The 115,343-nt window shown below is 68.5% G+C and carries 87 protein-coding genes (2 of these 87 cut by a window edge); 45 read left to right on the top strand and 42 right to left on the bottom strand.

Annotation, left to right across the window (positions count from 1 at the left end; all coding sequences use genetic code 11):
• A protein-coding gene (locus R3E10_09640; GenBank protein ID MEZ4416009.1) for a DUF222 domain-containing protein crosses the window boundary here: on the top strand, window positions 1-862 show its 3' portion. The gene continues 560 nt to the left of window position 1, outside the view; only the last 862 of its 1,422 coding nucleotides appear in the window; the start codon falls outside the window, past its left edge; it ends in the stop codon at window positions 860-862.
• Between the two features lie 305 nt (window positions 863-1,167).
• On the top strand, window positions 1,168-2,328 hold the full coding sequence (locus R3E10_09645; GenBank protein MEZ4416010.1) for a hypothetical protein: 1,161 nt from the start codon (window positions 1,168-1,170) through the stop codon (window positions 2,326-2,328).
• A gap of 13 nt (window positions 2,329-2,341) precedes the next feature.
• On the opposite strand, the gene R3E10_09650 is transcribed toward R3E10_09645, so the two are convergent.
• Window positions 2,342-2,785 carry a DUF6526 family protein gene (locus tag R3E10_09650; GenBank protein ID MEZ4416011.1) on the bottom strand — a complete coding sequence of 148 codons (444 nt, stop codon included), beginning with the start codon at window positions 2,783-2,785 and terminating at the stop codon, window positions 2,342-2,344.
• Window positions 2,786-2,895: 110 nt separating this feature from the next.
• Here R3E10_09650 and R3E10_09655 point away from each other — a divergent pair, with 110 nt between their 5' ends.
• The 10 genes from R3E10_09655 to R3E10_09700 all read left to right on the top strand — a co-directional run bounded on the left by R3E10_09655 (window position 2,896) and on the right by R3E10_09700 (window position 13,056).
• On the top strand, window positions 2,896-3,861 hold the full coding sequence (locus R3E10_09655) for an SDR family NAD(P)-dependent oxidoreductase (protein ID MEZ4416012.1): 966 nt from the start codon (window positions 2,896-2,898) through the stop codon (window positions 3,859-3,861).
• A 149-nt stretch (window positions 3,862-4,010) separates the two neighbouring features.
• A complete protein-coding gene (locus R3E10_09660; protein MEZ4416013.1) occupies window positions 4,011-4,436 on the top strand; it encodes a YciI family protein in 426 nt (141 codons plus the stop codon).
• On the top strand, window positions 4,433-5,704 hold the full coding sequence (locus R3E10_09665; GenBank protein ID MEZ4416014.1) for an RNA polymerase sigma factor: 1,272 nt from the start codon (window positions 4,433-4,435) through the stop codon (window positions 5,702-5,704). Before R3E10_09660 ends, R3E10_09665 begins: the two co-directional genes overlap by 4 nt.
• Window positions 5,705-5,764: 60 nt before the next feature.
• Complete coding sequence (locus tag R3E10_09670; GenBank protein ID MEZ4416015.1) at window positions 5,765-6,253, top strand: YciI family protein; 489 nt, start codon at window positions 5,765-5,767, stop codon at window positions 6,251-6,253.
• 109 nt (window positions 6,254-6,362) lie between these two features.
• Window positions 6,363-8,075: a GMC family oxidoreductase gene (locus tag R3E10_09675; protein ID MEZ4416016.1), complete on the top strand. Its 1,713-nt coding sequence runs from the start codon at window positions 6,363-6,365 to the stop codon at window positions 8,073-8,075.
• Window positions 8,076-8,089: 14 nt separating this feature from the next.
• Window positions 8,090-8,638, top strand: a complete 549-nt coding sequence (locus R3E10_09680) for a gluconate 2-dehydrogenase subunit 3 family protein (protein ID MEZ4416017.1) — start codon at window positions 8,090-8,092, stop codon at window positions 8,636-8,638.
• 26 nt (window positions 8,639-8,664) lie between these two features.
• Entirely contained in the window at window positions 8,665-9,765 is a 1,101-nt protein-coding gene (locus R3E10_09685; protein ID MEZ4416018.1) for a Gfo/Idh/MocA family oxidoreductase, read from the top strand.
• 93 nt (window positions 9,766-9,858) lie between these two features.
• Window positions 9,859-10,647 (top strand): 6-phosphogluconolactonase, encoded by a 789-nt coding sequence (locus tag R3E10_09690; protein ID MEZ4416019.1) that lies wholly within the window; start codon window positions 9,859-9,861, stop codon window positions 10,645-10,647.
• 73 nt (window positions 10,648-10,720) lie between these two features.
• Complete coding sequence (locus tag R3E10_09695; protein ID MEZ4416020.1) at window positions 10,721-12,427, top strand: family 16 glycoside hydrolase; 1,707 nt, start codon at window positions 10,721-10,723, stop codon at window positions 12,425-12,427.
• Between the two features lie 74 nt (window positions 12,428-12,501).
• The gene (locus R3E10_09700; protein MEZ4416021.1) at window positions 12,502-13,056 is read left to right on the top strand and encodes a DUF2911 domain-containing protein; all 555 of its coding nucleotides are present in this window, start codon (window positions 12,502-12,504) and stop codon (window positions 13,054-13,056) included.
• A 10-nt stretch (window positions 13,057-13,066) separates the two neighbouring features.
• Here the strand turns inward: R3E10_09700 and R3E10_09705 are convergent, their stop codons facing one another.
• Genes R3E10_09705 through R3E10_09715 form a run of 3 tightly spaced genes read right to left on the bottom strand, consistent with a single transcriptional unit; the run spans window position 13,067 to window position 18,994 of the window.
• On the bottom strand, window positions 13,067-15,049 hold the full coding sequence (locus tag R3E10_09705; protein MEZ4416022.1) for an ankyrin repeat domain-containing protein: 1,983 nt from the start codon (window positions 15,047-15,049) through the stop codon (window positions 13,067-13,069).
• Between the two features lie 13 nt (window positions 15,050-15,062).
• Window positions 15,063-16,475: a DUF1552 domain-containing protein gene (locus tag R3E10_09710; protein ID MEZ4416023.1), complete on the bottom strand. Its 1,413-nt coding sequence runs from the start codon at window positions 16,473-16,475 to the stop codon at window positions 15,063-15,065.
• A 14-nt stretch (window positions 16,476-16,489) separates the two neighbouring features.
• Window positions 16,490-18,994 carry a DUF1592 domain-containing protein gene (locus tag R3E10_09715; protein ID MEZ4416024.1) on the bottom strand — a complete coding sequence of 835 codons (2,505 nt, stop codon included), beginning with the start codon at window positions 18,992-18,994 and terminating at the stop codon, window positions 16,490-16,492.
• 238 nt (window positions 18,995-19,232) lie between these two features.
• Here R3E10_09715 and R3E10_09720 point away from each other — a divergent pair, with 238 nt between their 5' ends.
• The 3 genes from R3E10_09720 (at window position 19,233) to R3E10_09730 (ending at window position 20,828) form a co-directional block, all read left to right on the top strand.
• Window positions 19,233-19,610, top strand: a complete 378-nt coding sequence (locus R3E10_09720) for a metalloregulator ArsR/SmtB family transcription factor (protein MEZ4416025.1) — start codon at window positions 19,233-19,235, stop codon at window positions 19,608-19,610.
• Between the two features lie 23 nt (window positions 19,611-19,633).
• Window positions 19,634-20,164 carry an SRPBCC domain-containing protein gene (locus tag R3E10_09725; GenBank protein MEZ4416026.1) on the top strand — a complete coding sequence of 177 codons (531 nt, stop codon included), beginning with the start codon at window positions 19,634-19,636 and terminating at the stop codon, window positions 20,162-20,164.
• 106 nt (window positions 20,165-20,270) lie between these two features.
• Window positions 20,271-20,828 carry a DUF4287 domain-containing protein gene (locus R3E10_09730; GenBank protein ID MEZ4416027.1) on the top strand — a complete coding sequence of 186 codons (558 nt, stop codon included), beginning with the start codon at window positions 20,271-20,273 and terminating at the stop codon, window positions 20,826-20,828.
• A gap of 21 nt (window positions 20,829-20,849) precedes the next feature.
• Here R3E10_09730 and R3E10_09735 read toward each other — a convergent pair whose 3' ends face one another.
• Entirely contained in the window at window positions 20,850-21,203 is a 354-nt protein-coding gene (locus tag R3E10_09735) for a hypothetical protein (protein ID MEZ4416028.1), read from the bottom strand.
• 193 nt (window positions 21,204-21,396) lie between these two features.
• Between R3E10_09735 and R3E10_09740 the strand changes: the two genes are divergently transcribed.
• The 6 genes from R3E10_09740 (at window position 21,397) to R3E10_09765 (ending at window position 27,179) form a co-directional block, all read left to right on the top strand.
• Complete coding sequence (locus R3E10_09740; GenBank protein MEZ4416029.1) at window positions 21,397-22,866, top strand: serine hydrolase domain-containing protein; 1,470 nt, start codon at window positions 21,397-21,399, stop codon at window positions 22,864-22,866.
• On the top strand, window positions 22,863-23,441 hold the full coding sequence (locus tag R3E10_09745) for a nitroreductase (protein MEZ4416030.1): 579 nt from the start codon (window positions 22,863-22,865) through the stop codon (window positions 23,439-23,441). The genes R3E10_09740 and R3E10_09745 overlap by 4 nt, the downstream gene beginning before the upstream one ends.
• A gap of 150 nt (window positions 23,442-23,591) precedes the next feature.
• Window positions 23,592-25,553 (top strand): PAS domain S-box protein, encoded by a 1,962-nt coding sequence (locus R3E10_09750; GenBank protein ID MEZ4416031.1) that lies wholly within the window; start codon window positions 23,592-23,594, stop codon window positions 25,551-25,553.
• 1 nt (window position 25,554) lies between these two features.
• The gene (locus R3E10_09755) at window positions 25,555-26,199 is read left to right on the top strand and encodes a response regulator transcription factor (GenBank protein ID MEZ4416032.1); all 645 of its coding nucleotides are present in this window, start codon (window positions 25,555-25,557) and stop codon (window positions 26,197-26,199) included.
• Window positions 26,200-26,344: 145 nt separating this feature from the next.
• Window positions 26,345-26,800 (top strand): phage tail protein, encoded by a 456-nt coding sequence (locus R3E10_09760; protein MEZ4416033.1) that lies wholly within the window; start codon window positions 26,345-26,347, stop codon window positions 26,798-26,800.
• A 1-nt stretch (window position 26,801) separates the two neighbouring features.
• Complete coding sequence (locus R3E10_09765) at window positions 26,802-27,179, top strand: hypothetical protein (GenBank protein ID MEZ4416034.1); 378 nt, start codon at window positions 26,802-26,804, stop codon at window positions 27,177-27,179.
• Window positions 27,180-27,238: 59 nt separating this feature from the next.
• Here the strand turns inward: R3E10_09765 and R3E10_09770 are convergent, their stop codons facing one another.
• From R3E10_09770 to R3E10_09785, 4 genes are all read right to left on the bottom strand, one after another.
• Window positions 27,239-27,787 carry a hypothetical protein gene (locus R3E10_09770; protein MEZ4416035.1) on the bottom strand — a complete coding sequence of 183 codons (549 nt, stop codon included), beginning with the start codon at window positions 27,785-27,787 and terminating at the stop codon, window positions 27,239-27,241.
• Window positions 27,788-27,909: 122 nt separating this feature from the next.
• On the bottom strand, window positions 27,910-28,494 hold the full coding sequence (locus R3E10_09775; protein ID MEZ4416036.1) for a DUF1080 domain-containing protein: 585 nt from the start codon (window positions 28,492-28,494) through the stop codon (window positions 27,910-27,912).
• Between the two features lie 55 nt (window positions 28,495-28,549).
• On the bottom strand, window positions 28,550-31,807 hold the full coding sequence (locus R3E10_09780; GenBank protein ID MEZ4416037.1) for a sialidase: 3,258 nt from the start codon (window positions 31,805-31,807) through the stop codon (window positions 28,550-28,552).
• A gap of 149 nt (window positions 31,808-31,956) precedes the next feature.
• Window positions 31,957-33,009, bottom strand: coding sequence for an MBL fold metallo-hydrolase (locus tag R3E10_09785; GenBank protein MEZ4416038.1), 1,053 nt, complete (start codon window positions 33,007-33,009; stop codon window positions 31,957-31,959).
• Window positions 33,010-33,110: 101 nt separating this feature from the next.
• Here R3E10_09785 and R3E10_09790 point away from each other — a divergent pair, with 101 nt between their 5' ends.
• Window positions 33,111-34,793 carry a DUF885 family protein gene (locus R3E10_09790; GenBank protein MEZ4416039.1) on the top strand — a complete coding sequence of 561 codons (1,683 nt, stop codon included), beginning with the start codon at window positions 33,111-33,113 and terminating at the stop codon, window positions 34,791-34,793.
• 22 nt (window positions 34,794-34,815) lie between these two features.
• Here the strand turns inward: R3E10_09790 and R3E10_09795 are convergent, their stop codons facing one another.
• Window positions 34,816-35,811, bottom strand: a complete 996-nt coding sequence (locus R3E10_09795; protein MEZ4416040.1) for a hypothetical protein — start codon at window positions 35,809-35,811, stop codon at window positions 34,816-34,818.
• A gap of 230 nt (window positions 35,812-36,041) precedes the next feature.
• Here R3E10_09795 and R3E10_09800 point away from each other — a divergent pair, with 230 nt between their 5' ends.
• Both R3E10_09800 and R3E10_09805 read left to right on the top strand, forming a co-directional pair.
• A complete protein-coding gene (locus R3E10_09800) occupies window positions 36,042-36,266 on the top strand; it encodes a hypothetical protein (protein ID MEZ4416041.1) in 225 nt (74 codons plus the stop codon).
• 63 nt (window positions 36,267-36,329) lie between these two features.
• Complete coding sequence (locus tag R3E10_09805) at window positions 36,330-37,760, top strand: amidohydrolase family protein (GenBank protein MEZ4416042.1); 1,431 nt, start codon at window positions 36,330-36,332, stop codon at window positions 37,758-37,760.
• 47 nt (window positions 37,761-37,807) lie between these two features.
• Here the strand turns inward: R3E10_09805 and R3E10_09810 are convergent, their stop codons facing one another.
• From R3E10_09810 to R3E10_09820, 3 genes are all read right to left on the bottom strand, one after another.
• Window positions 37,808-39,367 carry a M20/M25/M40 family metallo-hydrolase gene (locus R3E10_09810; GenBank protein ID MEZ4416043.1) on the bottom strand — a complete coding sequence of 520 codons (1,560 nt, stop codon included), beginning with the start codon at window positions 39,365-39,367 and terminating at the stop codon, window positions 37,808-37,810.
• Window positions 39,368-39,531: 164 nt separating this feature from the next.
• Window positions 39,532-42,192, bottom strand: coding sequence for a serine/threonine-protein kinase (locus R3E10_09815; GenBank protein MEZ4416044.1), 2,661 nt, complete (start codon window positions 42,190-42,192; stop codon window positions 39,532-39,534).
• Window positions 42,193-42,204: 12 nt separating this feature from the next.
• A complete protein-coding gene (locus R3E10_09820; GenBank protein ID MEZ4416045.1) occupies window positions 42,205-44,700 on the bottom strand; it encodes a serine/threonine-protein kinase in 2,496 nt (831 codons plus the stop codon).
• Window positions 44,701-44,905: 205 nt separating this feature from the next.
• Between R3E10_09820 and R3E10_09825 the strand changes: the two genes are divergently transcribed.
• Window positions 44,906-46,531 (top strand): SDR family oxidoreductase, encoded by a 1,626-nt coding sequence (locus R3E10_09825; protein ID MEZ4416046.1) that lies wholly within the window; start codon window positions 44,906-44,908, stop codon window positions 46,529-46,531.
• Window positions 46,532-46,539: 8 nt separating this feature from the next.
• Window positions 46,540-47,658, top strand: a complete 1,119-nt coding sequence (locus R3E10_09830; protein MEZ4416047.1) for a Glu/Leu/Phe/Val dehydrogenase dimerization domain-containing protein — start codon at window positions 46,540-46,542, stop codon at window positions 47,656-47,658.
• 13 nt (window positions 47,659-47,671) lie between these two features.
• Here the strand turns inward: R3E10_09830 and thrC are convergent, their stop codons facing one another.
• On the bottom strand, window positions 47,672-48,961 hold the full coding sequence (gene thrC, locus R3E10_09835) for a threonine synthase (GenBank protein MEZ4416048.1): 1,290 nt from the start codon (window positions 48,959-48,961) through the stop codon (window positions 47,672-47,674).
• Window positions 48,962-48,983: 22 nt separating this feature from the next.
• Complete coding sequence (locus tag R3E10_09840) at window positions 48,984-49,940, bottom strand: homoserine kinase (protein ID MEZ4416049.1); 957 nt, start codon at window positions 49,938-49,940, stop codon at window positions 48,984-48,986.
• A gap of 93 nt (window positions 49,941-50,033) precedes the next feature.
• Between R3E10_09840 and R3E10_09845 the strand changes: the two genes are divergently transcribed.
• Window positions 50,034-50,735 (top strand): creatininase family protein, encoded by a 702-nt coding sequence (locus R3E10_09845; GenBank protein ID MEZ4416050.1) that lies wholly within the window; start codon window positions 50,034-50,036, stop codon window positions 50,733-50,735.
• Window positions 50,736-50,781: 46 nt separating this feature from the next.
• Complete coding sequence (locus tag R3E10_09850) at window positions 50,782-51,540, top strand: SDR family NAD(P)-dependent oxidoreductase (GenBank protein ID MEZ4416051.1); 759 nt, start codon at window positions 50,782-50,784, stop codon at window positions 51,538-51,540.
• A 52-nt stretch (window positions 51,541-51,592) separates the two neighbouring features.
• On the opposite strand, the gene R3E10_09855 is transcribed toward R3E10_09850, so the two are convergent.
• From R3E10_09855 to R3E10_09865, 3 genes are read right to left on the bottom strand one after another with little or no spacing between them, the layout of a single operon-like run.
• Window positions 51,593-52,594, bottom strand: coding sequence for an isoaspartyl peptidase/L-asparaginase (locus R3E10_09855; GenBank protein ID MEZ4416052.1), 1,002 nt, complete (start codon window positions 52,592-52,594; stop codon window positions 51,593-51,595).
• Complete coding sequence (locus R3E10_09860; protein ID MEZ4416053.1) at window positions 52,594-53,643, bottom strand: 2-dehydropantoate 2-reductase; 1,050 nt, start codon at window positions 53,641-53,643, stop codon at window positions 52,594-52,596. The genes R3E10_09855 and R3E10_09860 overlap by 1 nt, the downstream gene beginning before the upstream one ends.
• A 4-nt stretch (window positions 53,644-53,647) precedes the next feature.
• On the bottom strand, window positions 53,648-54,097 hold the full coding sequence (locus R3E10_09865) for a DUF4440 domain-containing protein (GenBank protein ID MEZ4416054.1): 450 nt from the start codon (window positions 54,095-54,097) through the stop codon (window positions 53,648-53,650).
• Window positions 54,098-54,187: 90 nt separating this feature from the next.
• Here R3E10_09865 and R3E10_09870 point away from each other — a divergent pair, with 90 nt between their 5' ends.
• The gene (locus tag R3E10_09870) at window positions 54,188-56,311 is read left to right on the top strand and encodes an MMPL family transporter (protein MEZ4416055.1); all 2,124 of its coding nucleotides are present in this window, start codon (window positions 54,188-54,190) and stop codon (window positions 56,309-56,311) included.
• On the opposite strand, the gene R3E10_09875 is transcribed toward R3E10_09870, so the two are convergent.
• Window positions 56,283-56,831, bottom strand: coding sequence for a CBS domain-containing protein (locus R3E10_09875; protein ID MEZ4416056.1), 549 nt, complete (start codon window positions 56,829-56,831; stop codon window positions 56,283-56,285). The two genes, R3E10_09870 and R3E10_09875, sit on opposite strands and share 29 nt — an antisense overlap.
• 335 nt (window positions 56,832-57,166) lie before the next feature.
• Here R3E10_09875 and R3E10_09880 point away from each other — a divergent pair, with 335 nt between their 5' ends.
• Window positions 57,167-57,589 carry a CBS domain-containing protein gene (locus R3E10_09880; GenBank protein ID MEZ4416057.1) on the top strand — a complete coding sequence of 141 codons (423 nt, stop codon included), beginning with the start codon at window positions 57,167-57,169 and terminating at the stop codon, window positions 57,587-57,589.
• A gap of 88 nt (window positions 57,590-57,677) precedes the next feature.
• Here R3E10_09880 and R3E10_09885 read toward each other — a convergent pair whose 3' ends face one another.
• Entirely contained in the window at window positions 57,678-58,250 is a 573-nt protein-coding gene (locus tag R3E10_09885) for an HPF/RaiA family ribosome-associated protein (GenBank protein MEZ4416058.1), read from the bottom strand.
• A gap of 246 nt (window positions 58,251-58,496) precedes the next feature.
• Here R3E10_09885 and R3E10_09890 point away from each other — a divergent pair, with 246 nt between their 5' ends.
• The gene (locus R3E10_09890; protein MEZ4416059.1) at window positions 58,497-60,572 is read left to right on the top strand and encodes a M3 family metallopeptidase; all 2,076 of its coding nucleotides are present in this window, start codon (window positions 58,497-58,499) and stop codon (window positions 60,570-60,572) included.
• A 21-nt stretch (window positions 60,573-60,593) separates the two neighbouring features.
• Here R3E10_09890 and carB read toward each other — a convergent pair whose 3' ends face one another.
• The 10 genes from carB to R3E10_09940 form a co-directional block, all read right to left on the bottom strand.
• On the bottom strand, window positions 60,594-63,809 hold the full coding sequence (carB, locus tag R3E10_09895; GenBank protein MEZ4416060.1) for a carbamoyl-phosphate synthase (glutamine-hydrolyzing) large subunit: 3,216 nt from the start codon (window positions 63,807-63,809) through the stop codon (window positions 60,594-60,596).
• Window positions 63,806-64,873: a glutamine-hydrolyzing carbamoyl-phosphate synthase small subunit gene (carA, locus tag R3E10_09900; protein ID MEZ4416061.1), complete on the bottom strand. Its 1,068-nt coding sequence runs from the start codon at window positions 64,871-64,873 to the stop codon at window positions 63,806-63,808. Before carA ends, carB begins: the two co-directional genes overlap by 4 nt.
• 136 nt (window positions 64,874-65,009) lie before the next feature.
• Complete coding sequence (locus tag R3E10_09905) at window positions 65,010-67,142, bottom strand: prolyl oligopeptidase family serine peptidase (protein MEZ4416062.1); 2,133 nt, start codon at window positions 67,140-67,142, stop codon at window positions 65,010-65,012.
• 137 nt (window positions 67,143-67,279) lie between these two features.
• Window positions 67,280-70,450: a glycosyl hydrolase gene (locus tag R3E10_09910; protein MEZ4416063.1), complete on the bottom strand. Its 3,171-nt coding sequence runs from the start codon at window positions 70,448-70,450 to the stop codon at window positions 67,280-67,282.
• 63 nt (window positions 70,451-70,513) lie between these two features.
• On the bottom strand, window positions 70,514-73,288 hold the full coding sequence (locus tag R3E10_09915) for a serine/threonine-protein kinase (protein MEZ4416064.1): 2,775 nt from the start codon (window positions 73,286-73,288) through the stop codon (window positions 70,514-70,516).
• A 12-nt stretch (window positions 73,289-73,300) separates the two neighbouring features.
• Window positions 73,301-73,969 (bottom strand): sigma-70 family RNA polymerase sigma factor, encoded by a 669-nt coding sequence (locus R3E10_09920; GenBank protein MEZ4416065.1) that lies wholly within the window; start codon window positions 73,967-73,969, stop codon window positions 73,301-73,303.
• 138 nt (window positions 73,970-74,107) lie between these two features.
• Complete coding sequence (locus R3E10_09925) at window positions 74,108-81,799, bottom strand: DUF6531 domain-containing protein (GenBank protein MEZ4416066.1); 7,692 nt, start codon at window positions 81,797-81,799, stop codon at window positions 74,108-74,110.
• Between the two features lie 10 nt (window positions 81,800-81,809).
• Window positions 81,810-82,685 (bottom strand): hypothetical protein, encoded by an 876-nt coding sequence (locus R3E10_09930; protein ID MEZ4416067.1) that lies wholly within the window; start codon window positions 82,683-82,685, stop codon window positions 81,810-81,812.
• Between the two features lie 114 nt (window positions 82,686-82,799).
• Complete coding sequence (locus R3E10_09935) at window positions 82,800-83,303, bottom strand: HXXEE domain-containing protein (protein ID MEZ4416068.1); 504 nt, start codon at window positions 83,301-83,303, stop codon at window positions 82,800-82,802.
• 24 nt (window positions 83,304-83,327) lie between these two features.
• On the bottom strand, window positions 83,328-83,792 hold the full coding sequence (locus R3E10_09940) for a cytochrome c biogenesis protein CcdC (protein MEZ4416069.1): 465 nt from the start codon (window positions 83,790-83,792) through the stop codon (window positions 83,328-83,330).
• A 258-nt stretch (window positions 83,793-84,050) separates the two neighbouring features.
• On the opposite strand from R3E10_09940, the gene R3E10_09945 reads away from it, so the two are divergent.
• Window positions 84,051-84,551, top strand: a complete 501-nt coding sequence (locus R3E10_09945; protein MEZ4416070.1) for a hypothetical protein — start codon at window positions 84,051-84,053, stop codon at window positions 84,549-84,551.
• Here R3E10_09945 and R3E10_09950 read toward each other — a convergent pair.
• Together R3E10_09950 and R3E10_09955 are read right to left on the bottom strand one after the other, a co-directional pair.
• Window positions 84,548-85,588, bottom strand: a complete 1,041-nt coding sequence (locus R3E10_09950; protein MEZ4416071.1) for a zinc-binding dehydrogenase — start codon at window positions 85,586-85,588, stop codon at window positions 84,548-84,550. The genes R3E10_09945 and R3E10_09950 overlap by 4 nt on opposite strands.
• Window positions 85,585-86,181, bottom strand: a complete 597-nt coding sequence (locus R3E10_09955; protein ID MEZ4416072.1) for a peroxidase — start codon at window positions 86,179-86,181, stop codon at window positions 85,585-85,587. The genes R3E10_09950 and R3E10_09955 overlap by 4 nt, the downstream gene beginning before the upstream one ends.
• Before the next feature lie 231 nt (window positions 86,182-86,412).
• On the opposite strand from R3E10_09955, the gene R3E10_09960 reads away from it, so the two are divergent.
• From R3E10_09960 to R3E10_09975, 4 genes are all read left to right on the top strand, one after another.
• Complete coding sequence (locus R3E10_09960) at window positions 86,413-89,694, top strand: amidohydrolase family protein (GenBank protein ID MEZ4416073.1); 3,282 nt, start codon at window positions 86,413-86,415, stop codon at window positions 89,692-89,694.
• A 55-nt stretch (window positions 89,695-89,749) separates the two neighbouring features.
• Window positions 89,750-90,226, top strand: coding sequence for a DUF4440 domain-containing protein (locus R3E10_09965; GenBank protein ID MEZ4416074.1), 477 nt, complete (start codon window positions 89,750-89,752; stop codon window positions 90,224-90,226).
• A gap of 50 nt (window positions 90,227-90,276) precedes the next feature.
• Entirely contained in the window at window positions 90,277-91,752 is a 1,476-nt protein-coding gene (locus tag R3E10_09970; GenBank protein MEZ4416075.1) for an amidohydrolase family protein, read from the top strand.
• A 118-nt stretch (window positions 91,753-91,870) separates the two neighbouring features.
• On the top strand, window positions 91,871-94,375 hold the full coding sequence (locus R3E10_09975; GenBank protein MEZ4416076.1) for a DUF11 domain-containing protein: 2,505 nt from the start codon (window positions 91,871-91,873) through the stop codon (window positions 94,373-94,375).
• A gap of 81 nt (window positions 94,376-94,456) precedes the next feature.
• Here R3E10_09975 and R3E10_09980 read toward each other — a convergent pair whose 3' ends face one another.
• From R3E10_09980 to R3E10_09990, 3 genes are all read right to left on the bottom strand, one after another.
• Window positions 94,457-94,984, bottom strand: a complete 528-nt coding sequence (locus R3E10_09980; GenBank protein MEZ4416077.1) for a TetR/AcrR family transcriptional regulator C-terminal domain-containing protein — start codon at window positions 94,982-94,984, stop codon at window positions 94,457-94,459.
• A gap of 209 nt (window positions 94,985-95,193) precedes the next feature.
• Entirely contained in the window at window positions 95,194-95,880 is a 687-nt protein-coding gene (locus R3E10_09985; GenBank protein MEZ4416078.1) for a hypothetical protein, read from the bottom strand.
• Window positions 95,881-95,974: 94 nt separating this feature from the next.
• Window positions 95,975-96,892 (bottom strand): PLP-dependent cysteine synthase family protein, encoded by a 918-nt coding sequence (locus R3E10_09990; protein ID MEZ4416079.1) that lies wholly within the window; start codon window positions 96,890-96,892, stop codon window positions 95,975-95,977.
• Window positions 96,893-96,969: 77 nt separating this feature from the next.
• Between R3E10_09990 and R3E10_09995 the strand changes: the two genes are divergently transcribed.
• On the top strand, window positions 96,970-97,374 hold the full coding sequence (locus R3E10_09995; GenBank protein MEZ4416080.1) for a helix-turn-helix domain-containing protein: 405 nt from the start codon (window positions 96,970-96,972) through the stop codon (window positions 97,372-97,374).
• A 78-nt stretch (window positions 97,375-97,452) separates the two neighbouring features.
• Here R3E10_09995 and R3E10_10000 read toward each other — a convergent pair whose 3' ends face one another.
• Window positions 97,453-98,433 (bottom strand): ion channel, encoded by a 981-nt coding sequence (locus R3E10_10000; protein ID MEZ4416081.1) that lies wholly within the window; start codon window positions 98,431-98,433, stop codon window positions 97,453-97,455.
• 9 nt (window positions 98,434-98,442) lie between these two features.
• Window positions 98,443-99,843 carry a PQQ-dependent sugar dehydrogenase gene (locus R3E10_10005; GenBank protein MEZ4416082.1) on the bottom strand — a complete coding sequence of 467 codons (1,401 nt, stop codon included), beginning with the start codon at window positions 99,841-99,843 and terminating at the stop codon, window positions 98,443-98,445.
• Window positions 99,844-100,083: 240 nt separating this feature from the next.
• On the opposite strand from R3E10_10005, the gene R3E10_10010 reads away from it, so the two are divergent.
• The 5 genes from R3E10_10010 (at window position 100,084) to R3E10_10030 (ending at window position 106,286) form a co-directional block, all read left to right on the top strand.
• A complete protein-coding gene (locus R3E10_10010; GenBank protein ID MEZ4416083.1) occupies window positions 100,084-101,391 on the top strand; it encodes a vanadium-dependent haloperoxidase in 1,308 nt (435 codons plus the stop codon).
• A gap of 131 nt (window positions 101,392-101,522) precedes the next feature.
• Window positions 101,523-102,305 (top strand): intradiol ring-cleavage dioxygenase, encoded by a 783-nt coding sequence (locus tag R3E10_10015; protein MEZ4416084.1) that lies wholly within the window; start codon window positions 101,523-101,525, stop codon window positions 102,303-102,305.
• Between the two features lie 217 nt (window positions 102,306-102,522).
• On the top strand, window positions 102,523-104,514 hold the full coding sequence (locus tag R3E10_10020) for a hypothetical protein (GenBank protein MEZ4416085.1): 1,992 nt from the start codon (window positions 102,523-102,525) through the stop codon (window positions 104,512-104,514).
• A 54-nt stretch (window positions 104,515-104,568) separates the two neighbouring features.
• Window positions 104,569-105,369, top strand: coding sequence for a hypothetical protein (locus tag R3E10_10025; GenBank protein ID MEZ4416086.1), 801 nt, complete (start codon window positions 104,569-104,571; stop codon window positions 105,367-105,369).
• Window positions 105,366-106,286, top strand: a complete 921-nt coding sequence (locus R3E10_10030; protein ID MEZ4416087.1) for a glutathione synthase — start codon at window positions 105,366-105,368, stop codon at window positions 106,284-106,286. Before R3E10_10025 ends, R3E10_10030 begins: the two co-directional genes overlap by 4 nt.
• 66 nt (window positions 106,287-106,352) lie before the next feature.
• Here R3E10_10030 and R3E10_10035 read toward each other — a convergent pair whose 3' ends face one another.
• From R3E10_10035 to R3E10_10045, 3 genes are all read right to left on the bottom strand, one after another.
• Window positions 106,353-107,588: a PQQ-dependent sugar dehydrogenase gene (locus R3E10_10035; GenBank protein MEZ4416088.1), complete on the bottom strand. Its 1,236-nt coding sequence runs from the start codon at window positions 107,586-107,588 to the stop codon at window positions 106,353-106,355.
• Window positions 107,589-107,732: 144 nt separating this feature from the next.
• Complete coding sequence (locus R3E10_10040; GenBank protein ID MEZ4416089.1) at window positions 107,733-110,411, bottom strand: ADOP family duplicated permease; 2,679 nt, start codon at window positions 110,409-110,411, stop codon at window positions 107,733-107,735.
• The gene (locus R3E10_10045; GenBank protein MEZ4416090.1) at window positions 110,408-110,755 is read right to left on the bottom strand and encodes a helix-turn-helix transcriptional regulator; all 348 of its coding nucleotides are present in this window, start codon (window positions 110,753-110,755) and stop codon (window positions 110,408-110,410) included. The genes R3E10_10040 and R3E10_10045 overlap by 4 nt, the downstream gene beginning before the upstream one ends.
• 67 nt (window positions 110,756-110,822) lie before the next feature.
• On the opposite strand from R3E10_10045, the gene R3E10_10050 reads away from it, so the two are divergent.
• Entirely contained in the window at window positions 110,823-111,029 is a 207-nt protein-coding gene (locus R3E10_10050; protein ID MEZ4416091.1) for a hypothetical protein, read from the top strand.
• Between the two features lie 47 nt (window positions 111,030-111,076).
• Here the strand turns inward: R3E10_10050 and R3E10_10055 are convergent, their stop codons facing one another.
• The gene (locus tag R3E10_10055) at window positions 111,077-112,408 is read right to left on the bottom strand and encodes a M20/M25/M40 family metallo-hydrolase (GenBank protein ID MEZ4416092.1); all 1,332 of its coding nucleotides are present in this window, start codon (window positions 112,406-112,408) and stop codon (window positions 111,077-111,079) included.
• 231 nt (window positions 112,409-112,639) lie between these two features.
• On the opposite strand from R3E10_10055, the gene R3E10_10060 reads away from it, so the two are divergent.
• Together R3E10_10060 and R3E10_10065 are read left to right on the top strand one after the other, a co-directional pair.
• A complete protein-coding gene (locus R3E10_10060; GenBank protein MEZ4416093.1) occupies window positions 112,640-113,047 on the top strand; it encodes a hypothetical protein in 408 nt (135 codons plus the stop codon).
• Window positions 113,048-113,063: 16 nt separating this feature from the next.
• Window positions 113,064-113,990 (top strand): polyprenyl synthetase family protein, encoded by a 927-nt coding sequence (locus tag R3E10_10065; GenBank protein ID MEZ4416094.1) that lies wholly within the window; start codon window positions 113,064-113,066, stop codon window positions 113,988-113,990.
• A 28-nt stretch (window positions 113,991-114,018) separates the two neighbouring features.
• Here R3E10_10065 and R3E10_10070 read toward each other — a convergent pair whose 3' ends face one another.
• On the bottom strand, window positions 114,019-115,343 hold the 3' portion of the coding sequence (locus R3E10_10070) for an NAD(P)/FAD-dependent oxidoreductase (GenBank protein MEZ4416095.1). It continues 187 nt past the right edge of the window; 1,325 of the gene's 1,512 nt are visible here — the last part of the coding sequence; the start codon falls outside the window, past its right edge — the gene reads right to left on this strand; the stop codon is at window positions 114,019-114,021.

Genomic DNA, 115,343 nt, shown 5'->3' on the forward strand with positions numbered 1-115,343 from the left:
GGACGAGGATGGCATGATGGTGGTCAAGGGCCGGCTGGACCCCGAGGTGGGCGCACTGCTGATGCGGGCGCTGGAGGCCGCCAGTGATGCGCTGTTCTGGAAGGGTCCCGGGCTAGAGGGCAGCGAGACACCCACGCCGGAGCAGAGGCGTGCGGATGCGGTAGGTCTGCTGGCCGAGCGGGCGCTGGCGGCAGGACTGGATCAAGAAGGTGGTGGGCCGGAGGCTCCGGTAAGCGGCACCCGGGCCGAGCGCTACCAGGTGGTACTGCACGTGGAAGCCAACACGCTGACTGAGAACGTAGAGCCTGGAATGTCGGAGCTGGAGGACGGGACTCGCGTTGCCGCGGATCGCGAAGACGTTTCCGCGGAAACGTCTGAGCTACTAAGCGCTCCGAAGGAGTGCGCCCGAACGTCAAGGCGCATCGCGTGCGACGCGAGCGTGGTGCAGATCACGAAGAGCTCTACCGGGAACTCAGCGGGTCAGGTCCTCGACGTGGGCCGCAAGACGCGCACGATTCCACCTGCGATTCGGAGGGCGCTCGAAGCGAGAGACCGAGGCTGCCGCTTCCCCGGCTGTGGACGTCGATTCACCGACGCGCATCACGTCCAGCACTGGGCGGATGGTGGCGGGACCTCGGTCGGCAACCTGATCCTGACCTGCCCACAGCATCACCGGCTCTTGCACGAGGGCGGGTTCCGCGTGGAGCTGGCCGCCGATGGCAAGGCCACGTTCTACGGTCCCACCGGAAAGCCCGTGCCGAACGTGCCGCCGCTGAAGAGGAGGACTGCTGCCGAGGTGACGGCGATGGCGGCAGTCCTGGGGATCCGAAGTGCTGGCACGGGGGTGTCCGCTCGGCCCTAGGGCGCGGGCATCGGAACGCGGGATGGGGGGCTGGGTCAGTCGGGCCGCGGATCTCGATTTCGCGGGGGAGCCGGTCGACCCTCAGCGCAACTGCATCGCAGGACGGATGGATCGGTGAGAGGGGGTCGCCTGACGGCCTCCTCACCGCCTGTCCCAAGCTGGCCGTTCGCGATCGTCCAAGAATCGTCCAGACGTCGTGCGCGCTCGGGTTGACCGGCCGGGTCGGGTGGACTGGCCACGCTCGGGCTCACCGATCGGGTGTCGCCATCTTGCTTCCCTCCAGCACCGCTCCACATGTTCGCCGCATGCGGCGCATCACTTCGCGACGAGCCCTCGGCCGAACGCCGACTTCCGCCCTGCTCCTGGCCGCTTCCTGCACGGTCTCTGCAGCCATCGGCGTTGGCGGCGGAGGGGCACAGCCGGCTCCCTCCGGCCTCGGCACCTGGGATCCGGCCGCGGCAGCGGCCTACCTCGATCAACGCATGGCCTGGTGGATGAACTGGCCGAACGCGGCTCGTGACCACGATACAGCGTGCATCTCGTGTCATACGTCGCTGCCCTACGCGCTGGCCCGGCCCGCGCTGCGGGGGCCATTGGGCGAGGCCGGTCCCACCATGCACGAGGAAACGCTCGTGTCCGGAGTGGAGCGGCGTGTGACCCTCTGGAACGAGGTCGAACCCTACTATCCCGACCAGACGGTGGGTCTTCCCAAGACCAGCGAGTCCAGGGGTACGGAGGCCGTGCTCAACGCCCTCATCCTCGTAGGTCGGGACGGGCAGTCTGCGGAGCCTTCAGAGCGGACGCGGAAGGCACTGGCGAACCTGTGGGCGCTCCAGTTCACCCGACGGGAGGGCACGGGCGCCTGGGCCTGGCTCCACTTCGGTCTGGCTCCCTGGGAGTCCGACGGCGCCGAGTATTTCGGTGCCGCACTGGCGGCCATCGCCGTTGGAAGCGCGTCAGGCGACTACGCGGAGCGCGAGGCACCGCAGGACCGCCTCGACCTGCTGCGCGCGTATCTCCTCGACGACTGGAGGAGTCGACCGGTGTTCGACCGGGTCATGCTGGCGTGGGCGAGCGCGGAGTTGTCCGGCCTGCTCACACTAGAAGAGACCGGGGCGGTCGCGGCCGAGCTCGGGACCCTCCAGAACACAGATGGAGGCTGGAGCCTGTCCTCGTTGCGTGCCTGGCCACGTGAGGATGGCTCGGCCCAGGATCTTTCGAGCGACGGGTACGCGACGGGTCTGGTCGCCTTTGTCCTGCAGCGCGCCGCTGCGTCGCGGAGCGATCCCGGCTTGAACCGCGCGCTTCAGTGGCTGATCGAGCACCAGGATCCGGCCGGTGGTGGCTGGTCGACGGCATCGCTGAACAAGGACCGGGATCCCAAGTCGGACCGAGGGCGCTTCATGTCGGATGCGGCTACGGCGTTCGCTGTGCTGGCTCTGGCCGAGGCGGACCGAGTGCGGTAGGCGGGCGAGATCCTCACACCCGCTGATGATCGGGCCGCCACTCTTCGATCAACCCCTTGATCGCCTTCTGCTCCGTGATCCGTTCGTCCAGCACCCGTCTGGCCAGCGTGGGAAGCTCCGCGTCGGAGGCGAAGCGCAGCGCCACCAGCTGCTTGGTGGTGAACTCACCGATGCGGGGCTGCAGCTCCGCGGGCAAGTGCTCACGAAGGCGGAGCCGCTCCTCCAGCCGGATGATGCGGTCCTGGTTCTGGGCCGCGAAGGCGCGCGTGTAGTACCCGATCAGCAGGATCGCTACGCCCAGCGACGCGAAAGCGATGTGCTCCCACGAGGGAGTTTCGAATACTCGCCCCATGGCCCAGACGAGATAGACGAGTAGGAAGAACGTCGCCGCACGGTGGTATCCGAAGACGAACCGTGCATGATTCTCGAAGCTTTGGGGCCTGGTGCTATCGGCCATCTTTCTCGCCTCCGGAGGGGGCCACATCGCCGGCCACCAGTAGATTGCCGGGCCGGACCGGTCGCGTCAGCTTGGTTCGACACCCACGGATTCGCCAGGCAGGAGGGGAAATGGTGCAATCGACGGAGGAAGGGGTCGACGGGCGGCGGCGCTCTCGACGTACGGGCCGGAGGCCCTCCCCCCTGGGGCTGGCGATCGCCGCGGTCGTCTTCGTGGTCGCCCTGGCGGTCTCGTCGTCCGCGAGCGCTCAGGCGCCCGCCCGCCCTCGCCCCGACCAACAGGTGGTCCTGGTGACGGGCTCGACCAGTGGACTGGGACGCGAGGTCGCCCTCCGCATGGCCGCTCAGGGCGCTCACGTGATCGTGCACGGCAGGAGCCGCGAGCGCGGGCTGGAGGTGGTGGCCGAGATCGAGCGCGCAGGCAGGGGGAGCGCACGTTTCTACGCAGCGGACTTCGCTTCCTTCGCACAGGTGCGGCAGCTCGCCGACTCGATTCTGCGCGACTACGACCGCCTCGATGTGCTGGTCAACAACGCCGGTTTCGGCTCCGCACCTGACGAGCGCCTGTTGAGCGAGGACGGCCACGAGTACCGCTTCCAGGTGAACTACCTCTCGTCCTACCTACTCACCCACCTGCTCCTCCCGCGCCTGCTGCACAGCGCTCCCTCGCGGATTGTCAACGTGTCCTCGCTGGCCCAGCAGCCCATCGACTTCGACGACGTGATGATCGAGCAGGGCTTCAGCGGGGGTCGGGCCTACGCGCAGAGCAAGCTCGCTCAGGTGATGTTCGCGTTCGATCTACACCAGGAGCTGGCGGGAACCGGCGTCATGGTCAGCGCGCTGCACCCGGCCACCTACATGCCCACGGGCATGGTGGCGCGGGCCGGTGTCGAGCCCCGCTCGACCATCGACGAGGGAGCAGGCGCCGTCATGCAGCTCATCGAGTCCGACGAGATCGAGGGCGGCCAGTTCTTCCGTGGGCTCGAGCCCGCCCGCGCCCACGCGCAGGCGTACGATGCCGAAGCCCGCGCGCGCCTCAAGCGCCTGAGCGAAGAACTGACCGGCTTGCGCCGCTGAGACGAAGTGGACGGCGCTCACCGGGCCCGGCGCTGACGACCGGTGGTGGCCGAAAGCCGGTGTCGATCCGGCGATCCCCCGATCGACGCATGGGTAGAAGGCGCCCGAAGAGAGGGGAGCCGGTGGGCCAGAGATGAGGAGCGTGCACGATGCGGGTCATGGTGGTCGTGAAGGCCAGTGAGGAGTCCGAAGCGGGGGTCATGCCCGGTCAGGAGCTCCTGGCCGCGATGGGCAACTACAACGAGGAGCTGGTCAAAGCAGGAGTGATGCTGGCCGGCGAGGGGCTGGACCGGAGCGCCGTCGGCAAACGCGTCCGCTTCGACGGAAAGCAGCGCACCGTCATCGATGGTCCCTTCGCAGAGACCAAGGAGCTGATCGCAGGCTTCTGGCTCTGGCAGGTGCGCTCGATGGATGAAGCCGTGGAGTGGCTGAAACGCGCCCCCTTCGACGGCGGTGTGGAGGTCGAGATCCGGCGCGTGTTCGAAGCCGAGGACTTCGGTGAGGAATTCACGCCCGAACTGCGCGAGCAGGAGGAGCGGATTCGGGAGCTCGCGAACACCAAGAAGAAGGGGTGACTACGTCCGACCCGCGTGCCGCGATCGACGCGGTCTGGCGGATCGAGTCCGCCCGGCTGATCGCAGCACTCGCCCGCCAGGTGGGCGACATCGGCCTGGCCGAGGATCTGGCACAGGAGGCCCTCGTGGTGGCGCTGGAGAAGTGGCCGCAGTCGGGCGTTCCGGACAATCCGGGCGCCTGGCTCATGGCCACCGCCAAACACCGCGCCCTGGATCATTTCCGTCGCTCGAAGATGCTGGACCGTCGGCACGAGGACCTTGCGCGCCGACTCGCGGGACAGGTTCGCGATCCGGAGGGCGAGCTACAGGCGTCGCTCGACGACTACTTCGGTGACGATCTCCTGCGCTTGATCTTCACCACCTGCCACCCCGTGCTGACGCGGGAAGCACGCGTGGCGCTCACCCTCCGTCTGCTCGGTGGCCTCAGCAGCGAGGAGATCGCGCGGGCGTTCCTTTCGTCGACGTCCACCGTGCAGCAGCGTATCGTGCGCGCCAAGCGCACGCTGAGGGAGTCGCGCGTGTCGTTCGAGATGCCCGCGCTCGAGCAGGCGGGCGAGCGGCTGGAGACCGTGCTGGAGGTGATCTACCTCGTCTTCAACGAGGGGTACTCCGCAACCGCTGGAGGCGATTGGGTACGTCCGGCGCTCTGCGAGGAGGCCCTTCGGCTCGGCCGCATCCTGGCCGAGCTGGCGCCTGAGGAGCCCGAGGTCCATGGTCTGGTGGCCCTCATGGAGATCCAGGCCTCCCGGTTGCGCGCCCGGCGGGGAGCCCGGGGTGAACCGATCCTCCTGATGGACCAGGACCGGGGCCGCTGGGACCATCTCCTGATCCGCCGGGGCCTCGCCGCGCTGGAGCGGGCGGAGGGTTTGGGCCGCCCGCTCGGACCCTACTGGCTCCAGGGCGCCATCGCGGCCTGCCACGCCCGGGCCGCCACGCCCGAGGACACCGACTGGGAGCGCATCGTGGCGCTCTACGACGCCCTCGCCCAGTTGTCCCCCTCGCCGGTGGTGGACCTGAACCGAGCGGTGGCCGTGGGCATGGCCTTCGGACCCGCGGCCGGGCTCGAGCTGGTGGACGAACTCGCGGGCGAGTCGGCCCTGGAGGGATACCACTGGCTCCCCGCGGTACGTGCGGACCTGCTGACCAAGCTCGGTCGCTACGGCGAGGCCCGGGAAGAGCTGGAGCGGGCGGCCTCGTTGACGCGGAACCTCCAGGAGCGAACCCTCCTCCTGGACCGCGCGGAGGAACTGCGCGTCCACGAAGCCTGACGCGGGTGCGGGCCTCTCGCTCGGGGCACGCGCCCCACGGGGCCCTGAGGAGGCGAGTCCATGTCGATGCGGATCCACCTCGATCCGGATCCACGTCGATCCGAACCACGCTCGATCGACGTATGGGTGAGGGATGCCGCTCCGGTCTCCCCACCACTGCTTCAGCCAGGGAGTACCATCATGAAGTTCCTCTCGATGATCCGGATCGACGAAACCACCGGACAGGTGCCCAGCGAACAACTCCACGCCGACATGGGCAAGCTGATCGAAGAATGGATCCGGGAGGGCAAGCTCATCCGGACCGCCGGCCTACGACCCACCGCCGAGGGCTTTCGCGTGCGGTCGCGGCACGGTTCGATCACCACCACGGACGGCCCCTTCACCGAGAGCAAGGAAGTGATCGGTGGCTACGCGATGATCGAGGCCAGGGACAAGGAAGAAGCCGTGGAGCTGATCAAGCGCTTCCTGGCGGTCCACGGAGAGGAGTGGGATATCGAGTGCGAGGTGCGGCCCTTGGACGGGGACATGGAGTTTGCCGCCGGCGGCTGACGCCCGTGGTTTTGGCCGGGTCCCCGAGACGTTGCCCCGTCCGGGGCCCGCCCCCAATGTCCATGTTCCGGGACGATCAGTCCCGGCCTCCGGTTCAGGACACCCATCGATGGCACCTGACGCGACCGCGGCACCCGTCCAATCCGGCGAGTACGACGCCATCGTCATCGGCTCTGGGATCTCGGGCGGCTGGGCCGCCAAGGAGCTCTGTGAGAAGGGCCTGAAGACGCTGGTGCTGGAGCGGGGCCGGGACGTGCGTCACGTCGTGGACTATCCCACCGCCACGCTGGCGCCCTGGGAGCTGCCCCACCGCGGGGCCACGCCCCGCACGCTGATCGAGCGAAACCCGCTCATCAGCAAGGCGGCGGGCTACAACGAGGACACCGCGCACTTCTTCGTCGAGGACCGTGACCACCCCTACGTCCAGGAGCAGCCTTTCGACTGGATCCGGGGGTATCAGGTGGGTGGCAAGTCCCTGATCTGGGGACGTGCCTGTCAGCGCTGGAGCCCCAACGAATTCGCGGCCCCCGAGCGGGACGGCTACGGGATCGGCTGGCCCATCACCTACGACGACGTGTCGCCCTGGTACTCCCACGTCGAGCGCTTCATCGGTGTCTGCGGGAACCGGGACGGGCTGGCAGCCATGCCGGACGGTGAGTTTCTGCCCCCGTTCGATTTCAACTGCGTTGAAGAGCACCTGTCCGAGCGACTGCGCAGCTACTACGGGAATCGCTTCGTGGTGCAGGGACGCTGGGCGAACCTCTCGCAGCCGACGGAGGTCCAGACGGCCCAGGGACGAACCGCCTGTCAAGCGCGTAACCTGTGCATGCGGGGCTGCCCCTACGGGGCCTACTTCAGCTCCAACTCCAGCACCCTTCCCTGGGCGGCCCGTACGGGCAACCTCACCGTTCGCCCGCACTCGGTGGTGCACTCGATCCTGTACGACGAGCCTGGCGGGCGCGCTGCGGGCGTTCGGGTCATCGATGCCGAGACGGGAGCGACCCACGAGTTCCGGGCGCGGGTGATCTTCGTCAACGCCTCGGCGCTGAATTCCACCTTGATCTTGCTCAACTCGCGTTCACGCCGTTTCCCCGACGGGTTGGGGAACGACAACGGGCTGCTGGGCCATTTCGTCGCCTTCCACAACTACCGCGTGTCCGCGAACGGAGCCATCGCGGGCTTCGAGGACCAATACTTCTACGGGCGCAACCCCACCGAGTGCATTCTGGCCAACTTCCGGAACCTCGGCCGCAACGACATGGACTTCGTGGGCGGGTACACCACGTTCACCGGCGCCTACCGCGTGCGCGGCGTCGAGAGCGAGGACCGGGTGGGAGCGGCGTTCAAGGCGGCGCAGAGCCAGCCCGGCGCCTGGGGCATCTACATGTACATGCAGGGAGAAACGATTCCGAAGGAGAGCAACCACGTCCGCTTGCATCCCACGGAGACCGACGCGTGGGGCATCCCGCTCCTGGTCACCTCCGTGGGCTACGACGACAACGACGAGCGCATGATCCGGGATTGGCGCACTCAGGCCGCCGAGATGCTCGAGGTGGCCGGATGCACGGACATCGAGACCTATGACAATGGGTGGTATCCGGGCCGCGACATCCACGAGATGGGAGGATGTCGTATGGGGCGCGACCCTCGCACGTCGCTGCTCAACGCCTTCAATCAGCTGCACGCCTGTCCCAACGTCTTCGTCACCGACGGCGCCTGCATGACCTCCACGGGGAATCAGAGTCCGTCCATCCTCTACATGGCGCTGACGGCCCGCGCGGTCGATCATGCCGTCCAGGAAATGGCCCGGAGGAACCTGTGAGCGAGCCACGGCCCATGAATCGTCGTGAAGCCCTGCAGACCGCAGGCGTGGTGCTGGGCAGTGTGGCGCTTGGCTCCACCGTGGCTCTCACGGCGTGCGCGCGTGAGCCGGTCCCAACGGATGGGTGGGTGCTGAATGGAGAAGACCAGGCGCTGGCCGAGGCAGTGGCGGACACGCTGTTGCCGGCTACACCCGATTCCCCCGGCGCTGCCGATGCCGCCATCGGAACGGCGATGAACCTGCTGCTGAGTGAGTGCTACTCGGACGACGATCAACGACGGGTGCTGGAGTCGCTGGCCGCCGTCCGCAGGCAGGCCCGACAACACGGAAGCGACCGGCTCGCGCAACTCCCCCGCGCGCGGCGCGAGGAGGTGTTACGGGACCTCGATGCCCAGGCCACGGGCGATCCTTCATCCAGCCCGTTGGAGCCGCTGCGCGGCTTGGCGCTGCACGCGTTCTTCAGCTCGGAAACGGGCATGACTCGAGTGCTCCGCTACGTGGCGGTCCCGGGCCGTTGGATCGGCTGCACACGCCTCGAGCCCGGGCAGCCCGCCTGGGCCTGACTCCCGCAACCTCCAGGACCCACCGCATGGCGCAGGCACAGGGCGCACCCGTCAAGATCGGCATCGTCGGCTCACGCTTTCAGGCAGATTGCATCGCCTCCTCCGTCCGCATGCTTCCCGGTGAGGCGGAAGTGGTCGCGGTCGCCTCGCCAACGCCGGGCAACGCCCGCGCGTTCGCGGAACGGCACGGCGTGCCCCGGTTCCACACCGACTACAGGGACCTGCTCACGGACCCCGAAGTGGAGATGATCTCCATCACTGCCCCCAACTGCGTCCACGCCGAGATCACCTTGGCTGCGGCGGCGGCGGGCAAGCACGTCGTCTGCGAGAAGCCGTTGTGCATGACGCTCGAAGAAGCCGACGCCATGATCGAGGCGTGCGCCCGTGCCGGCGTCCTGCTGCTGTACGCAGAGGAGCTGTTCTTCGCGCCGAAGTATGTGAAGGCCAAACAGATGGCAGACGAGGGCGCCTTCGGGCGGGTGCATCTGGTCAAGCAGGGGGAGAAGCACTCGGGTCCGCACGCCGATTGGTTCTGGGATGTGCGCCAGTCGGGTGGGGGTGCCCTCATGGATCTCGGCTGCCACGGCATCGCCTTCTGCTGGTGGTTCCTGGGCAAACCCGCCGTGCGGCGCGTCTACGCGCAGCTTTCCACGCAGGTGCACGGCGCCCGCACCGCGGGGGACGATGAGGCGCTGACCATCGTGGAGTTCGAGGGCGGCGCCATCGGCGTGGTGGAGAACAGCTGGAACCGCCCGGGCGGCATGGACGACTCCATCGAGGTGTTCGGAGACAGGGGACAGACCTACGCTGACCTGCTCATGGGCAACGCCATGCCCACCTATTCCCAGGTGGGCTACGGCTACGCGGTCGAGAAGGCGGACAGCACCCGGGGATGGACCTACCCGGTCTTCGAGGAGCACTGGAACTATGGATTCCCCCAGGAGATGCGCCACTTCGCCCGCTGCGTGCGCGGCCGCGAGACGCCGATCTCCGATGGTGAGACCGGTCGCGTCGTCATGGAGGTGCTCTACGCGGCCTATGCCTCGGCGGGCACCGGGTGTCGCGTCGAGCTGCCGTTCCGTCCGTCCGGCGTCGCCAAGCCCATCGACCTGTGGACGCCACGCTAGTTGCCGGGATTGCAGCCGCGCCGCCGGTCGGAAGCGAACGGATGCCGTCCGCGTGTCATGCGCCCCTAGCGCCAGCCGCGCACCGGTGAGCGGATGAGCGCTGCCCCGGTTCGTGTCTTGTCGTCACCCGAGGCGATCGGCGATGCGTTGGCCGGGCGCATCCTGTCCCTGCTGGGCGAGGCCAGCGACTCCGGTTCGCGGCTGCTCCTGGGATGTCCAACCGGTCGCACACCTCGTCCCGTCCTGGCAGCGCTCACGGCGCGTCTCGTCCGTTCCTCGCACGACCTGTCCCACCTGGTTCTGGTGATGATGGATGAGTACCTCGTGCCCGGCGCTCAGGGGCTCGAGCCCGCCTCGGCGGAGGAGCCGTGGTCCTGTCACGCCTGGGTCCGCGCCGAGATCCTGGGTCGCTTGAATCAGCATGTGCCCCCCGAGCGGCGAATCGCCGAAGACGCGGTGTGGTTTCCCGATCCGACCCAGCCCGGGGCGTATGAACAGCGCATCCGCGACGAGGGTGGCATCGAGCTGTTTCTCCTCGCGAGCGGCGCGGGGGACGGGCACGTCGGCTTCAACCCGCCGGGGAGCGCCCGCGAGACCCGCACACGCGTGGTCGAGCTGTCGGAGCAGACGCGCCGGGACAACCTCGCCACCTTCCCGGCCTTCGGAGCGCTCGATCGGGTGCCCCACCACGGCGTTACGGTGGGCCTGGCCACGATCACCGACGCGCGGGCGGCCGTGATGGTGGCGTGGGGGCCGGGGAAGCGTGAGACCGTGCGCCGGATGCGGGACGCCGAGGGCTTCGATTCGTCCTGGCCGGCCACCATCATTCACGAATGCAGCGGTGCCGAGATTCTCGTGGACGCCGCCGCCGCCGCGCCCTAAGCTACTGCTGCGCGCTCCTGCCCAGGCGGTCGAGCGGTACTCGTTGCATCTGGTACGCCCAGGGGAGATCCCGATGCGGTTCGTCGCCGTTGGTTCCCTGCTTCTGCTGACCCTCCTCACCGCCGGCGGCCCGCTGACCGCTCAGGTCTCGCTGGAAAGCGCGCTGCTGGGCCGCTGGGACCTGACCGTCGAGACGCCGGCGGGGCCGCGTCCCTCCTGGCTGGAGGTGCGTCACTCCGGGTATCGCACGCTGGTGGGGCAGTTCGTGGGCCCGGTGGGCAGCGCCCGCCCCATCGCACAGATCGACGTCAGCGACGACGTGGCTCGTTTCCACATTCCGCCACAGTGGGAGGAACACCCGGGTGGCGTGACCGTCGCAGCGCGCCGCTCGGAGGAGGGCCTGGTCGGGACCATCGACTTCGGCAACGGAGTGGCGCTCCCCTGGAAGGGCGTGCGAGCACCGACGTTGCGGCGCGCCGGCGAGCCGGCGTGGGGCGATCCGGTCCCGTTGTTCGACGGTCGCTCATTGGACGGTTGGCGCGTGTTCGGAGGAGAGAACCGCTGGAGCGCCCAGGACGGCGTGCTCCGCGGCGACGGGGGAGGTGGCAATCTGGCCACCGAACGCACGTTCGACGACTTCCAACTGCATGTGGAGTTCCGATACCCGCGCGGCAGCAACTCCGGCGTGTATCTGCGTGGCCGCTACGAGGTCCAGATCACGGACAGCATCGGCGGCGAACCCACCAGCGAGCTGCTGGGCGGCATCTACGGGTTCATCACCCCCAACGCGCTGGTGGCGAGAAACCCGGGCGAGTGGCAGAGCTACGATATCACCTTGGTGGGAAGACAGATCACGGTCGTCGCCAACGGCCAGACCATCATCTGGCAGCAGGAGATCCCGGGCATCACCGGCGGCGCCCTCGACAGCGACGAAGGCCGACCGGGTCCCATCTACCTGCAAGGCGATCACGGACCCGTCGAGTACCGCAACATCACCATCACGCCGGCCCGAGCGAGATCCGGCGAAGAGGGTGGGTACCGCCTGGTTTGGTCGGACGAGTTCGAGGGCAGCGGACTCCCCGACGCGAGCCGCTGGAGCTACGACGAAGGAGACGGATGTCCCGACGTGTGCGGGTGGGGGAACGAGGAGGCGCAGTTCTATACCGTTCGGCGGGCCGAGAATGCCCGGGTCGAGGACGGCGTGCTCATCATCGAGGCGCGGCGGGAGCCCGTCCAGGGCAAGGACTTCACTTCCGCCCGCCTGGTGAGCCGCGGCAAGGGCGATTGGACCTACGGTCGCGTGGAGGCGCGCGCCCGTCTGCCGTCGGGCAGGGGGACCTGGCCGGCCGTCTGGATGCTCCCTACGGCCTGGGTCTACGGTTCCTGGCCGGCGAGCGGTGAGATCGACATCATGGAGCACGTGGGCTTCGCGCCGGATTCGGTGCACTTCTCCGTGCATACGGCCGCGTACAATCACCTGCGCGGAACTCAAAGCACGCGTGTGGTCGCGCTCCCGGACGCCGAGCGCGCCTACCACGTGTACGCGATCGAATGGACCCCAGAGCGCATCCAGTTCTATCTGGATGGCACGCCCCAACACGCCTTCGCCAACTCAGGCCGGGGTCCGGAGGAGTGGCCCTTCGACCAGGCGTTCCATCTCGTCCTGAATCTCGCGGTGGGCGGGACCTGGGGCGGCGCCCAGGGAATCGACGCGGCCATCTGGCCACAGCGGATGGAGGTGGATTGGGTGCGGGTGTACCAGAGGGCCCAGTCGCACTGAGCGCGGACGGGGAACCGATCCCGCCCCCCGGGGATTGCCAGACAACATCTGCACCCAACCGGAGCGTTTCGCCCATGGCCCGTCCGACCCCGTGCGCCCTGATCCGATCCGCGCTGACCCTCGCGTTTCTCGCTACCGCCACGGGCCCCGTGCTCGCACAGGAAGCCACCGGCCCCCGACCGAGCCAACACGGCACCGTTTCACAGACGGTCAACGAGACCACGATCACGCTGGAGTACGACCGACCCGTGGCCCGGGGGCGGGAGCTGTTCGGCGGCATCGTGGACTGGGACGCCGTGTGGACGCCGGGCGCCAATCGCGCCACCTGGCTCGAGGTCTCCACCGACGTGACCTTCGCAGGCCAGGCGCTGGCGGCGGGACGTTACGGCATCTGGCTCACACCCAAGGAGACGGGGCCCTGGGAGGTAGTGCTGGTCCGGGATTGGGACACACACCACTCGTTCTTTCCCTACGAGAGCGAGGCGCTGCGCACGGGGGTCGGGCCCACGACCGGCAGCCATATGGAGGTCCTGGCCTTCTACTTTCCCGTGGTCGGGCCCTATGAGACCACGTTGAACCTGCATTGGGGCACCACGGTGCTGCCCCTCCGCATCGAGGTGCCGCGCTAGCGAACGCCGCTCAGCAACTCAAACAGTTGTGGTTGTTCTTGGAGCCGAGCTGCTCCAGCAACTCCACGGTCTCCGGGAAGGGGGAGACCCGCTGCACGGGGCCGTTGGCCATGTCCGCTGTGGTCTGACCCTTTCGCGAGACCACGGTTACGTCGGCGCCGTGCTCTACGAGATACCGGATCATCTCGTTGTCGCCGCGTGAAGCCGCGTTGTGCAGCGCGGCGTACCCGCCGTGGTCGCGGGCGTTGACGTCCGCACCCAGCTCCTCGACCAGATACCGGACCGCGGGCAGCCAGCCGTCCGGTACGTGTCGATGAGCGTTGCCGGCGAAGCCCTCACCGTAGCCCGACCCGGACGCGGCGTGGATGGGGTAGACCCCCGGCCCGCCAGGCGCCACCGGCGGCAACCCCGAAGCATCGGGGGCGTTGGCCTTCACGGAGTCTGCGCGCAGCGCGTGCGCGAGGAGTTCGTCCCGGACCTCTTCTGCTCGCTCACGCATCTCGTCGTCCGGATACAGCGCCTGCACGGAATCCGGCAACTCGTCCCGTACCGCGACCAGCAGCTTCACGCGGGCGTCGGCGTCGGCCTCGTCCCACTGGTCGGAGAGCTCGTTCCGGTGCATGCGCGCCAGGAACTCGTCGGGCGAGAGCCGCTCCCGCTGAGGTGGGGCCTTGGTGGGAATGTTGGGGTCTGCACCGTAGGAGACGAGCAGACGCATGGCGTCCACGTCCGTCGCGTAGGCTGCCCGCCAGAAGGCCGTCGCGCCTTCCGTGTCCACCAGTCCGCAGTTGCGGTTGCCGCACCCCGTGTACTCCATGTACCAGGGATGCTTGGTGAGACGGGCATCGGGGTCGGCACCGGCGTCCAGCAGGGCCTTCATGACGTCCAGATACGTGCTCGACTGCAGCCCCAACTCCTGGGGCTGCGGGTACCGGGTGCGCGGTTGCCACTCTGCGTTCAGCGTGGCCCACAGCGGCGTCATCCCGTTCAACGTCGATGCCCGGTTCGGATCGGCTCCGTGCTCGAGCAGGACCAGCTCGATGTCGAACTGGCCGTTGATCGCCGCCATCAAGAGCGCGGTCGTACCGTCCCCGTCCCCGGGCAGGTTGATGTCCGCACCCCCCTCGAGCAGTGCCAGGATCGCTTCCTGGTGTCCCTGCCGGGTGGCGTGCAGCAGCGGCGTCAGGCCGCCCTTGGTGTCGATGCGTTGAGGCCGGCGAAAGTCGGTGCCGTCGTCTTCCTTCTTCTCTGCGTCGTCCGGCAGCACGCCCGAGCGCTGGATCTGTCGTTCGGCCAGGATGGCCGCGCGGAGTTGGCTGGGGGTCGGTGGGGCGTGGTCGTCTCCGGAGAGCGTCTTGAGGACTTCATCCTTCTTCTTGCGGGCCGCCTCGTCGATCTGGTAGCGCTCCAGGATGTCCACAACCCGCGTGGCCCGGTTCGGGTCGGCACCCCCCTCGATGAGGGCGCGGATGGCGTCCGTCCGGTTCTGGGCGGCGGCGAAGATGAGGGGGGTCTGGCCCCACTCCGCTTCCTCGGCGTTGGGATCGGCGTTCCGTTGCAGCAGCGCCCGCACCAGGGCGGCGTCGCCGGACCCGGCTGCGAGGTGCAGGGGAGTGGCCCCGCTCGGCACCGCGCGCGCTCCGACGGCCGCTCCCTCCTCGAGGAGCGTCAGCGCCACCTCGGTGGCTCCGCGAGCGGCCGCGATGTGCAGCGGCGTGTACTGACCGATGCGCGTCACGGCTTCGGCCTCGGCTCCGGCCTGTAGGAGGGCCCTGGTCAGCTCCGCGTCTCCGCGTTCGGCGGCCCAGTGCAGTGCGGTCATGCCGTCGCCTTGAGCGGTGTTGACGTCGGCACCCTGGTGGATCAGCCGAAGAACGGCGTCCCGGTCTCCCCGCATGGCGGCATCGGCCACCGGGGACTCCGGAGGGCCCGCCGCCAGCAACGTGGCTGAAAGAAGGAAGGCGGTCGCGACGCCGCGCAGTCCGGTTCTCATGCGCGCTCCCGGCTCAGGTTTCGGCGGTGTCGGCAGAGGACCGCAGCGAGAGCACGCCGTTGCTGTCACCGAAGGTCTCCATGTCGTCCAAGCCCAGATCGTGCATGAGGCTCAACATGGCGTTGGCCATCGGCGTGCCATCCGCCGCCTTGATGTGCAGGTTGCCCTCGAGCTGGCCGTTGGCCTTGCCCAGGAGGATCAGCGGGCAGCGGCGGTGGTTGTGGACGTTGGCGTCCGCCATCGGAGAGCCCCAGACCACGGCGGTCTTGTCCAGCAACGATACCCCTTCCTCGGTTGTGTTCTTGAGCTTCTCGATGAAGTAGGGGAGCTGGCCCACGCGGTACTGACAGATCTTGTTGAACTCGAGGATGGCTTCTTCCCGGTTGCCGTGGTGCGACGCGGGATGGAAGGGCTTGTTGGATCCGCTCTCCGGGAAGACCCGGTTGTCCGAATCACGACCGGTCTTGAAGGAGATCACGCGCGTCATGTCGGTCTCGAGCGCCAGCACTTGCAGGTCGAACATCAGCTTCATGTGCTCGGAGAACGAATCGGGGACTCCGGCGGGAGCCTCGGGCATCTCGCGCGCCTCGCCGCTCTCGTTCTGTGCCTCGGTGCGCTCGATGCGGCGCTCGATCTCCCGCACGTTGGTCAGGTACTGGTCCATGCGGCGGCGGTCTTCGGCGCCCAGCTCCCGCTGCACCTGGGCCACCTGTCCAGCGATCCAGTCCAGAATGCTCTTGCGCGCCTGCCGGCGGGCGATGCGCTCCTCGGGGGAGCCCCCAGCGCCGAACAACATGTCGAACGCGACCCGGGGATCCCGGATCATCGGGAGCGGCTCGGTGGGCGAGGCCCAACTGATGGAGTCGGTGTAGGCGCAGGAGTAGTTGTAGGTGCAGCCGCCCGCCTGATCGAGGTTCTCGATGCAGAACTGCATCGAGGGCAGCGGTGTGTCCTGACCGAAGCGCTTGGCGTAGAGCTGGTCCAGCGACGTGCCGGCGTAGATGTCCGAGCCTTGGGTCTGCTTCGGATGGGACTGCGTGAGGAACACGGCGCTGGAGCGGAAGTGGTCGCCGCCGATCTCCGGAGGCGTGAAGGCCTCCGCCATGCGCACGTCGGTGTTGCTGATGATGGTGAGGTAGTCCTGGTACGGTCTGAGCGACACCAATGCATTGGCGTCGATCAACTCGAAGTCCTTGCCGGTGGTGGCCGGCGCGTAGAGAAGCTGAGTAGCGCCCCAGTCGTTGCAGCCCGCCAGACCGTGCACCTCCTCGATGCACACCAGGCGGGTGGTGTCGGCCGGACGACGGCTCCAGGCACGCAGGCGGCCGGCGGGCGTCATGGCATCGAGGAAAGGCAGCGCCACCGAGGCTCCCATACCGCGGATGAAGGTCCGCCGAGCCATGTGTTTGCCGGTGATGAAGTGCATGGTGCGCTTCTCCTCTACCTCAGGGGATGGTTCGTAGTACCGTCCGTGGCGGCGTCCGCAGCCACGGGGCCGGCGCGCTTCATCCGGAACGCCTCGCTGTTGACCACGCCCAGGATCAGCGACTTGATCGGGTACCCCTCAGCCTCCGCGCGCCGCACGATCTCACGCACTGTGGGCTGGTCGTAGTACTCCACCCGACGGCCCAGGGCATAGGCCATCAGGTTCTCCGTGAAGGTCCGCGCCAGGGGGAGCGGCCGGGCCAACAGGGCGTCGGCCAGCTCGCCGGGCGTCGAGACCGGTGTGCCGTCGTAGAAGTCGCCGCGCGTGTCGAGTGGCATGCCGTTCTCGCGAGCGCGCTCCTTGCCGGTGACGTCGAAGTTGTCCAGCGCGAGCCCGATCGGGTCCATCATGCTGTGGCACGAGTTGCAGGTCGGATTGGCACGATGCAGCTCCATGCGTTCTCGCGTGGTGAGCATGCGTCCGTCCTGCGCGCCTTCGGTTTCCTCGAGCGTGGGCACGTTCGGCGGCGGTGGCGGCGGCGGTGAGCCCAGCAGCACCTCCATCACCCACTTGCCGCGGAGCACCGGAGAAGTGCGGTTGGCCAGAGAGGTCAGCACCAGCACGCTCCCCTGCCCCAACAGGCCCCGCCGGATGTCGTTCGGATACCGGACGCGCTGGAACTCGTTGCCCGCCACACCGGAGAAGCCGTAGTGCCGCGCCAGGCGTTCGTTCACCCAGGTGTAGTCGGCGGTGAACAGCTCCAGCAGGCCGCGGTCTCCCTGCACGAGATGATTGAAGAACGTGACGGTTTCCTCGCGCATGAGGTCTGCGAGGTTCTCGTCGAAGTTGGGATAGAAGTTCGGGTCGGGATGGACCTTGGAGAGATCCTGCAGGCGCAGCCACTGCGCGGCGAAGCGCGTCCCCAACGCGGCCGAGCGCGGGTCGTCCAACATGCGCGCGGCTTGGCGTGCGAGCTCGTCCGGGTCGGACAGACGTCCGGCCGCGGCCGCCGTCGCCAGTTCCTCGTCCGGTGGCGCACCCCAGAGGAAGAACGACAAGCGGGACGCCAGGTCCCAATCGCTCAGACGGTAGTCGGTGCCCGGGCGCACGTGGTCGGGTTCGCGCTCGAGACGCAGCACGAACAGCGGGCTGGAGAGGATGGCCTCCAGGGCGCTCCGCACGCCGGTTTCGAAGCCCCCCTCGGCGGCTCCCCGGTCGTAGAAGGAGAGCAGGCCGTCCACGTCGTCCGGGGAAGCGGGTCGTCGGAAAGCCGCACTGGCCAGGCGATCGATGATCTGTCCCGCGCACGCCCGCTCCGGGAGATCCGCCGAGGGACGGCAGCTGAAGATGCGCTGGCGACTCGGTGAGTCCGACACGCCCGTGGCGTTGTAGGGACCGGCAACGCCCACGCTCTTGATGTGCGGTAGCGTGGTGATGCCGGGCCCGCCGGAGCCGCCCCCGGCCAGCGACCAGTCGTGCGGCCGGATGAGGTCCTCGTAGGGACCGTCGGAGCGTCGCACGAAGGCGGCGGATACGCGGTGCTGTCCAGTGCGCACGAACACGGGTTCGGTTCGCATGGGGGGTGCTCCACGCCCGTCCGCGGCGGTGACATCCTGCGAGTAGGTAATGAGCGCGACGCGCTCACCGTCGACCGAGATGTCCACGTCCTCGAAGCGGGCGTTGTCCCCCGAAGAGAACGTGATCTCGAACGAGTACTCGCCGTCGGCGGGGAACACGTGCTCGGTGACCAACCCGCCGCGCGTCCCGTAGGGCGCACCCTCCACCCAGTCCCAGGGGTGCTGCGAGACGTACTCGGAGTTCTTGTAGACCACGGTGGTGGCGGTCGCCGACCGGTCGCCCACTGCCCGCCGCGCGATCTCTGCGGCCGCGTTCAGATAGGACTCCAGCAGCGTCGGGGAGAGCGTCTGGACGTCGGCGATGTTGTCGAAGTTCGCGCTCATCTGGTCGAGCGGCAGCCAGTCCGCCGCATCCACCCGGATGCCCAGCAGCTCGAGGATGGCGCGCTCATACTCGGGTCGGTTCAGCCGCTGGAAGGTTCGGTGGCCGGGGTTGGGGTGTTGGGACGCCGCCTCGTCCATCGCCTGCTCGAGGGACTCCACCAACGCCTGCAGGGTATCGGCGCCGGGACGGCGGGTCCCGGGCGGTGGCATCATTCCGGCCCGCAGCTTCCGGATCATCTTCTCGGCCGTGGCCGCCGCATCGGCTGCGGCGTCCAAGCGGAACGACTCCAGAGACAGGTTGCCGGACAGGCGCCGTTCACTGTGACAGCGCACGCAGGTGCCCTGGATCACGTCGTCGGGATCGAGAGCGGGCGCCAGGTGCCGGTCCGTGCGGCGCGGGGCGGCGGTGTGTACAACGGTGTCTTCGGCGAGACCTTCGGTGGGCCGGAGGGAAGTCCCGAGCGGTGCGGCCGGCGCCGCGGCTGGAGCAGCGGCCGAGGTGCCCAAGGCCACGAGCAGGAATCCGAACGCGGCGGACGGGGCCGTGAAGAGCTTCATGTGGCTCTCTCCCGAGGGGAGGACCGGTGGAGGATTCCCCCCGAAATGCTGCTGGTCTGGAGCCGAACAGCGTAGGGCCGGACCCGCCGTTCGGCAAGCAATTCCGGGGCCGGCCCCGCCGGGCGGGGTGGCTCTGCGAGCGCCCCGGGGCGGATCGCGAAACGGCCCCCTCGCCCGAGGGATGGGCAGACCCAGGCTGCCCCGTTGCGATGAGTGATATGTGATGATATAATCACATATGACCGAAGCGCCTCAGCCCCAGGCCGGTATCTCGCCCCGAGCAGCCGAGTTCGAAGGGGTCTGGAAGGCCCTGGCCAATCCGGTGCGCAGGACCATCCTGGACCTGCTGCGGGAGGCGCCGCGCACGACGGGTGAACTGGCCGACGGCTTTCCCGGCCTGAGCCGCTTCGCGGTCATGCAACACCTCAAGGTCCTCGAGGAGGCGGAGCTGGTGGTGCCGCGCCGCGAGGGTCGCACTCGCTACAACTTCCTGAATCCCGTGCCCATCCAGCAGATCTACGACCGTTGGGTTGCCCGCTACATGCAGCCCTGGACCGAGGCGCTCGTGGCGCTGCGGAACGATCTGGAGGGCCGGGCCCCCGAAGACGGCGCCTGAGGCGCCCTCGACTCCGAGACCGTATGACACCCGAGTCGTCGCTGCCCGACCACGTGGTATCGATCCACATCTCTGTCCCGGTGCAGAAGGTCTGGGACGAGATCACCAAAACGGGCCGGATCCAACGCGCCCTCTACAACACGGTCCTGGAAAGCTCGTTGGAGCCGGGAGCTCGGCTGCGCTACTACAGCCCCGACAGGAAGCGGGTGTTCGTGGTGGGTGAGGTGGTGGAGGTCGAGGCGCCGCGGAAGTTCTCCCACACCTACTGGTTCACCATGTGGAAGGGCGGGCCGCCCACCTTGGTGACCTGGGAGCTGGCCGAGGAGGCAGGCGGATGCCGCGTCACGGTGACGCACTCCGGCTGGACGGCCGAGCACGAGGCTCGTGAGAAGTCCGGCGCCGGGTGGCGTGAGATCCTCGGGCTGCTCAAGGCCGATCTCGAGACCGGGCAGATCCCGCTCAAGACGCGCATGCTGTACACCGTCATGGGGTGGTTCTCCTTCGCGCTCCCCAAGACCACGTCCAAAGCCTATGCGGATGAGAAGGGCTGGTAGGTGGCCCCTCTGGCCCGATTGTTGAACGCGGCAACGTGCTGGACGAAGGGCCCGGCACCAGGTTGAGCCCAGCCCCGTCCGGGCGCGCCCTGACCGAGGATGACAGATGCCCACACCGGAAGAACAGGCCGCAGCCATGATCGCCAACCTGCCGGCCAAGACCGGCAAGTCGCTGACCGAATGGAAGGCGATCCTCGGCGCCGCCGGGCTCGAAAAGCACGGCGAGATGGTGAAGCACTTGAAGTCCGAGTACGGCATCGGACACGGGTTCGCCAACTTGATCGCGCACGAGTTCAGGAACGCGGGCCCGGCGCCCACGGGCGCCAGTGACCTCGTGGCCGCTCAGTATCAGCGAAAGGAAGCACTTCGCGCCATCTACGACCGCCTGATCGCAGAAGTGCGCAGCTTCGGTCAGGATATCGAGGTCGCGCCCAAGAAGTCCTACGTGAGCCTGCGGCGCTCGAAGCAATTCGCCCTGATCCAGCCGTCCACCAAGACGCGTCTGGACGTGGGCCTCAATCTCAAGAACGTCAACTTCACCGATCGTCTCGAGTTGTCAGGCTCATTCAACTCGATGGTGTCCCACCGCGTGCGGCTGACCAAGGACAGTGACGTGGACGCCGAGTTGATCGCCTGGCTGCGCACGGCCTACGACCAGGCGTAAAGGGCGCGTCGCCGAGGGTCGTCAGGCCTCTTGAGGCTGTGGGCTGCTGTCGTGCCAGAGTTGCTCGATCCGGTTGCGGAGGTCGCGAAGCTCCGCCTTCTTGCTGGCGTCCTCCCGGAAGTGGTACTGCGCCGCGGCGATGGCACGAAACGCTCGCCATAGTGCCTTGGTGCCCGGGCTGCGCCCCCGGTCGGAGCGCTTGTGCCCCTGAACCCGGGCGATGACCCATTCCGCAAGCTCTCCCTCCAGCCGGAGGAACTCGCCGTCATCCGCCTGCTTCTTCAGGCGATCCCGCGTGTCCTTCTCGAATGACTTGGTCGCGCCAGCGACAACGAACACCGTGAGGTCGTCACGGTCGATCCAATCCGATATCATCAGCATCGTTGGGCCGGGTGGGACCCGCGAATCCCCAGCAGAGGCCCGGAACTGCTAGGTATTTGCAGATATTACACTTGACCCCTCTGAGAGGTCCTCGAAGCGCGGGTTGCGCTGCGACCCGGTGCTCACCCCCGGGTCGGTGCGACGCCGATCTGGAAGCCACCATTCCACCCGGACCACGAGACGAAGAATGTCCCAGACGCTGCCTGGAGTTCGCACTTCGAGCCCTGACCGCGGCGCGCGCCCCGGCGTAACCCCGGCAGGCACTCGCGTCCGCACCACGTTGCGAGCCCTCACGCTTCTGACACCGTGCTTCCTGCCGCTCGCGTCGCCAGCCGGCGCGCAGGTGCGGGACCGGGCCCGCCTGGTGGCGGCACTCGACTCGGCGGCGCGCGCCCACGTGGAGAGCCTCACGGTACCCGGGGTGTCCGTGGCGGTCGTGCGTGGTGCGGATACGCTGCTGATGCGCGGGTATGGAATGGTGGACCTGGAATGGTCGGTGCCCACGCCAGAAGACGCTTCCGCCAGCTACGAGATCGGGTCGGTGACGAAGCAATTCACGGCGGCCGCCGTGCTCCAGCTCGTGGAGCAGGGCAAGCTGGACCTGGACGCCGATGTCTCGGAGGTGCTTCCTGAGTTCGACACGCGGGGGCACCGCGTTCCCGTGCGCCGGCTGCTCGACCATACGTCCGGGATCAAAGGCTACACCGAGATGCCGGTCTTCGGTGAGCTGGTGGCCAAGAAGCTCCCCCGAGACACCCTGGTCTCACTCGTGGAGGCTGAGCCGTTCGAGTTCGAACCCGGCACGGCGCAGATCTACAACAACTCCGCGTTCTTCCTTCTGGGACTGATCATCGAGAAGGCCTCCGGACAGTCGTACGAGGACTACGTGCGCGAGCACTTCTTCGCTGCGCTCGGGATGCGGGATTCCTACTACTGTTCCGAGCGCGACGTGCACGCGCATGCGGCGCACGGCTACGACGGCGGTCCCACGGGGCTGCGGAAGAAGGGATACCTGGACCACACCTGGCCGTTCGCCGCGGGATCACTCTGTTCCTCGGCGCGTGACCTGGTGACCTGGAATCGTGCTCTGCACGGGGGCCGGGTCCTTTCGGCGGCGTCCTACCGGGAGATGACCACTCCGCGGCCGCTGCTGGACGGGACCGCGATCCAGTACGGAATGGGGCTCGGGATCAGCGAGCGCGCCGGCCATCGGCTGATCGCACACGGCGGAGGCATCAATGGGTTCCTCAGCGAGGGGCGCTACTTCCCGGACGACGACCTGATCATCGTGGTCCTCCAGAACTCGGCTGCCAGCCCGGCGCCGGGCGTCTTGGCCGGCGCGTTCGAAGATCTGGTCCTCGGTCCCGTCCCCGAGCCCCGGGCCGTTGCGCTGGACGTGGATCTGGACGCGTTGGTGGGCGACTACGCCGGCCCCGTGCGCGGCTCTCATATGCACATGGCGGTGGGTCGGGACGGCGACCAGATCACGTTGATGGGCGGCGGGCAATCCGAACCCATGCGGCCGACCTATGTGGGTGAGGGGGTCTGGGTAGATCGCGGAACGCGTCTGTGGTTCGTGACCCCGGGTGGAACGGCCACCGAGCTTCGCATCGCTCAGGGCTCGGGACACTACGTGCTGGGGAGGGTCGGACGATGAGTGACAAGGAGAGCCTCGACGTCCTGGACGCCATCCGCGGACGCCGCTCGATCAAGCGCTTTGCCGATCGACCCGTCTCCCGCGAGCAGATCGAAGCCCTCATCGAGGCTGCCGTTCTGGCACCCAACCACCGCATGACCGAGCCGTGGCGCTTCTATGTGCTCGGGCCCCGGGCCCGGCGAGCGTTCGGGGAGGTCCTGGGAGCGCGTAAGGCCCGCAAGGTCGAAGACCCGGAGGCGGCCCGCCTGGTGCGTGAGAAGGTGGCCGCCGAGCACGAGGGGCTTCCCGCGATGCTGGCCGTGGCCATGGTCCAGGACGACAACCCCGAGATCCGCGAGGAGGACTATGCCTCCACCATGATGGCGATCCAGAACCTCGCGCTGGCGGCGTCGGCTGTGGGCCTGGGAACGCACATCAAGTCGGGAGCGGTGATGGACGACCCCGGCGCACGGGCGGCGATCGGGGTAGCGGCGGGGGAGCGCGTGGTCGCCACCATCCCGGTGGGGGTGCCGGCGGAGATTCCGTCCCCCAAGGCGCGGACGGCGGCGTCCAACTGTACGGTGTGGCTGGATTGAGGGGAGGGGTCGCCCGGCAGGGTGCATCCGGATGGCCGGAAGGCCTCATCCGGTGGACCCGGTGCGCAGGAGGCCAAGAGGCCCTAAGCTTGGACATACGACAGCGAGCAGCACGGCAGGCTTCCAACCCCCCTTGATGGGAGATTGCCGATGTCGGACATGGCCCGAGGCGGGGCCGTGCCCGCGTGGTTCACGCGGGTAGCGGATCTCCCGTCTGACCCCAGACGCAGGGCAGAGCTCCTCTCTCTGCTCCTGGTTTCGCTCGTTCCGATCGGGCTGGCCTGCGGGACGTTCCAGTACCTCATCAAGCCAGACTACGGACCCCAGTTCGCGATCGTCGGGATGGCAGCCCTGCTGGGGGCGGTGGCTTGGATCCTGAACCGGTTCGGACACTTCTGGGTGGCCGCTTGGACCACGGTGTTGATTCCCACCCTGGCCGCGCACGGCTCGTTGATCTGGCTGCCCGCGGACCCCATGGCGTTTGCCTACCCGGTCCTCTCCGTCATCCTGGCGGGCGTCTTCCTCTCACTACGCGCCACGGTGCTGATCGCCGTGGTCAACCTGATCTGCCTTGCCGCCATCACGGCGTTCGATCCCGAGATCACGTTGATGCATTCTGCGGACTCGTTCGGCTTCAATCTGTTGATTCCCACGCTGGTCGTGGCGTCACGCGTGCACCGGAATCAAGACGAGCGCATCCGCGCCCGAGCGCTCAAGGCCAGCGAAGAGCGCTACCGAACCCTGGTCGAGACGATGAACGACGGGTTGATCGTCGTCACGCCGGACATGGAGATCACCTTCGCCAATCGCCGGCTCCTGTCGGTGTTGGGGCTCGACGCCGACGACGTGGTCGGGCGCCGTCTCGAGGACGTTCTGAGCGCAGAGCTGGTGGAGGTCCTGGGGGGTCACTGTGGAGCAGGCGGCACTGCTACGGTCGTCCAGGAGATCTCCTTGTCGGGCGCCAAGGGCCCCATCGACTTCCGCGTGTCGCCCACGGCAATCCGCGACCGGCTGGGCAGGCCGGTGGGGTGCTTCGCGGTGCTCACGGATATCACGGAGCGCAAGCGGGCGGAGGCTATCCTGCGCCGCAACGAGCGCAAGTTCCGGGTGCTCATCGAGAACGCGCTCGACGTGATCTCCGTGCTGGACCGCGATGCGCGAGTAGTGTACGAGAGCCCCTCGATCGAGCAGAAGCTGGGATTCAAGCCCGAGGAGTTGATCGGTCGTAACGCCTTGGAGTTCGTGCACCCCGACGACGCCGGCCGGGTGATTGCTGCGCTGCAAGCCGGATTCATGAACCCTGGGGAGCCCCAATCTGCGGAGTTTCGCTTCCTCAATGCGGACGGGGAGTGGCCCATTCTGGAGGCGGTGGGGCAGGGGCTCCAGGATGAGGTCGAGCCTGGCTGGGCACTCGTGGTCAACTCCCGCGACGTGACGGAGCATCGGAGGCTGGAGCGGGAGGTGCTGGAGATCAGCGACCGGGAGCAGCGACGCCTCGGCCGCGATCTGCACGACGGCATGGGGCAGATGCTGGTGGGAGCGCGATTCCACGCCTCCGCGATCGAGCGCCGCCTGCGCAAGGAAGGTCGCAGCGAGGCGGACGCGGTTGCCGCCCTGGGGGCGCTGCTGGACGACGCCCATGCACAGGCACGGGCGCTGGCGCGCGGCCTCACGCCGCTCAGTCTGGACGAGCGCGGGTTGGATGCGGCCCTGACGGACCTTGCCGGTGATGCCGAGCGCATCCTGGGGATCCAGGTCGATGTTGCGCTGCCCGAGCCCGAGCTCGTTCGTGACCTCAACGTGGCCACCCACCTCTATCGGATCGCCCAGGAAGCCATCAGCAACGCCGCCCGCCACGGTCGGGCCACGGTCGCCAACCTGGCGTTGGGCTCTTCTCAGAACGAAGTCCAGCTGACGGTCGTGGACGACGGGTGTGGGTTCGCGTTGGACTCCGCGCCCCCTGGTGGAATGGGGCTGAGGATCATGCGGTACCGCACCCGGATCATGCACGGCGTTCTCGACATCGAGAGCGAGCCCGGACAGGGCACCACCGTACGCTGCCGGATCGCCCAGGACACCGCGGCACCGGTCGCTGTCCATGCGAGCAGGTAGCGTGTCCTCGCTTCGCGTACTCCTCGCGGATGATCACGCCCTCGTGCGCTCAGGCCTCGGATCGCTCCTGGAGCAGGTGGATGGGATCGAGGTGGTCGGGGAGGTCGGAAACGGTCGGCTCGCCGTGGAGGGTGTGCAGGAACTGAAGCCGGACATCGTGATCATGGACATCACGATGCCAGAGTTGAACGGCTTGGACGCCACCGTCCGGATCAAGCGAGATCGACCCGAGACCCGGGTGATCATCCTCTCCATGCATACCGGGGAGGAGTACATCACGGCGGCCCTGGAGGCAGGCGCCGACGCGTTCCTCGTCAAAGATGCGGCGCCGGTGGAGCTGGAGCTGGCGATCCGCGCCGTTGCGTCCGGGAACTCCTACCTCAGTCCCATCGTAGCCAAGCGTGTCCTGGACCGACGGGCGCTCGGCATCCCGGCCACTCCGGACGTGGCGCTGACTCCCCGGCAGAGAGAGATCCTGCAGTTGGTGGCGGAGGGGAACTCCAGCAAGGCCATTGCCCGCAAGCTCCACCTCAGCACCAAGACCGTGGAGACCCACCGCAGTCAGTTGATGGAGCGGTTGGGGATTCGCGACCTGGCGTCGCTGGTCCGCTACGCCGTGCGGGTGGGGCTGGTGGGGTCCGAGTAGCACAGGGGCGAGGGACAGCGCCGGCTCCGCACGGGGAACGCAGCCTGCCCCCGAGGTCGGGACACGGCCGCTGTGCGGCCCGAACTGCGCGTATCGGAGTAGTCGAACCGGGCGCCCCCGGGGGCACCCCGAGCATGGAGGCCAGATGCCGCCGATCTACCGCGACGACCCCTACGGCAACTACAACTTCCTCCTCGAGATCGACGGAGTCAGCGAGGATGGTCGCGCGGCGCGCGGCTCCTTCTCCGAGATCTCGGGGTTGGGGGTGGAGATCCAGACGATCGAGTACCGGAACGGCTCGGAAGACAACACGGTCCGCAAGCTGCCCGGCCTGAAGAAGTATCCCAATCTCGTCTGCACCCGTGGCTTCACGGGCGACGATCGGTTCTGGCAGTGGCTTCTCACGGCGATGCAGGGAACTCCCCAACGTGCCAATGGGCGCATCATCCTGTTGGACGAAGGTCGGCAGGAGGTTGCGCGCTGGCATTTCCGGCGCGCGTGGCCCTGCAAGTGGACGGGCCCCTCACTCAACGCCGTGCACGCCGACGTCGCCATCGAGACGCTCGAGATCTGTCACGAAGGCCTCGAGTTGGCGGACTGAGATGGAGGCACTACCGGCGGGATCGCCCTGCGTCGTGCTGGACGTGGACGTGCGCGACGGTCTCGTCGAGCTCGTCCTGGAGAATGTGGGGGAGCGACCGGCGCTGGAGGTGAGGGTCCAGTTGCAGCCCACCGTGCGGGCGCTCGGCGGCGAGGTGGATCTGGACCGCCTTCCGCTGTTCGAACGCCTGGGTGTGCTGCGCCCGCAGGGGTGCCACCGCGTCTTCGTGGACCGTCTGGCGGCGCTTCTCGAGCAGGGTCCGGAGCGCTTCCGCGCCGCCGTGTCGTGCAAGGATGAGCGTGGGCGCCCCTGGTCGTGGACCTATGAGCACGACCTCGGTGCCTTTCGGGGACTGCCCGGCCTCCTGCGCTCGGAGTAGCCTGCGGGAGACGCTTCCAAGAGCGTGCGCTGTGCTCCGGCTTCGCGTCACCGCCGGCCTCAAGCCGGACCCGAGAGCCTCTCCCCGAGCATCTGGAACACCAGGTCCTCCATGCGCCCGGTAGAGGTGCAGGAGCGCAGCCCCTCGATCCCACCCCGAGGACGCGCCTCGGCGTCGACCTGCAGGGCCACCTCGGTGCCACCCCCCACGTGGTCGCTCACCACGATGCGCAGGTTGGCAAGAACGGTGGAGTCGTCAGCGACGGGTCCGTTGAGTCCGGTGCCGCAGTCCACGTACGCGGAGGCCCGGCGGTCGGCCAACCTCAGGAGCCGGAACCCGTCGGCAAAGAGCCGCCCCTCGGAGGGGGAGACGGTGGTGGGCGTGATCCGCAGGTCCGTGAGGATGGTTTGCAGGGCCAGCCAAACCTCGGTGCGTTGGGCGGCGACAATGGACGTGACGTCATTGCCGCGCTGAACCACCCGCTCGGTCCCCTCCACTCCGCGGCGAAGCTCGGGCGGTGCCGTCGACGGTGCGGAGGTGGAGCCGCTGGCACAGGCGGTCAGGAGCAGCGCGGTGTACAGGCAGGCACTTCTGCGGAGTGGATGCACGAGGGACGCTCCGATGGACGTGCTGCGCCGACCGAACGGGCGCCCGGTCCGCGCATCGATAGTGTAGAGGATCAGGTGGCTAAGCCGCCACCAGGAGCCCGCAGGCCCGGGGCCGGGTCGGCCTACAGTCCCGTGATCCGCAGGTTCCTCCAGCGTACACGGATGCCGCCGCCCTCGTGGATCTGGAGCGCGATGTGCCCGTCGCCGCTCCCGATGGCCGCGTCCGCGAAGTCGATCCGTTGCACGCCGTTCAGCCAGGTGGTCACGTGTTCTCCGTCCACCCGGACACGCAAGGTGTTCCACTCGCCCAGCCGCACGTCGGGAAGGGAGTCGTCGGGACGGATCAGCCATCCCCGGCCGTACGACTCGTAGATGCCGCCAGTCCAAAGGCCCGGCGGCGCCACTTCCGCCTGCCAGCCCGAGACCACGGTGCCTTCCACGTGGGCATGGAAGAACACACCGCTGTTGCCGTCCGCCTCCTGCTTGAACTCGACACTGAGGTCGAAGTCGTGCCAGACCGACTCGGTGGCCAGGTACCCATAGGCCGCATCCGGGCCGCTCTCGCAAACCAGCTCCCCTCCGTCCACGAACCAATGCTCCGTGCCGTGGACGGTCCAACCGGACAGATCCCGCCCATTGAACAGCGACACAGCGTCCTGCGCGGCCACCCCCTCCGACGAGGCTGTGGCCGCGCAGGCCAGCACCAGCGCGACCCTCCAGGGGGAGGTCACTCCTCCTGCCTCCCTGTCAGATCCCGTGGCATCAGGGCGCGTCCGAGATGATGCGGGCGCCCCGCTGCTGCAGCATCTGGTTGAAGGCCGCCAGGTCGCCCGAGACGAGGGCGGCGAGTCCTTGCTGTGCCTCCCGGAGCATCTCCTTCAACACCTGGTGTACCTCGCGTTGCTGATCGGTGGGCCTGAAATCCGCGGTACCCACCCCACCCGACAGGTGCCCCAGCTTCTCGATCAACTTGGCGGGATAGCGCACACCGTCCTGACCGGTGTTCGTCGTACGAAGCTGCACGAGGATCTCCTCCACTCCGATCAACTTGGCGTCCAGTTCGCGCCCGGTCTGGAGCAGCGCCTCCGCGTTGCCCTGGTCCGCCAACACGGCGCTGACGTCGTAGATCTGTCTGCGCAGCCATTCGATCTGATTGATGGCCTCCGCCGTCGAGTTCGCGTCGCGCTGCAGGTCGCGCATCATCTCGGTCTGTGCCTGGATGTCTGCGAGCGTTCCGCTGGAATTGGGGTCCTTCAGCACCTGCAACGACGCCGTCCGGGTCTCCCCACCCACGTCCAACGTCACCGTGTAGGTGCCGGGCGGCTGGAGCACCTCGATGTCTCCACCCCGGGCGATCACCCGCTCCGCACCGAGGTCCACCCAGTCGGCGTAGAGGGGTGTGGTCCGCATCCGCACCTCGGTGCCGCCCTCGTCCTCGAGGTCCCACCAGACGCGGTTCACACCGGCGCGGGTCGTGCCACGCAGCGTGCGCACCGTGGTGCCCGCTGCGTCGGAGATGCGCACGGTCACCGGCCCCGGCACGCCCTCGCCCAGCCAGTAGTTGATGGAGGCGCCATAGGGTGGGTTGTCTCCGGCGCTCATGTCGATGTTGTCGGTGGCTGGGCTCGTGCGCTGTTGGAAGCGGTAGGCGTTCCTCGGCTGGAAGAGGTGCACACGAGACGCGGCGATCTCGGGAGTCATCTGCTGCAAAGGCGTGATGTCGTCCAGGATCCAGAACCCGCGCCCGTAGGTGCCCACCACCAGATCGTTGAAATGCTCCTGGACGATGATTCCGTACATGGGTGCGGGCGGCAGATTGTTCTTCAGCATCTGCCAGTGGTCGCCGTCGTCGAACGAGACGTAGAGGCGGTTCTCCGTGCCCAGGTACACGAGTCCCGGGCGTACCGGGTCCTCGTGGATCCAGCGCGCGAAACTGAGCCGGTGCTCGGCGATGCCCGTCGTGATCCTGGCCCAGGTGCGGCCGTAGTCGCGCGTGCGATACACGTAGGGCAGGAAGTTGCCCACCTGGTGGTGCTCGATGGCGATGAACGCCTTCCCGGCTTCATGGCGCGAGATGTCGATGCCCCGCACGACACCATCCGGCGGCAGGCCGGGAAGGTTGGCGGTGACATCCGTCCAATTGGCTCCGTTGTCCCGACTCACGTGCACGAGCCCGTCGTTCGAGCCGGCGAAGAACACACCCTGCTCGATGGGGGACTCGTCGAACGCGTAGATCACGCAGCAGTACTCGACGCCGATGTTGTCCGGGGTCAGGCCGCCGCTGCTCCCCTGCCGCGACTTGTCGTTGGTGGTCAGATCGGGGCTGATGACGTCCCAGCTCTGTCCGCCGTTGGTGGTGCGGTGCACCACCTGACTCGTCACGTAGATGGTGTTGTGGTCGTGGGGGGAGACCAGCAGGGGAAACGTCCACTGGAAGCGGTACTTCAACTCCTCGGCCGACCACCCGCCGGTGCTCTCCGGCCACACCTCCACGTTGCGGAACTGGCGGTTGCGTTCGTCGAAACGCACCACGATGCCGCCGCGGGCACCAGAGCCGGAAGCGCTGGACCACACGATGTTCGGATCCGTGGGATCGGGAGTGGCGAAGCCGCTCTCACCGCCGCCCACCGAGTGCCAGTCGCCACGCGGGATGGCTCCCCGGGTTCCCCCGAAGAGGCTGTTGGACGGGCCTCGGAAGCTGGGGCCGTCCTGGCGATTGCCCATGACGTTGTAGGGGATCGCGTTGTCTACCGTGACGTGGTACATCTGCCCGATCGGGAGCTGAGTGCGCAGCCAGGTCTGCCCGCGGTTGAGGCTCACGGAGACGCCTTGGTCGTTTCCCACGATCCAGCGGTCGCCGTCGGTCGGATCGATCCAGAGGTCGTGGTAATCGCCGCCGGGCCGGGCGCGACCGGTCATGGGAATGCCGGTGCGGGCGCCATCGATGGTGCGGGTGAACGCCGCCGTCAGGAACATCGCCTCGTCCGGATCATCCGGGAGCACGCGGCAGTTGTTGTAGTAGCCGGTCCGTCCGCCGAAGTCCCGGTTGTGCGTCATGAGCTGCCAGCTCTCTCCGCCGTCGTCCGAGCGCCAGACCTCACCGGAATCCGTGTCCTGACCTTCCCAGGGCACGCCATCACCGGTCTCGATGAGCGCGTAGATGCGGTCTGAGTCGGCGGGGGTCATGCAGAGCCCGATCTTTCCCACCGGACGCCCGGGAAGGCCGTGTCCCTCCAGCTTGGTCCAGGTGTCTCCGCCGTCTCGGCTCATGTAGATGCCGCTCAAGGGTCCGCCGGAACGGCGACCCCAGGTGTTGAACTGGACGGTCCACATGCCTGCGAAGAGGATGCGCGGGTTGTTTGGGTCCATCACCAGGTCGCTGGCGCCCACGCCCTCGTCCACGAACAACACCTGCTCCCAGGTCTCGCCGCCGTCGGTGGTGCGGAAGATCCCGCGTTCCCGCTGCGGAGCGTGCACGTGTCCCAAGGAGGCCACGTAGACGATGTCGGGATTGTAGGGGTGGATGCGCACCTTGCTGATGCGACCGGTGTTCTCCAGCCCCATGTGCTTCCAGGTCTTCCCTCCGTCCATGGAGCGGTAGACGCCGTCCCCGATGGTGACGTTGGAGCGGATGTGCGGCTCACCCGTCCCCGCCCAGACGATCTCCGGGTCCGACTCCGAGACGGCGATGGATCCGATGGAGTGGACGTCCTGTTCGTCGAAGACCGGCTCCCAATAGAGCCCTCCGTCCGTGGTCTTCCAGAGCCCACCCGCGGCAGCGCCGGCGTAGTAGGTGAGGGGATCGCCGGTCACGCCGTAGACGGCGGAGATGCGGTTGCCCACCGGGCCGATGTGGCGGAAGGGGAGGGCAGCCAGCGCGTCCGCGCCCACCTGTTGGGCGAGCACCGGGGACGTCTCCACCGGCGCAGCGAGAAGGACGAGCGTGAACAGGACGCCCACCAGCGTGGACCCGAGGGTCCTTGCGGTGGGGCGGCGGGCGAGGCGGTCGGCGCGGCGCATCGCTCCCACTCCGGGTCGGGGTCCAGGAACAGGCCGTCCCCGAGGCGGAAGGCGAGGGTGGGCCTCGCGGAGGCACCTCGCACAATGCTCCGCGAGACTCGCCCCGGCAAGGTAGGTGGGCCCGCGCTGTGCCCGCGGGCCAGCCTGCCTCAGCGCCCGGCCTGGTCCAGCAGCTCGAAGATCCGTTGCACAGCGATGGGGGCGACACCTGCGCTGGTGATCGACGCGTAATGTTCTGCGTGATCTCGCATGTCGATCTGTCCCGCGGCTTCTTCGAACGAGAGTCCTCTGGCGTGCAACGCCGCCGCCCGCGACTGGAGATCCCGCAGGTACGCCTGCAACCAGTCGATCGACTCCTTCCCCTGGAAGGGGGTCCCATGGCCGGGGAGGACCCACTCGAAGTCGAGCGCCTTCAGGTGCTCGAGCGTGTCGTCCCACTCGTCCGTGTACCCGTCTCCCATGAACGGCAGGCCCCCCGTCAACAGGTCACCGGAGACCAGGACCCGCTCCGCGGGAAGGTAGACCACCACGTCCCCGCCGGTGTGGCCACGTCCGAAGAACAGCAACTGGATCTCGCGTCCACCGCGGAACAGGGTCATGCGCTGCGAGAGCGTGGTGTTGGGGCCGGTAGGCTCCAGCCCCTGCTGTCCCTCCCAATACGTGCGCAAGTAGGCGAGGCGAGCCTCCAGCTCAGGACGCTCTTCCTGCGCTGCCGAAGGCAGTTGTGCCTCGAGCGCTGAGATCTGGTCGGGAAGGGTCATCACGAACTGCTGGTACGACCGCCCGAGTGATCCTCCGTTCTCCAGCATGTCGCGCGTGAACTCATGCCCGATCACCTGGATCTCGGGCGGGTAGATCTGATTGCCGTGCGCGTGATCGAAGTGGAAGTGTGTGTTGACGACGTAGCGTACGGGCTTGTCGGTGATGGTCTTGAGCTCGTCCAGCAGCGCGACGGCTGCCGCCGGCGAGATGTGCGAGTCCACCAGAAGCACATCGTCGTCATTGACGATCACGGCCCCATTGGAGCCGATCGACAGATTGCCGGTACCGCGTACGTGGTAGATGTCGGGGAGCACCTGCTCGAACTCGAAGGCCGGTCCCTGGAAATCCGAGCCCGGCGGGCGGGGCTGATCGCGCGCCGGCGCAGGCGCCTCCTGGCAGGCGGCCGCGACCAGAACCAGCACGGGTACGAGGGTGCGCATGGGTGTGTTCTCCGCGAGCGGGTGGCACGCTTGACGACAAGGGGACTGGCGGGGGAATCTGCTGCACGGGTCCAGACCACGCCATCACCGGGAGTTCCGCAATGGCCCCCTCTTCGCGATCGATCCGCAGATCCGCACGCCGTGGCGTGCCGGGCCTCCTGCTCCTCCTGGCCAGCGCCTGCGCGCCCGAGGGTCCCGCTACGGCCGGCGCGACCGGCGCCCCGCCTCAGGGCGGCACGCACGAGGACCTGGTGCAGCTGTTCCGGGAGTGGCGGGAGTTCGAGCGGCCTGCGTTCGTGGACGGCGTTCCCGACTATTCCCGCACGGCCATGGCGGCCCAGCATGCCGCACTTCCGGGGTGGCGGGCGCGGCTGGAGGCACTGGATCCGGAGGGCTGGAGCGTCGCCGACCAGATCGATTGGCACCTGGTGCGTGCCGAGATGAACGGGCTCGACTTCGATCACCGCGTGCGTCGCCCCTGGGAGCGCGACCCCGCCTTCTACGTCTCCATCTACCCGGCCCAGAGTGACGTCCCCGCTCATGAGGGACCGGTCCTGCACGGCTGGATCGATCTCTGGACCTACACATATCCGCTTTCCGAATCGGACGCCGCGGATCTGGCCGAGCGCATCGGCACGATTCCGAGGCTGCTGGAGCAGGCACGCGGGAATCTGACCGGCAACGCCCGTGACCTCTGGACGGCGGGATTCCGCTCCTTCGAAGGTCAGATCAGGGATCTCGGCGCCCTGGCCGAGCGTGTAGGCGGGAGCAGTCTTGCCCTGAATGAGGCGATCGGCGCAGCACGAGGCGCGAGCGAAGAGTTCCTCGCCTGGTTGCGGGAAGAGGCGCCCTCCAAGACAGGACCCTCCGGAGTGGGCAAGGAGAACTACACCTGGTACATGCGCAACGTGCATCTGGTCCCGTATTCCTGGGAGGAGCAGGTGACGCTTCTGCGTCGAGAGCTGGCGCGGGCCCACAGCTCCCTGAGGCTGGAGGAGAACCGCAACCGGGCCCGTCCCGCTCTGCAGCGCATCGCCAGTCCCGCGGAGTACGATCGCCGCATGAACGAGGCGGTGACGGACTACATGACCTTCCTGGAGCGTGAGGAGATCCACACGATCGAGCCCTGGATGGAGCCGGCACTGCGTGCCGTCAACGGCAGCTTCGAGCCGGTGCCGCCGGGTCAGCTTCGCAACTTCTTCAACGAGGTCAACTACCGCGATCCGCTCGCCATGCGCACGCACATGCACCACTGGATCGAGCTGGCGCGCATGCGAGAGAACCCCCATCCCAGCCCGATCCGCAGCGTGCCGTCGCTCTCCAACATCTTCGACTCACGCTCGGAGGGATTCGCCACCGGCGTGGAGGAGATGATGATGCACGCCGGATTGTTCGACGACCGACCACGCTCGCGCGAGCTCGTGTGGATCATGGTGGCGCAGCGGGCGGCGCGCGGGCTGAGCGGCCTCTATCTCCACGGCGGCGAGTTCGACCTGGAGCAAGCGGTCGAGCACGCCATGACCTGGACCCCGCGGGGCTGGCTGACCGACGGAGAGCTGGTGCGCTTCGAACAGCAGCTCTACCTGCGGCAGCCGGGATATGGCACCAGTTACCTGACCGGAAAGATCCAGATCGAGTCGCTCCTGGCGGAGCGTGCCCACCAACTGGGTGACGACTTCACGGTGCGGCGCTTCTTCGACGAGTTCTTCGACTCGGGCGTGATTCCGGTGGCGCTGACGCGTTGGGAGATGACGGGCGAGCGGGACGTGATCCTGGAGCGGTGAGAGGCAGGGCCGGGGTAGGTACTCAGCCGTGCTCCCACCAGCGGGCCACCTTGAGCCACTGCAGCCAGAGGATCGCGCCCACGATCATGACGCCAGCCACGACGAAGCGGCTCTCGACCTGCGTGAACGGCATCACGAACCCCGCGCCCATCAGCACGCGGGCCAGCACACCCTGAGCCTTGATGCTCTTCTTGGTGTGCTCGATGGTGACGTGACGAGGCCCCGCAGTCGGCGGTGGTGCGTGGCCGTGGGAGGCTCCCGCGCCGCTCATCGAGTAGGATGCGGCGGGCGCCGGCGGGGGTGCGGTCGGGGCCGTCGGACGCTTGGGTGCCAGCAGCGGCCGTGATTCCCCCGCGAAGAACGTGCGGTCCTTGGGCGCCCACTTGCCACCCCACGGAGGGACATAGCCCGTCCGGTAGCCGACGTGCTGGGCCCACTGGTTGGTGAAGTCGAGCAACCCACGGGGCATCCGGTAGCCGGTGCTCAGGATCTGTTCGGCAAGCTCGTAACGGATCTTGTTGTCGGGCTCCGAAAGCAGCCGGTCCTTGGCCACACCCTCGAGCCAGGGTTGCACGAAGGCGCGTCCGTCCGATCGGAGCACCATCTGCCAGGTCAGCCAGCGGCGGGACGACGGCTCTCCGCGGGCCAGGAGCTCGCGCACCACTGCGGCCACGCGCTTCGTCCTCTCCGGCGTGAGCCGGTCCGCCGCATCGCATACGGTGCCGATGAGGGAGCTGTAGACCCAGGAGTTGGTCTCGCGGCGCAGCAGCTCGAAGATCGGCTCCGGATCCGCCTCCAGCAGCTTCGAGATGAAGGGAGGCCCCTCGGGGCGGGCATAGGCCGCGATGTCGGCGGCACGATAGCGCAGCAGCACGCTGGAGTGGTGGCGCAGCAGGGAAAGCAGCTCATCAGCCGAGTCGATGGCCTCGACCTGGGCTTGGGCGGCCTCCCGCTCCTCCTCGGTGTGCTCGGAGTACGGGCTGTAGCGCCACTCGGGCCAGTCGGGAAACTCGGACACGGGCGGATCCTCCAGGTCGTTGGCGCGTCCACGGGGGGCTGGCCTGGGCGCGCGAGCGGGACCAGGCGAAACTCCCCTCCGCAATACGCGATTCCTGACCAAGAACCGTCAAGGCCGCGCGCCAGGCGCCGGACCAACCGTTCCCGCCGGGTGGCGCTGGCGGCCGTCCCGGGCGCAGGTTCAGCCAGGGATGTTCTATACGCGAGCGGTACCCCGACCCGGAGGGCTCCGTGGAACAACTGCCTGCCAAGATCTACACGAAGACCGACCTCGAGACGGCTCGGACCAAGGGCCAGGTCCTGGGCTGGGCCCAGGGGGCCGGTGCGGTCCTGGCCGCGGGGTTGGCCCTGAAGCTCCTCGGCTGGATCCCGACGGTGCTGGTGGTGGGCGGGGTGGTCTACCTGCTCTACCGCCTGTTGGCGGGTGGCTCCAAGGACGGGAACCCTGACGGTTGATCCCGTCGCCCCTTTCCGCCTCACCCTGATCGTTCTTTGAACACCTCACGTCGGACTCCGCCCATGACCGCTCGCTGCTTGCTGCTTTCCCTGACCATCGCGGCTGCATCGGTGCTGCCCCTCACGGCGCAGCGCCCGCCACAGCTTTCCGACGAAGTGATGCGCTTCGTGACGGTCTCGGCGCCGGTCGTGGCCATCACCCATGCGCGCCTGATCGACGGGACGGGCAGTCCGGTCAGGACCGACATCACGGTGGTGCTGAGGGATGGGCTCATCGCCGAGGTCGGGCCTACCTCACAGGTGCAGGTGCCCTCCGGTGCGGAGGTGATCGACGCAACCGGACAGACGCTCACACCGGGTTGGGTGATGCTCCACGAGCACATGTTCTACCCATCCGGACAGGCGCGCTACAACACCAACGAACTCTCGTTCCCACCGCTGTACCTGGCCGGTGGGGCGACCACCATTCGCACGGGCGGCAGCCTGGATCCCTACACCGACCTCAGCACGCGCGACCTGATCGAGGCCGGGCGCGTCGTGGGTCCCACGATGGACGTCACGGGTCCCTATCTGGAGGGGGACGGTGGCTTCATCCGCGCCTTCCCCAAGCTGCGAACGCCGGAGGAGGCGCGTGCACATGTGAACTTCTGGGCCGATCGGGGCGTCACCTCGTTCAAAGCCTACAATCTGATCGATCGGGCCACTCTGGGCGCGGCCATCGAGGCTGCCCACGCGCGCGGCATCAAGGTGACCGGCCACCTTTGTTCGATCACCTACCGTGAGGCGGCCGACCTCGGGATCGACAACCTCGAGCACGGCTTCTTCGCCGCCACGGACTGGGTTGCGGACAAGCGACCGGACGAATGTCCACGGGGCGCGCAACAAACCTACCTCGACCTGGATCTGACCAGCCCGGCCTTCACGGGGTTGGTGCAGCACCTGGTGGCCAAAGGTGTGGCCGTTACCTCCACGTTGACCGTGGTCGAACGGCGTGCCTCCGGTCGCCCGCCTCCGCCGGACGGTGCCCTGGGAGCGATGCTGCCCGAGCTTCGGGACGGCGTGTTGGCTCGTATCGAGCGCTCCAACGACGCCGGCAACACCGTGGGTGGCGCGCTGCTGGCCAAGTACATGGCCATGGAGAAGGCCTTTTATGACGCGGGAGGGTTCCTGGTGGTGGGAACCGATCCCACGGGCGGCGGTGACGTGGTGCCAGGGTACGCCAACCAGCGTGCGCTGCAGCTGCTGGTCGAGATGGGGCTGAGCACCGAGCAGGCGATCGAAGTCGCCACCCGGAACGGCGCCCGCTACCTGGGTCTGGAGAACGAGATCGGGTCCGTGACGCCGGGACTGCGCGCCGATCTGGTGCTGATGCGCGGGGATCCCGCGACCGACCCCGGTGCGTTCGAGCGGGTCACCGTGGTGTTCAAGGACGGAGTGGGCTACGACTCCGCCGCGTTGTTCGACAGCGTGAAGGGGTGGGTGGGCGTCCGCTGAGCAGGCCGGGCCGGCGGTGGGAGTCGCCGGCCCGGCCCCGCGGTTCATCACATGCGCGGACTGTTGCGGCTGTCGCGCACGGCCTGATCGCAGGTGGGCCATTCCATCTGCTCACCGGTGCGACCGTTCACCGGCATGACCCGGCGCGTGCGGTCCACCAGCTCGGGATCCTCGGAGGCCAGGTAGACCAGCGACGCCACCAGCACGGCGTTGTTCTTCAGATCGTCGAAGACGAGCTTGTCGAACGTGTCGCGATGCGTGTGCCAGGTATGCGTGCCATAGTCCCAGCTCAGGGCACCCAGCCCGAAGCCCGGCGCGCCGGCGCAGACGAACGACGCGCTGTCCGTCCCTCCACCGGACGGCATCCCCGGGAAGTTCTCGTCGATGAAGCGGGTGACCTCCGACGGCACCTGCGACAACCAACGTCCCAGGCTGGCTCCGGCGCCGAGGAAGCCTGACGCGCTGATGTTGACCACCCGTCCGGTTCCGTTGTCCTGGTTGAAGAGCGCCTGAAGTCCGTCGCGGATCTCGGGATGGTCTTCGACGAACGCGTGCGAGCCATTGAGGCCCTGCTCCTCGCCGCTCCAGAGTCCCACGATGATGGTCCGCTTGGGGTTGGGATAGACGTCGGCCAGGATGCGTGCCGCCTCCATCATGAGCAGCGAGCCGGTACCGTTGTCGGTGGCGCCCGAGCCGCCCTCCCAGGAATCGAAGTGGGCGGAGAGCATCACGTACTCGTCGGGCAGCTCGCTACCGCGCCGCGCCGCGATCACGTTGTAGACGGGCACCTCGCCCAGGTTGCGGGCCTCCGCGGTGAGACGCAGCACCGGCGCCTGGCCATTGTCGGCCAGGCGGTACACCAGCCCGTAGTCTTCGCACCCCAGCTCGAAGGTCGGGATCTCGCGCGCGTAGGCGTTGAACACGCGCGTGGTGCCGTAGGAGCCAGGCCACTGCGAGGTCACGATCCCCAGCGCTCCGGCTTGTTCGAGCTGCTGGTGCAGGTCGCGGAAACGGGGGTCGTTGCCACCGGCCGCGCGCAGGTTGGCATTCCACGCCTGCTCTGCCCGTTGGCGGGCTTCGTCCATGCGCTCGAAGGAGCCGGGCTGGGCGAACTCGTGCCACTGGTCATCCGAGCGACAGGTGGGCTGCGGGAACGACAGCATCACATAGGTCCCCCGCACCGAACCCAGGAAGCGCTGCCAGTCGGCAGCGGAGCGGATGGTCGGAAGCACGGAGACGCCACCTTCCACCGCCCGCCCGCCGGTTCCCGGACTCCAGGCCAGGATCCGTCCCTCGAGGGTGCGCACGCGGGGTTGGATCAAGGACACGGTGCTGGGTCCCCGGTCCCAACCTTCCCAGGTTCCGTATTCCTCGCGCCGGGCGTCGTATCCCCAACCGGACAACCGGCGGACCGCCCAGTCCTGGGCGCGTTCCATCCCCGGGGATGCCGTCAGCCGGGGGCCGATGGAGTCGAGCAGCGCTTGCGCCAAGGGCTCGAGCTGGGAGCGGTTCATCGCGTGATCCCAGATCTGTTGCAACACGGGGTCGTCCGTGGCCAGTGTCTGGGTCGACGCGGGCGCCGCGCTCGAAGCGACCAACGCGATCATGAGTCCTGCGACCGAGCACGAACGACGCATCGTGTTGCCCTCTGAGGGTGGTCCGGATCGTTGAAGTGCGAGCACGGCGAACTTCGGGGCGAGGCGTGGGGCGGGGCAAGGCGGAGGGGCGGCGGCGGTGCGCGAGGGGCGGAGATCCCGGGGTCCTCCCCGCCTCAAGACGACGGGGGCGTGCGCAGAGCCGCGTAGCGTTCAGCCTCAGCGGGCTTGCCGCTGGCCCGGTAGTAGCGCACCAGCTGCCCCAGCAACTGATTCCACGATTCGGCCTCCTGGGCCCGCAGTGGCTCGAAGACGCGCAGGGACTCGAGCAGGTGGGGCTCCGCTTCCGCAAAGCGCCCCAGATCCATCAGGCACCCACCGACCTTGTACTCGGCGTTGGCGGTCAGGGGATGATCGGCGCCGATCTTCTGCTGTCGGATGGACAGGGTGCGCTCGAATTCGGCGAGCGCCTCGCGGTGACGGCCCAGGGCATGGAACGACATGCCGATGTTGTTGTGCGAATAGGCGGCCTGTGGGTGATCCGGGCCTGCCGCGGCCTCGATCAGGCCCAAGGACTCGCGATGCAGCGCGATAGCCTCTTCACGGCGACCCTGCATGTCCAGGATCACACCGAGGTTGGTCAGGGTGCTGGCGAGCAAAGGGTTCTCGTTGCCGTAGAGCTCGCGTTGCATTCGTAGCGCTTCCCGCGTGAGTGCTTCGCCCTCCTGGAGGTCACCCGTCCGGACCAGCGCCACGCTCAGGTTGTTGATGACGGCGGCGAGGCGGGGATGAGGATCGGGGAGACTGGCCCGCAGCATGGCCACGGCCTCGCGGTTGATGCGGATGGCCTCGTCCAGCCGGTTCCAGTCGATCAGCATGCTGGCGAGCATGGTCATGCGGACGGCCACGCGGGGGTGGTCCGGACCCAGGCGGGCTCGGTCCAGCTCGAGTGCCCGACGGAGCACCGAGTCCGCCTCCGCGAAGCGCGCCGCCCGATGAAGTGCGGCTCCCAGGTTGGAGAGCGTGGTGGCCAGCTCGGGGTCGTCGGGTGCCATCCCCACCTGGGCGAGCGCGAGGGCGTGGCGGTAGACGGTCTCGGCCTCGGCCTGTTGCCCCTGCACCTGCAGGGCGGTCCCCAGTCCGTTGAGCGTGAGCACACGCTCCCGCAGCATCGCGGCGGAGTCGCTGGCGAAGATCGAGTCCGCCGAGCGTAGGAGAGCCTCGGACTCGGCGGCCCGCCCCTTCTGCCAGTATGCTGTCGAAAGCTGACGGCGGATGGCGCCGGTCTCTCGGGCATCCAGGGCGGTGGTCTCCCGGGTGAGGGCTTCCGCGCGCTCCAACAGGGGGATGGCATCGTCCAGCTGACCAATCTCCATCTGGGCGCCGCCCAGACTGGTGAGCAGACGTGCCTGTACGCGCGGACGATCCGCCAGGTCGTCCATGACCTTGGCCGCGCCCTCCGCCAGAAAGGTGCGGATGCGCATGGTGTCCCGGCGCTCGGCGCCCAGGGCGAACGGGTCCGGGGCTCGGAACAACGTCTCCAGGAAGCTCGAGACCTCCACCGCCACGTCCCGCTCCTCGGCGATCGCGCGAGCTTGGGCGCGGCTCGTCGTCGCATAGCGGGCAGATACCACGGCCAGGGCGGCCAGGCTGGTGGCCAGCGCCAGGGACGCTCCCACCGCGGCGCGGTGTCGCTGAAGGAAGCGGATGGCCACGTAGCCGAAGGACTCCGGTCGGGCCTCCACCGGAAAGCCCTGCAGAAAGCGCCGGACATCGGTGGCCAGGTCGGCCACCGACGCGTAGCGTCGCTCGGGTTCCTTGCGCAGCGTCTTCAGGACGATGCAGTCCAGATCGCCCCGGATCTTTCCGGGAGCCACCGGAGGCTGCGCCAGATGCAGACGCTGTAGCCGCTCGGGATCGGTGGCCGCGGTCGCCGGAGGGAGCGGGTCGCGCTCGCAGATCGCACGATGCAGCTCGAGCGGCGAAACGAACTGATAGGGCCGCGAGCCTGTGAGCAGCTCATACAGGAGGATGCCCAGCGCATAGACGTCGGTGGCGATCGTGATGGGTTCGCCCAGGAACTGCTCGGGGGCCGCATGCTCGGGGGTGAGCAGCAGCAGATCGCCCGTGTTCGAGCCGGCCCAGGGATCGGCGTCCAGCAACTTCGCGATCCCGAAGTCCAACAGACGGACGTCGCCCTCCTCGGTCACCAGGATGTTGCTGGGCTTCAGATCTCGGTGCACCACCAGATTGGCATGGGCGAACTGGACGGCGTCGCATACCGTCAGGAACAAGCGCAGGCGTTCTCGTAGCGAAAGTGCGTGCTCCTGGGCATAGGTGGTGAGGGGCTTCCCCTCCACGTACTGCATGACCAGATAGGGGCGGGCGTCCTCCGTGACGCCGCCGTCCAGCAGCGTGGCGATATTCGGATGCTGCAGTCGGGCGAGGACCTGGCGTTCGGTCTGGAAGCGGCGGACCAACGTGGAGAGGTCGCGGTCCGGACGGATCAGCTTGATGGCGACGCGCTGTTCGTATTGATCGTCCGCGCGCCGAGCCAGGTACACCTCACCCATCCCGCCCCGTCCGAGCAGCGAATCGATGGCGAACGCGCCCACCCGGTCTCCCGGGGCACGCGGGGGCTCGAGCTCCGAGCTCCCACCGGCTTGGCGTCGCGCGCGGGTGGCTGCGTCGTGTCCGGCCAGCACACCCTCGATCTCCTGACGCAGCGCACGATCATCCCCGCAGGCGCGGTCCAGAAAGGCGGCGCGCTCCTCGGTGGGGACTTCGATCGCCTCGAAGAAGAGGTCGGCCAGCCGGTCCCAGGTTCCGGAGTCCATGCGTACGGTTTCCTATCGATCCAGCGGCCGCCGCTGGGCGGCGTAGCGTTCGGCGTCGGCGTCGCGCCCCAGCTCCCGATAGAGGCGGGAGAGCTGGTCGAGCAGGTGGTCCCACTGCTGCGCTTCCGATTCCTTGAGCGGCGCGTAGGCGGCGTATGCCTCCAGGAGAAGCCGTTCTGCCGCCTCGTGACGGCCCAGGTCCAACTCGCATTGCCCGGCCTTGCTGGCAACGTTGGCCGTGAGCGGGTGTTCGGGGCCCAGGGCCTGGCGGCGCAGGGCGAGGGCGGCCAGGTAGGCGTCTGCGGCTTCTCGGTGGCGCCCCAACAGGTGGAGGCTCACCCCGATATTCTGATCGGCGGTGGCCACCAGGGGGTGATCCGCCCCCAGGCCCGCCACCAGATTGGCGCGTGCCTCGCGCTTGAGGTCGAGGGCCTCCTCGCGCTTGCCCTGCGCGTCCAGCATGGCGGCCAGGTTGAGGAGTCCGCTCGCGACATCGGGGTGGGCGTCCCCGAGCAGCTGACGGCGGAGCTGGAGCGTTTCGCGGAGGATGCGCTCCGCCTCGTCGACGCGTTGTTGCTGATAATACGCGATCGCGAGGTTGCTCTGGGTCGTGATGGTCAGTGGGTGGGGCGACGGGAGCCGGGCCTGCAGAATGGCGACGGCCTCCTCGAACGCCGTGCCGGCCGCTGCGGGCTCATGACGGTCGAGGAGCAAGGCGCCCAGGTTGTTCAGGCTTCCCGCCACGCGGGGATGACCGCTGCCGCTGGCGGCGCGTTGCAGTGCCAGCGAGCGCCGCAGGAGTGGCTCCGCCTCGTCCAGACGGGCCTGCGCCTGCAGCGCCGTCGCCAGGGCCGAGAGGGCGTCGGCCAGGTCGGAGGGGGCCTCCTCGGCTCGGTGCTCGGCCAGTGCGAGCGCGGCGCGGTAGGCCTCCTCGGCCTCGTCGAAGCGACCCTGCGCTTGCAAAGCGTGACCGAGCGCGCCCCACGTCTTGAGGCGCTCGTCCGTTGCTCCGGAGCCGTCGCGCTCGAGAGACGTCAGCGCGGCACGGAGCAAGGGCTCCGCCGCCGCGGGTTCGCCCAGTCGCCAGAGCTCCACCGCCAGCGACCGCCGGGAGGAGGCGAGCTCGGCCGCTTCCGGCGTCAGCGACGCCTCTTGCAGCGCGACGGCCTCCTCGAGGAGGGAGCGGGCCGAGTCCGGACGCCCCAGGTCGGCGTATGCGCGACCCAGCGCCGTCAGGAGGCGGGCCTGCACGACGGGCTGTTGCCCCAGGTCTTCGCGCACCTTGCGTGTGCCCTCATCCAGGAGATCACGGACGCGTAGCGTGTCGCGCCGCTCGGCGCCGACCGCGAAGGGGTCGGGAGAGCGGAACAGCTCCTCGAGGAAGGTCGAGACCTGTTGGGCCACGTCGCGCTCGACCTGGATGGCCTCCTCCTGGGCGCGCGAGGTGACCGCGAAGCGCACCGAGACCAGGGCCAGCGCGGCGAGCGCCGCCGCGGTGGCGCCGCCTGCGGCGACCCCGAAGCGATGGCGGCGCAGAAACCGTCCCGCCACGTAGCGGAAGTCCTCCGGGCGCGCTTCCACCGGGTAGCCGCCCAGGAAGCGGCGCACGTCCTCTGCCAGCGCGCCAACGGTCCCGTAGCGACGGTCCGGGTCCTTGCGGATGGCCTTGAGCGCGATCGAGTCGAGGTCCCCCTGGATCCGTTCCGCTGAAACAGGGGAGCGCTCCAGCCCCGCCGCGGCGAGCCGACCGGCATCCGTGGCGGCCCGACTGGGGGGATCCGGGTCCTGCTCGCAGACGGCGCGGTGCAGCTCGAGCGGGGAAGAGAACTGGAACGGCCGCGACCCCGCCAGCAGCTCGTACAGGAGCACGCCGAGGGCGTAGACGTCGGTCGCCGTCGTCACCGCGCCGCCCAGGAACTGCTCGGGCGCGGCATGCTCCGGGGTGAGCAGAAAGAGGTCTTCCGTCGAGGAGTCGGCCCAGCGGTTCGCATCCAGCAGCTTGGCCACGCCGAAGTCGAGCAGTCGTACACTTCCGTCCGATGTCACCAGGATGTTGCTGGGCTTGAGGTCACGGTGCACGACGAGATTGGAGTGTGCGTATCGGACTGCCTCGCACACGCGGATGAAGAGGCGCAGGCGTTCCTCGAGGGCGAGTCCGTGCTCCTGGGCGTACGCCGTGATGGGGAGGCCGTCGACGTACTGCATCACCAGATAGGGTTGGCCTGCGTCGGTCACCCCTCCGTCCAGCAGCGTTGCGATGTCGGGGTGCTGGAGCCGGGCGAGGATCTGGCGCTCGGTCTTGAAGCGCCGGGCCAGCTCTGCGCTGTCCCGTCCGGCCCTCATCACCTTCACGGCGGCCACCTGCTCGTACTGGGCGTCGGCCCGGCGGGCGAGGTACACCTCGCCCATCCCGCCACTGCCGATTCGGCCCTCCAGCCGCCACGCACCGATACGCGTGCCTGCCGGCGCTGAGCTGTCCTCGCCGCTCTCCCAGGTCTCGCGTTGCATGGTTGCGTCCGCTCCTTGGCGGTCCCCGACCGGTCGCCGGCCCCGAGGGACCGAGGCACGCGTCTCCCTGGACAGATGCCACCACGGGGCCTGGATGCCAAGGCGTCAGAGGGCAGTGGAGTTGGACACCGAAGGGGCCCGGGGACGAGGACCGCTGCCCGCCGGCGCGACTTGACCGACTCCTGCGGCAGTGTAGGGTTGGCCCATGCGATCTCCAGACGCCCTTCCCTCCGAGGCGCCGGACCCGGCCGACTCCTTCGGGGCCCGCCTCCGGGAAGCCCTGACCGTCCTGGAATCCGTGGTACAGGACCGTGGCCTGTTGGCGGCGTTACCCAAGGACGAGCAACAGCGCCTGATCCAGGCGGCCGGCTCCGTGTTCTGCCCGGACAAGCAGCAGCGCCGCCGTCTGGTCAAGGAACTGGTCCGGCAGCGCAACCAGGCGGATGCCGAGCGCGAGGAGGCACTGCTCGATCAAACGGGCATCCGGGCTCTCCGCCGCAAGCCCACGTTCACCACGCCCAACATCTTTCCTCCGCGGGGGTTCGAGCCGGGCGATCTGGCGCCCGGAGACGGAGGCCTGCCTGGGGCCATCGAGTCCGGCCGCGCGGCTACGTCGCCGCCCGTCGTCGAGAGCACACACTGCTACGTGTGCAAAGAGGACTACTCGGAGATCCATCACTTCTACGACCAGCTCTGTCCGGCATGCGCCGAGTACAACTATGCCAAGCGCATGGAGCTGGCGGATCTCAGCGGACGAGTGGCCCTGGTGACGGGAGGTCGGGTCAAGATCGGCTATCAGGCCGCCATCAAGCTCCTGCGCAGCGGCGCCCACGTGATCGTGACCACGCGCTTTCCTCGGGATGGAGCCGCCCGCTTCGCGGCGGAGCCGGACTTCCCGGACTGGGGGGATCGACTGGAGATCGTCGGGTTGGATCTACGGCACACACCCAGCGTGGAAGCGTTCTGCTCCGCGCTGCTCGCCACCGGAAGCCGACTCGACTTCATCATCAACAACGCCTGTCAGACGGTTCGCCGGCCACCCGCATTCTACGAGCATATGATGGAGGCCGAGACTGCAGCGGTGCACACCCTTCCGGAGCACGTCCGCCGCTTGGTCGGTAGCTATGAAGGTCTGCGTGGCTATCACATGCTCCCGGAAGGCCCGGCGACGGCCGCGGTGGAGGTGGCGCTCGCATCCGGGGACCGCACCGCGCCGCTGGCGGGACTGGCCCGGGCAGCGGAGCTCAGCCAGGTAGCGCTGCTGCCGGACGAGGTCGAAGCGCAGAAGGCGTTGTTTCCCGGGGGCAGACTCGATCAGGACCTGCAGCAGGTGGATCTGCGCGACATGAACTCCTGGCGGATGCTGCTGGCAGACGTGCCCACCGTGGAGCTGCTGGAGGTGCATCTCGTCAATGCGGTGGCGCCCTTCATCCTGAACGCGCGTCTCAAGCCCTTGATGCTGCGCACTCCGGAGCGCGACAAGCACATCGTCAACGTGTCGGCGATGGAGGGCCAGTTCTATCGTACGTCCAAGACCACGCGGCATCCACACACCAACATGGCCAAGGCCGCGCTGAACATGATGACGCGCACCGCCGCGGCCGACTACCACAACGACGGCATCCACATGAACGCGGTCGACACGGGGTGGGTGACGGACGAGGATCCGGCCGCGCTCGCGGAGCGCAAGCGCGTGGAACACCGCTTCCATCCGCCGCTCGACATCGTCGACGGCGCCGCCCGCATCGTCGATCCCATCATCCACGGGTTCAACTCGGGCGAGCACGTGTGGGGAAGGTTCCTGAAGGACTACAAGCCCACGCACTGGTAGGGGGTGGCATGCAGTCCGGCACGAACGACCCGCTCTCCGGTGCCTCGCTCGCGGATGCGCATCCGTTCGGCCTGGCGGAGAAGCTCGATCGCTGGGGTGGCGAGGAGCTCATTCTCAGACGCGACGGCCCGACCGGTGCCTGGATCGTCATCGCGCTGCACTCGTCCGTCATGGGTCCGCCGACGGGCGGCACGCGCTTCAAGCCCTATCCCGACCTGGACGCTGCCATCGCGGATGCGCTGCGCCTGTCGGAGGGCATGACGCACAAATACGCCGTGGCGGGATTCCCGAGAGGGGGCGGCAAGGCCGTGATCCACGCACCAATCCCGCTCGACCCTGCGGCCCGCGCAGGGCTGCTGCGGCGCTACGGTAGCGTGTTGTCCCGGCTGGGTGGGACGTTCCAGACGGGTCCGGACGTGGGCACGTCGTCCGAAGACATGGACGTGATCGGAGAGAACGGCGCGCCTTGGGTCTTCGCCCGCACGCCGGCTGCGGGGGGAGCGGGTTCGTCTGGGCCCTACACGGCGTTGGGGGTCTTCGCGGGCATCCGTGCCGCCTGCACCCACGTGTTCGGGGGCGAGGGGCTGCGGGGACGCACCGTGTTGGTGCAGGGCGCCGGCAGCGTTGGGGAGCGCTTGATCACGCTGCTGCGGAGCGCGGGAGCGTCCGTATGCTTCAGCGACGTCGATCCCGAGTGCGCCCGCCGTATCCGTGAGCAGGAAGCGGTTCCGCTCGTGGAGCCCGAGGCGGTGTACGGCACCGCGTGCGACGTGTTCGCCCCCTGCGCGTTGGGCGCCGTGCTGAACGAGCGGACCATCCCCCTGCTCTCCTGCCGCCTGGTGGCCGGTGGTGCCAACAACCAGTTGGCCGGCGAGGCTGACGGGACGCGGCTGCACGAGCGCGGCATCCTCTACGTGCCCGACTACGCCGTCAACATCGGTGGGGCCATGGCCATCACCGGCATCGAGGCCATGGGCTGGACGCCGTCGGAGGCCGAGCGAAGGGTCGTCGAATCCGTGGAGCGCGCGGTGGGCCGGCTCCTGGAGCTCGTGGAGCGGGAGGGTGTCCTGCCCGAGGTGGCGGCGCGTTCGTTGGCACGGGAGCGGTTGGCCGCGGCGAGCGCCTGAGGCGGGTGCGGGTTCAGCCGGGCGCGGCGCCGCTCCACGCGCTGCGCAGGGCCTCGGCGGTCGGGTCGATCACCGTCACTCGCCGAGGGCGGTCGAGCAGTGTCGCCAACGGGGGCGGGACCGGCACTGGCGCTCCGATCAACGGCTCCACGATCGAGTCGAACTTGGCCGGGTGTGCGGTGGCCACCACCACCCAGTGGGCCGTGCCCAATTGCTCGCGCAACGCGACCGCAGTGGCGGTGTGCGGGCAGAAGACCTGGCCCCAGCGCGTCGGCCCCTCGCGGATGATGCGCCGAATGGTGTCGTCGTCCACCGTCTCGGAGTGAGCAGCGCTGCGCAGCTCCTGTGGGTCGGGAAAAAGGTCGAAGAGCCGTTCCATGTTGCTCGGGTCACCGACGTCCATAGCGTTGGCCAGGGTCCGCTGCGACGCACGCGGCTGCCAGGGGGCGCCACCGAAGAAGTCCGGGATCACCCGATTGGCATTGGTGGCGATGCCGATGGCTCGGAGGGGGAAGCCCAGGCGGCGGGCCCAGAAGGCACCGACCGCGTTGCCGACGTTGCCGGACGGGATGAGCACTCCGGCGGGCGTGCCGTGCTCGGCCTCGTAGCGCAGGGACGCCCACGCATGGTAGACGACCTGGGGGAGCAGGCGTCCCACGTTGATGCTGTTTGCGGAGGTGAGGGCGCCCCCGCCGGGCCAGCGACCGGAGCGGAACACCTCCTTCACGATGCGTTGGCAGTCGTCGAAGGTGCCGCGTACCGCGAAGCTCTGGACATTGCCGTCCCAGCAGGTCAGCTGCTGCTCCTGCCGCGGGGCCACGCCTCCCTGGGGGTAGAGCACCGCGACCTGGAGGCCGGGGCGCCCATGGCAGGCGGCCGCCACTGCGGCACCGGTGTCGCCCGAGGTGGCCACCAGAATCGTGCGTGGCCCGGCGGCATCGGGCGGGCAGCGCTCGAGGCAGTGCGCCAGGAAGCGGGCGCCGAAGTCCTTGAAGGCCGCGGTGGGGCCGTGGAACAGCTCGAGGAGTGCCGTGTGCTGGGGCAGGGACACCAGGGGCACCGGAAAGTCGAACGCCCGCGCGCAGATCTCGGCGAGGCTCTCGGCCAGTGCATCCCCCTCCAGGAAGGGTTCGAGCACCGCTGCCGCGAAGTCGGGGTAGCGATCGATGCTGGAGAGCGCGGTCAGGTCGTAGCCCGGAAAGCGTTCCGGCACGTAGAGCCCTCCGTCCGGCGCGAGACCCTGGAGGATCGCGTCCGAGAAGCCAACCGACGGCGACGGGTCTCGCGTGCTCCGGTACCTCACGCGTCGCGGGGGGCCCGCTGCGTCAGCGGCACAGGTGGGCGCCGGTCCGATTGACGGGACCGCTCCAGGCGTCGCAGGCGATGCCCTGCTGCTGGAAGGTCCACCGGATCGCGGACTCGACCGAGTGGGCTACCTCGTGGTCCTCCACCCAGGCGAAGACGGTGGGGCCCGAGCCGGCGATGGACAGGGACAGCGCGCCCGCCGCCAGCGCGGCACCACGTGCGTCCTTGAAGCCCGGGATCAGCGGGGCGCGCGCGTCCTCCGCGATCAGGTCCACCATGTGACGCCCGACCTGGGCGGCGTCGTCGCGGAAGCAGGCGTGCAGGAAGCCGGTGAGGTGCATCGATTGGCGGACGTGACGCACCACGGACACCTCGCGTGGCATGGACAGACGTGCGGCTCGTGTTTCGATCTTGAGGTGGGGGTGAACCACCACGACCGAGAGTCCGGCGGGCACGGGAATGGAGACCACGTCGAGCGGGTCGGTATCGACGACGGCGGTCAGCCCACCGAGCAGGCAGGGAGCCACGTTGTCCGCGTGAATGGCGCCGCTGGCGACCGCTTCCCCCGCGGTCGCGTAGCGCAGGAGCTGCTCCGCAGGGACCGGTGCGTCCAGCAAGCCGCCCAGCGCCACCACGGCCGCCACCGCCGAAGCGGCCGACCCGCCCATGCCCGACCCCAGCGGAATGCCCTTCTCGATCTCCAGCGCGATGCCGAAGGGAAGGGGGTGGTCCGCGAGCATGGCCTGGATCGCCACCGAGGCCGTGTTGCGTTCGGGCTCGAGTGGCAGCGGGTCCGGGATGCCCTGGATCTGCTCGATGCGCACTCCTTGGGTGCCGGGGCGTGCGTGCACCGTAACCCGGTCGCCGAATCCGCCCACCGCGAAGCCCAGGACGTCGAAGCCGACCGCAACGTTGGCCACGGTGGCCGGCGCGAAGGCAGTGACGGTGGTGAGCTGGGGAGCGATGTGATCGGACACCCTGTACCTTTGTCGGCGCGCTGAACCAGCGGGCCCGCTTCGGAGAGCAGCTCCGGAACCGTGCCCGCCCAAAGCTACCCTGATCGCGACCGCATGCGTATCGCCGACCTGAACTGGATGCAGTTGGAAGAGGTCCTGCGGCGGGAGGACCGCGCCGTCCTTCCGCTGGGGAGCACCGAGCAGCACGCCACGCTCTCCCTCGCCACCGATTCCATCCTGGCCGAACGGGTGGCCCTCGAGGCCGCCGAGCCTTTGGGCGTGCCCGTCTTCCCCGTTTTGCCCTACGGCGTCACACCCTATTTCACGGGATATCCGGGCACGGTCTCCCTGCAGGTGGAGACCTACCTGCGGGTCGTGGGCGACGTCCTGGACAACCTGCGCCGTATGGGCTGCCGCCGGATTCTCCTGGTGAACGGCCACGGAGGAAACGCGCCGGCCGCGTCGTTCGCGGTCGAGTGGGCCGCCCGTAGCCACGATGTTCGCGTCAAGGTGCACAACTGGTGGAATGCTCCTCGAACGCTTGCCCACCTTCAGGGGATCGACGCGCTGGGCTCGCATGCGTCCTGGGCAGAGAGCTTCCCGTGGACTCGACTGGCAGGTGTGGTTGCACCCGAAGCACCCGCACCCCCGATCGACCGGGTGCGAATGTCCGTGATGACGCCGGGCGAGGTTCGCGACTACCTCGGAGGGGGCAACATGGGTGGTCTGCATCAGCGCCCGGACGAGGATATGCTCTCACTGTGGCGTGTGGGCGTGCAGGAGACCCGCGAGCAGCTGGAGGGTCCGTGGAGGTGACTGGGGTCCTTCGTCCCATCCCGCGCGACGACGCCACGGAGGTCTCATGAAGATCGAGTTTCCGGAGCGTGCGGTTCTGGTCACCGGGGCGGGGCATGGCATCGGCCGCGCCATTGCCGTGGGGTTCGCCACGCGGGGGGCGCACGTGTGGGCGACCTGCGTGGATCAGGAGGGTCTGGCGAGGACGTTGGGTCTGCTCGGCCCGCGAGGTCAGAGCCGCCACATGGACGTCACCGATCCGGACGCCGTAGCGGCGGTGGTGTCCGAGATCGAAGGCCGGCACGGCGCGATCGACGTCCTGGTCAACAACGCCGGGGGGGTGCGCGGGCAGCGAGGTCGGCCCGTGGAAGAGGTGAGCGACGGCGACTGGCAGGACATCCTCTCCGTGAACCTCACGGGGACGTTCAACTGCTCGCGGGCGGTGGCCGTCGGAATGAAGCGCGCGGGCCGCGGCGCCATCGTCAACATCTCGAGTGGGGCCGGTTTGGGGGTGAGCCTGACCGGGATCCAGGCCTACGCGTCGGCCAAGCACGGGCAGATCGGCCTGACCCGCCAACTCGCGCACGAGCTCGGCCCCTTCGGGGTCCGCGTCAACGCGATTGCGCCGGGATTCGTGCTCTCCAACCCCGATACCGAGCGGCAGTGGGAGCGCTACGGCGAGGACGGACAGCGGCGCCTGCTGGAGTCCATCCACCTGCGGCGCCTGGGTCGACCCGAGGACATCGCCAGTGCCGCCCTCTTCCTGGCCTCGGAGCATGCGGGCTGGATTACGGGGCAGGTGCTACAGGTGAACGGAGGACGCTGAGCCACCGACGCTCGGCTTCTCCCGGCGACGCTCGGCCTCTCCCGACGTCCGCTCAGCTGTCCTCTCGATAGATTGCTACCGAGATGCGCCCGTCCTGATCGACCCAGCCGCGGTACATCCCGGGGGTGTTGAAGCAGAGCTCCACGTTCCCCGCTCCGTCGATCGCGACCAGCCCGCCTGAACCGGGCACCTGCCGCTCGAGGGTCTCCCAGATGACCGCCTGCGTCGCTTCGGCGAGGGACGCAGCACCGTAGGCCATGCGGGCGTGCACGTCATAGGCGACGGCGTTGCGGATGAAGTACTCGCCCCATCCCGTGCAGGATACCGCACAGCGGGGACCGGCGTAGGTGCCGGCACCGACGATCGGAGTGTCCCCCACGCGTCCCCAGGTCTTGTTGGCCATCCCGCCCGTGGAAGTGGCTGCGGCCAGCTCGCCCCGCGCATCGAGGGCCACTGCGCCTACGGTACCCGACCGGGAGGCCACCGCGTCCCAGGCGTTCCCGTCGACCTCGGCGGGGTCGGCATCCCCCAGGACGTTGGGGCGACCGCCCGCGGCGCGAGTTCGGGCACGGACCAACTCGTCCCAGCGGCGCTCCGTGTCGAACCAGCTCGCGCGCGCCGGCTCGACGCCCTGTTGCCAGGCGAAGGCCTCGGCGCCTTCTCCGATCAGCATCAAATGCCGCGACCGCTCCATCACCAGGCGAGCCAGCTCGATCGGATGGCGCACGCGGGTGACCCCCGCCACCGCGCCTGCGTCGAGGCGGTCACTCCGCATGAGCGAGGCGTCCATCGTGACCACGCCGTGCTCGTCGTAGTTGGAGCCTCGCCCGGCATTGAAGAGCGCCGAGTCCTCCATGACGCGCACGGCCGCCACCACGGCGTCCACCGCCGACCCTCCACGGTCGAGCGCCGCGTGCCCAGCCTCGAGCGACTCGGTCAAGGTGCGCTCGTACGCGGTCTGGAGCTCCGGGGTCATACGGTGCCGGGGAAGGGTGCCCACGCCTCCGTGGATGACCACACCGGTGCGCACGCGAAGGGGGGAAGGTCCGCTCATCACGTCCTCGTCAGTTCGTCCAGGTTCGCCCACCGCTGTGCTCGGGTGCCTTGTTCGATCTCGTGGATCTGATGGATGATGCGCGCAATCAATGGAACGGCGACGCCCGTGCGCTCCCCGCTGTCGACAATGGGACCCAACTGGGCGTCGACTTCGGTTCGGCGCTTCCGAACGGCCAGATCTCGCCAGATCCCACTGTGGGTCTTGGCTGAACGTCGGTTGAACGCCACCAGATCCGCCAGGGAGCGATGCGCGTCGCCGTCGCTGGCTCCGCTACCGAACGCCGAAGGGTCGAATCCATCGAAGGCCTCCAGCCGAATGCCGACGGAGTCCGCGACCCGGCACACTTCGCGCCCCACCTCCACCAGCAACGACCGGTGGGCTGGCGAGTCCAGGACGTCGGCGATCGACGCATCGGTGAGCGCGGTCGCGAACAGCAGGGCGCCGTAGGCGAGCTTGCTCCAGAGATAGCCCAGGACGTTGTCGGTCTGGATGGCACCGGGCTCGAAGTCCAGGAGCACCGTGTGCAGTTGTCGCAGGCGCTCGGAGAAGGAGCCGTTCAGCTCGCCCAGCACCACGGCGCCGCGCCCACCCCAGTGCACGACTCCCGGCTCGAGGAGGTCGGCGCCGAAGTTCACGAAGGCGCCGATGGTTCGGGTGGCTCCGACGTGGTCTGCGATCACTACCTCGTTCAACCCATTCTGGATGGAGACGACGTAGCCATCCTTGGCCAGGAAGGGCTCGACCTGAGCAATGGCGTCCGCCGTGTGGTGGGCCTTCACGCACAGGAGCACCCGGTCGTAGGTGCCTGACAGGTCGGTGGGCGTCCAGGCATCGGCGGGGACCGAGAACTCGGCCACGGGGCCGACGATGGCCAGTCCCCGCGACCGCATCGCCTCCACATGCTCCCTGTCCTGATCGACGAGGCGCACGGCGTGACCCGCGCGCGCCAGCGCGGCCCCGATGGTGCCGCCCATGGCGCCGGCGCCCCAGATCAGGAGCGGCGTCTGGACGCTGGGGCGGGACAGGGAAGGCTCCGACTCGGTCACGAGCTCAGCGTGCCGCCGCGGTCATGGGAGAGAAATGGAACTGCACCACCTTCCACGTGGAGCCCTCCCGGATCCGTGTCTCACTGTAGCGCCAGGTACCGGGTCGAACCGCGCCGCCGGGCAGGGTCAAGGCACCCTCCAGATAGGCTTCTGAGACGGCTACGTCGCCAAACAGACGGACGTCGAGATCAGCGAGGGTGAAACTGGCGCGGACCCCGGCCTCGTATCCAGCCTTGAGCGCTTCCGCGTCCACGCCCTCCAGCAACACGCCGCCGTCCAGGAAGAACCCCCGCGCCTGGGGGTGATAATAGGACGCGAAACGGTCGAAGTCCCCGGAGGACCACGCGCCCAGCGTCTCACGGATCGCGCGGCGCACGTCGGCCTCCTGTGCGGCTGCGCCGCTGGCCAGGAACGCGTATGCTAGCACCAGCGCCACCCATCCTCGTCTCCGCACGACGTCCTCCCACGGTCCAGTGAACCCTCCGATGACGTACGTTCTTCCCTTCGACCGAGCAACGGGTTCCGCTGCGGGAGCCGAGGCAGCGTGAGGGGCCGGCGCCTCCTCTGGGTCGCGGCCACAGGGGCGGCCGTCCTGGCCGCGCTCACCTGGGTGGATTTGAGGCCGAAGGTCGAGAGCGACTTCTTCTTCTCGCCGGACGATCCCCAGCTCCGCACCACGCAGGAGATCGAACAGCGGTTCCCGGGGGCCCAGCAGATCATCGTGCGCGCGGCCTCTCCCGACCCGAGCTCCGACGCCTACCTGGCGGCTCTGGCCGACCTGAGCAGTGCCCTGCAGGCCGTGCCCGGCGTGACCCGCCTCAACAGCGTGACCACGGAGCGCGTGGGTCGTAGCCCGCTCTGGACCCGGCTGTTGCTCACCCCCGCGGAGGACGCCACCAATGTGATCCTGACCACGGAGACGGCGGACCCGGAGGCCATGGTCGCCGCGCTGGAGGGTGTGCTGACCACCCACGAGCGCCCCGACTTCGCGCTGCAGATGTCCGGTGTGCCCGTCATCGTCGAGCTGATCCGCAGCAGCCTGTTCCGCGACCTCCGGGTCTTCAGCGTCGCAGCGCTGGTCGTCTTCGGGTTGCTGACCGCGGTGATCTACCGACGCGCGGCCGTCGTCTGGGGGACTCTGCTGGCGAGTGGTCTGGCGTGCAGCCTCACGCTGCTGATCGATCAGGGGGTCGGCCTGTCCATTGGCCTGCTCACCGCCAACATCGTCACCATCGTCTTCGTGCTCACGCTTTCGCACGTCGTGTTCCTGACCGCCAACGCGCGTCGGTGGGGAGCGCAGCGGGCCATTCACCTCACCTTCCCGGCCTCGTTCTGGGCGATGGCCACGACGCTCCTCGGGTTCCTCTCGCTCACGATCGCCAGCGCGCGCCCCCTGCGGGATCTCGGCATGGCGGGTGCGATCGGGACCGTCGTTTCCATCCTGTGCGCCTACCTGCTGTTCCCTGCCTTCCTGCCGGAGCGTGCCGAGTCGGATGAAGCGCCGACGCCCACGACTCCGGACCATGACCCGCGTCGCTGGGAGCCGGTGGGCGCAACTCCGCCTCCCGCGCCCACTCTTCCCCACCCGCCTGCATCGTCGAAGCGCGGGCTGGCCGTCGTCGCGGCGCTGTTCGTATCGGTTGCCTTCATCGGTTTGGGCATCGGTCGCGTGGACACCGATCCGGTGCTGCTCAGCTACTTCAAACCGGGGACCGAGCTACGCGAAGGGCTGGAGGCCGTCGACCAGGACGGTGGCAGCAGCACCTTGGAGATCGTGGTGCGCGACCGCAGCGGCGGACGTCTGGACGAGGACGAGAGCATCGCACGACTGTGGGCGTTCCAGGACTCCCTCGAGTCGATGGCGGAAGTCGGAGTGGTCGTCTCGGCTCCGGTGCTGATCGGCCATGCGCGGTTGCAGCCGCTGGCGGGATTCTTGAGTACCCGCCAGTTGGCCGACATCCTGGAGTCCCCCGCCCAGGGGCGGATCGGTCGGGCCTTCCTTTCCTCGGATCGGCAGGAGACGCGCTTCCTGGCTCGCATGCACGAGGCGGAGCGGACGCAAACGCGCGCCGACATCATCGAGGGGATCCGCGTCAAGGCAGCGCAGGTAGGCCTGCAACCGGTGTTGGTGGGTGGAGTCTACGAGCTACAGGGGCAATTGGGACGGCTGATCGCGTCGAGTCTCCGCCTGGGACTGGGCGGGCTGCTGCTCCTGTTCATCGGCATCGGGCTCGTGGTCTCGAGGTCCGGCCGCGTCACCGGGGTGATGTTCGCGTGCCTTCTTTCCATCCCCCTCGTTGTACTGGGAACGTTCGGGCACCTGCGCATCCCGATCGACATGATCACGTCACCTGCGGCCAACGTGGCGCTGGCGCTCGGCGTCGACTCCATGATCCACCTGGTGCTGCGGGCCCGCGCGCTGGGCGACTGGAACGAAGCGCGTCGTCAGATGACCCAACCGGTGCTGGCGGCGACGCTCATCATCGCGGCCGGCTTCGGTCTCTTCGGACTCTCGACCTTCCCCCCTACGGCGCGGTTCGGACTGGCCGTGATGCTGGGCACGACCACGGCGGCCACCATGGCCCTGCTGGTGCTCCCGACGGTGGGGCGGCATCGACTGGCGGGGGCGCTGATTCCGGTCAGATCCGGCGATCCGCCACAGCCTTGAGGACGTCCCACGCCGAGAGGATCCCCACGAGGTGGGCGCCGTCGAGCACGAGCAGGCGGTGGGCGCCCGCATCGACCATGAAGCGTGCGGCGTCGGCCAGATCCGCCCCGGGACCGAGCGCGTAGACACGGCGGGTCATGACGTCCCCCACAACGTGTTCTTCGAGCACGTCCCACTCGGGGCCGGGCTCCGAGAAGCGCTCGAACACGTCGGCGCCGGCATCTTCCCAGTAGTCCACGAAGTAGGGGCTGGCCGGCTCGGCCTCCTCCTCGTCGTCGACGGGGGTCTGCACCACGGCTTCACCCCACTCCATCAGGTCGGGTCTCGACGTCGGTACGCCAGGCTCCGACGCCTGGAAGTCCAGGATGTCGGAGGTCGAGCACACGCCGACCACCGCTCCGTCCGTCACCACCGGGGCCCCATGCACTCCGTGCTCCCCCAACTCCTCGACGGCCAGTCGAAGGGTGAGATCCGGCGTGAGCGTGAACACGTCCCGAGTCATCAGGTCGGATACCAACACAGGAACCTCCCGGCCGCCAGCAGAGGGCGGGCCCCTGGTTGCCGCGGGGTCCACTTCGCATCCCTCCCGGTACGTCGCGGCCTATTCCAGACCAAAGGTCACAAAGCGCTCCGTCCGGGGGTGTCCGGAGCCGATGGCTCGCCTCCGTCGGGGAAGCCCCTCGGCGCGAAGGCGCGCCGGCACGTGAGCCTCCGGGCTGGCGGGGCGGTGCGGCGGAGGTTCCCCGACCCAGCGGGGCGATGCCGTCCCGACGGTGCGGTCGTCGATCTTCCCGTAGATCAGTGAGGCACCGACAGGCCGCACCGTTCGTTCAGAGGAGTGGCCGAGGAGGGTTCATGTCAGCTGGCAGGATCTGTACGCGTGTTGTCCAAACCGCCACCGCGCACGAGCCGGTCTTCGACGCGGCTCGCAGGATGCGGGACCACCACGTCGGCACCTTGGTGGTGGTCGATGACGATCGCCGCCCGATCGGGATCGTGACCGACCGCGACCTCACCGTCCGTTGCGTCGCGGAAGGCTGCAATCCCGCGAACACGCACCTCTCGGACGTCATGACCCGGGTCGTGAGTTGTGTCGAAGAGGACACGCCGATCGAGGCCGCGCTTTCGACCATGGCCGCCGCCAAGACGCGCCGCATGGTCGTCACCGGCACGGACGGTCGCCTGGAGGGGGTGCTTTCCCTCGACGACGTCATCGACCTGCTTGTGGAGGAGGCCGGCACGATTGGACGGTTGCTCCGCTCGCAGGCGCCCGTCTAGGAGGGCGATGCGCCGGGCCGATCCCGTCAGGGGGCCGGCCCGGCCCAGGGCCCGGTGGGGAGCACGCTGGTGGGTCTGAGACCTCGGCTCACCCGGCGGGGGCTTCCTGCGTCCGACCCGTGGGAGCCACCCGGACGGCCTGGGGACCCTGGTCGCCCTGCTCCCACTCGAACTTCACTTCCGATCCCAGATCCAGTCCCCCGAAGCCGCCGCGCAGCACGCTGTTCTCGTGGAAGTACACGCGCATGCCGTCCGACGACTCCAGGAATCCGTACCCTTCGCCGGGGAAGAGCTCGACCACGTGGCCTCGGGGAGAGGCCTCTCGTCGCTTCACGTCTCCCCGCTGCAGGTCGAGGAAGCGGTTCAGGCGACGCTCGGCCTCGTCGAACGCTTCGCCGATGGCCTGGCCGAGCTCCTCGTGGGCCTGATGGGCGGGCGGATTCCGATCGACCACGATCTCTCCGCCCGGGAGCGTGAGGTCGATGCGGATGTGGTACAGGTTTCCACGGTTCTGGCTGCGGTGGGGCATCTCGCACATCACCCGGCAACTCGTCAGGCGGGCGGCGGGGCGGTCCAATCGGTCCACCCGCTCGCGGATGAAGGAGTCGATGGACGCGGAGGGCTCCAGGTGCCGATAGCTCAGTTCCAGTGGGATCTGCATGGGCTCATCTTTCGACATAGAGAAGAACACCGCAGGAGGAAGGGTCGGCGCCAGCATCGCCGCGCCGACACCTCCCCAGGATGGCAATTCCAGCGGCAGCGGGCCGTAGGGAGGGCTCCGCATGCGGATGAGGGGGCGGTCCCGGAATCGGACCGGCGCCGCCCACCGCCGGGGCGTCGCGCCTTGCCCTCGGGCGGCGAGGGGGGGAGTGTGTAGGACCATTCCTTACGCTGACACGACTACGCCATGAATCCCCTTCTTGAAGATGCGGTGCTGGTCCCCTTCGATCGCATCCGCGCCGACGACGTAGAACCCGGTATCCGGCAGGCCCTGTCCGACGCCCAGGCGGATCTGGATGCCCTGAAGGCCGATGGGGCCGAGCCCACCTGGGACGGCACCCTGGGCCGACTGGACGCCCTGGCGGAGCGACTCTCGCGCCGAATCGCTCCGGCGTCGCACCTGATCTCCGTGGCACAGAGCCCGGAGCTTCGGGATGCGTACAACGCGGTGTTGCCCGACATCACGGCATTCTGGTCGAGCCTCCACCTGGATCCGGCCCTGTGGGCACGCATCGAGGGCTATGCCGGCACCTCGGAAGCCGAAGCACTCACAGGTCTGCGACGCCGACACCTCGAAAAGACGCTGCGCGAGTTCCGCCGTGCGGGCGCGGACCTGCCCCCGGCCGCCAAGGCCCGGCTACGCGAGATCCACGTGGAGCTGGCGAGCCTCGAACAGAAGTTCTCCGAGAACGTGCTGGACGCGACGGCAGCCTACGAGCTGCACATCGCCGACGAAGCGCGTCTGGAGGGGGTTCCCGAAGCCGCGCGCCGGCGTGCACGGGCGCGGGCTAAGGAGCAGGACAAGGAAGGATGGCTCCTCACCCTCGACTATCCCTCGGTGGAGCCCATCCTCAAGCACTGCGCGGACCGAGCCCTGCGCAAGGAGATCTATACGGCGCACGCCTTGCGCTGCCGGGAGGGCGCTTTCGACAACCGCAGCCTCATTGCGCGCATCCTCAGGCTGCGCGACGAGCTGGCCTCCGTCCTGGGCTACGCCACGTTCGCCGACTATCAACTCGAGGACCGGATGGCGCGTTCCGGGGCGCGGGCGCGCGCCTTCGAAGCGGACCTGGTGGATCGAACGCGGCCCTACTGGCAGCGAGACGTCGAGCAGCTACGAGAGCACGCCTCGTTCCTGGACCTCGACGAGCTGAGGCCCTGGGACGTCGCCTTCTTGATCGAAAAGCTGCGCAAAGCCCACTTCGACCTGGACGCCGAGGCGTTGCGTCCCTACTTCCCGCTGGACCGCGTCCTGGCCGGCATGTTCGAGATCGTCGAGCGCGTCTTCGGGTTTCGCGTCCGAGAGCGTGAAAACTCCGAGGTCTGGCACCCCGACGTGCAGACCTATGAGCTGTTGGACGAAGCGGGTACGGTGCTGGGCGTGTTCTATACCGACTGGTTTCCGCGTAAGGAGAAGCGGCCGGGGGCCTGGATGGACGCGTTCGCCACGGGCGGTCCCACTTCCGACGGGTTCCGGCCGCACGTCGGGACCATCTGCGGCAACTTCACACCTCCGCAGGACGGCACGCCTGCGCTGCTGACCCACGAGGAGGTGGAAACCACCTTCCACGAGTTCGGGCACCTGCTACACCACTGCACGTCGCGAGTGGAGATTCCCAGCCGGGCGGGGATCCATGTCGCCTGGGACTGGGTGGAGCTGCCCTCGCAGATCATGGAGAACTGGACGTGGCAGCGAGAGGCGCTGGATCTGTTCGCCCGGCACCACGAGACCGGTGAGCGGCTTCCCGCCGAGCTCTACGGCAAGATGATCGGCGCTCGACGTTTCATGGGTGGTTGGACGCAGATGCGTCAGCTCTCTTTCGGCACCGTTGACCTGGACCTGCACCTCAACGAGGCCGGGCGCTTGCGCCGCGAGCATCGGCATCTGGAGAACGCCGACCTGCACGAGGGGATCGAGGTGATGGAGCATGCGCGTGGACGCTTTGCTGAGTTCGCGCCCACGCCCGAGTTCGCCGACTACCACCTGCTGACCTCGTTCAGCCACCTGTTCGCGGGTGGCTACGCCGCCGGCTACTATAGCTACCTCTGGTCCGAGGTGCTGGACGCCGATGCCTTCACGCGCTTCCAGGAGAGCGGGGTGTTGGACCCGACGACGGGCCGCGCCTACGTGCGTTCGATCCTCTCACGCGGCGACGCCGAAGATCCTGAGGTGCTCTTCCGGGAGTTCATGGGGCGCGATCCCGATCCCGAGGCACTCCTGGAGCGCAACCTCGGCCCCGCGCTCGATCCGACGGCGGTATAGCGAGCGAGGCGCAGTAGCGGGCTACACGTACTCGTCCCAGGCTCGGATCTCCAGCGACTCCAGCGTGTGGTAGCGAAGCGCACCCGCGAGTCGCTGTGCCAACTGAATGTTGGTGACCAGCGGGATGCCGTGGTCGGCAGCGGCACGGCGAATCATGTAGCCGTTCTGCAGCTCCTCTTCCGACGCGTCCTTGGGGATGTTCACCACGAGGTCCACCTGGCGCTCCCGGATCAACTCCAGCGCGTTGGGGGAGCGGTCTTCCAGGGGCCAGGCGACCTGGCTGATCTCGATCCCACTCTCGGCCATGAACTGGGCGGTTCCCCGCGTGCCGTAGAATTGGACGCCCGCTTCAGCCAGGTTGCGCGTGCTTTCCAGGAATACCGCTTTGTGCTCCAGGGGACCGGTGCTGAGCAACGCGCGTCGAATGGGAAAGCGGAAGCCGACTGAGATCAGCGCCTTCAGGAAGGCGTCCTCGAAGTCGCTGCCGAGGCAGCCGACCTCGCCCGTGGATGCCATCTCCACTCCCAGAACCGGGTCCGCACCGGCAAGACGCATGAAGGAGAACTGCGGCGCCTTCACGCCGACATAGTCGAGCTCGAACAGCGAGCTGGCGACTTTGGGCGTGGGGCGCGACAGAATGGCCCGGGTGGCCAGCTCGATGAAATTGACCTTGAACACCTTGGAAGCGAACGGGAAGGACCGCGACGCCCTCAGGTTGCACTCGATCACCAGGATGTGGTTGTCGCGAGCCATGAACTGGATGTTGAACGGCCCGTTGATGTGGAGCGCCCGGGCGATGGTCGCCGTGATCCGCTTGATGCGTCGAACGGTTTCCAGGTAGGTGCGCTGCGGAGGGAGCACCAGCGTGGCGTCTCCGCTGTGGACGCCGGCGTTCTCGATGTGCTCGGCGATGGCGTAGACCACGATCTCGCCGTCCCGAGCCACCGCGTCCACCTCGATCTCCTTGGCGCCCGTGATGAACTTGCTCAGCACGGTCGGATGCTCGGGAGACACCTCCGCGGCCTTGGCCAGCACTTCGCGGAGTTGCTCGGGAGACTCGGCCTCGGCCATCGCCGCCCCCGAGAGGACATAGGACGGTCGGACCAGGACCGGGTAGCCGACCCGATCGGCGAAGCGCTCGGCGGCCGCCTCGGACGTGACCTCAGTCCACTCCGGCTGGGCCACGCCCAACTCGTCGCACAGTGCGGAGAACTTATGACGATCTTCGGCCCGGTCGATGCTCTCGGGCGGGGTCCCCAGCACGCGGATGCCTTCAGCGTGCAGCCTGGGGGCAAGGCTGTTGGGCGTTTGGCCGCCCATGGACACGATGACCCCCAGGGGCTGCTCGCGGTCCCAGATCTCCCGAACCGTCTCCAGGGTGAGCTCGTCGAAATAGAGGCGCTCGCACTCGTCGTAGTCTGTGCTGACCGTCTCCGGATTGCAGTTGAGCATCAGCGTCGGATGGCCCAGCGCGCGCAGGGTCCGCACCGAGTTGACGGCGCACCAGTCGAACTCCACGGAGCTACCGATGCGGTAGGCACCGGAGCCCAGGACCAGCACAGCGTCCTTCCCGGAGGGCCCCAGGTCGTCTTCCGTTCCTTGATACGTCAGATAGAGGTAGTTGGTCTGCGCGGGGAACTCGGCACCGAGCGTGTCGATCTGTTTCACGACCGGTCGGATCCCGTTCTCCACGCGCAGCGTGCGGACGTCCTCCTCGCTCCGCCCGCTGCAGCGTGCGATCTGCGCGTCCGAGAAGCCAGCGCGCTTCGCGTTGCGCAGCAGCGGTAGGGGAAGAACGCCTTCCCGGCAGCCCTCCAGCGTGGATGCCTGTTGCACCAACCCCTCGATGCGAACCAGAAACCAGGGGTCGATGCGCGTCAGGGCGTGAACGTCGTCCACGCTCATCCCGCGTTCGAACGCCTGCGCCAGCGCGAACACACGCCGGTCGGTCGGCTCGGCCAATTCACGCTCGAGGTCTTCGAAGACCATGGGTCCGTTGGCGACCACGCCGTCGGCCCCGGTATCCAGCATGCGGAGCGCCTTCTGCAATGCTTCCTCGAAGGTGCGTCCGATGGCCATGACCTCACCGACGGACTTCATGCCTGAGCCGATGCGCGTGGACACCCCACGGAACTTGCGCAGGTCCCAACGGGGAGCTTTGACGACTACGTAGTCGAGGGAGGGCTCGAAGCAGGCGCTCGTGACACCCGTCACCTTGTTCGGCACCTCGGTCAGACCATGCCCGAGCGACAGCTTGGCCGCGACGAAGGCAAGCGGGTAGCCGGTGGCTTTGGAGGCGAGTGCAGAGCTGCGGGACAGCCTCGCATTCACCTCGATGACACGGTAGTCGTCGGAGGCCGGGTCCTTGGCGAACTGGACATTGCATTCACCGATGACGCCCAGATGCCGGATCACGCGAATGGAGATCTCCCGCAGCCGGTGATACTCCACGTTGGTGAGCGTCTGGCTCGGTGCGACCACGATGGACTCTCCGGTGTGGATGCCCATCGGGTCGAGGTTCTCCATGTTGCAGATGGTGATGCAGTTGTCGTGGATGTCGCGCACGACTTCGTATTCGATTTCCTTCCAACCCAGCAGACACTCCTCGATGAGCACCTGGGGGGCATGGGAGAAGGCCACGGTGGCACGCGCGGCCAGCTCGGCCGGGTCGGTGAGCACGCCCGAGCCCAGGCCTCCCAACGCGTAGGCGATCCGCAGCATCACGGGATATCCGAGCTCGTCGGCGGCAGCCAGTGCCTCGGGCACGGACGAGACGGCTCGGCTCCTGGGCACGCGGGCACCGATCTCCTGGAGGGCTTCTGCGAACAGCCCGCGGTCTTCGGTGGTGCGAATGGTGTCGACGCTGGTGCCCAGCACGCGGACGCCGTGGCGTGCCAACACGCCTTGCTCTTCCAGCGCGACGCCGCAGTTGAGGGCGGTTTGCCCCCCGAAGCCCAACAGGATGGCGTCCGGCGCCTCCTTCTCGATGACCCGCTCCACGAACTCGGGTGTGACGGGAAGGAAGTAGACCTTGTCGGCCAGGTGCTCGGACGTCTGGATCGTGGCGATGTTCGGGTTGACCAGGACCGTCTGGACGCCTTCTTCCTGAAGGGCCTTGATCGCCTGGCTGCCGGAATAGTCGAACTCTCCGGCTTCACCGATCTTGAGCGCTGAGCTGCCCAGGATCAGGACCTTTCCGGGTAGGGTGAGGGCGCCCGCCGGTGCCTGCCGGCTCATCGGAGTGACCTCACGAAATCGGCGAACAGGGATGCGGTGTCGGTGGGTCCCGGTGACGCCTCCGGATGGAACTGGACGGCCCGCGCCGGAAGCGATTCGTGCCGTATCCCTTCGTTGCTTCCGTCGTTGGCGTTCCTGAACCACTCCCGCCACCCAGGTGGAAGCGTGGTGGCGTCCACCGCGTAGCCGTGGTTCTGGGAAGTGATGTGACAGCGGTGCGTGCCCACTTCCACACAGGGCTGGTTCTGGGAACGGTGGCCGTACTTCAGCTTGTAGGTGTCCGCGCCGGCGGCCAGCGCCATCACCTGATTGCCGAGGCAGACGCCCAGCATGGGAATGCCCTCGGCCAACGCCCGGCGCGTGTGTTCGACGGCACGCTCCGTCATCTTGGGATCGCCCGGACCGTTGGAGAGGCAGACGCCATCGAAGTCCTCGTCGAAGAAGTCATGGTCCCAGGGCACCCGGATCACGCGGGCACCGGCGGCCACCAAGCTGCGTGCGATCCCCTCCTTGGCGCCCATGTCGACGAGGATCACACGCGGCCCGTCCCTACCATGTCGGGTCACCGTGGAGGGACTCGCTTCGGCGACCAGATTCCGCAGATTGGGATCGTGCCAGGGGACGTCCTCCTCCTCCCGCACCAGCTTCCCGAGCATGACGCCGCGCTCCCGGAGTCGCTTGGTCAGCGCCCGTGTGTCGATGCCCGCGAGTCCGGGGATGCCGGAGGCGGCCATCCATTCGTGCAGGCTCTGCGAGGCCGACCAGTGGCTGGTGTCCGCTGCCAGGGTCGCCACCACGAGGCCCCGAATCCGGATCGAGGTCGCCTCGAAGGTGCGGAGCAGGCCGTCGGCGTCCCACTCGACGGAAGGAACGCCGTAGTTCCCGATAAGCGGATAGGTGCAGACCAGGATCTGGCCTGTGTAGGAGGGGTCGGTCAGCGTCTCAGGGTACCCGACCATCCCCGTGTTGAAGACGACCTCGCCGGCGACACCCACGTCCGCCCCGAACCACGTGCCGGGGAAGCGGGATCCATCTTCGAGAAGCAGTGTGCCCGTGGCCGTCATGATGGGGGTCGGAGGGGAACGGGGGAATCGCAACGGTCGATGGAAGGAGTGTGCCAAGGCCGGCCCGCGCCGGCGCGGGTCTCCGCCCCGCCGCCGGCGTCGCGACCCCGGCCCCTCCTCGATCGCGGTCGTGGCTTCAGCGGCTCACCAGCGCGGGCAGGCGCAACCCCAGCTGTTGCCCCATGAAGGCCAGCTCGCGGGCCGTATCCTCGATCTGCAGGGTGACGGGCCTCCCGCGACCGGCCGCATGCCCCCCCCGCGTGTCGTACCAGAGGATGACCGGACGACCCGAGGCGGTGGCCGCTTGTAGACGCGCCGTCATCTTGCGGGCCTGTAGCGGCGGCGCCCGAGTGTCCAGATCGCCGGTGGCCAACATCACGGCCGGGTAGTCGACGCCATCCCGTACCGCCTGGTAGGGCGAGTACTGGCGCATGGCTTCGAACTGCTCCAACACCCGGGCGTCTCCGTATTCCAAGAGGGCAGGGATGTTGTTGGTCGCGGAGAACTCGAAGAACCGCACCATGTCGAGGTCCGGGTAGGTGCATAGCACGGCCCTATAGAGGTCGGGGCGCTGCGTCATGGCGCTGGCGACCAGCAATCCACCGTTGCTTCCGCCGCTGATGCCCAGGTGGTCCGGAGACGTGTAGCCCAGCTCGATCAACCGTTCCGCCGCCGCGATGAAGTCGTCGAAGACGTGTTGCTTGTGGGTGAGCATCCCATCCTGGTGCCACTCCTCGCCGAACTCCGACCCCCCGCGCAGCGTGGCGATGGCATAGATGCCACCCGCCTGGACCCAGGTGGCGGCGGTGGTGGAGAACCCAGGTTTGATGGCCACGTTGAAGCCGCCGTAGCCGTTCAGGATCGCGGGGTGACTGCCGTCCAGCGGGATTCCCTCTCGGTGGATGACGTACACCGGCGCGCGCGCGCCCTCCGTCGACTGGAACCACACCTTGTCGACCGTCAGTCCGTTGGCGTCGAACTGGATCTCGGGCGGCTCTTTCACCGACCGCGCTCCAGTTTCCAGGTCGATCTCGTAGGTGATGGCGGGCTGCACGTGGTTGGAGACCGTGAGCAGCGCTTTCCCCTCATCGCCCGCGCGGACGCTGGCCGTGCTCATGGGGGGAACCTCCACCTCGCCCACCGGTTGGCCCTGGAGATCGTAGGTGCGGATGCGGTTCTCCACCTCGTGGAGGTAGGTGGCGTAGATGTGGTCGCCGATGAACGCGTAGCTCTCCAGCACGTCCTCGGTCTCCGGAATGAGCTCCAGCCAGCGCTCGGGCTGCGGACGCTCGGGATCGACAACCATGAGTCGGTAGTGGGGCGCGTTCCAGTCCGTGAGGACGTACAGCTTTCCTTCACGGTAGCGGACCTGCAGGTGGGCACCTGAGCCCACCAGCACCGGCTCGATTCCGGCTCCGCGGCGCTGCAGGTAGAGATCGTTGCTGGCCCAGCCGTGCTGCGCCGTGAAGATCCGGTAGGCGCCGTCGCCCACGCGTTCCATGTTGATGTAGGTGGTGGGTCCGAAGCCCTGACCCCAAAGCTCGACATCGTCGCTGAGTTCGCTGCCCAGCACATGATGCCGGATGCGCGGTCCCTCCGTGCGGGAGCGGTGCGTGTAGTAGAGACCGGTGCCGTCCTCATCGAAGGCGATGCCGCTGTACAGCGCATTGGGCAACCGGTCCGGCAGGTCCATGCCCGTCTCCAGGTCGCGGAATCGGACCTCGATCTCGTCCGCGCCCCCCTGGCGGATGGCGTAGGCCAGCAGGCGCCCGTCTTCCGAGTAGCCGATCACCTCGACCGGCGTGCGGTGGGTCGCGTCGAACTCGGTGGGATCGAGCACCTCCTCGTACGTGCCATCGAGGACCGGCTCGACAGGCTCGGCCTCGTCGCCACTCGGTGCCGGCCGCCGGTACAGGGAGCCCATCTCCTCGCCCGGTCGGCGCATCGTGAAGTACTCGAAGCCACCCGCCTTGCGGGTGTCTCCGACGTCGGCTCGGTCGATCAGCTCACGCAGTCGCGCGCGGAATGCCTCCCGCAGCGGGCCCTCTCCCACCACCGACTCGGCATAGGCGTTCTGGGCCTCGATCCAGGCTCTCGTCTCCGGGGCGGCCTGATCTTCGAGCCAGCGGTAGTCGTCGACGAACTCGACGCCGTGGTAGCTGTCGGTGACGGGCCGGGCCGCGCTGGGCGGCGGCGCGGGGTAGGCGCCTGACTCGCAGGCTGCCAGGACGGGAAGGGCGAGGAGAACAGGACCGAGCGACGGACGCATGGGGCCCCCGGGCTGGAGCGGTGTGATCTGCCCAGAGTCCGGGGCGCGGAGGAGGGCGTCAAGCCCCGGAGCCGTCCGAGGGGCCCGGGCGGCACCGCATTGCGGCGCGGTCCGCCCGGGGCCACCCCTGCGGGCGCCTACGACACGATGCGCACCCGGCCGGGCAAGACCACCGCAGGCAGCCCCAAGCGGGCTACCGCCTCGTTGAAGCGGGCCAGCTCGTTCTCCAGCAGTTCGATGTAGCGAGCGCGCACGGCAGACCAGTCGGCGTTCAGGTCCTGGAGACGCTCATAGGCGCCAGGAAGCGGACGCCCTTCGGGACCTCCCGAGATGTAGCCATCGGGCCCCGTCACGTTGTTGTAGAGCTCGATCCACTGATTGTCGAGGCGGGGCGGGAAGCGGATCGGGTCCTGGCCGGACTGGTTCCTGGTCTGCTGCAGGTCCTCGTGCACCTCGGTGGCCTTGGTCTCCAGCGTGTCCGCCAGGGGCTCGAGGGTCTCGGCCAGTCCGGCCGCGTCCGCCTTCTCTACGGTTGCTGCGACCTGTTCGCGAATCGCGCTCAGGTTCTCGATGGCGCGCGTCACCGCGGTGATCGAGTCCCGCACCGTGACCGCCACGCGGAACTGCTCCTCGTAGTCCGCCTGCGTGACCTCGGGGATACGCGGATCGGGGAGCACGCGGAAGCTGGCTTCCTGCGGCTCTCCTCCGGCCACGGCCAGGCGCACGCGATACGGGCCGGGCGGTGCCTTCACGCCTCCGGTATACCCCCATACCACGGCGCTCTTGGGAAGCTCAGGCCCTGGGTACAGCAGGTCCCAGGTGATGCGGTTGAGGCCCGCGCCCTTGGGAATGCGCACGCCGCGCGTCTCTTCCACGACCGCGGAGTCGGAAGAAAAGGTGCGCACCACCGCACCTCCACGGTCGAGGATTTCCAGGCGCACCTCGCCGTCCGGCTCGGACTCGAGCCAGTAGTGCAGCGTCGCTCCTTGAGGGGGAGACTCCGGTGCCAGCTCGCCCAGGCCGCCCCCGGCCCCGGCGTTGTTCACGCGGATGGCGTCGCGGGGAGTGAAGAGATGCGCGGCCGCACCGACCACCTGCGCACTCAGTTCACGAAGTGGCGTGACGTCGTCCAGGATCCAGAAGGAGCGCCCCTGCGTCGAGAGGATGAGATCGTCGTGCGCGACCTTGATGCCGGTCACCGGCGCGATGGGCAGGTCCCGCTGCAGGGACTGCCAGCGTGCCCCACCGTCGAACGACACGAAGATGCCCCACTCGGTGCCAGCGAACAGAAGGCCCTCGCGTACTGGGTCCTCGCGCACCGTACGCACTGGATAGTCGGCGGGAATGCCGTTGGAGCCGTTGCTGAGCAGCCGCCAGGTGCGGCCCCAGTCGTCCGTGCGGAAGATGTAGGGCCGGAAGTCGTCCAGACGGTAGGCGTGCACCGCCACATAGGCGCGACCCGCCGCATGAGGCGACAGCTCGATCTCGTCGACCGTGCCGAGGGTCGGCATTCCGGGTGGGGTGACGTCGGTCCAGGTGGCCCCGTCGTCGCGCGAGACGTGAAGCCGCCCATCATCGGATCCCGCCCAGATCTCAGTGGCCGTGAACGGTGATTCGGCGATTGAAAACACGGTGTTGTAGATCTCGACGCCGGTCACGTCGGCGTTGATGGGCCCGCCCGACTGGACCTGGTGCGCGGGGTTGTTGGTGGTGAGGTCGGGGCTGATGGTCTCCCAGGTTTCCCCCAGATCGCGCGAACGATTCACGTACTGCGAGCCATGGTAGACCGTGCTGGGGTCGTGCCGGGACACCAGCATGGCCGAGACCCACTGGAAGCGGTGCTTCAGGTCGGCGCCCGCGGATCCGAGCTGCAACTGCGGATACAGGTTCATGTTGCGGACCTGGTCCTTGGCGAGGTCGTAGCGGTCGATGACCCCTCCGTAGCAGCCCGCGAAGACGATGTCGGGGTGGTCCGGGTGCAGGGCAACCGGCCCGGTCTCGCAGCCGCCCACGTTCAACCAGTGCTGTTTTGGATACAGCGTGTTGCTGGACATCCAGGCCGGCACCGAGATGGTGGTGTTGTCCTGCTGGGCGCCGTAGAGCCGGTAGGGGAAGGCGTTGTCGACCACCACGTCGTACAGTTCGGCGGTGGGTTGATTGTAGTAGGTGGACCACGTCTTCCCGCCGTTGACCGTGACCTGGGCCCCGCCGTCGTCGGCGATGATCATGCGGTCCGGATCGGCGGGGTGGATCCAGAGGTCGTGCGTGTCTCCGTGAGGAACAGGGATCTCGTCGAAGGTGCGACCCCCGTCCACCGAGCGGTACACGCTGGTGTTGAGCGCGTAGACGGTGTTGGGGTCGGCGGGGTCGGCCAGCACGTGCGTGTAGTACCAGGCCCGCTGCCGCAGCTTGTTCTCGGAGTTGGTGCGCGTCCAGGTCCTGCCCGCGTCGTCGGAGCGATACACGCCGCCATCCGGCTCGGCCTCCAGGATCGCCCACACCCGATCTGGATCGGCCGGGGAGACGGTCACGCCCACCTTGCCCACGATTCCCTCCGGCAGGCCACCGTGGAGCTGGGTCCAGGTGTCGCCCCCGTCGCTGGACTTGTAGACGCCGCCGTCCTCGCCGCCCGAGATCAATGCCCAGGGTTTGCGCTCTCCACGCCACAGGCCGGCGTAGAGCTCCCTGGGGTTCTTGGGGTTCATCGAGAGCGCCGACGCGCCGGTGGAGTCGCTGACGGCCAGCACGTGCTCCCAGGTGGCGCCCCCGTCCCGCGAGCGGAAGACGCCGCGCTCCGGGTTCTTCCCGAACGCATGTCCGAGCGCAGCCACGTAGACGAGATCGGCGTCCCGGGGATGCACCACGATGTCGCTGATCTGGCCTGCCTGCGGGAGACCCAGGAAGCGCCAGCTGGAGCCACCGTCGGTCGACTTCCACACCCCCCGCCCCCCCGATGTGTTGCCGCGGATGTCGGCGGAACCCAGGCCCACGTAGACGACGTTGGGGTCGGAATCCGGAACGGCGACGGCGCCGACCGATCCCCCGAAGCTCCCATCGGACAGATTGGTCCAGCTGACGCCGTTGTCGGCGCTCAGCCACACCCCGCCACCGGTGCCACCCATCAGCCAGCGGTCCCGGTCGTCGGGGAACCCCGTCACTGCCGTGGAGCGGCCACCCCGGTAGGGCCCCACCATGCGGTAGTCGAGCCCCTTGAAGGCAAGGGTGTCGAACGCTGCCTGGGCTGCCGCGGGTGCGGGCGCACCGAAGCCGACCAGAGTGAGCACGAGAACGGCGGACACACGACGCATGGACCTTCCTCCCGAGACGTTCATGACGAGCGTTGGGAGGCTAGGCCGAGCGCCGCCGGGGCGTCAATGCTGGGAGGTGGTGTCCTCCGCCGTGGGGGCGCCTCCGAGCGCTTGCTGCACGCGCTGGAGCCACTGACGGTTGGGTGGTACGTCGGCAGCGCCTCCCATCCGTTGCTCCGCTTCGGCGAGCGCGGCTCGGGCCGCCGCCGAATCGCCGAGCGCGGCCTGTGCTTCGGCCTGGCCCAGGTAGGGTGCAGGCGCGTACACATGCTCTGCTCCGTATGCTTCGGGCACCGTGCGGGCCAGCCGGGTGAAGAGTTCCAGGGCTTGCCGTGGGTGCCCACCGGCGGCGAGCGAGCGCGCCCAGCTCATGGTAAGCCGCACGGCTCCCTGGCCCGTTTCCCCCTCGATGCGGGTCAGCATCTCCGCGGCTGCACGATAGGAGTCGGTCTGCTCCTCCCGTTCCACCGCCAACGCCCCACGCTGGCGCAGGGCCTCGGCCAGCTGGGGGTGATCGTCGTACAACCGGTCGTAGAGCCGGACGGCTTCGCGTGCGTGCTCCAGCGCCGGCAGGCGCTGCCCGCGCTGCAACTGCAGCGCTCCTCTCTGAAGCAGCAGAGCCCCGGTGACGTCGTGGTCGCCCACGCGGGCCCGTGCGATCGCGAGGCCACGCTCCAGCACGCTGTCTGCGCGCTCGGGCTCCCCGGTGCGCGCCAGAGCCGTGCCGTAGACCTGAAACGCGCGCGCCAGCCCGATGTCGTCGTCGCCCAGGCGCTCGAAACCGACCACCACTCGGGCCGCCAGCTCGGCGGAGCGCTCCCAGTCCCCCATGCGCCCGTACAGAGCTGCCAGGTTGCGCCGTGCGTTCAGCGTGCGGCGATGGTCGGGCCCCAGGGACGCCTCGAGGATCGCCACCGACTCATCCAGGAGCGGAACGGCTTCGTCGTTCCGACCTTGCAGCGCGTAGATGTTGGCCAGGTTGTTCGCGGTGATGGCGATGGCCCGGTCCGTCGCTGGGAAGATGAGGCGCCGGATGCCCAGCGCTTCCGTGGCCAGCGTCTCAGCTTCCTGGAGCCGCCCCTGGTTCATCACTGCGCCGGAGAGATCGTTGAGCGTGCGGGAGAGTCCAGCCGAGTCCGAACCCAGCGCGCGCCAGACTCCGAGCGCCTCGCGCATCGGCACCTCCGCCTCATCCAGACGATTGCGCTCGTGCAGGACCCAGCCCAGGAGGGTCAGCGAGCGCGCCAACTCCGGATCGATCGGTCCGCGCGCGAGCGTGCGGCGCTCCTCCACGGCGCGTTCTGCCCATCGCTCGGCCGGCTCCAGGGCACCGAGCCGCTCGTAGCCGTCCGCCAGCACGTGCATCATCTCGGCGCGGGTCACGGGGTCGTCGGCGTAGAGCGTCTCCAACTGGGCGGCCTGTCCATCGAGGACCTGGCGCACCGTCAGCGAGTCGCCCGCCAATGCATCTCCGCCGGCCGCGCCGAAGGACTCCAGCAGGAACCCCTGGACGGCCAGGGCGCGGTCGCGCTCATCGGAAAGGCGTTGGGCCTGAGCGGCGATGCGGCGATTCTGACTGAGCGTGACGCCGGTCGCTGCGATCAAGGTCAGGGTCAGTGCCGCACCCGCCACGCTGGCGGCCCGGTTGCGGCGAACGAACTTGGTGCTGCGGTACCAGAACGAGTCGGCGCGCGCCCGCACGGGCTGCCCGGTGAGGTAGCGCTCCAGATCGTCGGCCAACGCGGCCGCCGAGACGTAGCGTTCGTTCGGATCGAAGCGCAGGGCCTTGGAGGCGATGTTGTCCAGATCGCCCTGCAAGCGGCGCCGAAGCGTGCCCGGCTCCGTGCGGCGCTTGGCGCTCACGTCCTCCGGTGTGACCGTTTCCTCCTCGCCGTCGGGCAGGGCGCGGGTGGCGAAGCGCCCGACCATGACGCTGGGCGGCTGCGGCGGAGCCGGTTCCGCTTCGATGGCGCGCGCGGCGGCTTCGGCTGCCGTGAAAGGCCGGTGTCCGGACAGCGATTCGTAGAGCAGGACGCCCAATGCGTAGACGTCAGTGGCCGTGCTCACTCCATCGCCCCGCAGCTGTTCGGGTGCGGCGTACTCGGGGGTGGCCAGCCGGAAGCCCGTCCGAGTCGCCTCGGGCTGATCGTCGGAGAGCAACTTGGCGATCCCGAAGTCCAGGAGCTTGGGCACTCCCTCCGGGGTGACGAGGATGTTGCTCGGCTTCAGGTCGCGGTGGACCACCAGGTTGCCGTGCGCATGCTGAACCGCCAGGCACACCTGGCGCAGGAGCTCCACGCGCTCCCGCAGGGACAACACACGCCGATCCGAGTAGCGATCGAGTCGCTCACCCTCGACGTGCTCCATCACGAAGTAGGGTCGGCCATCCTCCGTGGTGCCTCCCCCCAGAAAACGCGCGATGCCGGGGTGGGCCAGTTGAGCGAGGATGGCGCGCTCGCGCGTGAACCGCTCGGCAAAGCCGGCACCGATGCCCTCGCGCACGATCTTGATCGCCGCGTAGCGGCGAAAATCGGGTCCTTCCTGCAGGCCGAGGAAGACGTCACCCATGCCTCCGCTGCCGAGCGGCCGCACAAGTCGGTACACGCCCACCGTGCGCTCGCCGTCCGGCGCCTCGCTCGCCTCGTTGACCCGGGCGATCGGCGTCTCCAGGAACCCCCCTGCCTCGTCCTCCGCGGCCAACAGCGCCCGGACCCGAGCCTCGAGGGCCGGGTCGCCCTCGCACGCGTGAGCGACGAAGCGCTCCCGGCCGTCTGCGTCCACCTCCAGGGCCTGGTGGAACACCTCTTCGATGCGGGCCCAGCGACGGGAGTCCTCCATCTCCTCCCCTTGCTACGCGCCGCGGTGGGAGTCGTGGTCGGGCGGATCTGGAGAGGGCGCCCACGACAGCGAGACCGAAGGGTCGAGTGCGTCGCGCAGCCAGGCGCGGGCGGAGCGCCAAGCGCGACGGACCGTGACTTCGGACAGGCCCATCACCTCAGCGATCTCCTCGTTGCTGAGCCCGCCGAAGAAGCGATACTCGATCACGCGTGCACCGCGCTCGTTGAAACGCTCCAGCGCTTCGAGAGCCTCGTTCAACGCCAGCAGCTCGGCGGCCTGGGCAGGATCCAGCGCGTCCTGGGCGGCGTCCAGGGGGAGGTGCGGCGCCCCGCCCCCGCGCTTCAACGTTCTCCGTGCCTGCGCATGGTTGATGAGGATGCGGCGCATGGCCTGGGAGGCGATGGCGAAGAAGTGCGCGCGGCCCTGCCACTCGGTGCGACTCTGGCCCACCAGTCGGACATAGGCCTCGTGGACGAGCGCCGTGGCATTGAGGGTGTGGCCGTCCGCCTCGAAGCGTAGGCGCGCCCCGGCCACCTGGCGCAACTCGTCGTAGACCCTGGGGAGGAGCTGATTCCACGCGCCCGGATCCCCTCCGCTCGCCTGGGCGAGCAGTTGGGTCACGTCGCTCCCGGACGGTGAGTCGGGACGCGGCGGGTCGGGGGTGGAAGGGACATCCGCCATGAGGGCTCCTGGGTCCAGCCCCAAGGTTCGGACGCGGCTGGTGCGAGGCAACCCCAGGGCTCTCGCACGCTCGCGACGACGAGTGCGCCGAACCCCACCCGTAGTGACGCGAGGGTCGGCGATACGTGGCAGGGTCGGTCATTCCCAGTGCCCCGTGGAGCCCTTGTAGTCGTACCGCTTCCCTGCGGCCGCCGCCCACTTGGCGTCGACGCCGAGCAACCGAGCGAATCCCCCAGCAGCCTCGATGTGCCTCCCCGCCCGGGGGCCCCTTACAAGAAGTGGGTTGGATGAGGTTCCGTAGTGGCCGGGTCTGACCAGGATCTTGGTCAAGTCCTCGAACTGCCCTGTCTTTCTTCCGCGCCACCACGCCTGGACCATGTCGAGGTCGGTGGGGTCCAGCCAGCGCGCGCGGCTGACGCGCAGCCGATTGCCGCGCAGCGCGCCGGTGCGCTTCAGCACGTACACCATGAACTGGGCCTGGGCGACGTGAGCAGCGATCTCACCTCCGCCGAACGCGTGAACGCCTTCGTGGACGATCGTGCTGGCGACCTGCAATGGCCCCAGAGCAAACGGGCCATACAGGATCTCCGTGTTGACGTAGAGGATGCCGGACTCCCGCGACCAGTGGAAACCGTGGAAAGAAGGGTCGTTGAAGTTTGCGAGTCGTACCTTGAGGGTCCCGTCCCGCAGCGCGTCGGCCACGCGCCGGGCGATGGGGGTGCCGGAATCGAGCGCCGTGAGGACCACTTTCAGCAAGTGGTCGATGCGCTTGGTCCCGATGCCGGTTGCCCGAAAATTCCGCGGATCTGCCTTCCCGATGAACCCGCCTCGCTCGAAGGTGCCCGTTGGCGTGGGGCGGGACCGTCTCGCCGCAATCACTCCACCCTCCACCGCTGCGGCCCCCGATCTCAAGCGGGCGCCCAGCGCGGCGGCGCCGCGTCCCAACGCCGCCACTCCCCCTGCCATGGCGGTCGCCAGACCATTCTCGATCACCGCCCTGGAGAACGCCTCACCCACGCTGCGCCCGGCGAGCACTCCCCGGGCGGTGCTGTAAGGGTTTTGCAGCACCTGCTCGCCCGCGAACGCCTCGATGGCGCTCCACTCCGCCGCCATCATGCGAGCCCCGATCAGGCCGAAGGCGGCCCCGGTCCCCGCGTCCCGCAGGAAGGTCTGGTAGCCGTACGTGGCATCCCCGGTGTACCAGGCCACGGCGGCACCTCCTGCGGTCTCCAGCCCGCTGGAGATCGCCATCGACGTAGCCACGCCGGACCAGGTCAGCTGCGCTGCACCGCCCGCGAGCAGGGCGCCCCCGACCATGGAGGCCACCGCCATCGAGGACGCGGCGCCCAGGAGAAGGGCACCGTGATTACTGGCCGTCGCGACGCTCCGGCTCATCCGGCGCATGCCGGCGGAGTCGGCCAGGGAGCGGATGGTGCGATAGTCGATCTGCGGTGCCCCCGTGAGCTCGTCCGTGCGCGATCCCGCGAATCCATCCACCCGGGTGGACCAGCTCAGATAGGGGGCACGCGCCGAGCTTCCCTCCACCGTGCGGATGTCGTCAGGGACGCTGAAGCCGACGCCGGCCGGGGGGCTCGTGAAGTCGAGGCGCGCGACCTGTCCGATGGCGTCGGTCACGAACCCGACCGTCGCCTGGATCCCTTCGTGCGGGTAGAACACCTCAGGCGCTCCGGTGCCCGTGAAGTGCTCCATACGCACCCGTTCCCCCGGCCGCGCCCCCAGCACGTACCGGCGACGGAGCACGGGGGGTGGCGCCCCCTGCGTAGGCGGCGCGATCTCGGCCACCACGGAGCTGCCGTCGTAGAGGAAGTGGGTCACCTCGCGTGCCCAGCTGCCCCAGCCCACCAGGCCAGTCGACTGGGGAGGCGCCAGCGGGAAGGAGCGCACACGCCGCCCGAAGGCGTCGTAGAGGAACTGGACGGCCTCGCCCCGTTGCGCGCCGGTGCCGATCTCTTCCACGCGCATCAACCGACCTTCATGGTCGTAGGCGTAGCGCAGCTCCCCGTCGGAGATGAGCTGGCCACGGCGGTCGTAGGTGAAGTGCTTGGTGCCCTGGAGAGGGTCCGTCGCGGATGCGAGCGCGACCTCGATGTCTGTACTGGATGCGAGCAGGGTGCCGGAACCCGGTATCTGAGTCCCGATCGCCACCTGAAGGTCCTGTTGGCGGCCCACCGAATCGTGCTGGAAGGTGTCGACGCGCACGAAGCGCGTCTCCGCAGCGACCAGGTCGAAGAGCGTCTCGCTCGATCCCACCAGACGGTCCGCGCTGTAGGTGTTGAAGAGCGAGCTGCGGTCCCGGCTGACGATCTGGGTGCCCTGGTGTCGCGTGCTCAGCGTGGAGGAGCGGGTGACTCGCCCCAGGTTGTCGAAGGCGAGCTCGGTGAGAGACTCCGACCATTCCCCGGAGGCGTCCCGCTCCCAGGTCTGCACCATCCAGTCGAAGCCGTAGCGCCCGTACGATGCGGTATCGCTCCACAGAGGCTTGGGGGTGGGGAAGCCCGACGTGGCGGTGACCCGGATGCTGCCCAAGCGTCCTTCCCCGTCCACCCGGTAGCGGGTGACGGCACCGTTGGGGTAGCGACGGCCCGATACCCGGGCCGGACCGTCGTGCGCGTAGGAGGCGACGGCGCGCCCGTCGGCGGTCACCACGCGCAACCGACCGATCACGTCGACCTCCCGGAACACCTCCAGGCTGCCGGCCTGTGCCGGGTAGGTGAGTGTCTCGGTGCGGTGATCGCGTCCGTAGGCGTAGGAGAACGGGTACGACTCTCCGTCGATGCTCTGTTCCTCCCGCGTCACCCGCCCCAGCCCGTCATAGACCCGGCGTGTCCGCACCGGCGCGCTGGAGACGGGATGCGAGACCTCCGCGAGCGTGACCCGTCCGAGCCCGTCGTATTCCCAGCGGATCTCGTTGGGGACGATGACGGAGGGAAGCGAAGATCCACCCGAGGTCCCGGCCTGGAAGCGCTGCTCCACTGGAAGGCCGACGCCGTTGAACGTGGAGGTGATCACGGTGCCGTTGGCGTCGGTGACCCGTAGCGGGTTGCCCAACCCGTCGCGGGCGTAGCGTGTCACCCCCGACCCGGTGCGGGCTTCTTCCCGGATCTGTCCAGAGGCGTCGTAGGACAGGACGACCCGCGAACGACCGTCGCTCACCTCGACTGGAAGTCCGTTGGGGCCGTAGCGGTACTCCTTGGTGGTACCCCCGGCCTTGTGCTCCCACTTCCGACCCATGACGTCGTAGCGGATCGAATCGGCGGTGCCGTCGTCCAGGCGGGTGCTTCGCAGGTTGTCGAAGCTGTCGTAGTACGTTTCCGCGACGTTCCCGCCGCGCTCCTCCCGCACCACGCGCCCGAGCGCATCGTAGGCGTAGCGCATCCGGACCACGGTGCGGGCGTGCGTGCGACTCGCGTCCGCCTGCATGGTCTCGCCGACCTCGATCTGGATCACCTCGACCTGGTTCCCGGCCCGGTCGTAGCGCGTTCGGGTGGTGTCGCCTCCAGGAGTCACGACCTCGGTCAGCCTTCCGCCCGAATCGTACAGGTAGTGCGCCACCCCTCCGGCGGGTCCCACGGTACGGACCCGCTCTCCGAAGCCGTTGAGGAAGACCTGCGAACGAGCGATCTGCCCATTGCCGTCCAGCGCGTGATGGACGGACTGGACTTCGTTGCCCCACTCGTCGATCGTGTGTTCGATCCGGCTGATTACGGCGCCTGCCGCGTCGGAGACCCGTTCCTCGACGAGGTTGCCGTCCGCGTCCAGCGCGAAGGTCGTCCGCGATCCCAACGGGTCGACCTCCCCCACCAGTCGGTCGAGCCCGTCGTATTCGAATCGACGCGTGCGGGGGGCGCCCGGTGTGGTGCCGGTCGGGCTCCGCGTCGCGGTGCGCTCCTCCCGGACCTCGTTGCCGTTGGCGTCGAATTCGGTGGTGACGCGCACCTCCTGGTCGGTGCCCTCCGCCGACCACGCCCGCACGGCCAGCCCGCGAGCGTCATACTCGTAGCGATCGGTGACGGGTGCCCCCGCGGGCCCGGGCTGGGTGGCACGCCACAGCCGGCCGGCCGCGTCGTATGCGGTCTCCACGACCAGCTCGGCTCCACCGGGGTTCTTGACCTCCCGCACCACACGACCGAGGACGTCGTACTCGAAGCGGGTGTCGACCCAACGGGGCCGCTCGGGCGGCGGAGCGCCCGTCGCGGACGCGAAGTTGTCCTTGAGCTCACGACGCACGCTGAGGGGGAGCCCATCGCGGTCGTAGCGCGTTTCCGTGACGTTGGCGAATCCCGCCGGATCCTGGATGGTGCGTTCCACGCGGCCGAAGGGATCCAACTCGTACGCCACCTCCCCCAGATCCCCGCCCTCACCCAACAGGCGCCCGAAGCCGTCCCTGCTGTAGGTGTGCACCGCCGAGGTGGGCAGGCGCTCTTGGACCAGATACCCTCGGGCGTCGTAGGTCCAAGCGATCTCCCGCTGCCCTCCCTGGTGAGACCGCGTGGGTTGGCCTCGCACGTTGTATTCGTACTCGGTCGCGGGGACCGGGATGGCCACGCCCTCCGGGTCGGTCAGGTCGGGCGCCTGCACGGCCAGCGCATTGCCCAGGTCGCCGGGCCGGCGGTAGTCGTACGTGTATTCCGTGCGATATCCGCGCCCGTCCTCCTGGGCCTCGACCTGATTGAAGAGCGGCTCGTACGACATCAGAGTCGTCACCGACGGCGCCGGTCCGGCGCTCCCGCCCACCCGGGTGACGGCAAGCAGATTGCCGGCGCTCAGGTCGCTGGCATAGGTGACGGACGCACCCTTGTTGCGGATCCACCCCTCCGTCACCGCGTCGTCCTGGCCGTCGAACTGGAACAGGACCTCGTTGCCCCGGGGATGCACGATGCGGGTGATCTGCGTGTGCGGGTTGTGCTCGTACGTCGTGGTCCATGAACGCGGGGGCGTGCCGCCGGCCTCCTCGATGCTGTGTCTCTTCACGACCGGGTAGCCTTCTACCGACTCCAGCTCGTAGCGCGACCGGTGTCCGTAGGCGTCTGTGAGCGTGGTCAGACCCTGCGCGTACGCGAGTTGGACGCGCTGAGGTGCGGCCGCCGCCGGGTCTCCTTGGATCTGCTCCACGACCCGTCCCGCGCCGTCGTAGCGGTTGGTGAGGTAGGGAATGGCCGTGCTGGCCACCTGCTGGGGGCTGGTCAGGGTGATCAGTCGGTCCGCGCTGTCGTACCCGTACTCCCAGGTCCGACTGTGCCCGCCCACGGAGTCCGTCACGGCGACCAGGAGGGGGGCGCCATCGCTTCCGCGATCGTAGTCGAAGGAGATGACGCGGCCGCCGCCGCGGATCTGTTTCAACCGGGGGATGGGCAGGATCTCGGAGCGCGGCACGCCGTCGATGTTGGTATCGAGACTGGCGCTCCCCATGGGGCGCGTCTCGAACCCATAGAGGTGACCGCTCGGATCGCGGACCCGGGAGAGCATGCGGTTCTGCGTGAGGGGATTGAGCGCTCCTTCGTACTCCAGCGAGATCCGCACGGAGTCCGACGGTTGCCCGACTCCCCCACCGGCGAGGCTGGCCAGGTCGTTGCGATGGAGCACGTGCAGCAGCTGCCCGCGGCAGTTGAAGACATAGCGCACGCCGTTGCGCTCGCGTAGGACGTAGAAGATGGCCTCGCCCTGCTCCGTCTCCACGTTGGGATGCGAGGCGAACGGGTGACGCGCCGGATCCTCCAGCACGTAGCGTTGGATCTCGTAGAAGTCACCCGGAAGCTGACGGTAGGTGGTGACGTAGGCACGAAACGGCGTCGGCTGGCCGAAGTTGAGCACGTCTCGCCACTCCGAGCTCGCACCTTCGTAGAGCGCGCCTTTGCCCTGTCCGTCGAAGTACCACAGCTGCGGCGTCTCGACCCCAGGGCGCTCGAGCAAGAGGTTCGTGCCCAGCTCGCGCGCCGCCTGGGGCACGATGCGCTTGTTGAGGCTGAAGTCCCAGCGATGACCGAGGATTCCGCCTTCGACCGTCTCGACGTCCCCCTTGTAGTGACGTGAGAACCGGAACGGTAGTCCCACCGCGTCGACATCCAGGTCCGTCTGGTTGTGGAAGTAGGCACCGCTGTGCAGGAGCACCTGTGCGCCACCTACTGCCGGGTCGCGCGGGGCCACGGCGACGGCCGCTGGAACCAGGGGATCGGTGATCTTGGGAAACGTGAGCGTTCCGTCCTCGCGGAAGCCGCAGCATGCTTCCTCCTCTTCGTCCTCCTCGGGCGGGGGACCGCTCGGCGGGTTCACCGGGGGAACGGGTGGAAGAGGTGGGTTGGCCGGGGGGACCGGCGGCAACGGCGGAGTTCCCGTCGTACCCGGGGGTGGTCCCTGGCCCGGTGTGCGGGTCCCACCCTGCACGGGAGGGGTGGGGTTCTGGGGAGTGCCCGGAGGATTGCCCCCAGCCACGACGGTGCCTCCGAGACCGGGTACGCAGGGACACGGGTCCTCGGCGAGCTGGTAGCCGATGTCGAACGCGCCGGGAGCGATCCCCTGCACTTGTCGCTCCGCGGTATTGGGTGTGCCTCCCGAAGTGCGCACCACCTGCACGATCCCGCCCGCCACGTTCACGATCCCGGGCGTGTAGTTGCTGAGCACGATGTCCAGCGGTTGGGTCGTCCCGGTCACCTCCAGGCGGAGCGGCGTGGTCTCTCCGCGCAGCAAGCGGTCCTGGTCGATCGAGCCCGATGCGGCGAGGACCACGATTTCGACCGATGAACCCGGAGCGAAGCCAGCGGCGGGATCCGCGGATATCGTGCGCGTGCCCGGTTGCGCACCCGCCGGAATCTCGACCAGAACACTGCTGCTGGATGAGGCCACGACACGAAGCGGTGTACCGGCGAGCGCGAAGCCCCCGCGCGCCGACGGCGTGGGGAACCAGCCACAGAGGCACACGACCCGGCCCACGAATCCCCGTGGCGTGCAGTCGTCCAGCCGCGGCGGCACCTGTGCTGCGGCCGTGGGGGGAGACACCACGGACACGCGCGCGCTGGGGACGTTGACCACGCGCTGCCCGAACGGATTCGTCCAGGTGACCGACAGCGGCGCGCCCGGCGTGAGCGAGGCGGGCACACGCCACTGGAAGCGGAGCGCCTGCCCGGGCGGGCTCGACAGTGCCGTCGGCTGCGTACCCCCGATCGTCCATGCGCCCTGTGCGTGGATTCCGGCGGCGGGGACCGCCTCGAATTCCACGAGATCGCCAGGAGCGATCTGCCACGGGAAATGAAGCGCTTCCTCCAGCGTCTCGATCACACGGAGCGGGGGAAGCGCCGTGGTCGCCGCGACCCTTTGTAGCAGCGTTCGACCCGATGCGCGCAGCTCGATCGCCAGCGCCTGCAAGGGGGCAGCACTGGTGAGGTCGAGCCGCAGATGGAGGCTCGCTCCATCCAGCGCGGGTCCGCGGGCGGTGAGCAGGCCGTCCTCGAGGGCGGCGGACCAACCCTCCGGAACATGACCCACGGCGGCACCCGGCAGGGCCTGTAGATCCAGGCGGACCTCGGTCACGCTCGCACCGTCGACCGTGGCCGGAGCCGTCACGAGGAGCGTTGGCCGACCGGCGGCATCCAGCTGCGTCGCGGAGGAGATCGCGTCCTGAAGTGTCGGTGTGGCCGTCGGACTGGGGCCCCAGCGAAGCGTGTAGCCCACGGGCGCGCTCGGACGGTGCAGCGCTCGCGTTGCGAACGACGTGACCAGTCCCAACACCGCGAGCAGCAGCGCCGCTCCGACCATGACACTTCCAGCCCGACGACTCCGGTCGTCCCGCCTCTCCGACCCGCGACGCATGCTCATCGTCAGCCTCCTAGCGGGTCCAGAGCACGCCCGTGGACAGTCCGAGGTCCTGCGTGTTGCGGCGGCCGGTGACGCCGGCCTCCACCAGGATGGACAGCGGGCTTTGCGGGAAGCTCAGGACGACGCCGGAGGCCAACGTGTAGACGGTCTGCGTACCGCCCGACGTCATCTCGTAGCTGGTGTGGTCGAGGGCCAGCCCGCCGGTTGCCCGGAAGGCCAGGTGGGGCTGCACGGGCACCTGCACACCCCCTTCCACCTCCGCCACCCAGACCGTGCTGTTGGTCAGGCCGAAGCGTCGGACCGATCCACTCGCGATCCAGCTCCCATTCGTGAAGGCGGGCGCGACCTGGACGGCGAAGTCGGCTCCGAATCCGAACGCGCCCAGCTCGCGGGTGCGCATCAGGGTGGGTCCGCCGTAGAAGGTGCGGTGCGTCGAGGGGTGGGCGTTCCCGTAGCGCGCCCCGAAACGCGCGAGCGCGCGCGCGGTGCGTCCCCAGACGATGGCCCCCAGCTCCTCGCAATCGGTCTGCTGCTGGTTCTGCGCGTCCTCACACTCCTCGAGCGTCTCGCCCTCCGGCACCAGCGCGATCTTCATTCCTCCTGCAACGGTGACCCCGAGGATCACGATCCGCGTGCCCGCCAGGGGCGAGGTCGGAGTGCTCGTATAGGGCACGGAAGCGGAGCCGGTGCTGCCGGTGGTGGCGATCGGAGCGGAGCCGCTGGCACCGACCAGGGAGATCGGCACGTTCTCCGCGGGCTCTCCCTCGGGCGTCTGGACGTCGAGCACCACGCCCGAGATCAGTCCGCTCTGGGCCAGAGCCTGGGTCGGAAGGAAGACGCTGGCCGCCGTGGCCAGCAGCGAAAGGGCGAGAACTGGGGCCTTCATGGGACGTCTCCGGCAGGGGTCCGAGTCAAACCATCGACCCAGACGCCGGAAAGCGGTCCCGGAGCGGTCACGAGGCCGTCCGAGGCGGAGCCCCGACGCCTCGGAGCCCCGTCCTCAGGGCGCGTTGAGCGCCGTAAGCGTCACCATTGCATGCAGAAGCACGCCCACCGCCACGGCCGGCCAGAACGTGCGGCGTGGCAGGGCCGTCCATGCCCGGCGCAGGATGAAGAGCCCCAGCGGTAGCCACAACAGCACACCCGTGACGGTTCCGGGTGAGTACGAGGCCGTCAGAATGGACAAGCTGCCGTGCAGCAGAGCATTGATGGTGATCACGCTGCCCAGGGCGGCGATCATCCACTCCAGCCCGGGTACGACGTTGGCCAGCACCACCGCCAAGGTCAGCACGACGAATGCCGTGCGGTTGATGGCCAGGAAGGCGGCGGCGCCGAGCTGTACGCCGGCCACGCGGGAGATCCATCCGTAGAACGTCTCACCCGCGCGGTATTCCTCGAGGATGTGCAGGGCGTAGGTGATGGGAAGGAGCGCGGTCCAAGTCCCGCGCAATCCGCGGCGTTCTGCGGTGCGTGGCGCCCCGCGCGGCGCTTCGTCGTCGGTCATAGGTCCGATCGCGGCCCCTTCACCCTAGGGCTGCAGCGCCCGGAAGCGCAGGTACATCGCTGTGCGCCAACGCAGGATCATGCCGAAGGCCAGCACGAAGAACACTGCCGCCGTCTGCTTCCCCGAGATCAGGTGCCCGATGTACTCGTGCAGGAGCAGCCGCAGAGCCAGAAGACCGAGCAAGATGACCACGAAACCGTGCGACCGGCGCATCACTACCACGTCTCCCTGTCGCTCCAGCGTGGAACTGCGCATGAGCGGCACAGCCAGGATCAGGGCGCCTGCGAGGAAGGCCACCAGCGCCCAGCTCCAGGGGATGCGCATCTCCGGCACCAGGAACATGCCGAACCCGGTGCTCATGCCGAGCGGCGGAATGATGATCTTCCTCGCGGTCACGGGCGTGCGAGTCTCCCGGAACCGCCACACCAGCACGGCGGCGCCGCCCGCGATGGGAGCCAGGACGGGCAGGAACTTCGCAAGGGGGACCATGGCCCTAAGGTAGCCTTCCCGGAGGCCGATGTCTGATTCCGGGCTCGAGCGGCGCCGCCGGCGTCTACACGCGCTGGCCCCGGGCCGGCCGTCCCCCGGTGGGCGAGAGCGGCAACCGACCGGGCAGGTTCGCCTCGCGGCCCCGCGCCTCCTGCGGTCGCCATGACGTTGCGTCTCTGTTGGTCGATCGTCTCCGCTTCGATACCGTCGGCGTGACAGGTTCCGCTTCATGCCCAATCCGATTCCGGAGGAACTCTCATGAAGCGGTTCGTGTGCGTTGCGTTGTCCGGGGCTTTGGTGGCGTGTGCCAGCGTTCCCACCTCTCATGTCTGGCGTCCGGCGGCAGAGCTCGGCCCCGAGCAAGGAGTCCGGGCCCCGATGGGTGCGCACGAGTGGCGGTTCGCCTACGAAAACGAAGGCAGCGCAGGTAGAGCCTTCCTTGAGCTCTGGTCGACGCCTCACGACCCCGACCTCCCCGACCGCGTGCTTGCCCGACAGGCCGTTGCCGGCCTCTCCTTCGACGCTGTCCGCGGTGAGGTGGTCTGGACCTCAGGCGCCGCGCCGGTGGTGTGCGCCCGGGTCTCCTCGGACCTGTGGTCCGGGTATCGACCGGAGCTGCGCGCCACGGGGGACTGCCGGCTCCGCTGTGAGCACGAGACCGTCCAGCTGGACTCGGGCACCCGCATCGCCCGCAGCACGGCGGAAACCGTGCGCGTGGAGGTGCGCGCGGTGGACGGGATGCGAACGGACGAGCGCTAGGCCGTCCTGACCACCAGCTTCCCGACGCTCTCTCTCGACTCCATGAACCGGTGCGCGTCGGGGAGTTCCTCGAACGTATAGGTCCGCCCCACGAGGGGCCGGAGCTGGTGTTGCCGAACGAACTCGGTGAGTGCCGTCCAGATGCTCAGGAGCCGGTTCTCATCGGGCAGCAGATACCCGATGTGCGTGGCCATCACTCCGGAGGAGGCCACCGCGGCGTCGGTGATGCGCACGCGCGGGGCGTCCCGCCAGGCTCGCCACCAGCTCAGGGGGTTCCAGCGCGTGTAGTCGAGCCCCGCGTACCCCACGACCACCAGGCGACCGAAGTTGGCGAGGCGCCCGAGGCAGGTGCGATAGACCTCGCCCCCCACCACCTCGAGCACCACGTCCATGCGGCCGTCCTCGGTGGCGCGGTCGAGCTGCGCGGGGAAGTCCGGAGCGCGGTAGTTGGCAACGGCGCGGGCGCCCAGCGGACGCACGCGGGCCAGCTTTTCGTCGCTCCCCGCCATGGCCACCACATGGCACCCGTGCGCGGCGGCGATCTGCAGCGCGGCGGTTCCGACGCCACCCGCGGCGGCCGTGATGCCTACCCGGTCCGAAGCACGGAGCCTTGCCATCTCCACGAGGGCGACCCAGGCGGTCATGAAGTTCACCGCGAAGGCCGCGTTCTCCTCGACGGAGAGCTCTGGGAGTGCGGGTAGGGCGCGACGGGCCGGCACCACGACCCGCTCTGCGTAGCCTCCCTGCTGCATGCCGCAGAGGACCCGCTCGCCGACGCGGTGGCCCTGCACCTCGGTGCCCAGGGCCTCGATGGTTCCGACCACTTCCATCCCGGGGACGTAGGGGCGCTTGGGAGCCCAACCGTACAGTCCCTTGCGAGACAGGACCTCGGCGTAGTTGATGCCGATGGCCTCGACGCGGATCAACACGTCGTGCGGACCCGGCGCTGGCGTCGGGAGCGACCGGAGTGTGAGGACCTCGGGAGAACCGGTCCGCTCCAACAGCCAGGCGCGCATGGGTCGGGCGCCCACGTTCACGAGGACGCTTCCGCGATAGGCCGGCCTACCGTGAGTGCCTGGCGCAGGGCGGGATCGAGCTCCCGGTACGATGCGTCGGCTTGGACACCGAGCGCGTCCAGCAACGTGCTGAAGAAGCAGCGCGCGCAGGCGGCGGCCACGATGTCGAAGATCTCGGCGTCCGAGTAGCCATGCGACCGCAGCACCTCGACGTCCGCCGCCGTGATCTGGTCGGCGCCGCGCACCAGGCGCTCCACGAAGGCCATCATGGCTCGTTCTCCCTCGGTGAGGGGCGCCTCGGCCGAGCCCTCGGCGATCGAGGCCACGGCCGCTGCGTCGAACACCTGATTGGCCAACACCGACGCGTGCGCCAACGAGCAGTAGCTGCTCTTGAGGCCCCGGGCGGCGGCCAGCGTGGCCAATTCATACGTGCGCACCGGGAGGTTGGCGGTGATCGAAGTCAGCAGCGCCACCCAGCCATCGCGGACCTGGGGCCGCAGGCTGAACACCTGGGCCCAGTTGGGGACGTAGCCGTAGCGGCCTCGCGCCTGCTCGTACATCTCTTGTACCGGGCCCTCGGCTTCGGCGGGTGGGATGGTTCGGATGAACGGCATGCGAACTCCTCTGGGCGGCCGGCGGAGGGGCCGGGTGTGGGACGGTGCCTGGCGGAATCTACGCGGGCCGACCGGTACGGCACCGCTCGCGCGCGTGTCCCCTTCCACACTGGCGAGGATCCAGCTTCGGCCAGGTCGGGCAAGGCTGCCGAGGTGCTCTGCTGGACACTGCTCACCCGGTCGGCGTAGCCTGGACGGGTTGTCTTGCTCCCACCGCACGCGAGGGCTGCCATGGAAGTCCACCTTGCTCCGACTCCTCGACGGCTGGGCGGCCGGGCTCCGTGCCTCGCTGCTGCGCTGATCGCCGCCGCGTGCGCCACTCCTCTCCTGGCCCAGTCGTCGACCCCGGTGCCAGAGGACACGACCAACGCCCTGGTGATCGTGCCGGAACGGACCCTGCGCTTCACCACCGATGAGGGCACCTGGATCTCCCTGGACGTGTCGCCGGACGGCAGTTCCATCGTCTTCGACCTGCTGGGCGATCTGTATGTGCTCCCCATCGAAGGTGGCCAAGCGCGCCGGCTCACCCACGGCATGCCCTGGGACGGCATGCCGCGCTGGTCGCCCGACGGACGCACCATCGCCTTCGTCTCGGACCGGGACGGAGGAGACAATCTCTGGTTGATCGCAGCGGACGGCAGCGGTCTGCGTCGTCTCACGTCGGAGGTGGACTTCGCCGTCTCGTCTCCGGCCTGGACGCCGGACGGCGAGTATCTCGTCGTACGCCGCTTCGGGCCCTACCCGTCGGCGGAGAACTACCTGACCAACGTGCCGCTCTGGATGTACCACGTCCGGGGCGGGAAGGGCGTGCAGATCTTCCCGGCCTCGGCGACGCGCAAGTCCACCAACACCGGCGCCGCGTTCTCGAAGGACGGACGCACCCTGTACGTGGCGTCCCATGCGGGGGGCTACGCGGGAGAGGAGCTGGGCCGCTACCAGGTGATCGAATACGATCGGGAGACCGGGGCGGAGCGCGCGTTGACGGCCGGCGCCGGTGGGGGGTTGAGACCCGTGACCTCGCCGGACGGACGCTGGCTGGTGTACGCGACCCGCGCCGGTACCGCCACTGCACTGCGGATCCGCGATCTGCGCACCCACGAAGACCGCTGGTTGGTCGCGGAGGCGCAGCGCGATGACCAAGAAGGGTACGCACCCAACGACGTGTTCCCCGGCTACGCCTTCACGCCGGACTCCCGGTCCGTGGTCTACTATGGCGGTGGCAAGATCCACCGCGTGGACGTCGCCACGCGCGAGGTCGCCGAGATCCCCTTCAGCGTCGACGTCGAGCTGGAGATGGGCGCTCGCCACTTCGTGCCCCTGCGTGTGGAGGACGGTCCGGTCGCCATCACGCAGCTCGTCTCGCTGGCCGAATCGCCGGCGGGGGACCGGGTGGCGTTCTCGGCGGTGGGGAAGCTGTGGTGGGCTCAGCGCACCGAAACGGGCTTCCGTGCTCCCCAGAGGTTCACTCGCTCCGCGGAGCGCGAGTACTTCCCCGCCTACTCGCCCGACGGGCGTTGGGTCGCCTTCGTGACCTGGTCGGACTCGGCAGGCGGCCACGTGTGGAAGACCCGCGCCGACGGCGGCGGACAACCGATCCAGCTTTCCGAGATGCCGGGAGCCGTGGAGGCGCCCGCCTGGAGCCCGGAGGGCGACCGCGTGGTCTTCTCGTGGTCTCCCCGCCAGGCCGGGCTCGGCGCGGGGCCGGTGGCGTCCCTGGGCGAGCTGCGCTGGGTGCCCGCCGAAGGTGGGGCGGAGCACACCATCGTGGCCTCGGCATCCCGGCCTGCGCTGGTGAGCGCGGCGGCAACGGAACCGACGCGCGTGTACTTCACCGAAGACGTGCCCAACGACACGCCAGGGTTCAACGCCACCCAGACCACCGCCGTGCGTTCGGTGCGGCTGGATGGCACCGACGGCCGGACGCACGCCAAGCTGATCACGGGTCGCGTGGGTGGAGTGGTGGTACGCGTGTCGCCCGATCGCCGCACTCTGCTCGTGATCGAGCGGGACGACGTCTATGTGATGCCGTTCGCGCCGTCGGGGAGCGACGGGTTGACCATCGACTTCCGCTCTCCTTCCGTGCCGCTGCGGCGCCTGACCACGGAGGGCGCGAACTACGCGACCTGGGCCGATGGAGGCCGCACCGTCCTGTGGACGTTCGCAAACCACACCTACCGAGCACCGGTCGACTCCGTGCTGGCGTACGCGGAGCCGGAGCGGTGGGGGACCCGACACGCGGAAATCTCCCTGAGCGTCCCGCGAGCCCTCCCGAACGGAGAGATCCTGCTCCGGGGTGCGCGCGTGATCACCATGGTCGGCGACAGCGTGCTGCCGCGCGCCGACGTCCTGGTACGCGACAACCGCATCGCTGCGGTCGCCCCCTCCATCGAAGCGCCGCCGGGGGCACGGGTGCTGGATCTGACGGGGAAGACGCTGATGCCGGGGCTGGTCGACGTCCACGCGCATCCGAAGACCGGAAGTGAGATCGCGCCGCAGCAGGAGTGGTCCATCGCGTCCAACCTGGCCTACGGCGTCACTACCACGCGCAACCCCTCCGGCTCCCGCTGGAACGTGGCATGGGGCGAGCTCGTCGAGACGGGAGACATGGTGGGCTCGCGCATCTACGCCACGGGACCGCCGCTGACCACCAACAACGTGCCCATCAAGAGCTACGAGGACGCGCTTGCCGTGGTACGCCGCTACAAAGGGCAGGGCGTGCATTCGCTCAAGCAGTATCTGCAGCCGCGCCGCATCCAACGGCAGTGGATCCTGCAGGCGGCTCGGGCAGAGGGCATCAATGCCACCAATGAGGGAGCCGCAGATCTGCGCATGGACCTCACCATGGCCGTTGACGGCTATGCGGCCATCGAGCACTCCATCGGGCAAGTACCTCTCTACAAGGACGTCGTCACCGTCTTCGCCGAGTCACGCATCGCCTACACACCGACGCTGGTGGTCGCCTACGGAGGGCCGGCCGGCGACACCTACTACCGCGCGCGCACCGATCTGGACAAGGATCCGAAGACGTCCCACTTCACGCCGGCCGAGCTGCTGACGCGCACGGCGCGCCGCAGGCGCTTGGTCGTCGAGGAAGATTACAACTTTCCACTGATTGCCCGTGGAGTGCGCGACATCGTGCGGGCCGGCGGCCTGGCCGGGCTCGGGTCGCACGGTCAGCAGGACGGCATCGGCGCCCACTGGGAGCTGTGGGCGCTCGCCAGCGGCGAGATGACGCCCATGGAGGCGCTTCGCATCGCTACCCGGCTCGGCGCTGAATCGATCGGCTTCGAGGAGGACCTGGGCTCGATCGAGACGGGCAAGCTCGCCGATCTCATCGTGCTGAACAGCAATCCGCTCGATGACATCCACAACTCGAGCGATCTGCTCTACGTGATGAAGGGTGGGGAGCTCTACGAGGCCGCCACGCTCGATCGGATCTGGCCCACGCCGCGAGCGTTTCCGATGCCGTACTGGATCGTGGAGCGGGACGACCTGAACACACTGCGACGCTGAGGGCGACCCCGTGCAGGGGCTGGCCGGTGCGCTTGCTTCAATCTTCGGAGGTGCGATGAGACGTCGTTCGACTAGCCTGCTGTGGCTCTGCAGTGCCGGCCTCGCAGCCTGCGCGCCCGCCCCGGCCGACCGCGAGGCCGCACTCGCTTCGCTACGGGCCGCTGCCCTCGCCTACCAGAGCGCGGCCTCAGCCAAGGATGCGGAGGCGGTCGTGGCGCTCTATGACTCCACGGCCATCATGGTCCCGCCCGGCGGGCCGCTCGTGGAAGGCCTGGACGGGGTGCGCAACTACCGCTTCGGATTCATCAGCACCCCCGGCGTCCGCCTCGAGTTCGAGCTTCTGCGCGCCGAGCTCTCCGAGTCGGCGGACCTGGGTTGGACGCTGGCCCTCGGCCACATCACCATCGAGCGTCCGGAGGGCCCACCCGGCCGCGACCTCGTGCGCGACTTCCACACCTGGAGGCGTCAGGCGGACGGGTCGTGGAAGGTGGTGGTGGACATGTGGAACTCGGGCCCCCTGCCGGAGGGCTGAATGCCCTCCAGGACCGGCCGATACCTATTCGCATCGGAGACGGAACCGACATGAATCGCCGCGATGCCGTTCGTTCCGCAGCCATGACGGCTGCCGGTCTGGCACTGGGGACCCGCTCCGCGGTCGCGTGGAGCGAGGACGGCGCAGGCGTACCGGCTTCCCAGCCCGCGCCTGAGCTCCTGATTCGCGGGGGCTTGATCGTGAATGCCAACGGACGCCGAAGCGCGGACGTGCGCATCGTGGGCGAGCGCATCCGTGAGATCGGCACCGGATTGCGACCGGGAGAAGGCGCGCGTGTCATCGATGCTGCCGGCCATCTGGTCATGCCGGGCGGGATCGACCCCCATGCGCATCTGCAGGGCGGCTTCGTCGACGACCTCACCACGGGCACGATGGCCGCGGTGGCCGGCGGAATCACGACGGTGGGGACGTTCGCGAACGCACAACGGGGGGAGAGTCCACTTGCCGCCATGGACCGGTGGCTGGCGGAAGTGCCCCGCATGGCGGTGGGCGACGTGTTCTTCCATGCATCGGTCTGGCCGCCGACTCCTGAGTTTGCGGCCATGTTGCCGGAGCTCGCGGAGCGCGGCCAACCGAGTCACAAGATCTTCATGACCCGCGCGGACTTCGGTCAACATCGCCGCGTGCTCATCGATGTGCTGGCGGCTGCTCGTGACGCCGGTGTGGTCACGCTCATGCACTGCGAGGACGGCGCCATCCTGGACGCTGCCGTAGCGAGGCTGCGTGCGCAGGGCCGCACCTCGCTCGCCTACTACGCCGAGAGTCGGCCCGAGCTGGCCGAGATTGCCGCCACCCAGGATGCGGTGGCGTTGTGCGCGCTGACGGGTGCACCCATGCACTTCGTACACCTTTCGTCCCGACGCACCTTGGAGGCGGCGCGGGACCCCGCCTTCGGACCCCTGCCCATCACCATCGAGACGCGGCCGCTCTATCTGTACTTCACCGAAGAGTGGCTGCGCGGACCCGACGGGCCCCTCTACATCGGTCAGCCACCGCTCCGCCCCGCGGAGGACGTGGAGGCGATGTGGGAAGGTCTACGGGATGGCCGTATCGACCTGCTGGCTACGGACCACGCGCCCTGGACCCGCGAGCAGAAGATGGACCCCGAGCTGGACGTGGGGCGCGTGCGACCGGGCGTGAGCGACCTGCGCTTCGTACGGCCGGTGCTCTACTCCGAGGGCGTGCACAAGGGGCGGCTCTCGCTGGAGCGCCATGTGGACGTCACGTCGACCGCGGCGGCCCGCGCCTTCGGGCTCTACCCCGACCGAGGGGTCATCGCCGAGGGCTCGTACGGCGACATCATGATCCTCGATCCGCAGCGCACCCATATGGTCGATGCTTCGGACGACCCCTCCAACTCGGACTACACTCCCTTCCAGGGGTGGGCGCTCACGGGTTGGCCGATCATGACCATTCGGAGGGGCGAAGTGGTCTACGAGAACGGGCAGGTCAGCGCGGCCGTCGGAAGCGGCCGTCCCGCAGTGCGGAGGCCCTGGGGTAGCTGAGGGGCGCGGCTCCGCTGCACGGCGTCCATGTCCAACTTCCGGCGGGGCTGTCGCCGGGGGAGACGGAAAGGGAGAGCCCTCGCTCTTCCCCCGTAACCCTCGGATCCCGTGACCCGCCATGCGCCGCCTCGCTCTGTTGGCCCTCGCGTTCCTCGTCGCGCAGGGCTGTCGTGACGCTCTGCTCGAGCCCGAGATCACGCCCGCCGCGCAGGAGTTGGTCCCAGGCGCGCCCGCGCTCACTCGCGCGCTGGCTCCGGCGTTCTCCTGTACCCGCTCGTGGGCGGCCGCTGTGGATGGTGACTGGTACGATGGCTCACGGTGGTCACCGGCCGGCGCACCCGGCCCCACCGACAACGTGTGCATCGATGTCGCCGGGACCTACGAGGTGACGCTCGACTACGATGGGCTCGCCAACATCGTGAAGGTGGGCGGGCTCGGCGCGCTGGCCACGTTGACGCTCGAGCACTCGCTGCTGGTGGACGAAGGCATCCTGGTCGAGACGTCGGGTCACCTGGTGGTCTCCGCGAGTCAAACGGTGCACATGGGGAGCAGCCCCCCGAGTGCGGCGCTGCAACTCCCCGACGCCGACTGGTTCGAGAACCACGGCATCGTGGAGATCGAGGCGAACTGCGTGTGCTCTCCCGTGACCCGCTGGGCGTTCCGGAGCTACGAGAACCACGGCTTCATGTACCTGGCGGGTCCGTCTGAGCTGGAGGTGATCGGTGAAAGCGATCCCACCGGACGGGACTTCCTCAACCGCGGCTTCATCGTCACGAGTGGGACCGGGGCGGTGAGGGTGGGCGGTACGGACCCACTCGACCAGCAAGCCGGCCGCTTTATCCAGGAAGCCGGCTCAATATCGGGAACGGCTCCCTTGGTGCTGACCTTCCTCAATACGTTCGAATGGAGCGGCGGACCGCTGCCGGTCAATGCCGCCGACCCGGCCCAGTCCGTGGTGGTGACCGAAGAAGTGGAGCGCGTCCTGCTTTTGGAACCCGATCTCGCAGGCGCGCTGACCGTCCGCCCGATCTTGGGCAGCTTCGGCACCCTTTGGCTGTCCTATTGGGTCGAGGGTACCGTGGGCCCGGACCTGCACTTGATGATTGAGCCGCTGGCCCAGGGCGCGTTCTTTCTCGGCGGGGGGGATGCGTTCACCAACCGCGGCACGATCGATGTGCTCCTGGAGACCGGAGAGACCTTCTACGCTGCAATGCCCGGTGTCGCGACGCCGGATTTCCTCCAGGACGGGTTGTTTCGTGTCAGCGGTCAGGGCACGCTGGAGCTCGCTTGGTTCGGGCCCGACGGAGAGCTGGCGAACAGCGGGAGCATGGAGATCTCGAGCGGAAGTCTGGTCCGTCTCGTCGGGGGATCGTCATCCAACTTCGTCGCATCGAATTCGGGATCGATCGTCGTTGCGCCAGGATCGGGGTTGGAGGTGGAGGGCGTGGCGCTCACGGTCAGCCCGGGCAGTCGGCAGACCGGTAGCCTCCTGCTGAAACGGAGCGAGCTACGGGGGTCGGGTGCGCTCGGCGACGTGGAGTTGGAGAACTCCATGATCGCTCCCGCGGGCACGGGCACACTACCGGGCGGCGCTCCCCCTGGAATCGGCATGTTGACCTTGGCGTCATTGGCGCTCGATCGCTGGAGCGAGGTGGAAATGGACGTGGCGGGAACGACACCCAACACCCACGACCAGCTGCGTGTGGCCGGGGCCATCCACTACGCCGGGACGCTCACCGTGCGGACCCACTCCTCGTTCACGGGGGGGCAGTGCGGTCAGGTCGTGCCCCTCATCTCCGATGGGACCCCGGCTCAGACCGACCGGGGCTCCTTCGGCGCCGTCAATGGCGTCGCGCTGGGCGGTGGCCGCGCGTGGCGTTTCCACAACCCGACGGGGCTGCTGGCGCTCGCCGGCTACCGACCCGGTCCGGAGGACGTGTATGCCACCGCTTCCACCCTCTCGATGCGGGAAGGCGGTCCAGCCAAGGCCTACCAGATCTGTCTGGGGAGCGGCACTCCCGCCGCGGAGGTGGTCGTCGCACCCACGGCGCTGAGAAGCCAGCTCACGCTACCAGCGCCCTTCACCTTCGCCCCCGACGACTGGTTCCTGCCGCGCACGGTTGCGGTGCAGGTGATCGACGACGCGGTGGTGGAGGGGCTCCACGGCGACACGATCGTGCACGTGGCCTCGAGTGCCGATCCGGCCTGGAACAGCGGGACGGCCGGTCCGGTCGCGGTCTCCATCCAGGACAACGATGGCTTGGCGGACCTCGGCGCGGTGCGCGTAGCCCAGCAGGACAACCAGTTCCTGGGAGACACCATGCACACCACGTTCCGTGTCACCAACGCGGGGCCCACGGAGTCGTCCGGCTCCACGTTCGTGTCGACGCCGCTGGTGGGACTCGCGTTCGTGTCGGCTACGGGCGCCAGCTGTGCGTCGGACGGTGCCGGAGTGGTGACCTGCGCCGTCGGGCCGGTCCCCGCGGGGGGTCAGGTGGACTTCGAGATCGCCTTCGAGGGCGTGACCGTGGGTCTGCACTCCAACACCTGGACCGTCACGGGAGAGCAGCCGGACCCGAACCCAGCCAACGATGCGGTGGTCTACACGCAGCGCGTGAACTGATGTCCTCGAACTGGGGAGCCCCTCACCCCTGCAGATAGTTGAGTCTCTTCCAGGGGAGCGGCTTGGCGCCGGGGGCGGTGCTCATGGCGCGCGGGGAGCCGGCGCGGCCTTGCGCCGCACCAGCCCTTCAAGGATCAGATCGAGGCCGAACGCGAACTCCGCGGTGACCCCGGATGCGTTCGCCTCGTTCTCTGCGTTCAGCCGCTGAAGCGTGAACCCGTGCAGGTAGCCTTCCAGCGTGTGCCAGGCGGAGTCGATCAGCCCCTCGGGGAAGCCCGCGTCCTGCAGGACGCCGCGGCCCGCTTCCCGGTAGCGGAGGGCGGCTTGGCTCGACCCGGGGCGAGTGCTGAGTAGCGGGCAGAGCCAGCGGTGCTGGAGAAACACCTCGTGTGCGGACATCAGGCGCCGTCGCGACGCCGCTCGCCAATCCTGGTTGGCAGGCAGTTCGATCTCGCCCAGAACGCGGTCGGTCATCCCGTCCAGGAGATCGTCCTTGCTGGTGACGTGGTTGTAGAGCGACATGGCTTCCACCGCCAGGGCGTGCCCCAGAGCCCGCATGGTCACGCCTTGCAGCCCCGACTCGTCCGCCAAGGTCACGGCGGCGTCCACCACCCGTTCACGCGTGAGGCGTGCTCCCCGCTTGACCCTTGACCGACGGCGCGCATCGCCACCCATACTTACAATGTAAATTTACAACGTAAGGATGTCAAAGTCCTTGATTGAAGCCGGTTTCACCGTATGAGTCCGCGCGTCGCGGCCTGGCCACCTGAGGGCGCGGGGCGCGGCCCTCACGGGCGCCGGGGCCCGACACCCGCCGTTCAGCCAGGATTGATGGCGAAGAGCAGGAATTGAGCGACGGTCCCCGCCAGCAGCGCGGCCGCCAGCAGGAGCTGGATCACGCGCACGGGACGCAGCTCGCGAGCGACGGGCTGAAAGAGACCCATCCACGCGAACACGCCAGCCGGGACCGCAAGCAGGGGCGCGCCCAGCCCCGCCGCGAACAAGGCCCGTTGCAGGGGAAGAGCTGTCGGGGATGCATCACCCGACATCATCCAGGCAATCGCTCCGAATCCGGCGACTGCCAGGGCTGAGAAGACCGCCAGGCCGAAGTGGAGCAGGCGGCTCCGGAAGAGCCCTGCGGGCAGCATCCGCGCGGCCCAACGAGGCACGAACACGCAGGCCAGCAGAGGGGTGGCCAAGGCCAGGGCGATCATCCGCTCCGGAGGCGTCTCGGAGGGAAGGGGACCCCCCTGGGCGTTGCGGACCGCGTTGGGGACGATCAGGAGCAGGGGCGGGGCGGTCACCACCAGGGCGGCCCAGCGCCTGGTCGCGGGTCGTCGAAAGAACCACCAGGCGCCCACTCCCATACAGGCCAGGTGGAAAGGAGCCGTGAAGAGAACCACCTGTAGCAGGAACTGACCCGGCGAAGGGCCGAACAGGACCGGGAAGACCCAAAAGGCGGCCAGTAGCAACTCGACCAGCAGGAGCGCTTTCAAGACCTTCATGGGATCCGGGGTGCTGGGAGCGGTATCGGCTAGCCCGGGGGCAAGGTGCATGCCTCGCTAGGTGGCGGTGTCCGCGTCCGACGACACTTCCCGACTAGCTACCCGCGTAGAGCGGGGTGGAGAGGTACTTCATCCCGGTATCACAGGCGACGGTGACCACGGTAGCACCCGGCCCCAGCTCGCGTGCCACTCGCCGGGCAGCGACCAGGTTCGCACCGGTCGACGTCCCCGCCACGATCGCCTCCTCACGGGCCAGCCTCCGGGCTGCCTCCATCGCCGCTTCGGTCGAGACGGTCTCGACGCCGTCCACCGCGTCTCGACGCCAGAGCGGTACCACGAAGCCCGCTCCCACGCCTTCGATCCGGTGGACTCCGGAAGGGCCGCCCGACAGCACCGCGGATTCAGCGGGCTCGACGGCGACGCAGCGGATGTCGGAGCTTCGCGCGCGCAGGGCCTCGGAGACGCCCCGCACCGATGCGGCAGTGCCCGTGCACTGCACGAACCCGTCGAGACGACCGCCCGTCCGTCTCCAGATCTCCTCACCCATCGCGTGATAGGCGGAGAGTTGGTCGGCGTTCTTCAGCTGGTCGGTCCAGAAGGCGCCGGTCGCCTCGGCGATCTTCTCCGCGGCTGCGATCATGGCTCGAGTCAGCGCGGCGTCCATTCCGCCACCGTCGCTGGCCACCAGGGTCAGCCGCGCACCCAGGGCCGCCATGTGCCGTCGCTTCTCCAGGGAGAACGCGTCTGAGGTGACGATGTCCAAGGGGTAGCCCTTGGCCGCGCACACCAACGCCAGCGAGACGCCCGTGCTGCCGCCGGTGTACTCCACCACGGGCTGGCCGGGCTTCAGTCGTCCGTCCCGTTCGGCTGCCTCGATCATGGCGAGCGCCATGCGGTCCTTCATGCTTCCGGTCGGGTTCTGCGTCTCGAGCTTGAGGACGATCCGCGCCGAGTCCTCGGGCACGCGCAGCTCGACCAGCGGAGTGCTTCCGATTCGTGTCAGGATCGACATGGCCTCTCCAGTAACTTTCAAATCAAAAGTTACCCGGGTTACTTGCAATCTGCAAGTGACTGCGCCAGAATCATTCCATGAGACGCCAGGCGAAGGTCGATCCCGAGGGCTTCCGATCGGACTGCTCGATCGCGCGGGCGCTGGATCTGCTGGGCGACCGCTGGACGCTGCTCATCGTCCGCGACCTCATGTGGCACGGCAAGCATACCTTCCAGGCGTTGTCACGAAGCGACGAGCGTATCCCCTCGAACCTGCTCGCCGACAGGCTGACGAAACTGCAGCGCTGGGGTCTGGTCGAGCGTGAAGCCTATCAGGACCGCCCGGTGCGTTACCGGTACGACCTGACTCCCCTCGGCCGGACCCTGGAGCCGCTGCTGAAGGCGGCAATGGATTGGGGGTTCACCCACCTCGGGGGAGGCTTCCACGACCCGAGCGGTGCTGTGCCCGACCGCAAGGCCCGCCGCCCCAAGCCGCGTTCCTGAGCAGCCCCGAGCGAGGCGAAGGAGCGAAGTTTCCGTCGGGGGACCGGCGCTGTGCGCCCCCCGTCTCACCGCCGCGCCTCAGAGGCGTTCGGGGGCCTCCAGCGACTCGATCTCGCTCAGCCGGTTCAGGTCGATGGACACGCGGTCGCTGGCCGGTAGGTACATGTCGCGGAAGCGGGCGCCCCAGATGATCTCCGTTCCGTCGAAGCTGGTTTTGGCGTGCACCATCTGCGCGAAGGTCTCGTCCTGGGCGCTCACCACGCAGACCACCTCGGGCTCCGAGGCCCGCAGGGACTCGGGCGTGTACCCCCGCAGCGGGCTGCGCTCGTCGATCGGGTGGACCACCACCCAATGCAGGGGCATGAAGACGATGTGCTCGCGCTCCAGCGGGAGCTGGTCGAAGCGCCGCCGCCGGCCTCCGCGGTCGTCGATCCAGCGCGCGAACGACACCGTGGCGTGCACGTCGGTGAGGTCGTGATTGCGCAGATTGGCCAAGCGGAACATCAGGGCCCAGCCATCCCGGTAGGGTGCGAGGATGGCGCGGTCGCTGAAGCGGATCTTGGCGGTGGGGCGCGTGAAGCGCGTGAACAACAGGCCGCTCAGCACCGCGAAGCCGAGGAGCCCCACCAAGGCCTCGATCGCCACCAGACTGTTGGCCAGTCGAGTGTCGGGCACGAGCTTGCCGTAGCCGATGGTGGCCAGGGTCTGGACGCTGAAGAAGAGGCAGTCCTCGAACCTGCCCCACGGCTCGCTGGCCGCCCCGGCCAGGGCCCCTGGACCGATGAGCCAATACAGCGTGGCGAATCCGAGGTTGGTGCCCGCGTAGATCGCGGCCATGGTCAGGATCAGCCGCGGTACGCTGAGCGACAGCAGCGTGTGGTACGCGTTGTACGGGTGGAACGGGCTCAGATCGTTCCGGCGCACGTTGAAGGTGCCGTCCTGATTGAGCAGACGGGCGCGACTGCGCTCGGAGAGCCTGCCGCCCAGCCCCAGGTCCTGGTCGAGCCGCTCGCGGGCACCTGCGTCGGGAGGGGCGGCGTCCTGTTCAGGCAGGTCCATGGCTCCGGCTCAGCGCGTCAGCAGCCGGATCACACCGTCCTGCTTGTTCAGCAGGAACACCTGCGCGCCCGGCCCGGTGCCGAAGCGCAGATCGGCCCGACGCGCCAGCTCGCGGCCCTGTTCACGGTTCTTCGCCTGGATCACCTCCAGGAACGTCCGGGCCCGCCCGCCCTGCCGCAGCAACACTCGTCGGATGCCGTCCTCCCCCCCGTCCGGCAGATGGTCGGCGTGTAGGTAGAAGACCTCTCCGCTGGGGTTGTCACCCCAGAGCAGGAGGCCGTCCAGCTGCGGGACGCTCCCGCCCCGCACTACGACCACGCCCGTCGCGGCCGCGCTGTTTTGCAGGAGGGGGTCCGGCTGGCCGTATTCCGCCACCGGATAGGTCATGGAACGGTCGCTTCGGCTGCCGGAGAGCTCCACCGAGCGGCGGCCCACGTAGCGGAAGCTGCCCTCCCACACATTCCAGCCCAGGTTGGCTCCCGCCGTCACCGGGCTCAACTCTTCGACGGTACCCTGCCCGATGTCCGCCATGAACATGCGGCGGTTGGCACTGTCCCAGGTGAAGCGTTGCGGGTTGCGCACGCCCGACGCCCAGATCTCTCCCAGCACCCCTGAGCGGCCGACGAACGGGTTTCCGGCCGGGATGCCGTAGCCGCCCCGCCCGCCGCCGGAGCCCAGGGGATCGATGCGAAAGATCTTCCCGAAGGCGGAGCCCAGGTTCTGGGCCAGGTTGAGAGGGTCGCCCCCGCTCCCTCCGTCGGCGATCCCGACGTACAGGAGACCGAACTCCGCCGAGCCCGGCTCGGGCGTGGGGTCGAAGGCGATCTGGCCGCCGTTGTGGTTGCGGAAAGGCTGCTCGACGCGCAACACCTGCCGGGGGGCGCTGCCATCGTAGCGCGCTGCCGCGGGTGTGCGGGCGGTCCACTCCAGCAGCACGGTGTCGTGGGTGTCGTCCCCGCCGCCCGGCGTGAAGTCCGGGGTGGGGCCCGTGTCGGACACGTCGACCCAGGTGTAGAGCTTGCCGAAGCCAGGGCTTCCCTCCAGCGCGAACTGAGGATGGAAGGCGAAGCTCTGGAAGCCCTGTTCGGAGCGGCCTGCTTCCACGCCCACACCCCAGCGGGCTTCGCGGAGGTCGAGGTACGAGGTCAGCGAGCTCCCATCGTAGGCGACTGCGTAGAGAATGCCCCGCATGTCGTTGACGAAGAGTCGCTCCGTCCCCGGCTCGTCGACGAGCAGCATCACGCGGGCGGGCTCTCCTCCGACATCCGGTACCTGCGCGAACTCGCGGAAGCCGACCTCGACGACGTCCTCCGCGACCGGAATCGGCGCGGGGAACGGGTCCTCCGTTGCTTGCGCCCGGAGTGGGGCGGCGCCGAGCGACACGATCGCGAGTAGGGCCAGGGCCTTCATGTGGAGGACTCCGTGGGGTAGATCGTCCAGCCCCCGCGGGAGCGAGGGTCGCTGCCGCCTACAATAGGGAGTCGCGGTCGCTCGCGCGCGGGCCAGCGCCGCTGAGGGTCCGCTGAGTCCCCGGCGGAGCGGGCACGCGATGACCGTTCCGCCCTCGGATCTCGCTTCTTCAATCGAGGCGGGCGGGCCATGTCGGTCCGTCCCCGACCTGGGTCCACCACGAATACGGGAGGCGAAGCCATGGAACGAGCGAGGCGATCCGCCGCAGTGTCCACCGTCCTGACCCTTTCCCTGGCCCTCTGCGCATGCGCGGCGCACGAGGCGGATTCCGCTCCGTTGGCTGCCGATGTGGTGGTTTCCTGGAACGAACGCGTCCTGGGTATCGCCGAGGACGAGGACGGCTTCCTGACCCTGAAGGGCCTCCGGACGGCCACGCTGATGCACCTGGCCATGCACGATGCGCTCAACGCGATCGAGCGCCGCTACGCCACGTTTCGCCCGGTGGCTGCCACACCGGACGCCGATCCGCTCACCGCGGCCAATGAGGCTGCCTACCGGGTGGCAATCGCAGCGTATCCGGACCGCGCAGCGGACCTGGAGGCCGAGTGGAGGCGCTGGTCGACCGAGGCGACCGACCGGTCCCTACCGGCGCAGGAGCTCGGCCGCTCCGCGGCCGATGCGGTGCTGAGCGAACGGGCGCGCGACGGGTGGGACGCCGCGGCGGAATACCAATGGCACCCGATGGGTCCCGGGGTCTACGCCGAGTTCAACGAGCACAGCGGTACACCGGAGGGCTTCATCTTCGGAGCGGGGTGGGCGCAGGCGAGACCCTTCACGTTGGAGCGACCGGATCAGTTCCGCTCGCCCCCGCCCCCGGCGATCGACAGCGACGCCTACACGCGAGCCTTCGACGAGGTGAAGAGCGTGGGCGCGCAGGGAAGCACCACCCGCACCGCGGATCAGACCCACCTGGCCATGTGGTGGAAGGAGTTCGTGGAGAAGTCGCACAATCGCTTGGCGCGTGAGCTGGTGCGTGCGGACGACCCGGGGCTGTGGGAGGCCGCCAGGCTCTTCGCGCGGCTCAACATGGCCATCTACGACGGGTACGTCTCGTCCTTCGACGCCAAGTTCGCCTACAACCACTGGCGACCCTACACCGCCATCCGCTGGGCTTCCCACGACGGCAATCCGGACACGGCGGAAGATCCGAGCTGGACCAACCTGCACGATCACACCTATGCCTTCCCGTCCTATCCGTCCGCCCACGGCACGGTGTGCGCGGCGGCCATGACGGTGCTCGGTGACGCTTTCGGAGAGGAGCGCGCCTTCGACATGACCATTCGCGAGGTGGACGCGGCCGGCCCCATGTCCGATAAGATCCTGATGGACCCTGCCACGCGTTCCTTCTCCTCGTTCGCTGAGGCTGCCACCGAGTGTGCGCTGTCTCGCGTGTACCTGGGCATCCACTTCCGGTACGACTCCGAAGCGGGGACGGCGCTCGGAAGACAGGTAGGTGCGACTGCGCTGGAGACGCTGGGCGAGCGCTGACAGGGGCGGGTCGCCGACGGGCCGTGGTGGACTCCTAACGGGGCACCACTCCGTGCTGTCCTTCAGGGCACACCGCTTCGGTGGCGTCGCCGGCTCCGGGCGGCGCATCCGACTCCAACCTGGGTTCGTCCATGCCTCACGACGACTTCGGCGGGCTCCGCGAGGACCTCCGCCTTACCGGCGCGGCGCTCGGTCGCCGCGATCTACTTCGTCTGGCCTTTGGGGTCGGAATGGTCCACTTGGTCGGGTGCGATTCCAGCCCGACGTCTGCCGGCGACGCGGGTGCGTTGTGCGCCACGCAGATCCCCTCGGAGACCGAGGGGCCCTTTCCGGCGGACGGATCCAACGGGCCCGACGTTCTGACGCAGAGTGGCGTCGTGCGAAGCGACATCCGTTCGAGCTTCGCTGGCCTCTCGGGTACGGCGGCGGGCATTCCGCTCACCGTGCGCCTCACCTTGGTGTCCGCAGGGGCCTGCACGCCGCTGGCGGGACGGGCCATCTACCTCTGGCACTGCGACCGAGAGGGTCGCTACTCGCTCTATTCGTCGGGCGCCACCTCGCAGAACTACCTCCGCGGCGTGCAGGAGAGCGACGCCGACGGCGTGCTGTCCTTCACCACCGTGTTCCCGGGCTGCTACGCGGGTCGCTGGCCGCACATCCACTTCGAAGTATACGAGAGCCTCGCGGTGGCCGTGGCGTCCGGATCGGACCTGGTCACGTCCCAGCTGGCACTGCCGGAGAGCGCCTGCGATGCCGTCTACGCGACCAGCGGCTACGAACAGAGTGTGACCAATCTGTCCCGGATCAGCCTCGCGACCGACGGGATCTTCCGGGACGGCGTGGATCAGCAGCTCGCCACCGTAACGGGTGACGTCAACAGCGGATACGTGGCCACGCTCACCGTCGCCGTGTAACGCGGCTGTTCTACTCCGCCGCACCGGCCCCGGAGGGACGCGCCCTGCGAATGCGCGACCGTCCGGGGCCTTCGTGTATCGGGTGACCGCTTTTTCACACTGCCTGCGCCACTAGGGACGAGGATCCCCCGGAACCGGCTTTCCCCCCTGCCTCCCCCAGGCCTCCTCAGGTCCTCTCCCGACTTCGTGTCCCTCACTCCATATCGGAGGGAAGGCAATGCCTACCTATCGAGAAATCCTCCCCATCAAGCAGAAGGTCGAGTCCGACTTCCTGGGTCGTCCCGGCGTCACGGGTGTCGATGTCGGCACCAAGATCAAGGACGGCAAGGACACCGGCGTCCCCAGCATCATCGTGTATGTGGCCGAGAAGAAGGACGTGCCGGTCAAGCAGCGGATTCCGGCCGAGGTGGACGGCGTTCCCACCGACGTGATCCAGCTCACGTTCAAGCCCACGCCCGCCATGCAGCTCCTGACCGAGTTCAGCTCGCAGGTGGACGCGACGCGCTACGCAACGCTGAAGGGTGGCATGAGCATCGGGCCCTGCCGCTCTCTGTTCCTGCAGCCGCCCGAGGTGCCGGTGGCCGGCAACTACGTGTTCGTGGGCACGCTCGGATGCATCGTCGAGGACATCGCCACCGGCGATCCCATGATGCTGACCAACTTCCACGTAGCCGCGCTCGACAATGGCTGGACCGTGGGGGATACCATCGCGCAGCCGGGCCTGCCAGACGGCGGAATGTGCCCCGCGGACGTGAGCGGAACCCTGGCGCGAGCGGTCATCGCCGGCACCACTGCGGGTGGCGCCCCGGGCGTGGACGGCGCTGTGGTGCGCATCGCGGGACGACCGCGGGAGTGCTCCATCCTGGACATCGGCAACGTGGCGGGCACCGCCACGGCGACCCAAGGGATGAACGTGCGCAAGCGAGGGCGTACCACCGAGCTCAGCAACGGCGTCGTGCAGTCGGTCAATGCCACCGTGGTGGTGCCCTACGGGGACGGCATCGGTGACGTCACGCTGCAGAACCAGATCCTGATCCGCGGCACTCCGCAGCCCAACGGGGTTTTCGGACTGGGCGGTGACTCGGGCTCCGTGGTGGTCAACGGGAACCGTGAGATCGTCGGACTCTACTTCGCCGGCAACGACGCTGCGCCCGGGATGCCGGAGGGCGTGATCGGCGTTGCCAATCCCATCCAGGCCGTGCTCGACGCCCTCAACGTGCGCATCTGCGTGCCCAAGGCGAAGGACAAGCTCGAGAAGTTCGAGAAGATCGAGCTCAAGTTCGAAGGGAAGCACGAGATCAAGGAGATCCTCGAGAAGTCGCGGCTCAAGGACTTCAAGGACCACATCAAGGAGCTGCACAAGGAGCTCAAGAAGGAATGGAAGGAGCCCAAGGAGATCTTCGAGGGTGGCCCCAAGGAGATCTTCGAGAACGACCCCAAGGGCATCGTCGAGGACAAGCCCTTCGACGGCCCGGACTTCCCCGGTGGGCCCATCGGTCCGGGTCCCATCGGCCGCGGCTCCGACATCGAGGCCAGGCTGGCCGCGCTGGAGCAGGCACTGAGTCTGGGAGGCGTCGGTGCGCACGCGGGGGGCAAGCAGCCCGCGCAGGAGTTGAAGGCGCCCAAGGAGAAGCCTGAGAAGGTCGAGATCAAGGAGTGGAAGGAGAAACCCGAGAAGCTCGAGAAGCTCGAGAAGATCGAGAAGATCGAAAAGCGCGAGAAGCCGGAAAAACTCGAGAAGCCCGAGCGCAAGGAGCTCAAGGACATCCGCAAGGAAGTGAAGGAGTGGAAGGAGCCCAAAGAGCTCAAGGAGTGGAAGGAGCCCAAGGAGACCAAGGAGCTCAAGAAGGAATGGAAGGAGCCCAAGGAGATCTTCGAGGGCGGTCCCAAGGAGATCTTCGAGAACGACCCCAAGGGCATCGTCGAAGACAAGCTCACCGACAAGGGAGGTGAGGTGCCGGGCAATCCGGGTGGACCAGGTGCAGGTCGTTCCGGGATCGAGGAGCGGCTCGCTCGCCTGGAGGCTGCTCTCGGCGGCATGAGCCACTTCATCGGGCAGGAGCTCCGCCCGGATCTGTCCACCGGAGCGCTACGGCAGGAGCCCGACGCGGAGCTGGTGCGAAGGAGTCAGGCCCTGCAGAAGGAGGCGGGAGACGCGAAGCGCACCAAGGACCACAAGGACCACGTGGAGAAGCTGAGCGAACGTTGACCCGCGCGCGGGGGGCCGGTCGCCGGCCCCCCGCCCCTGCCTGGGAGGTGCTTCATGTGGTTGGTCCTGTGTCCCGCCGATGATCTACCGGCGCTGTGGGCCCACGCGCGTCTTCGCGAACGCTTGGGACCCGACGTCGAGCTCGTGACCCAGGAGGCGCTGGCTGCGGCGCTCTCCTGGAACCATTGGTTGTCGGCAGATGAAGTCGGCGTCGGGGTGAGGTTGGCCGACGGCCGCACCATCGATAGCCGGCGCGTGCGTGGCACGCTGAATCGGATCGTGCAGTGCAATCCCCTCCACCTGACGCTGGCGAACGCCGGAGACCGGGAGTACGCGGAGCAGGAGTTCAACGCCCTGTTCCTGAGTGCGCTCTCGGCGCTGCCCGATCCGGTGTTCAATCGACCCACGCCCCAGGGTCTGGCGGGCGCGTTCCGCCATCCCGCCGAGTGGGCGTGGCGGGCGGCCGATGCCGGGCTCCCCACGGAGCCGCTCATCCTGAGCGCCGAAAGCGCCGACCCGAGCTGGGGCTGGCATCGTCCGTTCACGCCCGGTCGCACGCTGGAGCGTGCGCTGGTGATCGGCGACCGGGTCCTTGGAGCTCCGGCTCCCGGGCTGGAGGTGGGATGCATCGCTCTGGCCCACGCGGTGGGCACCGGCATCCTGGGTGTGGATTTCGAAGTGGAGCGGGGTCAAGCCTGGTTCCACGGAGCCACGCCGCTTCCTGACCTGCGAAGCGGTGGAGACGACGCAATCGCTGCCATCGCAGCGGCGTTCACGCAGGGAGCCGCCGAGGAGTACGACCCGGCCTCTTCCGTAGCTGCGCCGCAACTCGAACTCGAGGAGGTGACGTCATGATCCTGCTCGCCGGTGTCCGCTCCGAAGAGCCGCTCCGCCTGGTGGCGGAGGCCCTGGACGAGGAAGGGACCCCCTATCGGATGTTCCATCAACGCGACTTCGATCACCTGAGCCTGCACGTACGGGTCGAACGCGGACACGTGCGCGGTGCACTGGAAATGCCGGACGGTGTGCTTCCCCTGGAGGAGGTGCACGGCGTGTACCTCCGCCTGATGGACGACCGCGTGTTGCCCGAGCTGGAGACGGAGCCGGAGGCGTCACAGCGGAGGCACCACTGCCGCGCCCTGCACGAGGCGTTGCTGCGCTGGAGCGAGATCACGCCCGCACGGGTGGTCAACCGACTGGCCGCGATGGGCTCCAACTTCTCGAAGCCCTATCAGGCGCAGGCAATCCTGGCGGCTGGATTCCGCACGCCACCCACGCTCATCAGCAATGATCCGGACCGCGTGCTGGCGTTCCAGCGCGAGCACAGGCGCATCATCTACAAGTCCATCAGCGGTGTCCGCTCGATCGTGCGTGAGCTGGGTGAAGCAGAGCGAGCCAGACTGGACCGGATCCGTTGGTGCCCGACCCAATTCCAGGCGTACGTGGAGGGTCAGGACGTGCGCGTGCACACCATTGGAGACGCGGTCTTCGCCACCGCCATCACCACGACGGGCACGGACTATCGCTACGCCTGCCGCGAGGAGGGAGGAAGCACCGAGTTGGAGGCGGTGTCCCTGGGCGCCGACCTGGAGGCCCGCTGCGTAGGGCTGGCCCGACGACTGGGACTGGACTTCGCGGGGATCGACCTGAAGCTGTCGCCCGGCGGGGCCGTCTATTGCTTCGAGGTGAATCCCTGTCCCGCCTACTCGTACTACGAAGGGCATACCGGCCAACCCATCGCGCGGACCCTGGCGCGCTATCTGGCTGCATGAGCGGCCCGGCAGGGCTGCTCGTTACGCGGCACGACCTCCGGGTGAGTGATCGCGCGGTCCCACGGTTCAGCGCCTGCCCGCGGGCACCAGGCGCACGATCCCCGTCGGCGGACCGTCCACGTCGCGGGCGGCCCCGTCGATGGCCAGGTAGATCGATCCGTCCGGGGCCTGCCTGACATCGCGGATGCGCCCCTGGTCGTGGATGAGCGTCTCCTCATGCACGACCTCTTGCCCTTCCAGCGTGAGGCGGACCAGGCGCTGACCGCTCATCCCGCCCACGAACAGGCTGCCCCTCCAGCGAGGGAACGCGTCGCCGGTGTAGAACAGCAGGCCCGAGACACCGATGGAAGGCACCCAGACGTGTACGGGTTGCTCCATGCCTTCCTGGTGCGTGCCCGCGTGGATGGCGGTGCCGCTGGTGTAGTTCACACCGTACCCGATGACCGGCCAGCCGTAGTTCCGACCCGGGAGGATCAGATTGAGCTCGTCTCCGCCCTGCGGGCCGTGCTCGTTCTGCCAGAGGTCGCCGGTCTCGGGGTGGAAGGCCATCCCCTGCGCATTGCGGTGGCCATAGCTCCAGATCTCGGGCTGGGCGCCCGGGACGCCGACAAACGGGTTGTCCTCCGGCACACGGCCGTCCTCGTACAGCCGCACGGTGCTGCCGTTGTGGTTGGACAGATCCTGCGCGGGGTGGGCCGTCAGGTCCCCTGCCGAGGGCCATTGCCGGTCGCCCAGGGTGATGAACAGATAGCCCTTCCCGTCGAACGCCAGTCGTCCGCCCCACATGGACGCACGCTCGCTGCCGTTGCCGTCGGCGTTTGCGTGGAAGATCTCCTGCACGTCGCTGAGACGGTCGTTTTCGAAGCGCCCCCGCGCCACGGCCAGGTTGCCGAGTGAATCGGGCCCTGGCTTGGTGTAGCTCAGGTAGAGCAGGCGGTTGCTGGCGAAGTCGGGATGCAGCACCACGTCGCGCATGCCGGCCTGCTCGAGCCCTCGCATGGAGCGGGCGCCCCTGCCCAGCGCAATCACTTCCGGGATGCCCTCCACCGGGTCGGGCAGCAACACGCCGTCACGGACGATGCGCAGTCGTCCCGGCCGCTCCGTCACCAACAGATCTCCCTCGGGCGTGAACGCCATCGAGAACGGGCGCACCAAGCCGTCCACTACCGGTTCGACCCGGAAGTCGTGCTCGGCGCTGCGGACCAGGGAAGCGTCATCCGCGCTCGGGTCCGGTACGGAAGGAGCACAGGCGCAGGCGGCCAGCGCGAGGACGGCCAGTGGGGCGCGGTGGACAGGTGACATCGACGACCTCCGGCATGGGTGAGCCCGGGCCATTGGGCCGTACGCGCGCCGGAACCGCAAGGGGCCTCCGCTTCAAGGGCGCGTCCCTGGGCGGGGCCCCGCCGCGCGGGTGGGCCCGCCAGCGCCGCCACCAGCGTCGCGACCCTACTCCCGCCGCAGCGCTTCCACCGGGTCCAGGCGCGACGCGCGCACAGCGGGCACCAGGCTGGCCAGCGCGGCCACGCCCACCAGCAACGCCGCCACCGAACCGAGTGTGAGCGGATCGGTGCCGGTGATCTCGAACAACAGCCGCCGGAGCCCGTTGCCGAGAGGCACCGTGAGTGCCACGCCCACCCCTGCGCCGATCAGCACCGGGAGCAGTGCCTGACGCACCACCAAGCGGCGCACCCGACCGCGGTCGGCTCCCAACGCCACCCGGAGCCCGATCTCCTGGGTGCGTTCGCTCACCGTGAACGAGACCACCGCGTAGATGCCGACCGCCGCGAGGATCAGCGCGAAGATCCCGAACACGGTGAGCAGCATGGTGGTGGCCCGGCGTGTCGAGATGCCGGAGGCGAACGCCTGCTCGATGGTCTGGATGGCGTAGATGGGCTGGTCCGCATCCATCTGGGCGACGGCCGTCCGTACGGAGGGCAACAGCGTCGCGGGCTCCACGTCCGTGCCCAGCAGCAGGAAGAGCTGGTTCTGGTTGCCTCCGAGCTGATCGTGCAGCCCGAAGATCTCCGGCTCCGGTGGACGATCGAGGCCGCGGTTCTGCGTGGTTCCCACCACCCCGATGATCTCGTGCCAGGGCTGTTCCGAGTCGGGGCCGCCCAACTTGAGGCGCTTGCCCACCGGATCGACGCCGGGGTAGTAGCGGCGCGCCGCGGACTCGTTGATCACCACCACGCGCGGGGTCTCGGCGCGGTCACCGGTCCCGAACACCCGCCCGCTTCGCAGCGGGATGCCGAGCGCCTGGAAGTAACCGCGCGTGACCACGGTGGTGAGCGCGCGGGGAAGCGTGGCGTCGTCCGAGACGGTGCCGCCTTCGAACCAGAGCTCGGACTGCGCGAAGGCGATGGGCGGGAACTGGGTGCCCGCCGCGGCGCTGCGTACGCCGGGCAGCGCCTCCATCCGCTCCACCAGCTCCCGGAAGAACGCCGGTACGGCGTCGCCCTGGTACTCCTCGCGCGGAAGCGTGAGGCGCATGGTCAGCACGTTCTCGTGGGCGAACCCGGGATTCACGCGATTGAGCCGCACGAAGCTGTTCACCAGCAGCCCGCCCCCGGCGAGCAGCACGAAGGCCAGGGCCACCTCGGTGCCGACGAAGAGGCGCTGTAGACGCTGACGACTCGCGTTGGACGTGGAGCCCCGACCCTCCGCCTGCAGAACGCCGGCGGTTTCGGTGCGGCTGCCCTGGAACGCGGGCACCAATCCGAACAGGATGCCCGCAGTCAGAGCCACGAGCGACGTGAACGCCAAGACTGCTCCGTTGATCTCGACCGCTCCCGCGATGGGAAGCGCGAGCGTGGTGAGCAGGGCGCGGAGGCCGGCGTTCCCGAGGAACGCGAGTCCCATGCCCGCTGCCCCTCCCAGCAGCGCCAGGACGATGCTCTCGGCCAGGAGCTGCATGACGAGCGTGCTTCGGCCCGCGCCCAACGCCGTGCGCACCGCCATCTCGCGACGGCGCCCCTGTGCCCGAGCCAGCAGCAGGTTGGCGGTGTTGGCGCAGACCAGCAGAAGCACGAATGCCACTGCGCCCAGAATCACGAAGGCGCCGGTGCGGAAGGTCTGCGAGGCCACCTCGTTCCAGCGTAGCGCCTGGATCCGCCACCCTTCGTACTCCTCGAACTCGCCCACGTAGGCCAGCTCCACCCGGCGCGCGATGCCTTCCATCTCCGTGTTCACCTCCGCGAGCGAGGCTCCGTCGCGGATGCGGGCCAGCAGCTGGAACTGGCGTCGGTTGCGGGGAAAGACCTCAGGCTTGACCGGCATGATGGTCCACAGGTCCATCCCGTAGATGACCAACCCTTCGGGCAGGATCCCGATGAGCGTGTGCGGTTGGCCGTTGATGAGGAGGCGACTTCCCACCAGGCTGGAGTCGGCTCCGAAGCGGTCCCTCCAGATGCGGTAGCTGAGCAGCGCCACCGGATCGCCGCGCTCGACTTCGTCGTCGGAGAAGCCACGACCGAGGTGGGCCGGCATGCCGACGGTCCTCAGCGCGTCGCCCCACCAGAATCCGGTGAACACGTTCTGGGGTGGCCCGTCGCCGGCGATCTGCCGATTCCCCATGTCCCAGGCCACGACGTCCTCGAGCGTCTCGGTGTTGTCGCGGATGTCGACGTATTCGGCCGGGGCCATGTGCTCCCAGAACTCCAGATCCCCCCCGAGCTTCGGGAAGCCCGTGCCCACGCCCACGATCCGGTCCGGTTCGGGAAAGGGGAACGGGTTCAAGACGAGCCCGTAGACCGCGCTGAACACCGTGGTGTTGGCCCCGATGCCCAGTGCCAGCGTGCCCACGATCACCGTGGTGAACGCAGCGTTCTTGCGGGCGGCGCGCAGCGCCAGCCGCAGGTGGTTCAGCAGCGATCGCATGACTCCATCTCCTTTGGGGGCCTTCCTCTTCGTCCACCGCCGCCGCGTCCGGTGCCCCAGGTTGGGCGCCACCGACCCCAGGGCCTGCCGCCAGTACCAACGCCGCGCGGCCGCCAGGCCGTGCTGCGCGCGAGACTCGAACTCCTCCTGCAGGTCCCCCAACTGGGCCTCCCTCAAGTCGGCCGAGGCCGAGAGGGCCACCAGCAGCCGCGCGATCCGGGGCGCCCGCCCGGCTTCCGACGCGCTCATGCGCGCTCCGCCGCGTCCGGCTCGCCGCCCAACTCCACACCGTCCCACATGCGGTCCATCATGGTCCGCGATGCTTCCAGGGCCCGGGCTCCGTCTGGCAACAGGCTGAAGTGGCGTCGGGCCCGGCCTCCCCGGGTGGGGGTGGGATCGCCCTCCTCGGAGGCCACCAGTCCCTTGTCCTCGAGACGCGCCAGTGTGGTGTAGACCGACCCGACCGTGACGTCGCGTCCCGTCCGGCGCTCGATCTCACGTCGGATCGAGACCCCGTAGCCACGCCCCTCCAGCTGGGCCACGGCCAGGAGCACCACCTGCTCGAACTCACCCAGGAACTCGCCTTTGCCCACCTCTGCCTCCTCCGGCCACGTTTGTCCTACAAAATCGAATAATAGGACGAGGGGGGTTCGCGAAAGGTTGCAAGACCCGCCCGAGCCCGCGGATCAGCACGCCGCGATCCTGAGGGAGCTGATCCCCTACGCGGCCAGTCGCTCCGACCTGGTCCCGGACGCCCATCTTGCCGCGCTCGCCATCGAGTACGGCATCACGCTCTGCACCACGCATGGGGACTTCGCGCGCTTCCCCGGGCTCAGCTGGAAGAACCCGCTGACGACGCCCGTCTGAGGCGTGGCAACGAGACTCCCTCCTACAGCTCCGCCTTCAAACCGTGGCTAGCGCCGCTCCACGGTGGCGGGATCCACCCTGGTGGGCGTGGACTCTCCGGTCACGAAGCGCTCCGCTCCGGTGGCGATCGCCCGGATCGTATTGGTCAGGTGGTCGAGGTCCAGCGTCTCGATTTCGTCGCTGACCTGGTGGTAGTCGGTGTCCACATCGATCGGCGTGGTCGAGATGGAGTGGGCGGGCACGCCGAGGCGCGCGAGCGTGGCGTTGTCCGAGCGGTAGAAGAGGTTCTGCTCGGGGTAGGGATCCGCGTAGAACGTATAGGGCGTGCCCTGCACGGCCTCCTGCAGCAAGGGTCCGAAGCTCGACCGCTCGAAGCCCGTGATCCAGGCCGTGTTGGGCCCCTCCACCGCCGGCTTGCCGATCATCTCGATGTTGAACATGGCCACGATCTGATCGGGATCCAGCTGGCTGGAGTAGTAGCGCGATCCGTAGCCGCCCCCTTCCTCCGCGGTGAAGGCCGCGAACAACAACGAGCGCTCGGGCGTGCCCCGGGACGCGAAGTAGCGGGCCAGCTCCACGACCGCCGTGGTGCCGGACGCGTCGTCGTTGGCACCGTTGGCGATGGAGTCCCCTTCCACGGCAGGGCGAATGCCGATGTGGTCGTAGTGGGCCGAGAACAGCACGAACTCGTCCGAGCGTCGACCGGGGAGCATGCCCACCACGTTGACCAGTGGCTCCTCGGTGATCCGGGCCGCGGCCGTGACTTCATAGGTGGGATCGGTCCCGTCCCAGACGGCCAGCACCATGCTGGGCTGCTGCGCGTCGCCCAGCGTGCGCACCGGTCGTTCGAAAAACCCAGCCAGCGCGGCGACCAGGTCCGCACGCGCGGACGGGACCAACATCAGCGCATCTCCGCTGACTGAGCGAAGCCTGCCCATCGCCGACTGGAGGTCGTCGGCCGGGTCCACACGCACCACCTCCACGTCGCCCGTCACCCAGGCCAGGGCCGGCGCTCCGGCGCGAACGCGGAACTGTTCGGGAGCCAGAGCCTGACCGTCGAGCACCACGTGCGCCTCGCCCGGCTCCAGGCTGCGCACGGCGAACCGCTGCTGGTACCCTCCCTGTAAACCCTCGAGGCCGGCCTGCTCGAACTCTCTGGCAAGGAAGTCGGCGGCCCGCAGGGCGTCATCGGTGAAGGCGCGTCGCCCTCGCATGCTGTCCGCAGCCAGGATCGACAGCACCCGCTCGGCGTCGGCTCGCTCGATGACGGATGGATCGGGCGGCGCCAAGGAGGCCTCGTCCGAGGGACCACACCCGGCGGCCAGCAACAGAAGCGCGAGGTGGAGCGGGGCAGCGGCACCAGGACGACGGTGGATCACGGAAGCCTCGGGTATAGGATCCAGGCGGGGCGGGTGCCCGCGCCGGTGCAGGGCAGCGTAGACGGCGGTGCAAGCGTGTGGCAAGTCGGATCCGGCCACCCCCCGTCCCGATCCGCAGGGGAGTGGGAGGCGGGCCACCGGCCGGGCCGCCGGGGCCTGCCCAAGATCTTTGTTGCCTCGCACCGGGGCCCGGGACACCTTGGAAACAGGGAACGGAGGCCGGGAGGGCCCATGGCTAGCAACGAAGGGAAGCGCGAAGAGGATCTTCGTAACCTGCTCACCGACGCGGTCGAGGTGCAACTCGCCACCCTCAGGGCCGGCATCGGCTTCTGGAGCGAGTGGATCGAGAAGACCACGGAGTTCGTGCAGTCCGCCAGTCGCATCCTGAGCGAGATCAACTCCGAGGAGCAGTCCGCCCGGGACCTGGTGCTCGAGCTGGTCGACGCCAGCCGGGCCAGCGCGCGCGCGCTGACCGAGATCCCTCGCCACACCGCGACCCGTTTCATCGAGGAGCTCGATCGGTTCGACGCCGAGAAGGCGTCGGCTCCGAAGTCCGCGCGGGCCAGCGCACCCAAGAAGCGGAAGACCGCCGCTCGCTCCGCCCCCCGCGCCCGGCGGGCCGGACGCGCCAAGCCCTGACGTCCGCTGAGTCGCGGTGAACGTCTCCGCCGCCCCCGAAGGCCTCATCCTGGCGGAGGGGTTCGACCAGGAGGTCGACGACCTCAAGCGCTACCTGCGCACCTGGATCGATCGCAGCAGTGAAGAGATGAAGCCGATGCTGGAGTGGCAGTTCCTGGGCCGCTCCAAGTACTTCAGGCCCGTCACCCTCTTCGCGTGTCACACCGCCATGACGGGGCAACCCGTGGGGCCGGAGGGGATCCAGGCCGCGGCCGCCATCGAGATGGTGCACAACGTCTCGCTGATCATCGACGACATCCTGGACCGCTCCCGCTACCGCCGCGGCGTGTTGACCCTGCACTGTCGCTTCGGGATGCTCCCCGCGCTCATGGCGTCAGGCTACATCGCGGCCGACGCGTACGAGATGGTCAACAGGATCGCGTTCTCCGTGCGACGCGTGGCAGAGGTGTTTCGTCGGCTGGCTGCCGCGGAGACGCTGCAGTGGCGCTTGCGGCGACACCCGCTCGGCGTGGAGGACTGGCGCGTGATCGCCGGTGAGGACACGGGCAGCATGTTCGAAGCCTGCGCCTGCCTCGGCACCGGAGACGAGTCGCTGCGTCGCTTCGGACACCTGCTCGGCATGCTTTACCACGGCTGTGACGACGTGGGGGACGTGAAGGGCGCCGTGGCGTTGGGGGGTGGTGGTGAGGAAGACCTGCGGGACGGGATCCTGACCTTGCCTGCCGCGCTCGCCATTCGCGATCCGGACACCGCGCTGCTGTTCCGGGATCCCACTCCCGAGGGGCTGCAGCAGCTGCTCGCGCGGATGGAGGCGTCCCTGCCCGAGGCCGAACGGTACCTGGATGCCATCGCCTCCGAGGCGGAAGCGGAGGCCACGCGCGTCGCACCGCACCCCGCTCCCTTGCTCCGCCTGGTCCGGAACACCCGCCTGCTGTCGGCGTGAAGGTTGGACCCGCGAGAGAACAGCTTCCCTAGGCCTGGGCGCTGACCCGCAGGTGTGCAGGACCGCTGGTGCGGGGGTCCTTCATGCGTGTGCGTAGGGGCAGCCGCATCCACTTGGACGTGAGATCAGCCATCCAGCGCGCGTGCCAGGCGGGATCCTCTGCCAGCGAGCTCCACCAGCCGCTCTGCCAACGCAGCATATCCCCGATCACCGAGCTCTTGGGCAGGCGCCCCGTCAGCAGGGAGGTGGCCATGCGCCCTCCCTCGGACACGAACTGGCCGAGGCTCTTGGCCCAGAGGCGAGCGACCGTCTCCAGCGGGCGAACGTCGACGCCGCCGAAGGCCGCTCCCCCACTGCGTGCGAACGTGGCATCGTCCATAGCCAGCGAGCACCCCCGCGCCACCACGCTCAGCCAGAAGTCGGCGAAGTGGGGGTTCCGCATCGTGCAGGCGACGAAGTCCACATAGGACATGGAGGGATCGAAGTAGGATCGGTAGGCACGCTCGTAGGCGGAGAGGGAGCCGGCGTCGCGACGGCCCGTCTCCAAGGCCTTCAGCAGCACGGGCGCTCCCAGCAGCGCCGATTCTGCCGCGGGCGTGATGCCCTCGCCGGTCATGGGATCGACGAAGCAACCGGCGTCGCCGACGAGAATGCCACCCTCGAAGTGGTTGATGCCGTGGCCACCGTACGTCTTGACCGTGCCGCCGATGGGCTTGGAGGCCAGGCGCAGCCCTGCGCAGCCCGGATGCATGCTGCGGAGCTTGTCCAGGAAGGAGCGGAAGAGGGCGGGGATGCTGATCGCGCGCCGGTCGCGTGTCTCGGCCAGCAAGCCCACTCCCACGTTGGCGCGTCCGCCCGCCATGGGAAACATCCATCCGTAGCCGGGGAAGAGCTCCCGGTCGAAGACAAAGGCCGCTTCGCCGTGCTCCAGCTCGATGCCCTCGACGTAGGCCCGCTGCGACACCGCCATGTGGCGGGGATCATCGACGCCGAGGCCGAAGGAGCGTGCCACCGTCGAGTGGACGCCATCCGCTCCGACCACCAGCGCAGCGCGGACCGAGCGCGCGTGTCCGTTTTCGGTCCAGTGCACCAGCAACTGGTCTCCGGCCCGCTCCACGGACTGGACCGCACAGCCTTGGAGTACCCGGGCCCCCACCCGGGCCGCGCTCTCCAGCACGCGCACATCGAGCACGTCGCGCGGCACGATGTAGCCGTGTTGGGGGAGGTGGGCCTGTCCGCGGTAGAACGGAATGCGTTGCCGGTACGCACTACTTCCGTTCAGGAAGAGATTCACGTGGGTGATGGCCAGGGGATCGTCGGCCTCGAGCGCGCCCAGGCACCCCATGGTCTGGA

Source organism: Gemmatimonadota bacterium (assembly GCA_041390105.1).
GTDB lineage: Bacteria > Gemmatimonadota > Gemmatimonadetes > Longimicrobiales > Gaopeijiaceae > JAGQIF01.

Excerpts from the sequence above, each read along its gene's own strand:
- R3E10_09790 (MEZ4416039.1), top strand. The coding sequence starts at position 33,111 with ATGGCCCCCTCTTCGCGATCGATCCGCAGATCCGCACGCCGTGGCGTG.
- R3E10_09705 (MEZ4416022.1), bottom strand. The coding sequence starts at position 15,049 with ATGAGAACCGGACTGCGCGGCGTCGCGACCGCCTTCCTTCTTTCAGCC.
- R3E10_09925 (MEZ4416066.1), bottom strand. The coding sequence starts at position 81,799 with ATGAGCATGCGTCGCGGGTCGGAGAGGCGGGACGACCGGAGTCGTCGG.
- R3E10_09780 (MEZ4416037.1), bottom strand. The coding sequence starts at position 31,807 with ATGCGCCGCGCCGACCGCCTCGCCCGCCGCCCCACCGCAAGGACCCTC.
- carA (MEZ4416061.1), bottom strand. The coding sequence starts at position 64,873 with ATGACGGCCACGGGCACACTGCTTCTCGAAGATGGATCCCGCTTCCCC.
- R3E10_09845 (MEZ4416050.1), top strand. The coding sequence starts at position 50,034 with ATGCGTATCGCCGACCTGAACTGGATGCAGTTGGAAGAGGTCCTGCGG.
- R3E10_09700 (MEZ4416021.1), top strand. The coding sequence starts at position 12,502 with ATGGCCCGTCCGACCCCGTGCGCCCTGATCCGATCCGCGCTGACCCTC.
- R3E10_10010 (MEZ4416083.1), top strand. The coding sequence starts at position 100,084 with ATGGAACGAGCGAGGCGATCCGCCGCAGTGTCCACCGTCCTGACCCTT.
- R3E10_09825 (MEZ4416046.1), top strand. The coding sequence starts at position 44,906 with ATGCGATCTCCAGACGCCCTTCCCTCCGAGGCGCCGGACCCGGCCGAC.
- R3E10_09945 (MEZ4416070.1), top strand. The coding sequence starts at position 84,051 with ATGAAGCGGTTCGTGTGCGTTGCGTTGTCCGGGGCTTTGGTGGCGTGT.
- R3E10_09935 (MEZ4416068.1), bottom strand. The coding sequence starts at position 83,303 with ATGACCGACGACGAAGCGCCGCGCGGGGCGCCACGCACCGCAGAACGC.
- R3E10_09995 (MEZ4416080.1), top strand. The coding sequence starts at position 96,970 with ATGAGACGCCAGGCGAAGGTCGATCCCGAGGGCTTCCGATCGGACTGC.
- R3E10_09910 (MEZ4416063.1), bottom strand. The coding sequence starts at position 70,450 with ATGCGTCGTGTGTCCGCCGTTCTCGTGCTCACTCTGGTCGGCTTCGGT.
- R3E10_09740 (MEZ4416029.1), top strand. The coding sequence starts at position 21,397 with ATGTCCCAGACGCTGCCTGGAGTTCGCACTTCGAGCCCTGACCGCGGC.
- R3E10_09685 (MEZ4416018.1), top strand. The coding sequence starts at position 8,665 with ATGGCGCAGGCACAGGGCGCACCCGTCAAGATCGGCATCGTCGGCTCA.
- R3E10_09820 (MEZ4416045.1), bottom strand. The coding sequence starts at position 44,700 with ATGCAACGCGAGACCTGGGAGAGCGGCGAGGACAGCTCAGCGCCGGCA.
- R3E10_09920 (MEZ4416065.1), bottom strand. The coding sequence starts at position 73,969 with ATGGCGGATGTCCCTTCCACCCCCGACCCGCCGCGTCCCGACTCACCG.
- R3E10_10025 (MEZ4416086.1), top strand. The coding sequence starts at position 104,569 with ATGTGGTTGGTCCTGTGTCCCGCCGATGATCTACCGGCGCTGTGGGCC.
- R3E10_09970 (MEZ4416075.1), top strand. The coding sequence starts at position 90,277 with ATGAATCGCCGCGATGCCGTTCGTTCCGCAGCCATGACGGCTGCCGGT.
- R3E10_09660 (MEZ4416013.1), top strand. The coding sequence starts at position 4,011 with ATGCGGGTCATGGTGGTCGTGAAGGCCAGTGAGGAGTCCGAAGCGGGG.
- R3E10_09805 (MEZ4416042.1), top strand. The coding sequence starts at position 36,330 with ATGACCGCTCGCTGCTTGCTGCTTTCCCTGACCATCGCGGCTGCATCG.
- R3E10_09810 (MEZ4416043.1), bottom strand. The coding sequence starts at position 39,367 with ATGATCGCGTTGGTCGCTTCGAGCGCGGCGCCCGCGTCGACCCAGACA.
- R3E10_09815 (MEZ4416044.1), bottom strand. The coding sequence starts at position 42,192 with ATGGACTCCGGAACCTGGGACCGGCTGGCCGACCTCTTCTTCGAGGCG.
- R3E10_09890 (MEZ4416059.1), top strand. The coding sequence starts at position 58,497 with ATGAATCCCCTTCTTGAAGATGCGGTGCTGGTCCCCTTCGATCGCATC.
- R3E10_09690 (MEZ4416019.1), top strand. The coding sequence starts at position 9,859 with ATGAGCGCTGCCCCGGTTCGTGTCTTGTCGTCACCCGAGGCGATCGGC.
- R3E10_09670 (MEZ4416015.1), top strand. The coding sequence starts at position 5,765 with ATGTCGATGCGGATCCACCTCGATCCGGATCCACGTCGATCCGAACCA.
- R3E10_09725 (MEZ4416026.1), top strand. The coding sequence starts at position 19,634 with ATGACACCCGAGTCGTCGCTGCCCGACCACGTGGTATCGATCCACATC.
- R3E10_09695 (MEZ4416020.1), top strand. The coding sequence starts at position 10,721 with ATGCGGTTCGTCGCCGTTGGTTCCCTGCTTCTGCTGACCCTCCTCACC.
- R3E10_10015 (MEZ4416084.1), top strand. The coding sequence starts at position 101,523 with ATGCCTCACGACGACTTCGGCGGGCTCCGCGAGGACCTCCGCCTTACC.
- R3E10_09650 (MEZ4416011.1), bottom strand. The coding sequence starts at position 2,785 with ATGGCCGATAGCACCAGGCCCCAAAGCTTCGAGAATCATGCACGGTTC.
- R3E10_09960 (MEZ4416073.1), top strand. The coding sequence starts at position 86,413 with ATGGAAGTCCACCTTGCTCCGACTCCTCGACGGCTGGGCGGCCGGGCT.
- R3E10_09850 (MEZ4416051.1), top strand. The coding sequence starts at position 50,782 with ATGAAGATCGAGTTTCCGGAGCGTGCGGTTCTGGTCACCGGGGCGGGG.
- R3E10_10005 (MEZ4416082.1), bottom strand. The coding sequence starts at position 99,843 with ATGAAGGCCCTGGCCCTACTCGCGATCGTGTCGCTCGGCGCCGCCCCA.
- R3E10_09880 (MEZ4416057.1), top strand. The coding sequence starts at position 57,167 with ATGTCAGCTGGCAGGATCTGTACGCGTGTTGTCCAAACCGCCACCGCG.
- R3E10_09760 (MEZ4416033.1), top strand. The coding sequence starts at position 26,345 with ATGCCGCCGATCTACCGCGACGACCCCTACGGCAACTACAACTTCCTC.
- R3E10_09830 (MEZ4416047.1), top strand. The coding sequence starts at position 46,540 with ATGCAGTCCGGCACGAACGACCCGCTCTCCGGTGCCTCGCTCGCGGAT.
- R3E10_09645 (MEZ4416010.1), top strand. The coding sequence starts at position 1,168 with ATGCGGCGCATCACTTCGCGACGAGCCCTCGGCCGAACGCCGACTTCC.
- R3E10_10035 (MEZ4416088.1), bottom strand. The coding sequence starts at position 107,588 with ATGTCACCTGTCCACCGCGCCCCACTGGCCGTCCTCGCGCTGGCCGCC.
- R3E10_09710 (MEZ4416023.1), bottom strand. The coding sequence starts at position 16,475 with ATGCACTTCATCACCGGCAAACACATGGCTCGGCGGACCTTCATCCGC.
- R3E10_10020 (MEZ4416085.1), top strand. The coding sequence starts at position 102,523 with ATGCCTACCTATCGAGAAATCCTCCCCATCAAGCAGAAGGTCGAGTCC.
- R3E10_09915 (MEZ4416064.1), bottom strand. The coding sequence starts at position 73,288 with ATGGAGGACTCCCGTCGCTGGGCCCGCATCGAAGAGGTGTTCCACCAG.
- R3E10_09990 (MEZ4416079.1), bottom strand. The coding sequence starts at position 96,892 with ATGTCGATCCTGACACGAATCGGAAGCACTCCGCTGGTCGAGCTGCGC.
- carB (MEZ4416060.1), bottom strand. The coding sequence starts at position 63,809 with ATGAGCCGGCAGGCACCGGCGGGCGCCCTCACCCTACCCGGAAAGGTC.
- R3E10_09750 (MEZ4416031.1), top strand. The coding sequence starts at position 23,592 with ATGTCGGACATGGCCCGAGGCGGGGCCGTGCCCGCGTGGTTCACGCGG.
- R3E10_09720 (MEZ4416025.1), top strand. The coding sequence starts at position 19,233 with ATGACCGAAGCGCCTCAGCCCCAGGCCGGTATCTCGCCCCGAGCAGCC.
- R3E10_09655 (MEZ4416012.1), top strand. The coding sequence starts at position 2,896 with ATGGTGCAATCGACGGAGGAAGGGGTCGACGGGCGGCGGCGCTCTCGA.
- R3E10_09675 (MEZ4416016.1), top strand. The coding sequence starts at position 6,363 with ATGGCACCTGACGCGACCGCGGCACCCGTCCAATCCGGCGAGTACGAC.
- R3E10_09735 (MEZ4416028.1), bottom strand. The coding sequence starts at position 21,203 with ATGATATCGGATTGGATCGACCGTGACGACCTCACGGTGTTCGTTGTC.
- R3E10_10060 (MEZ4416093.1), top strand. The coding sequence starts at position 112,640 with ATGGCTAGCAACGAAGGGAAGCGCGAAGAGGATCTTCGTAACCTGCTC.
- R3E10_09985 (MEZ4416078.1), bottom strand. The coding sequence starts at position 95,880 with ATGAAGGTCTTGAAAGCGCTCCTGCTGGTCGAGTTGCTACTGGCCGCC.
- R3E10_10040 (MEZ4416089.1), bottom strand. The coding sequence starts at position 110,411 with ATGAGCGCGTCGGAAGCCGGGCGGGCGCCCCGGATCGCGCGGCTGCTG.
- R3E10_09965 (MEZ4416074.1), top strand. The coding sequence starts at position 89,750 with ATGAGACGTCGTTCGACTAGCCTGCTGTGGCTCTGCAGTGCCGGCCTC.
- R3E10_09940 (MEZ4416069.1), bottom strand. The coding sequence starts at position 83,792 with ATGGTCCCCCTTGCGAAGTTCCTGCCCGTCCTGGCTCCCATCGCGGGC.
- R3E10_09785 (MEZ4416038.1), bottom strand. The coding sequence starts at position 33,009 with ATGCGCACCCTCGTACCCGTGCTGGTTCTGGTCGCGGCCGCCTGCCAG.
- R3E10_09730 (MEZ4416027.1), top strand. The coding sequence starts at position 20,271 with ATGCCCACACCGGAAGAACAGGCCGCAGCCATGATCGCCAACCTGCCG.
- R3E10_09930 (MEZ4416067.1), bottom strand. The coding sequence starts at position 82,685 with ATGAAGGCCCCAGTTCTCGCCCTTTCGCTGCTGGCCACGGCGGCCAGC.
- R3E10_09975 (MEZ4416076.1), top strand. The coding sequence starts at position 91,871 with ATGCGCCGCCTCGCTCTGTTGGCCCTCGCGTTCCTCGTCGCGCAGGGC.
- R3E10_09745 (MEZ4416030.1), top strand. The coding sequence starts at position 22,863 with ATGAGTGACAAGGAGAGCCTCGACGTCCTGGACGCCATCCGCGGACGC.
- R3E10_09680 (MEZ4416017.1), top strand. The coding sequence starts at position 8,090 with ATGAATCGTCGTGAAGCCCTGCAGACCGCAGGCGTGGTGCTGGGCAGT.
- R3E10_09765 (MEZ4416034.1), top strand. The coding sequence starts at position 26,802 with ATGGAGGCACTACCGGCGGGATCGCCCTGCGTCGTGCTGGACGTGGAC.
- R3E10_09855 (MEZ4416052.1), bottom strand. The coding sequence starts at position 52,594 with ATGAGCGGACCTTCCCCCCTTCGCGTGCGCACCGGTGTGGTCATCCAC.
- R3E10_09715 (MEZ4416024.1), bottom strand. The coding sequence starts at position 18,994 with ATGAAGCTCTTCACGGCCCCGTCCGCCGCGTTCGGATTCCTGCTCGTG.
- R3E10_10030 (MEZ4416087.1), top strand. The coding sequence starts at position 105,366 with ATGATCCTGCTCGCCGGTGTCCGCTCCGAAGAGCCGCTCCGCCTGGTG.
- R3E10_09905 (MEZ4416062.1), bottom strand. The coding sequence starts at position 67,142 with ATGCGTCCGTCGCTCGGTCCTGTTCTCCTCGCCCTTCCCGTCCTGGCA.
- R3E10_09885 (MEZ4416058.1), bottom strand. The coding sequence starts at position 58,250 with ATGCAGATCCCACTGGAACTGAGCTATCGGCACCTGGAGCCCTCCGCG.
- R3E10_09955 (MEZ4416072.1), bottom strand. The coding sequence starts at position 86,181 with ATGCCGTTCATCCGAACCATCCCACCCGCCGAAGCCGAGGGCCCGGTA.
- R3E10_10000 (MEZ4416081.1), bottom strand. The coding sequence starts at position 98,433 with ATGGACCTGCCTGAACAGGACGCCGCCCCTCCCGACGCAGGTGCCCGC.